General features: G+C 66.4%; 116 protein-coding genes (2 of these 116 only partly in view). 53 read left to right on the forward strand and 63 right to left on the reverse strand.

All coding sequences use genetic code 11. The features are described 5' to 3' along the window. Together ACQGNJ_RS11305 and murJ are read right to left on the reverse strand one after the other, a co-directional pair. On the reverse strand, positions 1 to 772 hold the 5' portion of the coding sequence (locus ACQGNJ_RS11305) for a bifunctional riboflavin kinase/FAD synthetase (protein ID WP_426689347.1). Its footprint begins 182 nt before the window's first position; the window shows 772 of its 954 coding nt (coding positions 1-772); its start codon is at positions 770 to 772; the stop codon falls past the left edge of the window. Positions 773 to 821: 49 nt separating this feature from the next. Then, a complete protein-coding gene (gene murJ / locus ACQGNJ_RS11310) occupies positions 822 to 2432 on the reverse strand; it encodes a murein biosynthesis integral membrane protein MurJ (protein WP_426689348.1) in 1611 nt (536 codons plus the stop codon). 221 nt (positions 2433 to 2653) lie between these two features. On the opposite strand from murJ, the gene rpsT reads away from it, so the two are divergent. Continuing rightward, positions 2654 to 2917, forward strand: coding sequence for a 30S ribosomal protein S20 (rpsT, locus tag ACQGNJ_RS11315; RefSeq protein WP_072760571.1), 264 nt, complete (start codon positions 2654 to 2656; stop codon positions 2915 to 2917). Between the two features lie 190 nt (positions 2918 to 3107). On the opposite strand, the gene ACQGNJ_RS11320 is transcribed toward rpsT, so the two are convergent. The 3 genes from ACQGNJ_RS11320 to ACQGNJ_RS11330 are packed head-to-tail and all read right to left on the reverse strand — an operon-like array spanning position 3108 to position 5487. Then, positions 3108 to 3410, reverse strand: coding sequence for a DUF6587 family protein (locus ACQGNJ_RS11320; protein WP_426689349.1), 303 nt, complete (start codon positions 3408 to 3410; stop codon positions 3108 to 3110). Further along, positions 3407 to 5245: a ferrous iron transporter B gene (feoB, locus tag ACQGNJ_RS11325; protein ID WP_426689350.1), complete on the reverse strand. Its 1839-nt coding sequence runs from the start codon at positions 5243 to 5245 to the stop codon at positions 3407 to 3409. The genes ACQGNJ_RS11320 and feoB overlap by 4 nt, the downstream gene beginning before the upstream one ends. Continuing rightward, positions 5242 to 5487 (reverse strand): FeoA family protein, encoded by a 246-nt coding sequence (locus ACQGNJ_RS11330; RefSeq protein WP_426689351.1) that lies wholly within the window; start codon positions 5485 to 5487, stop codon positions 5242 to 5244. Before ACQGNJ_RS11330 ends, feoB begins: the two co-directional genes overlap by 4 nt. Positions 5488 to 5605: 118 nt before the next feature. On the opposite strand from ACQGNJ_RS11330, the gene ACQGNJ_RS11335 reads away from it, so the two are divergent. From ACQGNJ_RS11335 to ACQGNJ_RS11365, 7 genes are all read left to right on the forward strand, one after another. Further along, entirely contained in the window at positions 5606 to 6400 is a 795-nt protein-coding gene (locus ACQGNJ_RS11335) for an enoyl-CoA hydratase-related protein (protein ID WP_426689352.1), read from the forward strand. Positions 6401 to 6533: 133 nt separating this feature from the next. Next, a complete protein-coding gene (locus ACQGNJ_RS11340) occupies positions 6534 to 8522 on the forward strand; it encodes an acetyl/propionyl/methylcrotonyl-CoA carboxylase subunit alpha (RefSeq protein ID WP_426689353.1) in 1989 nt (662 codons plus the stop codon). 24 nt (positions 8523 to 8546) lie between these two features. Continuing rightward, positions 8547 to 9443 carry a hydroxymethylglutaryl-CoA lyase gene (locus ACQGNJ_RS11345; protein WP_426689623.1) on the forward strand — a complete coding sequence of 299 codons (897 nt, stop codon included), beginning with the start codon at positions 8547 to 8549 and terminating at the stop codon, positions 9441 to 9443. A 52-nt stretch (positions 9444 to 9495) separates the two neighbouring features. Continuing rightward, positions 9496 to 10815, forward strand: a complete 1320-nt coding sequence (locus tag ACQGNJ_RS11350; protein WP_426689354.1) for a metal-dependent hydrolase family protein — start codon at positions 9496 to 9498, stop codon at positions 10813 to 10815. After that, positions 10812 to 11300 (forward strand): GNAT family N-acetyltransferase, encoded by a 489-nt coding sequence (locus ACQGNJ_RS11355; RefSeq protein ID WP_426689355.1) that lies wholly within the window; start codon positions 10812 to 10814, stop codon positions 11298 to 11300. Before ACQGNJ_RS11350 ends, ACQGNJ_RS11355 begins: the two co-directional genes overlap by 4 nt. Positions 11301 to 11309: 9 nt before the next feature. Beyond that, positions 11310 to 11930 (forward strand): YdeI/OmpD-associated family protein, encoded by a 621-nt coding sequence (locus ACQGNJ_RS11360; RefSeq protein ID WP_426689356.1) that lies wholly within the window; start codon positions 11310 to 11312, stop codon positions 11928 to 11930. Between the two features lie 13 nt (positions 11931 to 11943). Further along, on the forward strand, positions 11944 to 12519 hold the full coding sequence (locus ACQGNJ_RS11365) for a GNAT family N-acetyltransferase (RefSeq protein WP_426689357.1): 576 nt from the start codon (positions 11944 to 11946) through the stop codon (positions 12517 to 12519). A gap of 59 nt (positions 12520 to 12578) precedes the next feature. Here the strand turns inward: ACQGNJ_RS11365 and ACQGNJ_RS11370 are convergent, their stop codons facing one another. After that, positions 12579 to 13043, reverse strand: coding sequence for an RcnB family protein (locus ACQGNJ_RS11370; protein WP_426689358.1), 465 nt, complete (start codon positions 13041 to 13043; stop codon positions 12579 to 12581). 112 nt (positions 13044 to 13155) lie between these two features. On the opposite strand from ACQGNJ_RS11370, the gene ACQGNJ_RS11375 reads away from it, so the two are divergent. Then, positions 13156 to 13383 (forward strand): hypothetical protein, encoded by a 228-nt coding sequence (locus ACQGNJ_RS11375; protein ID WP_426689359.1) that lies wholly within the window; start codon positions 13156 to 13158, stop codon positions 13381 to 13383. Here the strand turns inward: ACQGNJ_RS11375 and ACQGNJ_RS11380 are convergent. Continuing rightward, positions 13380 to 13859 carry an RcnB family protein gene (locus tag ACQGNJ_RS11380; protein ID WP_426689360.1) on the reverse strand — a complete coding sequence of 160 codons (480 nt, stop codon included), beginning with the start codon at positions 13857 to 13859 and terminating at the stop codon, positions 13380 to 13382. The two genes, ACQGNJ_RS11375 and ACQGNJ_RS11380, sit on opposite strands and share 4 nt — an antisense overlap. A 208-nt stretch (positions 13860 to 14067) precedes the next feature. Between ACQGNJ_RS11380 and ACQGNJ_RS11385 the strand changes: the two genes are divergently transcribed. The 8 genes from ACQGNJ_RS11385 to ACQGNJ_RS11420 all read left to right on the forward strand — a co-directional run bounded on the left by ACQGNJ_RS11385 (position 14068) and on the right by ACQGNJ_RS11420 (position 21734). Further along, positions 14068 to 14835 (forward strand): SDR family NAD(P)-dependent oxidoreductase, encoded by a 768-nt coding sequence (locus ACQGNJ_RS11385; protein ID WP_426689361.1) that lies wholly within the window; start codon positions 14068 to 14070, stop codon positions 14833 to 14835. A gap of 112 nt (positions 14836 to 14947) precedes the next feature. Further along, positions 14948 to 15511 carry an elongation factor P-like protein EfpL gene (efpL, locus tag ACQGNJ_RS11390; RefSeq protein WP_426689362.1) on the forward strand — a complete coding sequence of 188 codons (564 nt, stop codon included), beginning with the start codon at positions 14948 to 14950 and terminating at the stop codon, positions 15509 to 15511. Then, positions 15508 to 15885: a hypothetical protein gene (locus tag ACQGNJ_RS11395; protein WP_426689363.1), complete on the forward strand. Its 378-nt coding sequence runs from the start codon at positions 15508 to 15510 to the stop codon at positions 15883 to 15885. Before efpL ends, ACQGNJ_RS11395 begins: the two co-directional genes overlap by 4 nt. A gap of 91 nt (positions 15886 to 15976) precedes the next feature. Continuing rightward, complete coding sequence (locus tag ACQGNJ_RS11400; protein WP_426689364.1) at positions 15977 to 18091, forward strand: FUSC family protein; 2115 nt, start codon at positions 15977 to 15979, stop codon at positions 18089 to 18091. A gap of 88 nt (positions 18092 to 18179) precedes the next feature. Next, on the forward strand, positions 18180 to 19214 hold the full coding sequence (locus ACQGNJ_RS11405; RefSeq protein ID WP_426689365.1) for an amidohydrolase family protein: 1035 nt from the start codon (positions 18180 to 18182) through the stop codon (positions 19212 to 19214). Continuing rightward, the gene (locus tag ACQGNJ_RS11410; RefSeq protein ID WP_426689366.1) at positions 19211 to 19729 is read left to right on the forward strand and encodes a hypothetical protein; all 519 of its coding nucleotides are present in this window, start codon (positions 19211 to 19213) and stop codon (positions 19727 to 19729) included. Before ACQGNJ_RS11405 ends, ACQGNJ_RS11410 begins: the two co-directional genes overlap by 4 nt. A 121-nt stretch (positions 19730 to 19850) precedes the next feature. Beyond that, complete coding sequence (gene kynU / locus ACQGNJ_RS11415; protein ID WP_426689367.1) at positions 19851 to 21131, forward strand: kynureninase; 1281 nt, start codon at positions 19851 to 19853, stop codon at positions 21129 to 21131. Positions 21132 to 21233: 102 nt separating this feature from the next. Further along, entirely contained in the window at positions 21234 to 21734 is a 501-nt protein-coding gene (locus ACQGNJ_RS11420; RefSeq protein WP_426689368.1) for a pyridoxamine 5'-phosphate oxidase family protein, read from the forward strand. 11 nt (positions 21735 to 21745) lie between these two features. Here the strand turns inward: ACQGNJ_RS11420 and ACQGNJ_RS11425 are convergent, their stop codons facing one another. From ACQGNJ_RS11425 to ACQGNJ_RS11480, 12 genes are all read right to left on the reverse strand, one after another. Beyond that, on the reverse strand, positions 21746 to 23005 hold the full coding sequence (locus ACQGNJ_RS11425; RefSeq protein ID WP_426689369.1) for a glutamate-5-semialdehyde dehydrogenase: 1260 nt from the start codon (positions 23003 to 23005) through the stop codon (positions 21746 to 21748). Next, positions 23002 to 24171, reverse strand: a complete 1170-nt coding sequence (proB, locus tag ACQGNJ_RS11430) for a glutamate 5-kinase (RefSeq protein ID WP_426689370.1) — start codon at positions 24169 to 24171, stop codon at positions 23002 to 23004. Before proB ends, ACQGNJ_RS11425 begins: the two co-directional genes overlap by 4 nt. Further along, complete coding sequence (locus tag ACQGNJ_RS11435) at positions 24168 to 25307, reverse strand: acyltransferase family protein (protein ID WP_426689371.1); 1140 nt, start codon at positions 25305 to 25307, stop codon at positions 24168 to 24170. Before ACQGNJ_RS11435 ends, proB begins: the two co-directional genes overlap by 4 nt. A gap of 14 nt (positions 25308 to 25321) precedes the next feature. After that, on the reverse strand, positions 25322 to 26626 hold the full coding sequence (argH, locus tag ACQGNJ_RS11440) for an argininosuccinate lyase (protein ID WP_426689372.1): 1305 nt from the start codon (positions 26624 to 26626) through the stop codon (positions 25322 to 25324). A gap of 107 nt (positions 26627 to 26733) precedes the next feature. Beyond that, the gene (argC, locus tag ACQGNJ_RS11445) at positions 26734 to 27696 is read right to left on the reverse strand and encodes an N-acetyl-gamma-glutamyl-phosphate reductase (protein ID WP_426689373.1); all 963 of its coding nucleotides are present in this window, start codon (positions 27694 to 27696) and stop codon (positions 26734 to 26736) included. 138 nt (positions 27697 to 27834) lie between these two features. Beyond that, on the reverse strand, positions 27835 to 29151 hold the full coding sequence (locus ACQGNJ_RS11450; RefSeq protein WP_426689374.1) for an acetylglutamate kinase: 1317 nt from the start codon (positions 29149 to 29151) through the stop codon (positions 27835 to 27837). Further along, positions 29148 to 30248, reverse strand: coding sequence for an acetylornithine deacetylase (locus ACQGNJ_RS11455; RefSeq protein ID WP_426689375.1), 1101 nt, complete (start codon positions 30246 to 30248; stop codon positions 29148 to 29150). Before ACQGNJ_RS11455 ends, ACQGNJ_RS11450 begins: the two co-directional genes overlap by 4 nt. Further along, positions 30245 to 31438, reverse strand: a complete 1194-nt coding sequence (locus ACQGNJ_RS11460) for an argininosuccinate synthase (RefSeq protein ID WP_426689376.1) — start codon at positions 31436 to 31438, stop codon at positions 30245 to 30247. Before ACQGNJ_RS11460 ends, ACQGNJ_RS11455 begins: the two co-directional genes overlap by 4 nt. A gap of 28 nt (positions 31439 to 31466) precedes the next feature. After that, complete coding sequence (locus ACQGNJ_RS11465) at positions 31467 to 31940, reverse strand: OsmC family protein (protein ID WP_426689377.1); 474 nt, start codon at positions 31938 to 31940, stop codon at positions 31467 to 31469. Further along, complete coding sequence (locus ACQGNJ_RS11470; protein WP_426689378.1) at positions 31937 to 32560, reverse strand: FMN-binding negative transcriptional regulator; 624 nt, start codon at positions 32558 to 32560, stop codon at positions 31937 to 31939. The genes ACQGNJ_RS11465 and ACQGNJ_RS11470 overlap by 4 nt, the downstream gene beginning before the upstream one ends. Positions 32561 to 32566: 6 nt before the next feature. Further along, entirely contained in the window at positions 32567 to 33622 is a 1056-nt protein-coding gene (locus tag ACQGNJ_RS11475) for an N-acetylornithine carbamoyltransferase (protein ID WP_426689379.1), read from the reverse strand. A 301-nt stretch (positions 33623 to 33923) separates the two neighbouring features. After that, positions 33924 to 34454 carry a glycine zipper 2TM domain-containing protein gene (locus tag ACQGNJ_RS11480; protein WP_426689380.1) on the reverse strand — a complete coding sequence of 177 codons (531 nt, stop codon included), beginning with the start codon at positions 34452 to 34454 and terminating at the stop codon, positions 33924 to 33926. Between the two features lie 190 nt (positions 34455 to 34644). Here ACQGNJ_RS11480 and cysS point away from each other — a divergent pair, with 190 nt between their 5' ends. Together cysS and ACQGNJ_RS11490 are read left to right on the forward strand one after the other, a co-directional pair. After that, positions 34645 to 36015 (forward strand): cysteine--tRNA ligase, encoded by a 1371-nt coding sequence (gene cysS / locus ACQGNJ_RS11485; protein WP_426689381.1) that lies wholly within the window; start codon positions 34645 to 34647, stop codon positions 36013 to 36015. Between the two features lie 63 nt (positions 36016 to 36078). Then, positions 36079 to 36510, forward strand: coding sequence for a SufE family protein (locus tag ACQGNJ_RS11490; RefSeq protein ID WP_426689382.1), 432 nt, complete (start codon positions 36079 to 36081; stop codon positions 36508 to 36510). 121 nt (positions 36511 to 36631) lie between these two features. On the opposite strand, the gene dksA is transcribed toward ACQGNJ_RS11490, so the two are convergent. Then, a complete protein-coding gene (gene dksA, locus ACQGNJ_RS11495; RefSeq protein WP_426689383.1) occupies positions 36632 to 37636 on the reverse strand; it encodes an RNA polymerase-binding protein DksA in 1005 nt (334 codons plus the stop codon). Between dksA and yidD the strand changes: the two genes are divergently transcribed. Beyond that, complete coding sequence (yidD, locus tag ACQGNJ_RS11500; RefSeq protein ID WP_426689384.1) at positions 37554 to 38258, forward strand: membrane protein insertion efficiency factor YidD; 705 nt, start codon at positions 37554 to 37556, stop codon at positions 38256 to 38258. The two genes, dksA and yidD, sit on opposite strands and share 83 nt — an antisense overlap. Before the next feature lie 37 nt (positions 38259 to 38295). On the opposite strand, the gene ACQGNJ_RS11505 is transcribed toward yidD, so the two are convergent. The 8 genes from ACQGNJ_RS11505 to efp form a co-directional block, all read right to left on the reverse strand. Then, positions 38296 to 38625, reverse strand: a complete 330-nt coding sequence (locus tag ACQGNJ_RS11505) for a DUF1294 domain-containing protein (RefSeq protein ID WP_426689385.1) — start codon at positions 38623 to 38625, stop codon at positions 38296 to 38298. 32 nt (positions 38626 to 38657) lie between these two features. Beyond that, positions 38658 to 39605, reverse strand: a complete 948-nt coding sequence (gene folE2, locus ACQGNJ_RS11510) for a GTP cyclohydrolase FolE2 (RefSeq protein WP_426689386.1) — start codon at positions 39603 to 39605, stop codon at positions 38658 to 38660. 112 nt (positions 39606 to 39717) lie between these two features. Next, the gene (locus ACQGNJ_RS11515; protein ID WP_426689387.1) at positions 39718 to 40572 is read right to left on the reverse strand and encodes an isoprenoid biosynthesis enzyme family protein; all 855 of its coding nucleotides are present in this window, start codon (positions 40570 to 40572) and stop codon (positions 39718 to 39720) included. After that, a complete protein-coding gene (gph, locus tag ACQGNJ_RS11520) occupies positions 40569 to 41252 on the reverse strand; it encodes a phosphoglycolate phosphatase (protein ID WP_426689388.1) in 684 nt (227 codons plus the stop codon). The genes ACQGNJ_RS11515 and gph overlap by 4 nt, the downstream gene beginning before the upstream one ends. Further along, positions 41249 to 41980 (reverse strand): bifunctional 2-polyprenyl-6-hydroxyphenol methylase/3-demethylubiquinol 3-O-methyltransferase UbiG, encoded by a 732-nt coding sequence (gene ubiG / locus ACQGNJ_RS11525; protein ID WP_426689389.1) that lies wholly within the window; start codon positions 41978 to 41980, stop codon positions 41249 to 41251. Before ubiG ends, gph begins: the two co-directional genes overlap by 4 nt. A gap of 29 nt (positions 41981 to 42009) precedes the next feature. Then, entirely contained in the window at positions 42010 to 42264 is a 255-nt protein-coding gene (locus ACQGNJ_RS11530) for a YciI family protein (RefSeq protein WP_426689390.1), read from the reverse strand. Between the two features lie 9 nt (positions 42265 to 42273). Continuing rightward, the gene (locus ACQGNJ_RS11535; protein WP_426689391.1) at positions 42274 to 43605 is read right to left on the reverse strand and encodes a TRZ/ATZ family hydrolase; all 1332 of its coding nucleotides are present in this window, start codon (positions 43603 to 43605) and stop codon (positions 42274 to 42276) included. Positions 43606 to 43756: 151 nt separating this feature from the next. After that, entirely contained in the window at positions 43757 to 44335 is a 579-nt protein-coding gene (gene efp / locus ACQGNJ_RS11540) for an elongation factor P (RefSeq protein WP_426689392.1), read from the reverse strand. An 88-nt stretch (positions 44336 to 44423) separates the two neighbouring features. Between efp and epmB the strand changes: the two genes are divergently transcribed. Together epmB and ACQGNJ_RS11550 are read left to right on the forward strand one after the other, a co-directional pair. After that, entirely contained in the window at positions 44424 to 45434 is a 1011-nt protein-coding gene (gene epmB / locus ACQGNJ_RS11545) for an EF-P beta-lysylation protein EpmB (protein ID WP_426689393.1), read from the forward strand. 132 nt (positions 45435 to 45566) lie between these two features. Then, positions 45567 to 47609 (forward strand): EAL domain-containing response regulator, encoded by a 2043-nt coding sequence (locus tag ACQGNJ_RS11550; RefSeq protein WP_426689394.1) that lies wholly within the window; start codon positions 45567 to 45569, stop codon positions 47607 to 47609. Between the two features lie 126 nt (positions 47610 to 47735). Here ACQGNJ_RS11550 and rplS read toward each other — a convergent pair whose 3' ends face one another. From rplS to ffh, 5 genes are all read right to left on the reverse strand, one after another. After that, positions 47736 to 48143, reverse strand: a complete 408-nt coding sequence (rplS, locus tag ACQGNJ_RS11555) for a 50S ribosomal protein L19 (RefSeq protein WP_426689395.1) — start codon at positions 48141 to 48143, stop codon at positions 47736 to 47738. A gap of 44 nt (positions 48144 to 48187) precedes the next feature. Then, on the reverse strand, positions 48188 to 48961 hold the full coding sequence (gene trmD, locus ACQGNJ_RS11560; RefSeq protein ID WP_426689396.1) for a tRNA (guanosine(37)-N1)-methyltransferase TrmD: 774 nt from the start codon (positions 48959 to 48961) through the stop codon (positions 48188 to 48190). A gap of 35 nt (positions 48962 to 48996) precedes the next feature. Further along, complete coding sequence (rimM, locus tag ACQGNJ_RS11565; protein ID WP_426689397.1) at positions 48997 to 49512, reverse strand: ribosome maturation factor RimM; 516 nt, start codon at positions 49510 to 49512, stop codon at positions 48997 to 48999. A gap of 2 nt (positions 49513 to 49514) precedes the next feature. Further along, positions 49515 to 49769, reverse strand: coding sequence for a 30S ribosomal protein S16 (gene rpsP, locus ACQGNJ_RS11570; RefSeq protein WP_426689398.1), 255 nt, complete (start codon positions 49767 to 49769; stop codon positions 49515 to 49517). 194 nt (positions 49770 to 49963) lie between these two features. Further along, positions 49964 to 51334 carry a signal recognition particle protein gene (gene ffh, locus ACQGNJ_RS11575; RefSeq protein ID WP_426689399.1) on the reverse strand — a complete coding sequence of 457 codons (1371 nt, stop codon included), beginning with the start codon at positions 51332 to 51334 and terminating at the stop codon, positions 49964 to 49966. Positions 51335 to 51430: 96 nt separating this feature from the next. Between ffh and ACQGNJ_RS11580 the strand changes: the two genes are divergently transcribed. Then, a complete protein-coding gene (locus ACQGNJ_RS11580; RefSeq protein WP_426689400.1) occupies positions 51431 to 52228 on the forward strand; it encodes a cytochrome C assembly family protein in 798 nt (265 codons plus the stop codon). Between the two features lie 7 nt (positions 52229 to 52235). On the opposite strand, the gene radA is transcribed toward ACQGNJ_RS11580, so the two are convergent. The 7 genes from radA to ACQGNJ_RS11615 all read right to left on the reverse strand — a co-directional run bounded on the left by radA (position 52236) and on the right by ACQGNJ_RS11615 (position 58452). Further along, positions 52236 to 53621 carry a DNA repair protein RadA gene (gene radA, locus ACQGNJ_RS11585; RefSeq protein WP_426689401.1) on the reverse strand — a complete coding sequence of 462 codons (1386 nt, stop codon included), beginning with the start codon at positions 53619 to 53621 and terminating at the stop codon, positions 52236 to 52238. 88 nt (positions 53622 to 53709) lie between these two features. Next, the gene (gene alr, locus ACQGNJ_RS11590; protein WP_426689402.1) at positions 53710 to 54798 is read right to left on the reverse strand and encodes an alanine racemase; all 1089 of its coding nucleotides are present in this window, start codon (positions 54796 to 54798) and stop codon (positions 53710 to 53712) included. Between the two features lie 187 nt (positions 54799 to 54985). Beyond that, complete coding sequence (locus ACQGNJ_RS11595) at positions 54986 to 56380, reverse strand: replicative DNA helicase (RefSeq protein WP_426689403.1); 1395 nt, start codon at positions 56378 to 56380, stop codon at positions 54986 to 54988. A 281-nt stretch (positions 56381 to 56661) separates the two neighbouring features. Beyond that, positions 56662 to 57111: a 50S ribosomal protein L9 gene (gene rplI / locus ACQGNJ_RS11600; RefSeq protein ID WP_426689404.1), complete on the reverse strand. Its 450-nt coding sequence runs from the start codon at positions 57109 to 57111 to the stop codon at positions 56662 to 56664. Positions 57112 to 57275: 164 nt separating this feature from the next. After that, entirely contained in the window at positions 57276 to 57506 is a 231-nt protein-coding gene (gene rpsR / locus ACQGNJ_RS11605) for a 30S ribosomal protein S18 (RefSeq protein WP_007081973.1), read from the reverse strand. Between the two features lie 14 nt (positions 57507 to 57520). Then, positions 57521 to 57952, reverse strand: coding sequence for a 30S ribosomal protein S6 (gene rpsF / locus ACQGNJ_RS11610; RefSeq protein WP_426689405.1), 432 nt, complete (start codon positions 57950 to 57952; stop codon positions 57521 to 57523). A gap of 173 nt (positions 57953 to 58125) precedes the next feature. Next, positions 58126 to 58452, reverse strand: a complete 327-nt coding sequence (locus ACQGNJ_RS11615) for a HesB/IscA family protein (RefSeq protein ID WP_426689406.1) — start codon at positions 58450 to 58452, stop codon at positions 58126 to 58128. Positions 58453 to 58601: 149 nt separating this feature from the next. Between ACQGNJ_RS11615 and asnS the strand changes: the two genes are divergently transcribed. The 7 genes from asnS (at position 58602) to ACQGNJ_RS11650 (ending at position 64662) form a co-directional block, all read left to right on the forward strand. Continuing rightward, complete coding sequence (asnS, locus tag ACQGNJ_RS11620; protein ID WP_426689407.1) at positions 58602 to 60002, forward strand: asparagine--tRNA ligase; 1401 nt, start codon at positions 58602 to 58604, stop codon at positions 60000 to 60002. Positions 60003 to 60014: 12 nt separating this feature from the next. Next, the gene (locus ACQGNJ_RS11625; protein ID WP_426689408.1) at positions 60015 to 60857 is read left to right on the forward strand and encodes a MalM family protein; all 843 of its coding nucleotides are present in this window, start codon (positions 60015 to 60017) and stop codon (positions 60855 to 60857) included. After that, positions 60854 to 61168 carry a hypothetical protein gene (locus tag ACQGNJ_RS11630; RefSeq protein ID WP_426689409.1) on the forward strand — a complete coding sequence of 105 codons (315 nt, stop codon included), beginning with the start codon at positions 60854 to 60856 and terminating at the stop codon, positions 61166 to 61168. The genes ACQGNJ_RS11625 and ACQGNJ_RS11630 overlap by 4 nt, the downstream gene beginning before the upstream one ends. A gap of 19 nt (positions 61169 to 61187) precedes the next feature. Then, positions 61188 to 61979 (forward strand): SDR family NAD(P)-dependent oxidoreductase, encoded by a 792-nt coding sequence (locus ACQGNJ_RS11635; protein ID WP_426689410.1) that lies wholly within the window; start codon positions 61188 to 61190, stop codon positions 61977 to 61979. A gap of 72 nt (positions 61980 to 62051) precedes the next feature. Next, the gene (locus ACQGNJ_RS11640; RefSeq protein WP_426689411.1) at positions 62052 to 63569 is read left to right on the forward strand and encodes an aldehyde dehydrogenase; all 1518 of its coding nucleotides are present in this window, start codon (positions 62052 to 62054) and stop codon (positions 63567 to 63569) included. Beyond that, entirely contained in the window at positions 63569 to 64234 is a 666-nt protein-coding gene (can, locus tag ACQGNJ_RS11645; protein WP_426689412.1) for a carbonate dehydratase, read from the forward strand. The genes ACQGNJ_RS11640 and can overlap by 1 nt, the downstream gene beginning before the upstream one ends. Beyond that, positions 64231 to 64662: a RidA family protein gene (locus ACQGNJ_RS11650; protein ID WP_426689413.1), complete on the forward strand. Its 432-nt coding sequence runs from the start codon at positions 64231 to 64233 to the stop codon at positions 64660 to 64662. Before can ends, ACQGNJ_RS11650 begins: the two co-directional genes overlap by 4 nt. A 97-nt stretch (positions 64663 to 64759) precedes the next feature. On the opposite strand, the gene ACQGNJ_RS11655 is transcribed toward ACQGNJ_RS11650, so the two are convergent. Further along, entirely contained in the window at positions 64760 to 65011 is a 252-nt protein-coding gene (locus ACQGNJ_RS11655) for a hypothetical protein (protein ID WP_426689414.1), read from the reverse strand. A 255-nt stretch (positions 65012 to 65266) separates the two neighbouring features. Then, entirely contained in the window at positions 65267 to 66046 is a 780-nt protein-coding gene (gene hutG / locus ACQGNJ_RS11660) for an N-formylglutamate deformylase (RefSeq protein ID WP_426689624.1), read from the reverse strand. Between the two features lie 88 nt (positions 66047 to 66134). Here hutG and ACQGNJ_RS11665 point away from each other — a divergent pair, with 88 nt between their 5' ends. The 4 genes from ACQGNJ_RS11665 (at position 66135) to ACQGNJ_RS11680 (ending at position 69984) form a co-directional block, all read left to right on the forward strand. After that, entirely contained in the window at positions 66135 to 67619 is a 1485-nt protein-coding gene (locus ACQGNJ_RS11665) for a hypothetical protein (protein ID WP_426689415.1), read from the forward strand. A 98-nt stretch (positions 67620 to 67717) separates the two neighbouring features. After that, positions 67718 to 68104 carry a BlaI/MecI/CopY family transcriptional regulator gene (locus ACQGNJ_RS11670; protein ID WP_426689416.1) on the forward strand — a complete coding sequence of 129 codons (387 nt, stop codon included), beginning with the start codon at positions 67718 to 67720 and terminating at the stop codon, positions 68102 to 68104. A gap of 1 nt (position 68105) precedes the next feature. Further along, the gene (locus ACQGNJ_RS11675) at positions 68106 to 69317 is read left to right on the forward strand and encodes a M56 family metallopeptidase (protein ID WP_426689417.1); all 1212 of its coding nucleotides are present in this window, start codon (positions 68106 to 68108) and stop codon (positions 69315 to 69317) included. 91 nt (positions 69318 to 69408) lie between these two features. Beyond that, entirely contained in the window at positions 69409 to 69984 is a 576-nt protein-coding gene (locus tag ACQGNJ_RS11680) for a C40 family peptidase (protein WP_426689418.1), read from the forward strand. Positions 69985 to 70167: 183 nt separating this feature from the next. Here the strand turns inward: ACQGNJ_RS11680 and ACQGNJ_RS11685 are convergent, their stop codons facing one another. After that, positions 70168 to 70653, reverse strand: a complete 486-nt coding sequence (locus ACQGNJ_RS11685) for an FKBP-type peptidyl-prolyl cis-trans isomerase (RefSeq protein WP_426689419.1) — start codon at positions 70651 to 70653, stop codon at positions 70168 to 70170. Positions 70654 to 70716: 63 nt separating this feature from the next. After that, entirely contained in the window at positions 70717 to 71955 is a 1239-nt protein-coding gene (locus ACQGNJ_RS11690; RefSeq protein WP_426689420.1) for an MFS transporter, read from the reverse strand. Positions 71956 to 72107: 152 nt separating this feature from the next. Between ACQGNJ_RS11690 and ACQGNJ_RS11695 the strand changes: the two genes are divergently transcribed. Together ACQGNJ_RS11695 and ACQGNJ_RS11700 are read left to right on the forward strand one after the other, a co-directional pair. Further along, positions 72108 to 72761, forward strand: coding sequence for a class I SAM-dependent methyltransferase (locus ACQGNJ_RS11695; protein ID WP_426689421.1), 654 nt, complete (start codon positions 72108 to 72110; stop codon positions 72759 to 72761). Positions 72762 to 72930: 169 nt separating this feature from the next. Continuing rightward, on the forward strand, positions 72931 to 74271 hold the full coding sequence (locus ACQGNJ_RS11700; RefSeq protein ID WP_426689422.1) for a DEAD/DEAH box helicase: 1341 nt from the start codon (positions 72931 to 72933) through the stop codon (positions 74269 to 74271). Between the two features lie 72 nt (positions 74272 to 74343). On the opposite strand, the gene fghA is transcribed toward ACQGNJ_RS11700, so the two are convergent. After that, positions 74344 to 75192, reverse strand: coding sequence for an S-formylglutathione hydrolase (gene fghA / locus ACQGNJ_RS11705; RefSeq protein ID WP_426689423.1), 849 nt, complete (start codon positions 75190 to 75192; stop codon positions 74344 to 74346). Between the two features lie 160 nt (positions 75193 to 75352). On the opposite strand from fghA, the gene ACQGNJ_RS11710 reads away from it, so the two are divergent. The 3 genes from ACQGNJ_RS11710 (at position 75353) to ACQGNJ_RS11720 (ending at position 79905) form a co-directional block, all read left to right on the forward strand. After that, entirely contained in the window at positions 75353 to 77275 is a 1923-nt protein-coding gene (locus tag ACQGNJ_RS11710; protein WP_426689424.1) for a DEAD/DEAH box helicase, read from the forward strand. Positions 77276 to 77355: 80 nt separating this feature from the next. Beyond that, positions 77356 to 78972, forward strand: coding sequence for a sulfotransferase family protein (locus tag ACQGNJ_RS11715; RefSeq protein WP_426689425.1), 1617 nt, complete (start codon positions 77356 to 77358; stop codon positions 78970 to 78972). Between the two features lie 120 nt (positions 78973 to 79092). Further along, complete coding sequence (locus ACQGNJ_RS11720) at positions 79093 to 79905, forward strand: DODA-type extradiol aromatic ring-opening family dioxygenase (RefSeq protein WP_426689426.1); 813 nt, start codon at positions 79093 to 79095, stop codon at positions 79903 to 79905. On the opposite strand, the gene ACQGNJ_RS11725 is transcribed toward ACQGNJ_RS11720, so the two are convergent. Both ACQGNJ_RS11725 and ACQGNJ_RS11730 read right to left on the reverse strand, forming a co-directional pair. Further along, the gene (locus ACQGNJ_RS11725; RefSeq protein WP_426689427.1) at positions 79892 to 80287 is read right to left on the reverse strand and encodes a cupredoxin domain-containing protein; all 396 of its coding nucleotides are present in this window, start codon (positions 80285 to 80287) and stop codon (positions 79892 to 79894) included. The genes ACQGNJ_RS11720 and ACQGNJ_RS11725 overlap by 14 nt on opposite strands. Next, entirely contained in the window at positions 80284 to 81225 is a 942-nt protein-coding gene (locus tag ACQGNJ_RS11730; protein WP_426689428.1) for a metallophosphoesterase family protein, read from the reverse strand. Before ACQGNJ_RS11730 ends, ACQGNJ_RS11725 begins: the two co-directional genes overlap by 4 nt. Before the next feature lie 163 nt (positions 81226 to 81388). On the opposite strand from ACQGNJ_RS11730, the gene ACQGNJ_RS11735 reads away from it, so the two are divergent. Both ACQGNJ_RS11735 and ACQGNJ_RS11740 read left to right on the forward strand, forming a co-directional pair. Next, the gene (locus tag ACQGNJ_RS11735) at positions 81389 to 81958 is read left to right on the forward strand and encodes a sigma-70 family RNA polymerase sigma factor (protein ID WP_426689429.1); all 570 of its coding nucleotides are present in this window, start codon (positions 81389 to 81391) and stop codon (positions 81956 to 81958) included. Then, a complete protein-coding gene (locus ACQGNJ_RS11740) occupies positions 81948 to 82742 on the forward strand; it encodes an anti-sigma factor family protein (RefSeq protein WP_426689430.1) in 795 nt (264 codons plus the stop codon). The genes ACQGNJ_RS11735 and ACQGNJ_RS11740 overlap by 11 nt, the downstream gene beginning before the upstream one ends. A gap of 3 nt (positions 82743 to 82745) precedes the next feature. Here ACQGNJ_RS11740 and ACQGNJ_RS11745 read toward each other — a convergent pair whose 3' ends face one another. Next, a complete protein-coding gene (locus tag ACQGNJ_RS11745; protein WP_426689431.1) occupies positions 82746 to 83132 on the reverse strand; it encodes a YkgJ family cysteine cluster protein in 387 nt (128 codons plus the stop codon). A gap of 164 nt (positions 83133 to 83296) precedes the next feature. Continuing rightward, positions 83297 to 84160 (reverse strand): KPN_02809 family neutral zinc metallopeptidase, encoded by an 864-nt coding sequence (gene ypfJ / locus ACQGNJ_RS11750; protein WP_426689432.1) that lies wholly within the window; start codon positions 84158 to 84160, stop codon positions 83297 to 83299. Between the two features lie 122 nt (positions 84161 to 84282). Here ypfJ and ACQGNJ_RS11755 point away from each other — a divergent pair, with 122 nt between their 5' ends. Then, complete coding sequence (locus ACQGNJ_RS11755) at positions 84283 to 84675, forward strand: MAPEG family protein (protein ID WP_426689433.1); 393 nt, start codon at positions 84283 to 84285, stop codon at positions 84673 to 84675. Between the two features lie 2 nt (positions 84676 to 84677). On the opposite strand, the gene ACQGNJ_RS11760 is transcribed toward ACQGNJ_RS11755, so the two are convergent. After that, positions 84678 to 85454, reverse strand: coding sequence for a class I SAM-dependent methyltransferase (locus tag ACQGNJ_RS11760; RefSeq protein WP_426689434.1), 777 nt, complete (start codon positions 85452 to 85454; stop codon positions 84678 to 84680). 228 nt (positions 85455 to 85682) lie between these two features. Between ACQGNJ_RS11760 and ACQGNJ_RS11765 the strand changes: the two genes are divergently transcribed. Beyond that, positions 85683 to 86450, forward strand: a complete 768-nt coding sequence (locus ACQGNJ_RS11765) for a CPBP family intramembrane glutamic endopeptidase (RefSeq protein WP_426689435.1) — start codon at positions 85683 to 85685, stop codon at positions 86448 to 86450. On the opposite strand, the gene ACQGNJ_RS11770 is transcribed toward ACQGNJ_RS11765, so the two are convergent. From ACQGNJ_RS11770 to ACQGNJ_RS11800, 7 genes are all read right to left on the reverse strand, one after another. Continuing rightward, positions 86434 to 87009 (reverse strand): Maf family protein, encoded by a 576-nt coding sequence (locus ACQGNJ_RS11770; RefSeq protein ID WP_426689436.1) that lies wholly within the window; start codon positions 87007 to 87009, stop codon positions 86434 to 86436. The two genes, ACQGNJ_RS11765 and ACQGNJ_RS11770, sit on opposite strands and share 17 nt — an antisense overlap. A 30-nt stretch (positions 87010 to 87039) precedes the next feature. Next, on the reverse strand, positions 87040 to 87489 hold the full coding sequence (locus ACQGNJ_RS11775) for a GNAT family N-acetyltransferase (RefSeq protein ID WP_426689437.1): 450 nt from the start codon (positions 87487 to 87489) through the stop codon (positions 87040 to 87042). 85 nt (positions 87490 to 87574) lie between these two features. Further along, positions 87575 to 88045, reverse strand: coding sequence for a 23S rRNA (pseudouridine(1915)-N(3))-methyltransferase RlmH (gene rlmH, locus ACQGNJ_RS11780; protein ID WP_426689438.1), 471 nt, complete (start codon positions 88043 to 88045; stop codon positions 87575 to 87577). An 84-nt stretch (positions 88046 to 88129) separates the two neighbouring features. Continuing rightward, complete coding sequence (gene rsfS, locus ACQGNJ_RS11785) at positions 88130 to 88516, reverse strand: ribosome silencing factor (RefSeq protein WP_426689439.1); 387 nt, start codon at positions 88514 to 88516, stop codon at positions 88130 to 88132. A 103-nt stretch (positions 88517 to 88619) separates the two neighbouring features. Then, complete coding sequence (locus ACQGNJ_RS11790; protein WP_426689440.1) at positions 88620 to 89702, reverse strand: NAD(P)H-dependent flavin oxidoreductase; 1083 nt, start codon at positions 89700 to 89702, stop codon at positions 88620 to 88622. Between the two features lie 136 nt (positions 89703 to 89838). Beyond that, on the reverse strand, positions 89839 to 90531 hold the full coding sequence (locus ACQGNJ_RS11795; protein ID WP_426689441.1) for a DUF1345 domain-containing protein: 693 nt from the start codon (positions 90529 to 90531) through the stop codon (positions 89839 to 89841). A 22-nt stretch (positions 90532 to 90553) separates the two neighbouring features. Beyond that, positions 90554 to 90829 (reverse strand): GNAT family N-acetyltransferase, encoded by a 276-nt coding sequence (locus ACQGNJ_RS11800; RefSeq protein WP_426689442.1) that lies wholly within the window; start codon positions 90827 to 90829, stop codon positions 90554 to 90556. 150 nt (positions 90830 to 90979) lie between these two features. On the opposite strand from ACQGNJ_RS11800, the gene ACQGNJ_RS11805 reads away from it, so the two are divergent. Then, positions 90980 to 91405, forward strand: coding sequence for an OsmC family protein (locus ACQGNJ_RS11805; RefSeq protein ID WP_426689443.1), 426 nt, complete (start codon positions 90980 to 90982; stop codon positions 91403 to 91405). A 13-nt stretch (positions 91406 to 91418) separates the two neighbouring features. Here the strand turns inward: ACQGNJ_RS11805 and ACQGNJ_RS11810 are convergent, their stop codons facing one another. After that, the gene (locus tag ACQGNJ_RS11810; protein WP_426689444.1) at positions 91419 to 92504 is read right to left on the reverse strand and encodes a 3-deoxy-7-phosphoheptulonate synthase; all 1086 of its coding nucleotides are present in this window, start codon (positions 92502 to 92504) and stop codon (positions 91419 to 91421) included. A 234-nt stretch (positions 92505 to 92738) separates the two neighbouring features. Here ACQGNJ_RS11810 and ACQGNJ_RS11815 point away from each other — a divergent pair, with 234 nt between their 5' ends. After that, positions 92739 to 93650 carry an oxygenase MpaB family protein gene (locus ACQGNJ_RS11815; protein WP_426689445.1) on the forward strand — a complete coding sequence of 304 codons (912 nt, stop codon included), beginning with the start codon at positions 92739 to 92741 and terminating at the stop codon, positions 93648 to 93650. On the opposite strand, the gene ACQGNJ_RS11820 is transcribed toward ACQGNJ_RS11815, so the two are convergent. Beyond that, complete coding sequence (locus ACQGNJ_RS11820; RefSeq protein WP_426689446.1) at positions 93647 to 94564, reverse strand: LysR family transcriptional regulator; 918 nt, start codon at positions 94562 to 94564, stop codon at positions 93647 to 93649. The two genes, ACQGNJ_RS11815 and ACQGNJ_RS11820, sit on opposite strands and share 4 nt — an antisense overlap. A gap of 204 nt (positions 94565 to 94768) precedes the next feature. Between ACQGNJ_RS11820 and ACQGNJ_RS11825 the strand changes: the two genes are divergently transcribed. The 8 genes from ACQGNJ_RS11825 to ACQGNJ_RS11860 all read left to right on the forward strand — a co-directional run bounded on the left by ACQGNJ_RS11825 (position 94769) and on the right by ACQGNJ_RS11860 (position 106876). Next, entirely contained in the window at positions 94769 to 95776 is a 1008-nt protein-coding gene (locus ACQGNJ_RS11825) for an L-threonylcarbamoyladenylate synthase (protein ID WP_426689447.1), read from the forward strand. Positions 95777 to 95955: 179 nt separating this feature from the next. Beyond that, a complete protein-coding gene (locus tag ACQGNJ_RS11830; protein WP_426689448.1) occupies positions 95956 to 97527 on the forward strand; it encodes a proton-conducting transporter transmembrane domain-containing protein in 1572 nt (523 codons plus the stop codon). A 23-nt stretch (positions 97528 to 97550) separates the two neighbouring features. Further along, positions 97551 to 99983 (forward strand): YbcC family protein, encoded by a 2433-nt coding sequence (locus ACQGNJ_RS11835; RefSeq protein ID WP_426689449.1) that lies wholly within the window; start codon positions 97551 to 97553, stop codon positions 99981 to 99983. Positions 99984 to 100398: 415 nt separating this feature from the next. After that, on the forward strand, positions 100399 to 102273 hold the full coding sequence (locus ACQGNJ_RS11840) for a 3'-5' exonuclease (RefSeq protein WP_426689450.1): 1875 nt from the start codon (positions 100399 to 100401) through the stop codon (positions 102271 to 102273). A 239-nt stretch (positions 102274 to 102512) separates the two neighbouring features. Beyond that, positions 102513 to 104672 (forward strand): TonB-dependent siderophore receptor, encoded by a 2160-nt coding sequence (locus ACQGNJ_RS11845; protein WP_426689451.1) that lies wholly within the window; start codon positions 102513 to 102515, stop codon positions 104670 to 104672. Positions 104673 to 104681: 9 nt separating this feature from the next. Continuing rightward, positions 104682 to 104969, forward strand: coding sequence for a hypothetical protein (locus tag ACQGNJ_RS11850; protein WP_426689452.1), 288 nt, complete (start codon positions 104682 to 104684; stop codon positions 104967 to 104969). A gap of 85 nt (positions 104970 to 105054) precedes the next feature. Next, positions 105055 to 105318, forward strand: coding sequence for a hypothetical protein (locus tag ACQGNJ_RS11855; protein ID WP_426689453.1), 264 nt, complete (start codon positions 105055 to 105057; stop codon positions 105316 to 105318). A 1-nt stretch (position 105319) separates the two neighbouring features. Further along, positions 105320 to 106876 carry a PepSY-associated TM helix domain-containing protein gene (locus ACQGNJ_RS11860; RefSeq protein WP_426689454.1) on the forward strand — a complete coding sequence of 519 codons (1557 nt, stop codon included), beginning with the start codon at positions 105320 to 105322 and terminating at the stop codon, positions 106874 to 106876. 54 nt (positions 106877 to 106930) lie between these two features. Here the strand turns inward: ACQGNJ_RS11860 and nadD are convergent, their stop codons facing one another. The 4 genes in view from nadD to leuS are tightly spaced (at most 49 nt apart) and all read right to left on the reverse strand, a layout consistent with a single transcriptional unit that may run on beyond the window. After that, entirely contained in the window at positions 106931 to 107587 is a 657-nt protein-coding gene (nadD, locus tag ACQGNJ_RS11865; RefSeq protein ID WP_426689455.1) for a nicotinate-nucleotide adenylyltransferase, read from the reverse strand. A gap of 49 nt (positions 107588 to 107636) precedes the next feature. Then, entirely contained in the window at positions 107637 to 108647 is a 1011-nt protein-coding gene (gene holA, locus ACQGNJ_RS11870; protein WP_426689456.1) for a DNA polymerase III subunit delta, read from the reverse strand. Further along, positions 108647 to 109207, reverse strand: coding sequence for an LPS-assembly lipoprotein LptE (locus ACQGNJ_RS11875; protein ID WP_426689457.1), 561 nt, complete (start codon positions 109205 to 109207; stop codon positions 108647 to 108649). The genes holA and ACQGNJ_RS11875 overlap by 1 nt, the downstream gene beginning before the upstream one ends. 5 nt (positions 109208 to 109212) lie before the next feature. Continuing rightward, on the reverse strand, positions 109213 to 110368 hold the 3' end of the coding sequence (gene leuS, locus ACQGNJ_RS11880) for a leucine--tRNA ligase (protein ID WP_426689458.1). The gene runs 1610 nt beyond the window's last position; the window shows 1156 of its 2766 coding nt (coding positions 1611-2766); its start codon lies off the right edge, out of view; it ends in the stop codon at positions 109213 to 109215.

Here is a 110368-nt window from a genome sequence, read left to right on the forward strand (position 1 = left end):
CCAGCAGCGGCTGGCTGACCTGGTTCACGGTGGGGCGCACGCCCAGACTGGCCACGCCCGGCCAACTGCATTCGCCCTCGCCCAGGCCGACCCGCACCGCGAAGATGCCCTGGATCGGGCTGACCCGCTGCTGCAGGTGGATGTTGGCGGTGGGATAGCCGAGCGTGCGACCCAGCTGGTTGCCGTATTCGACCTTGCCGTCGATCACGAACGGGCGACCGAGCAGCGGCCCGGCGCCAGCGAAATCACCCGCGGCCAGCAGCGCACGCACCCGGCTGGCGGAAACGCGCCCACCCTCGAGCTGGACCACCGGCATGACAAAGGCGCCGAAGCCGAGCTCGGCGCCCATCCGTTCCAGCAGGGCCACGTCGCCAGTGCGCTTGTGGCCGAAACGGAAATCGCCCCCCACCCACACCTCGCGAGCAGCCAGCCGCTCGACCAGCACCCGCCGCACGAAATCCTCCGCCGACATCGCGGTCAGCGCCTTGTTGAAGCGCAGCAGCAGGCTGTGCTCCATGCCGGCAGCGGCAAACCCGCGCAGTTTCTCGCGCACGCTGGACAGGCGCGGCACCGGCTCGGCCGAGAAGAAGGCGCGCGGCAGCGGTTCGAAGCTGACCACCACCGGACTGCAATCGAGCAGCTGCGCGCGCTCGTGCACCCGCGCCAGCAGCGCCTGATGACCGCGGTGCAGGCCATCGAATGCGCCGATCGCCATCACGCTGCCGCGCGGCGTCAGGCAAGGGCCCGCGACATCCCTGGAAAGTCTCATCATCGCCTGAGTATAACGGGCGGACGGCTGTCGATAATCGTGCCAGGCCGGCTCACGCCCCGCGCAGGTCGCGCAGGCGGAAGCCGCTGGCGAACAGCGCGGCGACATACGTACCCGCGCCGGCGACCACCAGCACCGCCAGCCGCCACAGGCGGGTGACTACGGCAACGCCATGCAGCCATTCCGGCCAAAGCCAGCGCCCCAGCACCAGCACGGCGGCCATCGCCAGGCACGACGAACCCAGCCGCAGCCAGTGACGCGCCCACCCCGGCTGCCGCTGGTACACGCCCGCCCGCCTGAGCCAGTGCCACAGCAGCAGGAAATTGACGTAGCTGGCCAGTGCGCTGGCCAGCGCCAGACCCACATGCAGGCCAGGCACCTGCGCGATGCCGGCGAGCCAGCTGCCCTGCTTCACTGAAGCGGGCGCCCACAACTCGAAGAACAGCGCGATCAGCAAGGCGTTGAACACCATGTTGATCACCAGCGAGGCCACACCCGCCTTCACTGGCGTGCGCGTGTCCTGGCGTGCATAGAAGGCCGGCAGCATCACCTTGACCAGCGCATAGGCCGGCAGGCCGCAGCTGAGCGCCAGCACCGCCGCCGCGGTCATCCGGGTATCGAAGGCCGTGTATTTCCCGTTCTGGAACAGCGTGGCCACCAGCGGTTCGGCCAGCAAGGCCAGCGCAATCGCCGCCGGCACCGCGATCAACAAGGTGATGCGCAGCCCCCAGTCGAGCGCTCGGGAAAACCCGGCACGGTCGGTACTCACGTGGTGGCGCGACAGCGAAGGCAGGATCACCGTCCCCAGCGCGACACCGAATACGCCCAACGGCAGTTCGAGGAAACGCGTCGACTGCCATAGCCAGGTCTGCGACCCGGTCACCAGCAGCGACACCACGACCGTGTCCAGCAACAGGTTGATCTGGGCCACTGACGAGCCGAACAGGGTCGGCACCATCAGCCGCATGATTTTCCGCACCTGCGGATGGCGCCAGCCCCAGCGCGGCCAGACCAGCAGATCCAGCTTGCGCAACGCCGGCAGCAGGAACAGCAGTTGCAGCACGCCGGCCAGCAGCACCGCCCAGCCCAGCGCGAGGATCGGCGTGTGCAGGTGCGGAGCGACCCACAACGCCGCCACGATCATGCAGACATTGAGGATGACTGGCGCCAGTGCCGGCATCGCGAAACGATGGAAGCTGTTCAGTGCGCCGCCGGCCAGCGCCGTCAGCGACACGAACAGCAGGAACGGGAACATCCAGCGCACCAGCTCGGTGGTCAGGTCGAACTTGTGTGGCTGGTCGATCGCCCCGGGAATGAAGGCGGTGGCCAGCTGCGGCGCAAAGATCAGTCCCAGCGCGGTCACCACCAGCAACACGCCACCCAGGGTGCCCGCGACAGTCGCCATCAGGCGCTTGAGATCGTCGTGGCTGCCGGTTTCCTTCACTTCGGTGAATACCGGCACGAAGGCGGTGGAGAACGAACCCTCGGCAAACAGCCGGCGCATGAAGTTGGGGATGCGAAACGCCACCACGAACGCATCGGTGGCCACCGTGGCGCCAAACACGTGGCTCATCGAGATGTCGCGCACCAGGCCGAGCACCCGGGAAATCATCGTCATGCTGCTGAACGAGAGCAGTCCGCGGAGCATGCTGGGTGACTTCATGGGTGCTGGGTTTCTGCCTTCGGCGCCGATCGCGCGGGGCGCACAGTTTGACAGTCCACGCGGCCGGGATGACAGCCCGGATGTGGCAGAATAATGGCTGCCCGATGGCCGGGCGCCTTTGCCGGCACCGTTTCGGTTGCGTAAATGATTGACGCATCGGCGAATCGCCCGCATAATTGGCGTCTTTTTCCACCCTCAACCCTGCATTCCGGAGTTCTACCTTGGCCAACATCAAGTCCGCGAAGAAGCGCGCGCGCCAGTCCGAACAGCGCCGCCTGCGCAACATCAGCGCACGTTCCATGGTCCGTACCGCCCTGAAGAAGGTCGTCAAGGCCATCGAGGCCAAGGACAAGGCCGGCGCCATCGCCGCGTTCACCGTGGCCCAGCCGGTGATGGATCGCTACGCTGCCCGTGGCCTGATCCACAAGAACAAGGCTGCCCGTCACAAGAGCCGCCTCAACGCGAAGATCCGCGAACTGGCGTAAGCCGGAGCGCGATTCACGTTGCATGAAGAAGCCGGCGCAAGCCGGCTTTTTCGTCCCCGGTCCCGAGTGTTGGCTCCTCCCCCTGCGCGCAGGGGGAGGTTGGGAGGGGGTTCGCTTTTGACTTTGGCGAAGAGCGACCTCACCCCAACCCTCCCCTGCTCGCAGGGGAGGGAGCAAGACGCCAAGTGCGTCACTGCCGCGAACGAAACTCCAGCGGCATCGGCTCGCCCGGTCGCGCGCCAGCCGGTGGTTTCGGCCCGCAGGCGCCGCAGGTGCTGCAGCCGTCGCTGCAATCACCGGTCGCTTCCTTCGGCTGCAGGCGCTGACCGAAGGCGCGGACCAACGCGCTGCGCCCGGGCTGGTTGAAGCGGATCGACATCGCGGCCATCCAGCGGTTGGCGAGTTTCGGCGCCAGCTTGCGCAGCACGATCAACACGCTGGCCACTACCGCCAGAGCGATCACCACGTACTGCAGCAGCAGGCCGGTGCTCATGTGAGCATCCTCGCCACCTGGTAGACGATGAACGAGGCCGCGTACGCCATCACGAACATGTAGCCGAACGAGATCGCCACGTTGCGCCAGGAGTCGGTCTCGCGCTTGATGATCGCCAGCGTGGACATGCACTGCGGCGCATACGCGAACCACACCAGCAGCGACAGCGCGCTGGCCAGCGAGATCTGTCCGGCCAGGGCGTTGCCCAGTCCACCCGCGGCTTCGCCGCCTACCAGATAGACCGTGGCCAGCGCCGCCACCGCCGTCTCGCGGGCGGCGAACGCCGGGATCAGCGCCAGGCTGATCTGCCAGTTGAAGCCGATCGGGGCGAAGATGTACTGCAGGCCGCGCCCGATGTAGCCGGCGAAGCTGTACTCGATCGCCGGCCGGGTCGCCCCTTCCGGCGCACCCGGGAAGGTGGACAGGAACCACATCAACACGGTCAGACCGAGGATCACGCCGGTCAGCCGCTTCAGGAAGATCATGCCGCGCTCGTACAGGCCGATCCCCACGTCGCGCAGCTTGGGCACGCGATACGAGGGCAACTCCATCATCAACGCGTGCTCGCTCTTGTCGCGGCGGATGTGCTTCATCACCCAGCCCACCAGCATCGCGCCCAGGATACCCGCCAGATACAAGGCGAACAGCACCACGCCCTGCAGGTTGAACACGCCGAAGACATAGCGGATCGGGATGAACGCGCCGATCAGCAGTGCATAGACGGGCAGCCGCGCCGAACAGGTCATCAACGGCGCGATCAGGATGGTGGTCAGCCGATCACGCGGGTCGGTGATGCTGCGCGTGCCCATGATGCCGGGGATCGCGCAGGCGAAGCTCGACAGCAGCGGGATGAACGAGCGCCCGGTCAGCCCCACCGACAGCATCATCCGGTCGAGCAGGAACGCGGCGCGCGGCAGGTAGCCCGACTCTTCCAGCGCAATGATGAAAAGGAACAGCACCAGGATTTCCGGCAGGAAACCCAGCACCGTGCCGAGCCCGCCGAACAGGCCATCGGTGACCAGGCTCTGCAGCGGCCCGGCCGGCATCCAGACGGCGGCCTGCTCGCCCATCCAGCCGAAGCCGTCGCCGATTGCGTCGGTCATCGGCTTGCCGATCGAGTACACCGCCTGGAACACCAGGAACATCACCACCGCGAGAATCGCCAGCCCGAATACCGGGTGCAGCGCCCAGCGGTCCAGCGTGTCGTCGATCGCGGCGGTGGTGCGCGGCATGGTCACCGTCGCTGCCAGCAATTCGCGCACCTGCGCATGCAGGTCGGCGCGGCTGGCCGCGTCATCCGGCTGTACCGGCGCAGCCGCAGGCACCTCGCCATCGACGCGCTCGATCAGCGCCCGTGCGCCGCCACGCTTCACCGCGATCGTTTCCACCACCGGCAGGCCAAGCCGGCGTTGCAGTTCCGGCACGTCGATCACGATGCCGCGCGTCCGCGCGGTGTCCATCATGTTCAGCGCCAATACCACCGGGCGGCCAAGCCGCTTGACCTCGAGCACGAAGCGCAGGTGCAGGCGCAGGTTGGTCGCATCGGCCACGCAGACGATCAGGTCCGGAACCGCCTCGCCCGGATAGTTGCCGGCGCAGACGTCATGGGTGATCTGCTCGTCGGGACTGTTCGCGTCCAGGCTGTAGGTGCCCGGCAGGTCGAGGATCTGCAGCACGCGCCCGGAAGGCGTGGTGAAGCGCCCTTCCTTGCGCTCCACGGTGACGCCGGCGTAGTTCGCCACCTTCTGCCGGCCGCCGGTGAGCTGGTTGAACAGCGCGGTCTTGCCGCAGTTGGGATTGCCCACCAGGGCAATGCGCAGGGTCGAAGCGCTCATGCCGCCGCCTCGCGGCGCACGCTGACCCGGTTCGCCTCGGCCTTGCGTAGTGCGAACCGGGTGAAACCGATCTGGATCAGCACCGGATCGCCGCCCATCGGTCCCAACGCCACCACCCGCACCGGCTCGCCGTCGACGAAGCCCAGGTCGCGCAACCGTTGCGCGATCGGGTCCGAAGCATGCGCATCGTGCACGCGGTCGACCACGGCGGGGGCACCCTTGGGCAATTCGGACAAACGCACGGAAGGCAATCTCAAATAAGAACAATTCGCATTGTAGACCTTTTGTCGGTTCCGCTGCAGCACGGCGAGCCTGCCCTGCGACAACGTTTATCATCGCGTTATTTGCGGGGACGACCTGATGACCGATTCCATCCTGAGCGAACGCCGTGGGGCGGTCGTCTGGCTCACCCTGAACCGCCCGCAGATCCACAACGCCTTCGACGACAGCCTGATCGCCGCGCTGACCGAGGCACTGGCCGCCGCCGACGCCGATCCGGACGTGCGCGCCGTGGTGCTGAGCGGCAACGGCTCGTGTTTTTCCGCCGGCGCCGACCTCAACTGGATGCGCGGCATGGCCAGCGCCAGCGAGCAGGAGAACCGCGAGGATTCGCTGCGCCTGGCGCGGCTGATGCGCAACCTGCAATTCCTGTCCAAGCCGACCATCGCGCGCGTCAACGGCGCGGCCTACGGCGGCGGCGTGGGCCTGGTCGCCTGCTGCGATATCGCGATCGGCGTGGACACCGCCAAGTTCGCCCTGTCCGAAGTGAAGCTGGGCCTGGTACCGGCCGTGATCTCGCCGTATGTGGTCGCCGCGATCGGCCTGCGCGAGGCACGCCGGCTGTTCATCACCGGCGAAGTGTTCGACGCGGCCACCGCCGCGCGGATCGGCTTGTTGCATGCCGCAGTACCGGGCGCCGACCTGGACGAAGCGATCGAACGCCAGCTGTACCTGCTCGCCAAGGCCGGTCCGCTGGCCCAGCGCGAGGCGAAGCAGCTGGCCTTGCGCATTGGCGGCGCCGATCTGGCCGAGGCCGAACGCATCGACACCGTCAACGCCGGACTGATCGCCCGCCTGCGCGTCTCCGCCGAAGGCCAGCATGGTCTGACCGCGTTTCTCGACAAGCGCGCACCGGCGTGGGTAACGCAACCGTAGGAGCGCACCCTGTGCGCGAAGCCTTTCGCCACAGGACCAAGAGCCATCCCGCACAGGGTGCGCTCCTACCCGTCTGCCGCGATCTGCTAGCTTTAGATGCTTTGCATCGACCCGAACGGTTCCAGGGACTCGCATGTTCGAACGTGTACTTATAGCCAACCGCGGCGAGATCGCCTGCCGCGTGATCCGCACCTGCCGCCGCCTCGGCATCCACACCATCGCGGTGTATTCGGAGGCCGACCGCGACGCGCAACACGTGCGCCTGGCCGACGAGGCATGGCCGATCGGCGGGCCGCTCCCGGCCGATTCGTATCTGCGCATCGATGCGATCCTCGACGCTGCCAGCAAGAGTGGCGCGCAGGCGATCCACCCCGGCTACGGCTTTCTTTCCGAGAACACCGACTTTTCCCGCGCCTGCGCGGCGGGCGGCATGGTCTTCATCGGACCGGACCCGGCCAGCATCGAGGCGATGGGCTCCAAGTCCGCCGCCAAGCTGCTGATGGCCAGGCACGACGTGCCGCTGGTGCCCGGCTACAGCGGCGACAACCAGGACAGCGCGTTCCTCGCCGAACAGGCGCGTCAGGTCGGATATCCGTTGATCATCAAGCCTTCGGCCGGCGGCGGCGGCAAGGGCATGCAGATCGTGCGCAGCGACGCGGAATTCCCCGACGCACTGGCCACCGCGCAGCGCGTGGCAGCGGCGGCTTTCGGCGATGCCTCGATGCTGCTGGAACGCTACGTGGAGCACCCGCGCCACATCGAGTTCCAGGTTTTCGGCGACCGCCACGGCAACGTGATCCACCTGGGCGAGCGCGAATGCTCGGCGCAGCGCCGCTACCAGAAGGTGCTGGAAGAAACCCCCTCGCCGTTCCTGACGCCGGACAAGCGCGCCGCGATGGGCGCCGCCGCCGTGGCCGCCGCCCGCGCGGTGAACTACGTGGGTGCCGGCACGGTGGAGTTCATCGTCGGCCCCGCCGGCGATTTCCACTTCATGGAAATGAACACCCGTCTGCAGGTCGAGCACCCGGTCACCGAACTGACCCACGGCGTGGATCTGGTGGAGTGGCAATTGCGCATCGCCGATGGCGAACCGCTGCCACTGGGCCAGCACGAGGTGCTCTCGCACGGCCACGCGATCGAGGTGCGGCTGTATGCGGAAGATCCGGATCAGAACTTCCTGCCCGGCTCCGGCAAGCTGCAGACGCTGCGCCTGCCGACGCCCTCGGGACATGTACGCCTCGATGGCGGCGTGATCGAAGGCGATACGGTGACGATCTTCTACGACCCGATGATCGCCAAGCTGATCGTGTACGACGCGACCCGACCGCAGGCATTGCAGCGGTTGCGCGAGGCGCTGGCCGCCAGCGAAATCATCGGCCCGAAGTCGAACATCGGTTTTCTCGAACGGCTGGTGCGCCACCCGGTCGTGGTCGAGGGACGCATCGACACCGGTTATCTCGACCGCCACCTGGAGGAATTCCTGGTCGGCGACGTTCCGCCGACGGACAGCGTGTTGTTCGCCGCGGCCACCGCGATGCTGCTGCGCGATGAATCGCATGTGGCCAGCACCGCGACCGACCCGCATTCGCCCTGGGCCAGCGCCGACGCCTGGCGCATCGGCCATGCCGGCAAGCGCATCGTGGCCTTGACCTGGCGCGAACAGCGCTTCGAGATCGAGGCGCGCGGTCACGCCGGCGACTATCAACTGCATCACGGCGAAGCCGGCTGCGAAGTGCGCGGTGCGCGACTCCTCGACGACAGCCTGAGCGCCCGCTTCGATGGCGAGTCGCGCCGCGTGCCGTTGCACGGCGATGCCGCCCACGTACTGCTGCACGACGCCAACGGCCAGCGCTACAGCTTCGCCCGCGCCGCCGCGTTCGCCTGGGCATCCACCGATGCCGCCGGCGGCAAGCAGGTGATCGCGCCGATGCCCGGCCGCATCGTGCTGGTCAAGGCGAAGGCCGGCGACGTGGTCGAGCAGGGTCAGGAATTGCTGGTGATGGAAGCGATGAAGATGGAACTGGTCCTGAAGGCACCGCGTGCCGGTACCATCGACAGCATCAACGCCACGCAAGGCGAGTTCGTCGAAGCCGACGCCGTGCTGGTGCGCTTCGGCGACTGATCCCGTAGGAGCTTCCGCATGACCCTGTCCAACCATGTCCGCATCGTCGAAGTCGGCGCGCGCGACGGCTTGCAGAACGAGAAGACCCTGCTGCCGGCCGAAGTGAAGATCGCGCTGATCGACCGGCTGTCCGCCACCGGATTGCAGACCATCGAGGCGACCAGTTTCGTCAGCCCGAAATGGGTGCCGCAGCTGGCCGACGCGGCCGAGGTGTTCCGCGGCATCCGCAAGGTGCCGGGCGTCAGTTACCCGGTGCTGGTGCCGAACCTGCAGGGCTACCAGCGTGCGCGCGAGGTCGGCGCCAGCGAGATCGCCGTGTTCAGTGCCGCGTCCGAAGCGTTCAATCGCAAGAACATCAACGCCTCGATCGACGAATCGATCGAGCGCTTCATGCCGGTGATGGAGCAGGCCCGCGCCGATGGCGTGCGCGTGCGCGGCTACGTCTCCACCGTGCTGGGCTGCCCCTATCAGGGCGAGGTACCACTCAGCGACGTGGTACGTGTGGCCAAGCGCCTGCATGAGCTGGGCTGCTACGAGGTGTCGCTGGGCGACACCATCGGCGTCGGCACCCCGGCGAAGGCGCGCGCGATGCTGCACGCGGTGGCGCAGGCAGTGCCGATGGCCGCGCTGGCGGTGCACTTCCACGACACCTACGGCCAGGCGCTGGCGAATATCCTGGCTTGCCTGGAAGAAGGCGTGCGCGTGGTCGACAGCTCGGTCTCTGGCACCGGCGGCTGCCCGTACGCGAAGGGTGCCACCGGCAACGTGGCCAGCGAGGACGTGGCGTACATGCTGCATGGCATGGGCATGGACACCGGCGTGGATCTGGACCTGCTGGTCGCCACCGGTGCGTGGCTCGCGACACAGCTGCACAAGGAAACCGCCAGCCGGGTCACCCGGGCGCACACTGCAGCGGCCTGATCACCGGCAAAAAGCCCGCTATCATCGGCGCTTCGGCCAACCGGACAAACCGATGCGCGCAAGCCTGATCACCTGGCGGAAGACGGCAGCGATCCTGCTGCTCCTGCTGTGCGCGCTGCCCGCCATCGCCGCCACGCCGAAAGGCGACTGGCTGCTGCTGCCCGAACGCGTATGGACGGCCGACGGCGACGCCGCCCATGCAGGCTGGGCAGTGCTGGTGCACGATGGCGTGATCGCCGCGGTCGGTCCGGCCGGCTCGATCCACGCGCCCGCCGGCGCGCGGCACGTCGAACTGCCTGGCACCACGCTGATGCCAGGCCTGATCGACCTGCATTCGCACCTGTTCCTGCACCCGTACAACGAGACCTCGTGGAACGATCAGGTGCTGACCGAGCCGCAGGATTACCGCACGCTGGAAGCGGCAGCGCATGCGAAAGCCACCCTGCTGGCCGGCTTCACCACGCTGCGCGACCTCGGCACCGAAGGCGCCGGTTACGCGGATGTCTCGATCAAGCGCGCGATCGACGAAGGGCTGATTGCCGGACCGCGCTTGTTCGTGGCCACCCGCGCGATCGTCGCCACCGCCAGCTACGGCCCCGGCCCGCGTGGCTTCCGTCCGGACCTCGACCTGCCCGGTGGCGCACAGGAAATCAGCGGCGTCGATGCGGCGATGGCAGCGGTGCGCGAGCAGGCTGCACGCGGCGCGGACTGGATCAAGATCTACGGCGATTACCGGGTCGGTCCCGACGGCGCCACGATGCCCACCTTCACGCCTGCCGAACTGAAGGCGCTGGTCGACACCGCACACCAGCTCGGCCGCCCGGTCGCCGTGCACGCTGCCAGCGACGCCGGCGTGCGGATGGCGGTGGCAGCGGGCGTGGACAGCGTCGAACATGGTTACGGCGCCAGCGAGGCCACCTTCAGGCTGATGAAGCAGCACGGTACGGCGTACGAGCCCACGCTCACCGCGGTCGAAGCCACTGCCGAGTATTTCCAGCACTACGTGCCCGGCACCAGCGCGCCGACCGAGCGCATGCGCGAAGCCGAGCACGGCTTCCGCAACGCACTGAAAGTCGGCGTGACGATCGGCAACGGCAGCGACGTCGGCGTGTTCCGCCACGGCGACAACTGGCGCGAGCCGGCGGCGATGGTCGCCTATGGCATGTCTCCGGCACAGGCACTGCATGCAGCCACCGACGTGGCGGCGAAGATCCTGCGCCAGTCACAGCGCTTCGGCCGCATCGCGCCCGGGCTCGATGCCGACCTGGTCGCCTTCACTGGCGACCCCAGCACCCAGATCGACGCGCTGCGCCACCCGGCTTTTGTGATGAAAGCCGGAACTCCCTACCTCACGCCCACCACCACGCCATGAACGACACGTTCCTGATTCGCCCGATCGAGCCGGCCGACAACCCGGTGATGGCCGCGATCATCCGCGCCGTGATGCCCGAGTTCGGCGCCGATGGCCCCGGCTTCGCGATCCACGATGCCGAAGTGGACAGCATGCATGAGGCCTATGCGCAGCCGCGCAGCAGCTACTTCGTGGTTGAACGCGACGGTGTGGTGATCGGCGGCGGCGGCGTGGCGCCGCTGGAAGGTGGCGAGCCGGAAGTGTGCGAGCTGCGCAAGATGTATTTCCTGCCCGAAGCACGCGGTATCGGCGCGGGCGCAGCGATGATGCAGCGCTGCCTGGATGCTGCGCGCACGCATGGCTTCCAGCGCTGCTACCTGGAAACGCTGACCGGCATGGACGCGGCGCAGACGCTGTACAAGCGCAGCGGCTTCACCGCCCTGTGCAGCGCGATGGGCGGCACCGGCCATCACGGCTGCGACCGCTATTTCATCCGCGACCTGTGAGGTGAGGCCATGGCGAACCACGATCCCCGCATCGATGCCTATATCGCAAAGTCCGCCGAGTTCGCGCAGCCGATCCTGCGTCACCTGCGCGCGCTGGTGCACAAGGCCTGTCCCGAGGTCGAGGAGGGCATCAAGTGGAGCATGCCGTTCTTCAGCCATCACGGCGGCACGCTGTGCATGATGGCGGCGTTCAAGCAGCACTGCAGCTTCCGCTTCTGGCTATACAGGGAAGTCCTCGGTGACAACGCCGACGAGGACGGCCTGCGTCAAGACGGCATGGGCCAGTTCGGCAAGCTCACCTCGCTGCGCGACCTGCCCTCGGACAGACAACTGATCGCGTATATCGGCAAGGCGATGGCACTGAACGCCGCGGGCGTGAAGCTGGCGCGGCCGAAAGCAGCGAGCCGCCCCGCACCCACCCTGCCCGACGATCTCGCCGCCCTGCTCGCCCAGAAAAAGCACCTCGCCGCGCGCAAGACCTGGGCCGGCTTCGGACCCGGCGCGCAGCGCGAATACGTCGACTGGATCGGCGAGGCGAAAGCCGATGCCACTCGTCAAAAGCGCCTTGCCACCACGTTGGAATGGCTGGCTGAAGGCAAGAAGCGCAACTGGAAATATGAAAAGTGCTGAAGGCCATCCGCCCATGATCCGCATCGCCCGCGACGAAGACGCCGCCGCCATCCACGCGATCTACACGCCCTCAGTGCTTGCCGGCACCGCCACCTTCGAGACCGTGCTGCCCGGTGTCGACGCGATGCGCGACCGCATCCGCACACGCCTGCAGCACTACCCCTGGCTGATCTGGGAAGACGCCGGCGAAGTGCTGGCCTATGCCTATGCCGGCCGCTTCCGCGAACGCGCCGCCTACGACTGGATTGCCGAGACCTCGATCTACGTGCGTGGCGACGCACACCGCCGCGGCATCGCACGCAGGCTCTACGGCGCGCTGCTCGGCGCGATGCGCCTGCAGGGCCTTACCCAGGCGGTCGGCGTGATCACCCTGCCCGGCACCGCCAGCGTGGCGATGCACGAAGCGATGGGCTTCACCCCCGCGGGCGTGTGGCGCCAGTGCGGCTACAAGCTGCAGCAATGGTGGGACGTCGGTGTCTGGCAAAAGGAACTGCAGGTGGCCGCGTCGCCGCCGCGCGCGGTGACGCCGTTCCCGGAACTGGCCGGCTCAGCTGCGCTGCAGCGCGTGCTGATTGCTGCGCCGGGCTGATGGCGCAAAAGGACCGGCCCGCCGATGGCGGGCCGGTCATCGGGATCACCTGGTTGGCATCAATGATTGGCAAGGATGCTCGCGATGATGCCGGTGGTGATTGCCACCAGCAGGAAGTCACCGTTGTCGCTGCGCACATAGTGATAGCCGCGCGGCGGCTGGCGCAGGTGGCGGCTGCGCCAGTCGGTCACCACGTAGGAGCTGCCCCGGTACTCGCGCGGTACATGGCCACCCCGCTTGTACCAGCCTTCGTGACGGCCGCGATCGTACATGCCGCGCTCGTTCCGCGCATGGCCGCGGTCACCCCGGTCCTGATCGTGATGGTCCTGGCCCCGATACTGGTCGTGACTGCCCCGATCCTGACCCTGGTCCCGACGCTGCTGCTGGTCGTGATGGTCCTGGCCCTGATCCCCGCGCTGCTGCTGGTTGCGATGGTCCTGGTCCTGCGGTTGCGCCACCGCGGCGGTGGCGGAAAACATCAGCAATGCGCCACAGACCACCCACATATTTCGCTGCTTGTTCATGACTCTTCACCTCTGGGAATGACAAGAACCGGGGAGCGGTTCCTGCCGCGACGCATTCGGAGAATTCCGGGGAGCCGGCGGTCCTGGAGGATCGTCAGCTCTGCCGGCACTATTGGCGCTGGCCGCCCCTGCGCGCGTGAATATTCCGGTGAATCGATTTCACGCCGGAATCGTGGCGCCGGTTCGGCAGCGGGCGACGATCGCGCTGGCGACGGTCATCACCCGCTTCAACTGCCTGCCGCCCCTGTGCCACGAGTTGGCGTGGGTATCCCTCGCGGCAAAAAAACGTGCCCGCAATGGCGGGCACGTCGAGCGGCTCAATGTGGTCGAACCGGCTTAGTGGTTGAGCAGCAGGTCGGCGATCACGCCGGTGGCGATCGCCACCAGCAGGAAGTCGCCATTGTCGCTGCGTACCCAGTGATAGCCGCGCGGCGGTTCGCGCAGGCGGTCGCGGCGCCAGTCGGTCACCACGTAGCGGGTACGGTATTCCACCGGCAGGTAACCGCCGCGCCTGTACCAGCCCTCGTGGCGGCCGCGATCGTGCCAGTTGTTGTAATGACCGTAGGCGTGGCCGCGACCGTGGCCATGGTCGTCATCGTTGTCGTAGCGCACATAACGGCCACGATCGTCATCACGTCCGCGGCCGCGATCGCCGTCGTCCTGCTGATAACGGTCGCTCCCGCGATCGTGCCCGCGATCGTGCCCACGCCCCTGGCCATGGCCATGGCCGTTGTCATGATCCTGTGCCAGCACGGAGCCACTGGCCAGCATCAGCATCGCACCCAACACGGCAGACAGACTCAGTAGTTTCTTCATGCATTGCTCCCGACACTTGATGGATTGGATCCGTCCGGCCACTCCCGGCACTGCCCGGTTCGACCCGGCAGTTCGAGTTCACGATGGTCGCCGCTACCCCAACGCGGCGTGAATTCGCTGCCATGGCAAGTTTCACGTTCAGCCTGCAGCAGAGCGTGCCGGTCGGCTACCATGACGGCTTTTCGGCAGTGGCAGTCAAGGATTTCCCATGCAGCTCGATCAGGTAAAGGCAATCATCACCGGCGGCGCCTCCGGTCTCGGCCACGCGGTGGCGCAGCATTTTGTCGCCCATGGCGGCCGGGTCGCGCTGTTCGACGTCAATGAGGAGAAAGGCCACGCCGCCGCGAAGCAGCTGGGTGAGGTCGCGCGCTTCTTCCGCACCGACGTCACCTCCGAAGATGGCGTGGCCACCAATGTGGCTGCCGCGCATCACGCGATGGGCGGCCTGAACGTGGTGATCAATTGCGCCGGCATCCTGGGCGCCGGCCGCGTGCTGGGCAAGGAAGGCGCGATGCCGCTGGCCACCTTCTCCGGCACCGTGATGGTGAACCTGGTCGGCAGCTTCAACGTGGCCAAGGCCGGCGCGGCGCTGATGCAGAACAACGAAGCCGGCGAAGACGGCGAACGCGGCGTGATCATCAATACCGCCAGCGTGGCCGCCTATGAAGGCCAGATCGGCCAGGCCGCCTATTCGGCATCCAAGGGCGGCGTGGTCGGCATGACCCTGCCGATGGCGCGCGAGCTGGCCCGCTTCGGCATCCGCGTGGTGACCATCGCACCGGGCATTTTCTGGACCCCGATGGTCGACAGCATGCCGGAGTCCGTGCAGCAGTCGCTGAGCGCATCGATCCCGTTCCCGTCGCGGCTGGGCCAGCCGAACGAATACGCCAGCACCGTGGCCTTCATCCTCGGCAACCGCTACATCAACGGCGAGACGATCCGTCTCGATGGCGCGGTGCGGTTGCAGCCCAAGTAAGCGAGGAGTGAGTGGAGAGGAGTGAGGAGTGAGAGAAAGCTCGCCTCATGCCGCTTCACCGCACGCCTTGCTCTTCTCTCACTCCTCACTCCTCTGAACTCACTTCTGACCTATGAAAGCTTCCGACGTCAAGAAAGGCAACGTGGTCGAACACGACGGCACCGTCTATCAGGTACGCGACATCGAGCGCAGTTCGCCGAGTGCGCGTGGCGGCAACGTCACGTTCCGCTTCACCCTGTATTCGATCCCCGGCGGGCGCAAGTTCGACCTCAGCCTGCGTGCCGATGACGAGCTGCGCGAAATGGATCTGGTCCGCCGCGCGGCAAATTTCTCGTACATGGACGGCGATGCGTTCGTCTTCATGGACGCCGAGGATTACACCCAGTACCTGCTCTCGCCCGAGCTGGTCGGCGACAACGCCGGCTATATCGTGGAAGACACCGAAGGCTATTACGTGCAGGTGATCGACGACGCGCCGGTCGGCCTGCAGGTGCCCACCAGCATCGTCCTGACCGTGGTCGATACGGCGCCGGAAATGAAGGGTTCCAGCGCCACCAAACGCAACAAGCCGGCCAAGCTCAACACCGGCATCGAGGTGCAGGTGCCCGAGTACATCAGCAATGACGAGAAAGTCTGGGTAAACACGCTCACCGGCGAGTTTGCCGGCCGCGCGTGAATCATTCCGCGCAACGCACTGCCCGTCGACACGGTCGTTGCGCGCACCATTGGCTGGGCGTGCTGTTGACTGCACTGACCGCAGCGGCGGCGGCGCAACCGCCGGCACGACCGGCCGACGGCAGCTGGCCGCGGCCGGTCGCGCAATTCATCGAGCGCAGCGAGAACTGCCAACACTTCGCCGGCGAGTTCGGCGGCGACGGTTCACCGCGCGACGCCGAGGTCAATCGCCAGATGGACGCGTTGCGTTGCAACGCGCTGCCGGCGGAGCTGCGGACACTGCGCCAGCGCTATCGCGCCGACGCGCATGTCACCGCGCGGCTGGCAGCCTTCGACCATGACGGCCTGCCGATCGCCGCCGGCTCCGACGACTGAGCACGCGGCGCCGGCTGGGCGATGGTCACCGCAGCGATCTGCGTCGGCATGGGGCAGAATCAAGGCTTGCCAGTGAGCCGACAGAATCCACATGCCATCCAGCGATTACTCGCTACGCGCCCATGCGCTCGAAAGCCTGACCGCGATCAAGCGGCCGGATGTGCCGTGGCGGGTGGTCATCCGCAATACCGCAGCCGTGGTGCTGCCGCTGGGCATCGGCATGGCCACCGGCCATCCGCAGATCGGCCTGGGCGTGGGCGCCGGCGCGCTGAACACGATGTTCTCCGATCAACCCGGCCCCTATCGGCAGCGCCTGCGTCAGCTGCTGCTTGCCGCACTGGCCGCGGCCCTGGCCTCGCTGGTCGGCTTCCTGATCGGCGGCCAGCTGCTGCCGATGCTGCTGGCCACCGCCATCTGCGGCTTCTGCGGCGGGCTGCTGGTGGTTTTCGGCACGGACACCGCGCGGGTCGGCATGACCAGCATGATCCTGCTGGTGGTCACCGCCTCCACCCCCACCACGCTGGGCAATGCGTTGGGCAGCGCCGCGCTGATCTTCGGTGGCGGCCTGCTGCTGGCCAGCTTCTCGCTGGCAGCATGGCCGTTGCAGCGCTACTGGCCGGAGCGGCACGCGCTGGTCGGGGTCTATCGCGGGCTTGCTGCGCTGGCGCGCGAAGCCTCGCGCGACGATACCGACGTGCCGGCACTCAGCGAGGCGATGACCAGCCTGCAGCAAACGCTGCTGGGACGTCACCGTTCGCACGGCCGCGCGATGGAAGCGTTTGGCGTGCTGCTGGAACTGGCCGAGCGGATCCGGCTGGAACTGACCGCGATGACCGAGCTGCATGATGGCATCGCCGTCCAGGTGGACTTCCGCGCAGCGGTCGCCGGCGTGCTGGATGCGATCGCCGAAGCGCTGGAGGATGGCGACTCGCCCGAGCGCGCGACCGCTCTGCTGCCGTCGCTGCAAGCGCACGCGCCCGGCGGCATCGCCGAAGCAGGCAGCCACGCCAGCGCCGCCACCCGCGCCAGTCGCGCCACGCATGTCCACGCCCTGATCGGCCAGCTTGCCGCCGCGGTGCGCAACGCTGACTGGGCCGGCAGTCGCGGCGAGCTGCGTGCCAGTGCCGCGGAAACCCGTTTGCCGTCGACGCTGCGCAGCGGTGCGGCCTGGGCCACCCTGCGCGCCAGCCTCACCCCGCGTTCGGTGGCGTTCCGTCACGCCGTGCGCATGGCAGTCTGCCTCAGTGTCACGCTGGCGCTGTCGCGACTGCTGCAGTTGCCGCACGGCTACTGGCTGCCGATGACCGCCGCGATCGTGCTGCGCGCCGACTTCGGCGCCACCTTCAACTTCGGCCTGCTGCGCGTGCTGGGCACCGTGCTCGGGCTGGTGCTCACCACGGTGCTGCTCTACATCACGCCCGACCAGCCGTGGGCGCATCTGGCGCTGATGGCCCTGCTGTGCATGGCGTTCCGCTACCTGGCCAGCGCGCACTACGGCATAGCCGTGGCCGCGCTGACCGGCACCGTGGTGATTCTGCTGTCGTTCGAAGGCGTGGCTCCCGGCGCCGCCGTGGTCGATCGCGTGATCAACACCGCGCTCGGCTGCGGCATCGCCCTGCTCGCCTACGTGGCATGGCCGACCTGGGAGCGCGGCCGCGCCCGTCCCGCGTTGGCCAGCATGCTCGACGCCTATGCCGACTATCTGCGCAGCCTGCTTGCGCCCAACCTCGACGCACGCGGCGAGACGCGTACCGCCGCGCGCACCGCACGGGTCAATGCGCAGGCGTCGATCGAGCGGATGCGCAGCGAACCGGCCACGCCACCGGAACTGCTCGCGCTGGCGCGCACGCTGTTTGCCAACGGCAACCGGCTGGCACGCACCGCGATGACCCTGGAAGCCATGCTCGACGATCTTGCCGGGTTGGCCGCCGAAGCGGGAGTCCGCGATTTCGTCGAGCAATGCGCTGCGTCGCTGCAGACGGTCTCCGCCGCGCTGCGCTCCGGCCAGGGCCTGTCGGACCTGCCGGATCTGCGTGCGCAACAACGTCGGCTGGCAAGCCGTGTGCAGGATGCCGCCGATGTCGCCGCCGCCGACCTGCTGGTGCGAATCAGCGATCGCCTGGTCGACAACATCGATACGCTCGCCCATGTGGTCAAGCGCAACCGGCAGCAGGCAACCACCGACGACTACGGCTTGCCGATCTAGCCAGGCCACGCTGCACGCTGCGAGCCCCCGCTGGTCGGCGCATGGCGACACAGGCGACGCCAGCGCGCGGAGGTTTTACACTCCGTGGATGCTCAAGATCGATTCCCACGCGCACATCCTGCCCCGCGACTGGCCGAACCTGGCAGCCAAGTACGGCGACGACCGCTTCCCGGTGATGACTCATACCGATGGGCGACACCGCATCTACAAGGACAGCAAGTTCTTCCGCGAGGTATGGGATTCGGCGTTCGACCCGCAGACGCGCATCGATGATTACGCCCGCTTCGGCGTCGACGTGCAGGTGATCTCCACCGTGCCGGTGCTGTTCTCCTATTGGGCGCCGGGGCATCAGGCACTGGAGCTGCATCGTCATCTGAACGAACACATGGCCGGCATGTGCCGCGACTATCCGCGCCATTACGCCGGCATCGGCACGGTGCCGCTGCAGGCGCCCGATCTGGCGATCCGCGAACTGGAACGCTGCATCGACGAACTGGGCTTGCAAGGTGTGCAGATCGGCTCGCATTGCGGCGACTGGAACCTGGACGCTCCCGAGCTGTTCCCGTTCTTCGAAGCCGCCGCCGATCTCGGCGCCGCGGTGCTGGTGCACCCATGGGACATGATGGGCATGGCCAGCATGCCGAAATACTGGATGCCATGGCTGGTCGGCATGCCGGCCGAGCAGTCGCGCGCGGCCTGCTGCCTGGCCTTCGGCGGCGTGCTGGAACGGCTGCCGAAGCTGCGCGTGATGCTGGCCCACGGCGGCGGCAGTTTCCCGTCGTCGATCGGCCGCATCGAGCACGGCTTCAAGATGCGCCCGGACCTGGTCGCCACCGACAACCCGCGCAACCCGCGCGAGTACCTCAAGCGTTTCTACTTCGACTCCTGCGTGCACGACGACCTGGCGCTGCGCTACCTGCTGGATGTGACCGGCGTCCGCCAGGTGATGCTGGGCACCGACTATCCTTTCCCGCTGGGGGAGCAGGAACCCGGCAGCGGCATCGAGGCACTGGGTCTGGCCGATACCGACCGCGCGCGGCTGTTCCATGGGACCGCGCTGGAATGGCTGGGCCTGCCTCTGCACCGCTTTGTTCCCGATTCCACTTCGAAGGTACCCGCATGAACTTTTTGCGCCGCAGCACCCTCGCCATCGCGTTCGCCGCCACCCTGCTCGCCGCTGGCGTGCACGCCACCGACGTCAGCATGGCCGACGGCAGCGTCACCTTCAGCACGCCGGACAGCTGGCTCGCCATCATGGAAACCCAGGGCGATCCCGAAGCCCATGTATTCCAGGTGCCCGACCCCTCGCCCACCGGCAGGAACAGCCTCGCCCGCGTCACGGTGACGGTGAAGCAGGTGGCCGACGTCAACGGCTTCAACCAGTACCGCAGCGAAGCCACCGCCAAGGCGATGGCGCTGCCCGGCTACAAGGTCGCCGCCACGCCGCCGGGACCGAACAGCAACATCTACACCGCGCAGGAAAACGGCACCGCCTTCAACTACACCGAGCACTACTGGTTCAAGAACGGCCGCGCCATCCAGCTGCGCTGCATGCGCCCCAGCGAAACCCAGGCCGGCGCCGGCTGGAAAGCCGAGTTCGACAAGGGCTGCGCCGCCCTCGCCGCGCAATTGAAGTAGTCGCAGCCTCTGCTCCCTCCCCTGCAACGCAGGGGAGGGTCGGGGTGGGGTCGCTCCGGATCCTCGCCTCCTCGACCTCCCCTGAACGCAGACGGAGGATCTGACACCAAGAGATTTCCCGATGGCCGCCACGTTCGAAGCCACCCACGACTGGGCCAACGCCCATGACGCCGCCGATCCGCTGCGCGCATTCCGCGACGAATTCCTGATCCCGCCGCACGAAGGTCGCGACAGCACCTATTTCTGCGGCAACTCGCTGGGCCTGCAGCCGCGCGCGGTGCGCGAGGCGATCAATGCCGAACTGGACTACTGGGGCGAACTGGGTGTGGAAGGCCATTTCAAGGGCCGCCTGCCGTGGATGGACTACCACGAGTTCGTGCGCGACGACCTCGCCGCCGTGGTCGGCGCCAAGCCAACCGAAGTGGTGGCGATGAACACCCTGGGCGTGAACCTGCACCTGATGATGGTGAGCTTCTACCGCCCCAGCAGGGAACGCCCGGCAATCCTGATCGAGGGCGGCGCGTTTCCCACCGACCGCTACGCAGTGGAATCGCAAATCCGCTTCCATGGCCTCGATCCCGCCAGCGCACTGATCGAACTGCAACCGGATGAACCGAACGGCACCACCTCGATGCAGGCGATCGAGCGCGTGCTGGCCGAGCACGGCTCGCGCATCGCGCTGGTGATGCTGCCCGGTGTGCAGTACCGCACTGGCCAGGCGTTCGACCTGAAGGCGATCACCGAACTCGGCCACCGACACGGCTGCGTGGTCGGCTTCGACCTCGCCCACGCCGTCGGCAACCTGCCGCTGCAACTGCACGACAGCGGCGCCGACTTCGCGATCTGGTGCAGCTACAAATACTTGAACAGCGGACCCGGTGCCGTCGGCGGGGCCTTCGTGCACGAGCGCCACGCGCAAGCCGTGCTGCCGCGCTTCGCCGGCTGGTGGGGTCACGACAAGACCACCCGCTTCCAGATGGGCCCGCAATTCCAGCCCACGCCCGGCGCCGACGGCTGGCAACTGTCCAACCCGCCGATCCTCGCGCTGGCGCCGATGCGCGTTTCGCTGGAAATCTTCCGCCGCGCCGGCATGGCGGCGCTGCGCGAGAAGTCACTCAAGCTCACCGGTTATCTGGAATGGCTGGTGCAAAGCCAGCTTGCCGATGTGCTTCAGGTGGTGACTCCCGCCGAACCCGCACGCCGTGGCGCGCAGCTCTCGATCCGCGTGATCGATGGCCGCGAACGCGGTCGCGCCCTGTTCGAACACCTGATGGCGCACGGCATCATCGGTGACTGGCGCGAACCCGACGTGATCCGCATCTCGCCCGCCCCGCTGTACAACCGCTTTGCGGATTGCCTGGTCTTCGCCGACGCGGTGCGAACGTGGCAGCAAGCGGGTTGAACCTGCGGCAGGTTCAGCCGCGGTTTGGCGCAACGGGGCCGATTTCATCCGATCTTGAACCACCCGGCGCGATGCTGCGGCTTTCAGCCACCGGGAAATCCGATGAAGAACGAAGCTCCGGACAACAGCGATCTGCGCAAGCTGGGTGACTTGATCGACGGCATCGAGGTGGCCATGCTGACCACGCGCGCCGCCGACGGCTCGATGGTCAGCCGCCCGCTGCAAACCCTGAAGCTGGATGCCAATGGCGAGATCATCTTCTTCACTGCCGCCGAAAGTCACAAGGTCGACGAACTCACCGACGATTCCAGCGTGAATCTGGCTTATGCCGACCCGTCCAGCCATTGCTATGTATCGGTGCGCGGACGCGCGCGGATGGATCGCGACCAGTACACCATCGACGAGTTGTGGTCGCCGGCGCAGAAGATCTTCTTCCCCGATGGCAAGGACGACCCGAATCTGATGGTATTGCGCGTGCGCGTGCGGGACGCCAGCTACTGGGAGTCTGCCGGAAACTTCGTGGCGCGCGCCTTCGATTTTGCGCGCGGCATGCTCGGCGACTCGCCGGAAGACCTGGGCAAGCACGGCACGCTGAAGGGCTGAAACCTCGTCGGCTACCTGCCCGGCGGATGCCTTGTCTGCCCTTCCCCGCGCACCACGAAGCGCTCCACCGTGAGCGCCTCGGCGCCCATCGGGCCGTAGGCGTGCAACCGCGTGGTGGAGATGCCGATCTCGGCACCCAGGCCGAGTTCGCCGCCGTCGCTGAAGCGGGAGGAGGCGTTGACCATCACCACGGCCGAGCGGATCGCCTGCACGAAGCGTTGCGCGGCGGCGTCGTCCGCGGTGGCGATGACTTCTGTGTGGTCGGAGCCGTAACGACGGATGTGGGCAATCGCGGCATCGAGGTCGTCGACCACGCGCACGGCGAGGATCAGGTCGAGGAACTCGGCGGCGTAGTCGTCGTCGCTGGCGAGGTGCATGTCGCTGACCAGTGCGCGGCTGGCTTCATCGCCACGCAACTCGACGCCGCGTTCGCGCAGGGCCTTGGCGGCGGATGGCAGGAATGACGCCGCCACATCGCGATGTACCAGCAACGTCTCCAGCGCGTTGCACACGCCGGGGCGCGAGGTCTTGCCGTCGATCAGCAGGTTCAACGCCAGGTCGAGGTCGGCAGAGCGGTCCACGTACAGATGGCAGACGCCCTTGTAGTGCTTGATCACCGGCACCCGCGCGTGTTCGTCGACGAAACGGATCAGCCCTTCGCCGCCGCGCGGGATGGCCAGGTCGACGATGTCGCTGAGCTGAAGCAGTTCGACCATCGTCTCGCGGCGCAGATCCTCGACCAGGGTCAATGCGGAGGCCGGCAAGCCATGCGCTTCCAGGGCCGATTTCAACGCCGCCGCGATCGCCGTGTTGGAATGGATCGCCTCGGAACCGCCGCGCAGGATCACGCCATTACCGGCCATCAGGCACAGTGCCGCGGCGTCCGCGGTGACGTTCGGGCGGGCCTCGTAGATCATCGCGATCACGCCGAGCGGGATGCGCACGCGCTCGACCGACAAGCCGCTCGGCCGTGTCTCGCGGCGGGTCGTCACGCCGACCGGATCGGGCAGTTCGGCCACCTCGCGCAGCGCGCCCGCGATGCCGGCCACGCGCGTCTCGTCCAGCCGCAGGCGGTCGAGCATGGCGCCCTGCACGCCTTTCGCCGCGGCCTGGCGCATGTCCTCGGCGTTGGCGGCCAGCACCACGGCGGACTGCGCTTCCAGCGCCGCGGCCATGTCGCGCAGCAGCGCGCGCTTCGCCTCGCTGCCCAGCGCCGCCACGACCCGGGCGGCGTCGCGGCAAGCCAGTGCCTGTTCGCGGATCGTGCTCATGCGTTGATCTCCTGCCCGGGTGCAACCGGGCGGTTCATGCCAACGAGGTCGTCGCGATGCACTACCTCGTCGCCGTAGCTGTAGCCGAGCACGCCGTCGATCTCGCGGCTGTGCCGGCCGGCCAGACGGCGCACCTCGGCGGCGCCGTACTGGCTGAGTCCGCGCGCGACGGCGGCGCCATCCGCGTCGACGATCTCCACCAGGTCGCCGCGGTGGAACTCGCCGTCGGCGCCGAGCACGCCGCCCGGCAGCAGCGAGACGCGCCCGCCTGCCAGCGCCTTCGCCGCACCGGCGTCGATGCGGATGCGGCCTGGCGCGGCGGGTGCGTGGCGCAGCCAGTACTTGCGCGCCTGCAATCGCGTGGAAGCCGCGGCGATCAGCGTACCGTGCAGTCGCCCGCGTTGCAGCGCCTGCACGGTGGCCGCCTCGCGCCCGCTGAACAAGGCCGTGGGGATGCCGGCCGCTGCGGCTTTCGCCGCCGCCTGCAGCTTGGTGCGCATGCCACCGGTGCCGGCCGCGCTGCCGCCGTCGCCGGCCATCGCGACGATCTCCGGGGTCAGCGCAGCCACCTGCTCGATCGGCACGGCCGCGGGATCGCGCCGCGGGTCGGCGCTGTACAGCGCATCGACGTCGGAGGCGATCAGCAGCAGGTCGGCGTCGACCAGCGCGGCGACGATGGCGGCGAGGTTGTCGTTGTCGCCGAGCTTCAGTTCGTCCACCGAGACGGTGTCGTTCTCGTTGATCACCGGCAACACGCCGAGCTGCAGCAGCTCGCGAAGGGTGGCGCGCGCGTTGAGGTAGCGGCGACGGTTGCGCAGGTCGTCGTGGGTCAGCAGCACCTGCGCCACCGGCCGCGCGGACAGCGATTGCCACAGCGCGATCATCGGCGCCTGCCCCAGCGCTGCCAGCGCTTGCCGCGCCGCCAGCCCGCCACCGTCGCTCGCATGCTGGCGCAGCAGCGCCCGCCCTGCCGCCACCGCGCCGGAAGACACCAGCACGACTTCACGGCCTTCGGCATGACTGGCCGCGATGAAACCGGCCAGCGCTGCGGCGTAGCGCGGCGTAAGACCACCGCCGTCGGCGGCGAGCAGGTTGCTGCCGACCTTCAATACTGCGCGACGCCAACCCGGCAAGGGCTGGTGCGGAATATCCACGGGCATGTTCATGGCGGGGCCTCGTTCGGCGGCATTCGCACGCCGGCAAGGTTTGCACTGGTGGACGCATGGGTCGACGACCGCCCATCAGTCCCGGCCTGCACCTCGCCGGCGGGCCGGACCGCACCGGGCAGGTGGCGCTTCATATTCAAAGCCGGCCGCTCGACCAGGTACCAGGAAAGAATCGCACAGGTCAGCGTGCAGCTCGCCGATACCAGCAGGCCCCACCAGTACGGATGAGGCCTGTCGGTCAGCGAAATCGTCAGCTGCTGCATCATGTAGGCGTAGATGTAGATGCCGTAGGAGAAGTCACCGAAGCGGCCAGCGCGGCGCAACACCGGCGTGGACCAGGTGCCGAAACGGATCACCAGCCAGGGCAGCAGCAGGAACAGGGCGGTATAGCCATGGTCGAGCATCATCATCAAGGCGGCCGCCACGACCAGCACGCCAGTCAACCGAGCGGGATGACGGTGCCACGCATCGCGGAAGTGATACAGCACCACTCCATAGCAGAAGTAGCTGCCGTATTCGCAGCCGAAATCCGGCAGCGGGAATGCCGCCAGCGGATTGTGCTGGACGTCGAACACCGCGTAGACATAGGTCGCATATGCGAGCACCAGCAGCAGCAACGGATAACGAAGGCGCCTGCGCAGCAAACCGCACACCCCGGCGATCAGCAGGATGCCGTACCAGCGCACCTCGATGGGTATGGTCCAGAGCGAGCCGTTGACTCCGGGAAACCAGGCGTGGGCGAACACGCCGGGAAGATGAAACCGAATGCCCAGGTACAGCTGGGAAAAATAGTCCCAGGTGACCGGAGAGCGAAAATAGTCGTGCAAGCTGACTTCGGTAACCCACGGGCCCAATACGAGTGCAGCTACCAGGGTGACCACGGCAAGGCCCGGCCACACCCGCAGAAACCGCTTTGCAGCGAAGCGCAGCACGTGCGGGTCACGGTCCCAGCTCTGCGCCACCAGATAGCCACTGACGGCGAAGAACACCAGCACACCGAACGTCCCCATCGTCAGCAGCCCGAAGGGGCGGGGCTCTGCTCGGCCAGTGAGGGCGAATTGATGGGAGCACAACACTATGCCCGCAGCCAGCAACCGCACCGCGTCGAAATTGTTTGAGGGATGCTGGCGCGACATGGAGCGAGTATCCATCAACTCACCAGGGACGAGAGCGCCGCGAGTCGCGAGGCAAGATCCTCGAGGCGAAGATCGGCAGCCGCGCCGGGCGAGACACGCAGCTCCAGGCTTGCTTCCGGAGTGCGTCCAGCGCCGGCTGAAGCGGCCGATTCCGCAGCGGCGCGGTAGGCGTCACGGAACGGCACGCCGGCCGCGGCCTGCTCGATCGCCACGTCGGTGGCGTACATCGACGGCTCGATCGCGGCGCGCATGGCAGGTTCGTTCCATTCGAACCTGGCGAGCAGGTCGGGGACCAGTTCCAGCGCGCCCAGGCCGTGGCGCACGCCGTGGAACAGCGAGCCCTTGGAGAACTGCAGGTCGCGCTGGTAGCCGGACGGCAGCGACAGCAACTGCTCGATCTCGGTGCGCGCGGCGGCGACGCTGGCGTAGCTGGCGCGCAGCAGTTCGATCACGTCGGGGTTGCGCTTGTTCGGCATGATCGAGCTGCCGGTGGTGTACTCGTCCGGCAGCTTGACGAAATTGAATTCAGCGGTGGTGAACAGCGACAGGTCCCACGCCATCCGACGCAGGTCGAGCAGCGCGCTGGCGATCGCCTCGAGCACGGCCATCTCGAATTTTCCGCGCGACAACTGCGCGTAGATCGGGCTGATCTGCATCCGGGCGAAGCCGAGCGCCGCGGTGGTGTGCTCGCGATCCAGCTTCAGGTTCACGCCGTAACCGGCGGCGGTGCCCAGTGGATTGGCGTCGATCAGCGCCAGCGTCTGGCGTGCACGCAGCGCGTTGTCGATGAAGCCTTCGGCGAAGCCGGCGAACCACATCGCGGTGGAGGAAACCACCGCGCGCTGCAGGTGGGTGTAGCCGGGCAGCGGAACCGACTCGCCTGCCGCCCGCTCGAGACAGACGGTGGCGATCGCGCGGCAATGCGTTTCCAGCGCAACGAGCTTGTCCTTCAGCCACAACCGCGTGGCCACCAGGATCTGGTCGTTGCGGCTGCGTCCGGTGTGCACGCGACGGCCGGCATCGCCGAGGCGTTCGGTGAGTCGCGCCTCGATCGCCGAATGGCCGTCCTCATAACGCTCGTCCAGCACGAAGGCGCCGCTGGTGAAGTCATCAGCCAGCGCATCCAGTTCGCGCTTCAGCGCGCCCGCTTCATCGGCACTGACCACGCCGATGTTGGCGAGGCCTTCCACGTGCGCCTTGCTGGCCGTGATGTCATGCAGGAAGAACTCGCGATCGAGCAGCACATCGTCGCCGGCGAGGAACTGCATGATCTTCGCGTCAATCCGGATGCCGGTTTTTTGCCAGAGTGGTTGGGTCATGGGAGCCAGGAGTGAGTTGAGAGGAGTGAGGAGCGGGAGAGATCGGGAGCGGAGGGGCGGGAGCGCTGGGAGCGTGAGCTCTTCTCTCGCTCCTCTCTGCTCTTCCCTCACTCCTGCTCCACTGGAATGGCGGTGTATTCGTCCACGCCGATGGCGCGATTGATGTTCTGCATGGCCTGGGTGGCGGCACCTTTCAAGAGGTTGTCCAGGGTGGCGACCACCACTACCCGCTTGCCGTCCGCGGACATCGCGAAGCCGCCGATTTCGGCGTGGTGGCGATGGGCGATGCGGCTGACCCAGGGCGCTTCATCGGAAACTGTCACCAGCTTCTCGCCCTCATAGGCGGCACGGAAGCGCTGCAGGACATCCTCGCGCTTCAGTTGGCGCGTGAGGTAGAGGTTGCTGGTGACGGTAAGCCCACGGAAGTGCGGTGCCACGTGCGGCATGAACTCCACCGGGATGCCGAGCCGGAACGAGGCTTCCTTCTCGTGCATGTGGCCAGTGAGTGCGTACGGCATCAGGTTGTCGCGCAGCTTGTCCGGGTCGTTCTTGTCCGATGGCGTGGTGCCGGCGCCGGAGTAGCCCGACACGCCGAAGCACACCGGCGGTGCGCCGAGCAGATCCTTCAGCGGGGCGATCGACAGCTGCATCGCGGTGGCGTAGCAACCCGGATTGCTGATCCGCCGCTCGCCGCGCCATTGCCCGCGAGTCAGCTCGGGCAGGCCGTAGTACCAGGCCGGATCGAAGCGGTAGTCGGCCGACAGGTCGAGAATCAGCGGATCGACACCGGCCGCGTCGAACGCCGCCACGCAGGCGCCGGCCTTGCCGTTGGGCAGGGCGAGAATCACCACGTCCGCGCCAAGCTTGGGCAGGTCCTCATGCGCCGGCGCGCTGTAGCGCAGTTCACCGCGGTACTCGGGCACGTGCGCGTCGACGCGCTGGCCATCCAGTTCGCGCGAGGAGACGAAGGCCAGCTCCAGCGCCGGGTGCGCCGCGATCATGCGGATCAGCTCGGTGCCGGTGTGGCCGCGTGCGCCGACGATGCCGATGGTTTTCTTGTCGTTTGTCATTCGTTCATTCCTGCCGTGTTTTTGCCCCTCCCCCTGCATGCAGGGGGAGGCTGGGAGGGGGTGAAGCTTCTGGCTTCAGAGCAAAGAGCACCCCACCCCAGCCCTCCCCTGCATCGCAGGGGAGGGCGTTTGTTGCGTTCAATCTGTCAGTGTCGGGGTGCGCTGCGCGCAATGCGCCACGCAGCGGGCAATCGTGTCGAAACCGTCGATGCCGTACCAGAACACCTTCCAGCTGGGCTGCTTGATGCAACCATCCGACTCGGCGTAGTAGAAAGGGTTGACCGGGTTGCCGTGGCGCGAACGCCAGAACAGCCGCGGATTTTCCTCGCGCATCACTTGCCATACCGCACGGCCCAGGCCTTCGCCCTGGGCGTCGTCGAGTACGGCGAACTTGTCCAGGTACGGCAGATCGTCTTCCATGGTGAGGATCATCGCGGCGCGATAGTTCTCGCTGACGTAGACGCGGAATGGCCTGGTGCGCTCGAAATAGTCCGCCACCAGGGTGCGACCGAAGCTCGATTCGATCAAGCTGCGCATGCGCTCCCGGTCGATGCCCCGCCACGAATCGAAGCGCAGCACCTTCTCGCCACGCCGCACCAGGGTGCCCGAACCCTTGTGGGTGAACAGCTCCTTGGCCAGCTCCGACGGACGGGTGATCGACACCGACGAGGTCAGCGGCAGGTCGGCCAGCAGGTCGGCAATCTGCTCGATCTTCAGGCGCATGCCGCCGTTGATCCATGGCTGCGCCATCAGGTGCTCGAACTCGGTACTGAGGTTGATCGAATTGATCAGCTTGCCGTTCTCGTCAAGCAGGCCGCCGGTGCCGGTGAGAAAGATGATCTTGTACGGCTGCAGCACGCGCACCAGCTCGTTGGCAGCGAAATCGGCATTGATGTTGAGGATCTGCCCCTCGTCGGTCTCGCCCAGGCTGGCGATCACCGGGATCGAACCGGCGCGCAGACTTGCCTCGATCGGCGCCAGATTGATGCTGCGCACCTTGCCGACGAGGCCGTAGGTATCGCGGTCCAGATAGTCGGCCATGAACACGCCGGTGCCTACCGAGGTGGCGCGCGTATCCATCGACTGCAGCGCCTCGACCAGCCTCAGGTTCTGCTGCTGGAAAACCCGGCGCAAGATGCCGAGCGCCTTGGCCGAGGTGACGCGCAGGCCAGCGATGGTCTGCTTCTCGATGCCGGCGGCGGCCAGCTCTTCGTCCAGTTGCGGGCCGGCCCCATGCAGCACGATCGGGGTCAGCCCTACCTGCTGCAGGAAGGTCAGCGACGAGGCGAGGTCGACCAGTTCGTCGCGCAGCACCGCGCCGCCGACCTTGACCACGGCAAAACGCTTGGCATCCAGCTCGGAGAAACGCTTGAGGTATTGCTGGATTTCCTTGGTGCTGCCCATGCTCGAGAGCAGGCGCACGATGGTCTTGCGGGTGTGGGTATGGGTAGTCATGCGCTTTTGCTGGCAACGATGCGGTGAATGGTTTCTGCGTAATGCTGCAGTTGGTCCAGCGCGACCCACTCGTCGGCGCTGTGCGCCTGTGCGATGTCGCCGGGGCCGTAGACGAAAGCGGTGTAGCCGGCGGCGGAGAACAGCGCCGCCTCGGTCCAGAAGTCCACCGCGTTGCCGACCGGGATGCCCAGCTCGTCGGCAAGATCGCGGGCCACCAGCCGGTTCGCCTCGGCATTCGCCGTGTCGCCTGCCGGCAACGACGCGCCGCGGAAAGTTTCCGTGAACTCCACCGGCGGCGGCTCCACCAGGGTGCGGAACTGCGTCAGCAGGCGGTTCGGATCCATCGTCGGCAGCGGCCGCATGCCGAAGCGCACTTCGGCACTCGGTGCGATCATGTTCGCCTTGATGCCGCCTTCGACGCGGCCGATGTTGAAGCGCAGGCCGGTCAGCCCGCCGAAGCGCTCGTGCGACTGTGCCGCGACGAAATCGAGCGCGCTGCTGCCCCAGCGCATCGCCTGGTGCAGCGCGCTGTCGCTGGGCTTCTGTTCGCCGGAGGCATGCCCGGCGTGGCCGGCAAAGCGCATCAGCACCGACTGGATGCCGCGATGCGCCAGCACCGCTTCGCCCCTGGTAGGCTCCGCCACAATCACCGCCTCGTAAGCGTGTGGCTCGCGCAAAAAACCAGCGATGCAGCGCGCATCGTTGGCTTCCTCATCGGTGGTGAACAGCAACGCGAGCGGACCATCGCTCGCATTTGCTGCTGCCAGCAAGGCGGCCGCAGCTCCCTTGATGTCGCAGGCGCCAAGGCCGATTGCATGCTCGGCCGTGACCCGCAAGGCGTGCGGATCAGCCGTCCAAGCCGGCGAATCCGGCACGGTATCCAGATGCACGTTGAACAGGTATTTCGGCTCGCCGCGCACTGCGTGCAAAGCCACCGCGCCGGCACCGAAGTCGGTCACCGTCACGGCAAAGCCGGGCAGCTGCGCGCGCAGATAATCGAAGATGCCACCGGTATCGATCAGGCGTGGCGGGTTGCGCGTATCAAAGGCGACCAGCGCCGTCAGATGTCTCAACGTGGCATCAAGCAGCGCGCTCATCCGCGATTGACCTCGGCCCACAACGTGCTGCTCATGCCGAACAGCTTGATGAAGCCCTCGGCTTCCTCCACGCCCCAGTCGGCGGACTGCGCGTAGGTGGCGCCCTTGGCGTTGAGGATGTGCTTCGACTCCACCGCCACCGCGCCGACGCTGCCGCCGTTCGTCTCCAGCGTCACCATGCCGTTGACGGTGGACTGACTGGATGCCAGGAACGCTTCCAGGTCGGTCTTCAGCGGATCGTGGAAGAATCCCTCGTAGACCAGCTCCACCCACTTGCGCGCGACGTCCGGCTTGAAGCGGTTCTGCTGCTTGCTGAGCACGGCCTCTTCCAGCGCGCGGTGCGCGGTGAGCAACGCGGTCAGGCCCGGCGCCTCGAAGATGATGCGGCCCTTCAGGCCAATCGTGGTGTCGCCGGTGTACAGGCCGCGGCCCACGCCGTACTGCGCAAACAGGCCGTTGAGCTTGGCCAGCATGGTGTGCCCGGCGATCGCCTCGCCGTCCAGCGTCACCGCTTCGCCGTTGACGAAGCCGATCTTCACCTGCAGCGGTCTGGACGGCCATTCGGCGCGCGGCTTGCACCAGCCCACTGCGCCGGCACCGGGCGCCTGCCACTGGTCGATCTCGCCGCCGGACATGGTCAGGCCGAGCAGGTTCTCGTTGATGGTATAGGCCTGCTGCTTGGCGCGCACGCCGAAGCCGCGGTCTTCCAGGTACTTCTGCTCGTAGGCGCGCGTCTGCGTGTGTTCCTTCTGGATCTCGCGGATCGGCGCCACGATCTGGTAGTCGCCCAGCGCCTTCACCGCCAGGTCGAAGCGCACCTGGTCGTTGCCCATGCCGGTGCAGCCATGCGCGATCGCCTGCGTGCCGAGTTCGGCGGCGCGCTTCAGCGCGGCTTCGACGATCAGGTAGCGGTCGGACACCAGCAGCGGGTACTGGCCCTGGTAGCCCTCGCCCGCCCACACGAACGGCTTGACGAAGCCCGCCCAGATCGCCGGGCCGCCATCCACGGTGACGTGGCTGGCCACGCCCAGCTCCTGCGCGCGCCCTTCGATGAAAGCGCGCTCCGCGGCATCCACGCCGCCGGTGTCGGCGAACACGGTATGCACGGCCCAGCCGCGCTCCTGCAGATAGGGCACGCAGAAACTGGTGTCGAGGCCGCCGGAGAAGGCGAGGACGATGTCTTTGCTCATGGCTTGCGGATCCTGGAAAGAAGGGTGGTCAGGCGGTTTCGACGACGACGCGCGGCTCGCAGCGCACCGGGAAATTCACGGAATTGGCGATGAAGCAGGCATGATGCGCCGCCTCGTGCGCGGCCTCGGCCTTGGCCGGGTCGCTGGCGGCAGTGATGGTCACCGTGGGGCGCAGCACCACTTCGACGAAGCGGCCGCCGTCGCCTTCGGTGGCCATCGTGCCTTCGGCAGCATCGCTATACGCCGTCACCACCACGCCGGCCACGGTGGCCATGTGCAGATACGACAGCATGTGGCAGGTCGACAAGGCGGTGACCAGCATGTCCTCGGGGTTGTGCTTCGTGGCATCGCCGCGGAAGGTGGGGTCGGAGGAACCAGCGATCGACGGCTTGCCGTCGATGCGGATCACGTGGTCGCGGCTGTAGTTGCGGTAACCGTCCGTGCCGCTGCCGAGGTTGCCGGTCCACTCCACCGCGACGCGATAGTGATGCTGATGGTTCACGGTTTCGATTCCCCTTGTTGGGACATCCATGCGGCCAGTTCCGCGTCGCCATCGCCGTCGCGCTCGCGCAGCCTGGCGATCACGCCCGCGCGGTTGCGCGCGGGATGGTTCTGGCTCAGCTTGAACTTGCCCTCGATGCGATCGATCGAGACTTCCAGGCCGACGATCGCGCGCAGCGACTTTTCGATGTGGTCGTCCGGTGCGTCGCTGATCTTCCAGGGCTGCGGCTGGCCCGCTTCATGGCGATCGGTCAGGGTTTCCAGCAGGCGACGCATCCATGTCGCATCGTCGATCACGCGCAGCCGGCCGTGCACGTGCACCACCGCGTAGTTCCAGGTCGGCACCTCGCGCCCGGTCTCGTGCTTGCTCGGGTACCAGTTCGGGCTGATGTAGCCGTCCGGCCCCTGGAACACCAGCAGCACTTCGGCCCCGTCCAGTCGCGCCAGTTCGTTGCCGCGGGCGACATGGCCGTGCAGCACTTCGCCGACGAGTTCGAACGGCAGGTGATTGGCCGTCAACCCGTCGGCCGCGCAGGTCACCAGCGTGGCGAACGGATACGCGCGGATCAGCTCATGCAGGGCTTCAACGCGGTTTTCCACGAAATGCTTCGGCGTGTACATGACGGCTCAGCCCTGCCCGATCAATGCCGCCATCACCGCCTTCTGCACATGCAGGCGGTTCTCGGCCTCGTCGATGGCGATGCAGGCGGGCGAATCCATCACCGCGTCGGTGGCCTTGATGTTGCGGCGCAGCGGCAAACAGTGGCTGAACAGGCCTTGGTTGGTCAGCGCCATCTTCGCCTCGTCGACGATGAAGTGCTTGCTGGCCTCGCGCACCGGCTTCTCCTCTTCCCAGCGGCCGAAGAACGGCAGCGCGCCCCAGCTTTTGGCATAAACCACGTCGGCGCCGGCGTAGGCTTCCTCGATGTCGTGGCTGACCTTCAGCGAGCCGCCATTCTGCTCGGCATTCAGACGGCCAAACGCCATGTAGCGCTCGTCCAGCACGTAATCGGGCGTGGGGCACAGCAAGGTCACGTCCATGCCCAGCTTGGTCGCGATCAGCAGCGCGGAATTCGCCACTGCGGTGTTCAGCGGCTTTGGGTGATAAGTCCAGGTCAGCACGTACTTCTTGTTCTGCAGGTCGCCCAGGTGCTCCTTCAGCGCCAGCGCGTGGGCCAGTTCCTGGCAGGGGTGGGTGATCGTCTCCATGTTGATCACCGGCACCGTGGCGTACTGGGCGAACGCCTTGATGACCTTGTCCTCGCGATCCACCGCCCAGTCCTGGAATTTCGGGAACGCACGAACGGCGATCAGGTCGACGTAGCGGCTGAGCACCCGCGCCACCTCGGCGATGTGCTCCTCGGTATCGCCGTCCATCACGCTGCCAACCTCGAACTCGATCGGCCATGCATCCTTGCCCGGCGCCAGCACGATCGCGTGGCCACCCAACTGGAACGCGCCCAGCTCGAAGCTGGTGCGGGTGCGCATCGAGGGATTGAAGAACAGCAGCGCGATCGACTTGCCGGCGAGCTGTTGGCTGTTTTGTCGAGGAGTCCCGCCAGGGATGGCGGGTTCCTGCGCATGGAGGCGCAGTTCCCGCTTGAATGCGGCGGCCTGCTCCAACAGCACGTCGATCTCGGCGCGGCTGTAATCCTGGGTGGTGATGAAGTGCCGTAGAGCCATGATTTACTCCCATCCAAAACACAAAAAACCCGGCGCAATGGCCGGGTTTCGTCGTCGATGCACCTTCAAACGCGTGCGACTGCCTACCCGGCCGAGTATCGATACAACGGTCGGCGCGCACGCGACGTCATGCCAGCGGCTGCGCGGGCGCTGGTCAGTACGGTGGCGGTATAGACGGCTGCAGACATGAGGATTCCGGGTAACTGTCAGGCATCATGCCGACAATTTCGCTGCCATGCAACAAGAAAATGGTGGCCCAAAAAGCAACGCCACCCGGCAGGGCGGCGTTGCTCGTGCGAGGTCAATCCGCGGGATCGACCCGTACCCGGACCCGCAGGCGCTCACCGGGGTCGTAGCTCAGACGCGAGGTATACACCTCACCGCGATAGCGGTACTCCACGTCGTAGCCGATGATCCGGCGCTGTTCACTGATTGAGCTGACCTCGCGGCACTGGGTCTGGGTGTCTTCGTAGTCCCGGCCACGACTGGCGCGGTTGCCGACGGCGCCGCCGGCCACGGCGCCAACGACCGTCGCCGCCTTGCGCCCGTCACCCTTGCCTACGGTGTTGCCCAGCACGCCACCGATCACGGCGCCCAGCACCGTTCCGGCCGTGCTGTTGCCGCCTTCGTGGCGAACCACCGGCTGGTCGTAGCATTCCTGCCGCGGCACTTCGGTGCGGGTGACGCCCTGCACCGGGTCTGCTCGCAGCACATCGGCCCAGCCATAGTGGGCGTTGTCGTCATTGCTGGGGTTGGCGTAACGCACATCCTGTGCAAAAGCGCCGCCTGCCATCAAGGCAAGCACCAGCGCGGAAATCCACAGCTTGGTCATCACGACCTCCCGGTTACTGAAACATCACTCGCGCAGATGCGCGTACTGGCAGCCATTGCAGCAAATTCACGCTGAATACACCCTTAGAATCGGGCAAATGACGGCCGGCGCGACTCAACCGCTTACACCTTGTTAAGATGCCGGGCTGGTCGCGCCACTGCCCGCACGGCCCATGCCGCGGATTCCACCCATGCCGATATCGCTCTACAACAGCCTGACTCGCCACAGCGAGCCATTCGTACCGCTCGATCCCCGGCGGGTGACGATGTATCTGTGCGGACCGACGGTCTACAACTACGTGCATATCGGCAACGCGCGCGGGCCGGTGGTGTTCGACGTGCTGGTGCGGCTGCTGCGACGGCATTACCCGCAGGTGCTGTATGCCCGCAACATCACCGACGTGGACGACAAGATCAACGCCGCTGCGCAGCAGCAGGGTGTGCCGATCGAGGCGATCACCGACCGCTTCGCCCAGGCCTACCGCGACGACATGGCCGGGCTCGGCGTGGCGCCGCCGGACATCGAGCCCCATGCCACCACGCATATCGCGCAGATCATCACGATGATCGAGCGTCTGATCGAAGGTGGTCATGCCTACGTCGCCGAGGGTCACGTGCTGTTCGATGTCGGCTCGTTTGCCGCCTACGGCGCGTTGTCCAGTCGCGACCCGGATGAGCTGATCGCCGGCGCGCGGGTGGAAGTGGCACCCTACAAGCGCAATGCGGGCGACTTCGTGCTGTGGAAACCCTCCACGCCGGAGCTGCCGGGCTGGCCCAGCCCATGGGGCCGCGGTCGCCCGGGCTGGCATATCGAGTGCTCGGCGATGAGCGCCGCGCACCTGGGCGAAACCATCGACATCCATGCCGGCGGCGTCGACCTGCTGTTTCCCCACCACGAGAACGAGGTCGCCCAGTCCACCTGCGCCCACGGCGGCAAGGTGTTCGCGCGCTGGTGGATGCACAACGGCATGCTCACCTTCGACGGCCGCAAGATGTCCAAATCGCTGGGCAATGTCCTGCTGGTGCACGAACTGTTGAAGCTGCATCCGGCCGAAGCCTTGCGCCTGCGCCTGCTGAGCGGTCACTACCGGCAGCCGCTGGACTGGTCCGACGCGGCCATCGCCCAGGCTACCAGCACGCTCGATGGCTGGTATCGCGTGTTGCGCGACCTGGCAGCGGTCGAACTGCCGTCCGCGGACTTGCCGGTTCCAGCGGGCATCGAAGCCGCCCTGTGCGACGACCTCAACACGCCGCAGGCACTGGCCGAGTTGTCGGTACTGGCCGATGCCGCGCGCCAGTCCGGCAGCGCCGAAGCCAAGGCCGCGCTGCTGGGCGGCGGCGCCCTGCTCGGCCTGCTGCAGCAGGCCCCGGAAGCCTGGTTCAGGCGCGGCGACAAGGCGATCGACGAGGCGCGCATCGAGGACCTGCTGGAGCAGCGTCGAGCCGCGCGGGCCGCACGCGACTTCGCGCGGGCCGATGCGATCCGCGATGAGCTTGCCGCGCTGGGCATCGCGATCGAGGATGGCGCCCAGGGCACCCGCTGGAGCATCGTCAAGGCATGAGCCAGGTGCAAAAGCGGACTGGTTCGTTTCATTTCTCGCCGCCGTGCGCGCGATAATGTCGCCATGAATGCCACCGCCAGCAGCAGCGCCGAACAGGCGCAACAGCAGATCGCCGAGGAATTCGCTTTTTTCGGCGACTGGACCGAGCGTTATCAGTACCTGATCGACCTCGGCAAGCAGTTGCCGGACTTTCCCGAGGCGCACAAGAGCGACGACTACCGCGTGCATGGCTGCCAGTCGATGGTCTGGCTGGTGCCCGGCGGGGATGCCTCCAACATGCACTTCGAGGCGGCCAGCGACTCGGCCATCGTGTCCGGCCTGCTCGCCCTGGTGTTGCGGGTCTACTCCGACCGCCCGGCCGCCGAAATTCTGGTCACGGAGCCGACCTTCATCGGCACCATCGGCCTTGCAAAGCACCTGTCGCCCACGCGATCGAATGGCCTGGCCGCAACGCTGGCGAAACTGAAAGGCTATGCCGCGCAGGCACTGGCCTGAGCGCGCCCGCACCGATGCGTTGAAAGACAAAGCCCCGCACGAGGCGGGGCTTTGCTTGAAAAATCCGGCTTGGATGCCGGCTTGATCTTTGCGCTCACGCAGGAGCGCAAAAGAACCGCACTCAGTCGCCCATCTGCTTCTGCAGGTGCTCGCGACGCTCCTGCGCATCCAGCGACAAGGTGGCGATCGGCCGGGCATCGAGACGATCGACGCCGATCTCCTCGTCGGTTTCTTCACAGAAACCGTAGCTGCCTTCCTCGATCCGGCGCAGTGCCTTGTCGATCTTGGAGATCAACTTGCGGTAGCGATCGCGCGTGCGCAATTCCAGTGAGTTTTCGGTCTCGCGGGTAGCACGTTCGGCTTCGTCACCGACGTCACGCACTTCGTCGCGCAGGTTGTCCATGGTCTGTCGCGACTCCTCGACAAGCTGGTCGCGCCAGTCGCGCAGCTTGTTGCGGAAGTACGCCAGATGCATCGGATTCATGTACTCCTCGTTCGGCGAGGGGCGGTAACCCTTGGGCAAACTGATGTTGCTGGTGGAGGGAAGCGCGTATCGCCCGTCTTCTTGGGTGATCCCGTTATCGAGTTTTTTTGCAGCAAGTTTATTCATTGACGACGACGTTTTCTGTTTCTTGGAGGAAGAGGCATGGTGCGCGGCAGTTTCTGCGCGCGGAGTCACCATGGCGGTTGCACTCGCCACCTTGCCCTTGAACAGGGTGCTGGCGGGTGCAGGGGATACATGCTTGGCAGCCGCCACCGGCGCGGCTGCCTTGACCGGCGCTTTTGCGGCGGGGGCTGGCTTGACCACTTTTGCTGCGGGCTTGGCCGCCGCTGTCAGCGCCGGCTTGGCGGCCGGCTTCGCCGCAACGGGCTGTTTGACGATCGCCTTGGCCGGCTTCGCTGCCGATGTTGCGGCAGCGCTGCGGGTCTTCGCGACAGCAGGCTTGACACTCTTGGCGGCGGCCTTGCTGGTGACGGGCTTCTTCGGTGCGGGTTTCTTCGCAACGACCTTGGTGGCTGGCGCCTTCTTCACGGCAGATTTCTTGGCAACGACTTTCTTCGCCACCGGTGCCTTGGCCGGACCGGCTTTCTTCGCAGGCGACTTGGCGGCGGACTTGCTGGCCACCGGCTTGGGCGCGACTTTCTTCGCGGCCGGCTTGCTGGCGGGTTTGCCCGCTGCCTTGGGCTTGGCCTTGGCGACGGTTTTCGGTGCTGCCTTGGCTGATGTCTTGCTCGCGTTTTTCACGGTCGCTCCCTTGCCTGCCACTGTCGTCGACTTGCCTGCCTTGCTTCCAGACGAAGCCTTGCCTTTCTGCGCCTTGGCGGCGGTCGAACTACGCGTCGTTTTCGCCATATCCCTTCACCGTTTGTGGCCGTGGCGGCCGGGTGTTATAGCCCATGCGTGCTGCACCAGCAAGCCTGTATCTGGGATACTTGTACCATTACCCGATGCAAGCCGCTGCAGCACCGTGAATATCCCAACCCGATTCATACTGTGGTTGCTGCGTTTGTACAAGCGCTGGCTCAGTCCGCTGCTCGGCCCGCACTGCCGCTTCCACCCCAGCTGTTCCGATTATGCACGGATTGCAGTCACCCGCTTCGGGCCCTGGCGCGGCAGTCTGCTGACCGGCTGGCGCCTGCTGCGCTGCCAGCCCCTGTGCGAAGGCGGTGAGGATCCGGTGCCCGATCATTTCCGTTACCCGCGCTGTCGCTGCAAGCAGGACACCCACGGCCACGACCTTCACTGACCGAAGTCACCGTGATGTACCCGCTCGCCCGGTGAAGTCACCAGGCAGGCGGCAGTCCGCCGCCTGGCGACGACTGCCGGCACAGCCACAGCAAGCCCGCCAGGTTGATCACCACCATGACCCCGAAGGTCAGCCGGAAACTACCCTTGCGGGATTTGTGCCGCAGATGTTTCTGCGCTATCCATGCACCCGGCCGGCCGCGCGGCAGGGCAAGCAGTTGCAAAGTGGATTCGTGGGTTCGCCAACTTCCCTGGGCGGCGGGCTGCTCGTCATGTGTGCAGGAAGATGCGCTGTCCGGTGGCGGGGCTACCACCAAGCCCTGGCCACGCGAGTCATGCCACTCCACGACCGCGCCTTGTTGCCGCATGGAATCCCCGAATGCCCGCTACCGAAAAGGGACTATACGGACGAGCCGTAGCCGCCTTCCACTCCCTTGCTGGCGTAGGCGACGGCGTCATGCGGGTGCAGGCTTTCCTGGTGTTCGACGCGGATGTGGAAATCGCCCAGCCGAGCGTCGGCATCGAGCGCCTTCTGGATGCGCCGGGCGGCGTCTTCGCAGAACATCAGGTTGCCGCCGTTGGCCAGGGCGAAGGCCTGTTCATCTTCCCGCTTGACCGCAGTCTGCACCGGCGTGCCCAGCGCGTGTTCGACACGATCGACCAGATCGATCAGGTGGAAACCCATGCCGATTGCCGGACGCACCCGCAGGCGCGCCACGCTGCGCTGGGCATGTGCGGTGGCCACAATCCCCTTCTCGCTGCCCAACCAGGCCAGCACCGCAGCATGGTCAAGTGCCTGACCCGCAGTGAAGTCGCTGGCAAACTGATCCTGGATAAGCTGGCGCGACAGTGCAGCCGATGCCGGACAGGTCGAGGAGTAGACCACCTCGGTGCCGAACTCGAGCAGAAACTCGTCGCCGGTGAGGCTGGCCTCGATGCACACCGGATAGGCGCGCCAGCCGCTGTTGGCGCTTTTCAGCGCGGGGCGGCGCACCAGGTGCTCGAAGCGGATGCTGAGGCAGGCGCGATCAGACAGGTCCTTGTGCGAATCGAGGAAGCCGCGCAGCAACGCGTGCAGCATGTCCGCGCTCAGTGTCTGCGCACTCAGCGCCTGCTCGACCTGCAGGTACAGCCGCGACATGTGGATACCGCGCTTGTCCGGACGCTTCAGGTTGACGAACGCACCCACCCGGGCGCTGGCGCGCTGCGGCTGCCCATCACCGGCGTCGAACAGCACCGGCACCTGGATGTCGGCCATGCCGACCCAGTCCAGCGCACCGGCGAGATGAGGTTGCGCATGGACCGCCACGTCGGGCAGCAGGCGGGCGGTATTTTCCTGATTCGGCATGATGGCGGAGTCCTGACAGCGGCGAAGCGACTCGCCGTGAAGCACGCAATCTTGGGGCACGCAGCCCGCGGGGCAATAGTGGCGCGGGGGAAACGCTGCGTCTTGAACGAACTTACTGCCGTTGGCGTTGCCACGCGCGTGCCGCGTGCCACGCCTGCAGCGCCGTCGACAACCCGGTGCGCGGCTGGCCTGCCTGCAGCCTGGTCAACGCCTCGCCCGAGCTGGCGGCACGCTGTGCCAGGCGCTGGGCATGCCGCGACTCCAGCGCACGAAACACGCTGAGCGGCCCGCTCAGCGTGGCGGACGCACGCCAGCTGGCCAGCAGGTCGTCAAGCTGCGCCTTGATCGCCTGCTGCCGCTGCGCCGATGCGCCGCGCAGTCGCGTGCGATCCAGGCCATGCCGCGCCAGCTGCGCCATCGGCAATGGCAGACGGTCCCGCTCGGCATCGGTATCCAGCCGCAGCAGCGCGTACAACAGATGATTCAGCACGGCGACCCGCGTCGCACGCGCGGACGAAGCCTCCACGCCGTACCACCATGCGGTCTCCAGCGCTGCCAGTGCGCCGTGCAATGGCGTGGCCGCCTCGACCTGCGCGGCGAAGTCAGCTGCCGTGCCCTGTTCCAGCTGGGCCATCGCCGCCAGCACGGGCGCCAGCCACAACTCGGCGGGCATGGCGTGCGCGCGCTCGTCGTCGAACAGCACCTGACTGAGCGGGTGCCGTCCGCCACTGGCGGCGGCACCGGCGAGTTCTTCGGCCCACCAGTTGAGCTTGGCCGCCGCCACCTGCGGTTCGCGGATGCCGTAGGCGGCGCCAAGCAGCTCCTGTTCCAGCGCGGCCAGCGCCACGTGGCCGGGATAGCGGCGGCCGTCGACAAAGGCCAAGGCGATGCGCTGCTGCGGCTGCACCGCCAGCCATTTGTCGATGAAACCCTGCAGCACCGCGTTCTGTTCGACCAGCTCGATCATGCGTTGACCATTTGCAGTTGCAGCAGCGTCACCAGAGCGGATGGATGATCCACCACCGCATCGGCACCCCAGCTTGCGGGATCGCCACCGTCCAGATAACCCCAGTGCACCGCCACCGTGTAGAGACCCGCCGCGGCACCGGCCTGGACGTCGCGGCGATCGTCGCCGACGAACAGGCAACGCGCCGGCGTCAGCCCCGCGCGTTCGCAGGCGAGCAGCACCGGCGCCGGATCGGGCTTCTTCACCGGCAAGGTGTCCCCGGAAACCACGGCACTGGCCCGATCGGCCCAGCCGATGCGCTGCACCAGTTCGTCGGTGAGGAAAGCCGCCTTGTTGGTGACGATGCCCCAGCGCAGCCCCTGTGCCTCAATCCGCGCCAGCAGTTCGTCAACGCCATCAAAGGCCCGCGTCTGCCCCGCCATGACCTGCTGATACAGCTCCAGGTAACGAGGCACCAGGGCCAGCAGCCCTTCCTCGCCACGCTCGGCGAAGGCGCAGCGCAATACGGCGCGTGCGCCACGCGACACCACCTCGCGCACCGGCGCATAGGGCGGCGGAACCACCTGTTCTTCCGCGCACTGCGCGATCAGTGCGGCGTACAGGTCCGGTGCGCTGTCGAGCAAGGTGCCATCCAGATCGAACAGCACGCCCTGGATGTTTTCCGGCAACGGACGACTCATGCCGGCTTGCGTGCGCAGAGCACGTAATTGACGGCGGTGATCCGGCTCAGCCACGCCTTGCGGGCCAGTGGGTTGTAGCCCAGTCCGGAAACGTCTTCCAGTTCCAGCCCGGCATGGCGCAGCAGGCGACCCAGCTCGGACGGCTTGAGAAATTGGGCGTAATGATGGGTGCCGCGCGGCAGCATGCGCATGACGTACTCGGCGCCCACGATCGCCGCGCCGAACGCGGCCGGCGTGCGGTTGATGGTCGACATGAACAGGCGCGCGCCCGGCTTCAGCATCGCGGCGAGGTCGTTCACCAGCGCCGCGGCATCGGGCACGTGCTCGATCAGCTCCATGCAGCACACGACATCGAAACTTGCCGCTTCGGTGGCGGCCAGTTCGGCCGAGGATTGCACGCGGTAGTCGACGCTCAGATTCGACTCGTGCAGATGCAGCTTCGCCACGTCGATGACCTTGCGACCCAGGTCGATGCCGGTGACCCGCGCACCGGCGCGCGCCAGCGCCTCGCTGAGCAGGCCGCCGCCGCAGCCGACATCGGCGGCCTTCGCCCCGCGCAGATCGACGCGCTCGGCGATGTAGGCCGCCCGCACGGGGTTCAGATCGTGCAACGGGCGCGACTCGCCATCGGCATCCCACCAGCGCGCTGCCAGGCTGTCGAAACGGGCGATCTCGTCCGCGCTTACGTTGGTCGGGGCGTTCACGGTGCCGGCGTGCTCGGTGTGCATGGTCGAATCCTCTGTGGCAGCCATGGAGTTTAGTGCGCCAGCCATTCGTGCACCGTGACATCCCAGCCGCCGCTGCGGTGGGCGGGATCGTCGTGCGCGAGGGTGGTGGCCTCGGCCAGGTCGTTTGCGCGCAGCAGATAAGCGCCGCCGGACTGGTCGCTGAAGCCGCCGGACAGCTCAACATGGCCCTGTTCCCGCAGGCCGTCCAGATACGCCAGATGGCGCGGCACGACCGCCAGATCGAGCTCGGGTCGTCGCATCAGCAAGATCAGATATCGGTTCATGGCGCTCCTTCAGGCCGAGGCAATGCGCTCGCGCCAGGCGCGTGTGCGAGCCAGGATGGCCCCGGTGTCCATGCCCACCAGCTCGCGGCTGGCCAGTTTGCGCACGCCGGCGATCCAGACGTCGCTGACCTGGTGCCGACCGGTGGCATAGACCAGTTGCGAGATCACGTGGAACATCGGCTGGGTTTCCAGATCGCTGAGGCGCACGGCAGCAAAGTCGGCCTGCTTGCCGACCTCGATCGAGCCGATCTTCGCTTCCAGCCCGATCGCCCTGGCACCGTTGAGGGTGGCCGCGCGCAAGGCGAAGGCGGCATCGAACGCGGCCGCGTCACCGGCCACGGCCTTGGCCAGCAGCGCGGCGGTGCGCATCTCGCCGAACATGTCCAGGTCGTTGTTGGAGGCGCAGCCATCGGTACCGATCGCCACGTTGACGCCGGCCTGGCGCAGCTTCTCGGCCGGACAGAAACCGGAGGCGAGCTTCAGGTTGGATTCGGGGCAATGCACCACCGATACGCCGGCCGCGGCGCACGCGGCGATCTCGCCATCGGTGAGCTGGGTCATGTGCACGGCAACCAGCCGGTCGTTGACCAGGCCGAGCTTCTGCAGGCGCTGGAACGGGCGCAAGCCGCTCTTGGCCTTCTCGTCTTCCACTTCCTGCGCGGTCTCATGGGTGTGCAGGTGCACCGGGATGTCGAGCTGGTCGGACAGCACGCGGATGCGCTCGAAACTCTCGTCCGACACGGTATACGGCGCGTGCGGCACGAACGCGGTGGTCAGCAGGCGGTCGCCGAGGAAGCTGTCGTGCACTTCGCCGGCGCGCTCGAAGTATTCGTCCTGCGTTTTCGCCCAGGCGGTCGGAAACTCGATCACCGGCAGGCCGACCACGGCGCGGAAGCCGAGCTTGCGATAAGTCGCACCGATCACGTCGGGGAAAAAGTAGTTCTCGTTGGCGCAGGTGGTGCCGCCACGCAGCATCTCGGCCACGGCAAGCTCGACGCCGTCGCGCACGAATTCCGGCCCGATCACCTTCGCCTCGGCCGGCCAGATGTGCTGCTGCAGCCAGACCATCAACGGCAGGTCGTCCGCGAGGCCGCGCAACAGGGTCATCGGGTTGTGCGTATGGCTGTTGACCAGGCCGGGAATCAGCGCGTGCTCGGACAACTCCACGCGCTCGCGCGGGGCGTAGGCTGCGCGTGCCTCAGCCAGCGGCAGCAGGGCGACAATGCGGTCGCCGTCGACCACCACGGCGTGATCCTCCAGCACCACCGCATGCGGCTCCACCGGCACTACCCAGCGCGCCTCGATCACCAGGTCGACAGGTTGCGGATTGGTCTGGCTCATCGGTCTGCTCCATGCAGCGGGTGCGGTTGAATACGACATGGGGCGGCACACCTTGCGGCGCCCGCCCCATTCGCTTTATCGGGCACGCCGGCTGGCATGCCACTTGATCGGTGCAGCGTGATCGGCGACGGGAGCGCGAGGCTCCCCACGATCACTTGACGCGACTGTCGTACTCGCCGGTGCGGGTATCGACCTTGATGATTTCATCCTGGTTGACGAACAGCGGCACGCGCACCACCGCACCGGTTTCCAGCGTGGCCGGCTTGCCGCCACCGCCGGAGGTATCGCCGCGCACACCCGGATCGGTCTCGACGATCTTCAGTTCGACGAACTTCGGCGCCTGCACCGCCACGATAGCGCCGTTGAACAGGGTGACCACGCACTCCTCTTCGCCCTTCAGCCACTTCCAGGTATCGCCCATCGCGGTCAGCGTGGCCGGCACCATCTCGAAGGTCTCCATGTTCATGAAGTTCCAGACGCGGTCCTTGCCGATGCCGTCGATGAAGGAAAGCTGCATGTCGGTATCGGTGGCATCGGCCTCTTCGAACGAGTCGCTGGACTTCAGCGTCTGCTCGGTGGTGCGGCCATCCTTCAGGTTGCGGATGCGGATGCGGGTGAAGGCCTGGCCCTTGCCGGGCTTGACGAACTCCGCCTCGGTGATGATCCACGGATCGCCGTTGTGGAGGATCTTCTTGCCCGTTTTGACGTCGTTGAGGCCAAGGGTCGCCATGCGCTATCTGCTCCGGAGTCGTTTTCGCCCAAGGGGCGGCTAAAATGGGTGTCTGTCACGGGCGCTACCGCCCGCTTCAAGGCCCGACATGATAACCGCAAGCCCCCATTCCCGCCTATCGCCCGCCGCGCCTGACTGGCGCGAGCTGTGGCGGGACGCCATCACCGATGCCGGCGAACTGCTGCAGGCCGTAGGGCTGGGTCACCGCGCCGACCTGCTGCCGGCGGATGACGCCGGCTTTGCCCTGCGCGTCCCGCGCGGATTCGTGGCGCGGATGGGCCGCAACGACCCGAACGATCCGTTGCTGCTGCAGGTGCTGCCGCAACGGGCCGAACACGATCAGGCCGAGGGCTTCACCGTCGACGCGGTGGGCGACATCGCCGCCAGGGCCGGGCAAGGTTTCCTGCACAAGTACGATGGCCGCGCCCTGCTGATCGCCAGCGGCAGTTGTGCGGTGAATTGCCGCTACTGCTTCCGCCGCCACTTTCCCTATGGCGAGGAGATCGCCGCCGCCGGGCAGTGGCGCGACGCGCTGGCCCAACTCAAGGCTGACCCATCGATTCGCGAGTTGATCCTGTCCGGCGGCGACCCGCTGGCCCTGGCCACGCACAAGCTGGCGGAGTTGAGCCGCGGCCTGACCGAGCTGCCTCAGGTGATCCGCCTGCGCATCCATACGCGCCTGCCGGTGGTACTGCCGGAGCGGATCGACGAGGAGTTCGTGGACTGGCTTGGCGCTCTGCCGTTGCAGACCGTGGTGGTGCTGCATGCCAACCACGCCAACGAGTTCGACGCCAGCGTTGACGCGGCCTGCGCCCGACTGCGGGCGGCCGGCGCCACGGTGCTCAACCAGTCGGTGTTGCTGCGCGGGGTCAATGATGATGCCGATGCCCTGATCGCCTTGTCCGAGCGCATGTTCGCCGCCGGCGTGCTGCCGTACTACCTGCACCAGCTCGATCGCGTGCAGGGCGCCGCCCATTTCGAGGTCAACGATCTGCGCGCCCTCGCGTTGTTGGATGCGCTGCGTGCGCGACTTCCCGGCTACCTGGTTCCGCAGTTGGTCCGCGAAGTGGCTGGCGACCCTTCCAAACGGCCCCTGTGAAGCCGGCCGCCGTCACTTTTGCGCGGCTTTCCGCTGGCGGCTGCTGGCGGAATCCGCTACAAACACGGAAGGCCGAAGACCGCACCGTCTCTCCGAACCGCCCGCGATGATTACCGGACAGCACCACGCCCCATGAAAAATGACTACGTCATCAAGATTCTCTTCGTCGAAAGCTCGCTCGAAGAGGCTGAACAGATCATCAGCCTGCTGCGCAACAGCGGTATCGCCGTGCGCCCCGCACGCGCCACCAATGTCGAACAGATGCAGGCGGCGGTGAACGAGCTGGAGCCGGACGTGGTGATGTTCGACCCGGCCGTCACCTCGATCACCCTCGACGAGGCGATGAGCGTACTGGAGGCCTACGGTCGCGATTTTTCGCTGCTGGCCCTGGTCAACGAGATGGAGAACGAACTGGTCGCCGACCTGTTCGTGCACGGTGCCCGCGGCGTTGCTTCGCGCACCCATCCGAAGCAGCTGATCGCCGTGCTGAAACGCGAATTCGACGCGCTGCAGACCCGCCGCCAGGTGCGCTGGCTGCATACTGCGCTGCGCGAGACCGAGCGGCGCTGCGATGCGCTGCTCGATTCGTCGACCGATGCGATCGCCTACGTGCATGAAGGCATGCATGTGCGCGCCAACCAGTCCTATCTGGACACCTTCGGCTACGACAGCTTCGACGACCTGCTCGGCCTGCCACTGCTGGACATGGTCGACGCGGCCAATGCCGACGAGATGAAGGCGGTACTGAAGGGGCAGGCGCACCAGGGCAAGTTCCCCGCGCAGCTCACCCTGCGGGCGCGCCGTGCCGACGAATCACGCTTCGACGCCAACGTCGAGTTCACCCCGGCCACGTTCGAGGGCGAGCGTTGCCTGCAGATCGTGTTCCGCCGCCAGATGGTCGACCCCGCGTTGATGGAGCAGTTGCAGCGCGACCCGGTCACCGGCCTGTACAACCGCTCGCACATGCTGGCGCAGGTCGACGACGCGGTAACCGCCGCGGCCAAGGGCAAGAAGGGACAATCGCTGCTGCTGATCGAGCCGGACAACTGGGCTTCGCTGGTCAGCGGCATTGGTCTGGGCAAGGCCGACGAATTGCTGTCTGGTTTTGCCGACCGCATTCGCATGTTGCTGGGCGCCGACGACGTTGCCGGCATGCTGGCCGAGCACACCTTGGGCGTGCTGCTCGATTCGCGTACGGACGAAGATATCCGCGAATGGATCACCAAGCTGCAACACAGCATCAGCAGCGAGATCTTCGACGCCGGCTCACGCTCGATCACGGTCACCGCCAGTGTCGGCGGCAGCCTGCTGGGCGAGAAGAACGCCAACGCGGAATCCCTGCTCAACCAGGCCAGCCATGCACTGCGCTCGGCACAGAACCTCGGTGGCAGCCAGGTGGAACTGCACGACCCGGCGGCACGTGAAAAGGCCGATGCGGAGCGGGATCGCCACTGGCTCGAATTGCTGCAGAAGGCGCTGACCGGAAATGGCCTGGTGCTGTACCACCAGCAGACCATCAGCCTGCAGGATGTCGAGGGCGAGTACTCGGAAATCCTGCTGCGCATGGACGGTCCGCAGGGCGAGGTGCTGCCCGGCTTCTTCATGCCGATCGCCGAAAAGCACAACCTCACCGCGGCGATCGACCGCTGGGTGCTGGACCAGACCATCACGGCCCTGCAGGCGCGCGAAAAACAGGGCCAGCAGACCACGTTCTTCGTCAAGCTCACGGCGGCGTCGCTGCAGGATGACACCTTGCTGCCGTGGCTCGGTGAGCGACTGGGACGGGCGGCGCTGAAACACGGCCAACTCGTGCTCGAGATGACGGAAAGCAAGATCATGACCCTGCTGCGGCCCGCGCAGGAGTTCCTCCAGGGCTGGAAGAAGATCGGTGGCCGCTTTGCGCTGGAACAGTTCGGCTCGGGCCTCAACTCGTTCCAGTTGCTGAACCACATCGATGCGGACTACCTGAAGATCGACCGCAGCTACATGGCCGATCTGCCGCAGCATCCGGAAAGCCAGAAGAAGATCACCGAAATCTGCCAGCAGGCGCACGAACTGAAGCGCCAGACGATCGCCGAATGGGTCGAGGATGCGACCAGCACCTCACTGCTGTTTGCCTGCGGCGTGGACTTCGTGCAGGGCAACTTCCTGCAGATTCCGCAGCGGCTGGACTGACTGCTGGGAACGGGGAACGGGAAAGCATCGCGCCGTTTTCGCAGGGCGAGCACTGCAGTTCCACACAGCAAAAACCCCCGCGGATCGCTCCGCAGGGGTTTTTCGTGCAGCTTGCTGGCGAGTGGATTACTCGGCGGCAGCAGCAGCAGCAGCGGCGGCCTTGGCGTTCGCCTTGGCGGCAGCGGCGGCGGCGACGTCTTCCTTGATGCGGGCTGCCTTGCCTTCCAGGCCACGCAGGTAATACAGCTTGGCGCCGCGGACCTTGCCCTTGCGCTTCACGGTCAGCGAGTCGATGGCCGGGCTGTGCGCCTGGAACACGCGCTCCACGCCGGTACCGTGCGAGATCTTGCGCACGGTGAAGGCCGAATGCAGGCCGCGGCTGCGCTTGGCGATGACGATGCCCTCGAACGCCTGCACGCGCTCGCGGTTGCCTTCCTTCACCTTGACGTTGACCACCACGGTGTCGCCGGGGCTGAATTCCGGCAGCTGGCGGGTGATCTGCTCGGATTCGAACTGTTCAATGATCTTGTTCATGGCGCACCTGTCGGTTCACTTTAGCGATATCAATGCTGCGGTCGTCATTCGGCCGCATCGTCTTGCCGCAACCGCTCAGCTTGAGCATGTTCACGGCGGAATTCATCCAGCAAGGACCGGGATTTCGCATCCAGACCACGCTGTGACAACAAGTCCGGGCGGCGCAACCAGGTTCGTCCCAGCGATTGCTTCAGGCGCCAGCGGGCGATTGCCGCATGGTCACCGGACAGCAATACCTCCGGTACATCACCCAGCGCATCGTGCACCGGTTTTCCATAATGCGGACAATCCAGCAGGCCATCCGAAAATGAATCCTGCTCGGCCGACTGCACGTCGTTCAACGCGCCTTCCTGCAAGCGTCCCACCGCGTCGATGATCACCGCGGCAGCCAGCTCGCCGCCGGACAGCACATAGTCGCCGATGGAAAGCTCCTCGTCGACCTCATGCGCCAGCAGACGCTCGTCCACACCTTCATAACGCCCACAAAGCAGGCCGATGCGCGGCAGTTTTGCCAGCGCTTCCACCCTGCCCTGCGTCAGCCGCGCTCCCTGCGGACTGAGATAGATCAGATGCACCGGTTCCGGTGCGGCGTCACGCATGGCCGCCAGGGTCGTGCGCAACGGTTCGATCATCATCACCATGCCGGGACCGCCGCCATACGAGCTGCTGTCCACGGTGCGGTGCCTGTCGGTGCTGTAGTCGCGCGGGTTCCAGGCTTCCACCTGCAGCAACTCGCGTTGCTGCGCGCGTCCCACTACACCAACGGCAGCACACTGGCGCACGAAGTCGGGAAACAGGCTGACGACATCGATGCGCATGATCCTTGGTCCTTGTGTCCCGCAACCCGGCGACGTCAGAATTCAGGATCCCAGTCCACCACCATGCGCCCTGCGGACAAATCCACCGAACGTACATACGAACCCTGGATGAAGGGGATCAGGCGCTCGCGCGCCCCGTCCCTGACCACCACGACATCGTTGGCACCCGTGGCGAACAGGTGACTGACCCGCCCCAGCTGCACATCTTCCGTGGTGACGACCTCGAGTCCTTCAAGATCGACCCAGTAATACTCATCCTTCGCGGGGGGCGGCAGCTGATCACGGGTGACATAGATGTCGCTGCCGATCAGCGCTGTCGCCTGCTCACGGTCGTCCACTCCGGGCAGCTGGGCCACCATGCCCTTGCCCTGTGTCCGACCCTTCGCTCCCGAGATCTGCGTCTCCACACCCGGCGCTGCAGCAAGCAGCCACGGCTGGTAGTCGAAGATCCGCATGCGCGGCTCAGCCCAGGATTCGACCTTGAGCCAGCCCTGCACACCGTACAGCCCGACGATGCGCCCGATCAGGACGCGCCGACTGGCTGCAGTCATGCTCAGGCAGCCTGCTGCTTGCCGGCTTCCTTGACCAGCGCGGCGACCTTGTCGGTCAGCTGGGCACCCTTGCCGATCCATTCCCTGACGCGCTCGACGTTCAGCTCAAGGCGCTTGTCCTTGCCCGAAGCCACCGGGTTGTAATAGCCGACGCTCTCGATGTTGCGGCCGTCGCGCTTGCTGCGCTGATCGGTCACGACGACGTGGTAGAACGGACGGCCCTTGGCGCCACCGCGCGAAAGACGAATCTTGACCATGGTAAAACTCCAGAATTGCCGAATGAGCGGCAGGCACACGAGAGACGTGCGCGGTAAACGGGGCATTTTAGCGGTTTTTGGGGAAAAGGGAAGAGTTTCAGAGCAGGAGTGAGTGGAGAAGAGTGCGAAAAGCGAGTAAAGCGCCCAACTGGGCCCCACTCCTTTCCCACTCCGCTCCACTCGTTTCTCGCGGTTCAGCGCATCGGCGGCAGGCCACCCATGCCCTTCATCGCGCCGCGCATCTGCCGCATCAGGCCCTTGCTGCCACCCTTGGACAGCTTGGACATCATCTTTTCCATCTGCATGTACTGCTTCAGCAGCCGATTGACATCGGCCGGCTGGGTACCTGAACCGCGCGCCACGCGGGCACGGCGCGAGCCGTTCAGCAGATCCGGGTGACGGCGTTCCTTTTTGGTCATCGAGTTGATGACTGCGATCATCTTGTTCATCTCGCCATCATTGACCTTGGACTTGACGCTGTCCGGCAGGTTACCCATACCCGGCAGCTTGTCCATCAGGCCGGCCAAACCGCCCATGTTGCCCATCTGTTCGAGCTGGTCTTTCATGTCGTTGAGGTCGAAGCGCTTGCCCTTCATCACCTTTTCGGCGAGCTTCTGCGCCTTGTCCTGATCGACCTTGCGCTCGACCTCCTCGACCAGCGACAGCACGTCGCCCATGCCGAGGATGCGCTGGGCCAGACGATCCGGGTGGAACGGTTCCAGCGCGTCGCTCTTCTCGCCGGCGCCGAGGAACTTGATCGGCTTGCCGGTGACGTAGCGCACCGACAGTGCGGCGCCACCGCGGGCGTCGCCATCGGTCTTGGTCAGGATCACGCCGGTCAACGGCAGGGCCTCATTGAAGGCCTTGGCGGTGTTGGCGGCGTCCTGACCGGTCATCGAATCGACCACGAACAGGGTTTCGATCGGCGTGATCGCGGCGTGCAGCGCCTTGATTTCGGCCATCATCGCCTCGTCCACGTGCAGGCGACCGGCGGTATCGACGATCAGCACGTCGACCACTTCGCGGCGGGCTGCGGCGACGGCGGCCTTCGCGATGGCAACCGGATCCTGACCTGCCTCGGACGGGAAGAACTTCACCCCGACCTGCTCGGCCAGCGTGCGCAACTGCTCGATCGCAGCGGGACGATAAACGTCGCAGCTGACCACCATCACCTTTTTCTTCTTGCGCTCGGTCAGCAGGCGCGCCAGCTTGGCCACCGTGGTGGTCTTGCCCGCGCCCTGCAGGCCCGCCATCAACACCACCGCCGGAGGCTGCTGGGCCAGGTTCAGTTCGCTGTTTGCCGCGCCCATCACCACGGTCAGCTCGTCGCTGACCACCTTGATCAGCGCCTGTCCCGGCGACAGGCTCTTGATCACGTCCTGGCCGACCGCGCGCACCTTGATCCGCTGGATCAGCGCCTGCACCACGGGCAGCGCCACGTCCGCCTCCAGCAAGGCGATGCGTACTTCACGCAATGCTTCGCGAATGTTCTCCTCGGTCAGCCGGCCACGGCCGCGCAGACGATTGACGGTGGTGGAAAGGCGTTGGCTGAGCGACTCGAACATGATGGAACCGGCAAACGGGAAAGGGGGCGATTATAGCGGACCGGGCGACCGGCTTCGCATGCACGAGCGCAGAGGCCTGTGCGACACTGCGCGGCTATGACCTCCCACGTGCTCGCGTTGCTCGCCATCGTGCTCTATCTCGCCGCAGCGGGGGCGCTCGCCCGCCCCCTGCTAGGCGGTGGTCAGCCGCTGAATCGGCTGGCGTTGAGCCTGGCCGGAACCGCCGTGTTGCTGCACGCGACCATCCTGCTGGGCATTCATCGAGGCGCGCTGGATCTGCATTTTTTCGCCGCGCTGTCGCTGGTCGCCTTCGTGGTCTCGGCACTGACCTTGCTGGTGAATGCGTCGCGCCCGGTCGCGGCCTTGGGCGTCATCGTGTTTCCGCTGACTGCCGCGCTGGTGGCAGTAGACAGCTTCCTGGCTCCACCCACCCTGCCGCAGCCGATGGACTGGCAGATCAAGCTGCATGTGACGGTGGCCCTGATCGCCTTCGGCGTGCTGTCGATTGCTGCCGTGCTGGCGATCCTGCTGGCGATCCAGGAGCGCGCACTGCGGCATCGCCAGTTCGGCCGCTGGCTGCGCGCGCTGCCGCCGCTGACGCTGACTGAAACCCTGCTGTTCCGCCTGATCAGTGCCGGCTTCGTGCTGCTTTCGCTGACCCTGCTGACCGGCGTGCTGTTCGTCGACAACCTGTTCGGCCAGCACCTGGTGCACAAGACCGTGCTGTCGATCGTGGCCTGGCTGGTGTTCGGCGTGCTGCTTTATGGTCGCTGGCGGCATGGCTGGCGTGGCAGCCGCGCGGTGAACCTGACCCTGATCGGCATGGCCGTGCTGGTACTGGCGTTCTTCGGCAGCAAGGCGGTGCTGGAACTGGTGCTGCACCGCCCGGTGTAAGCCGGCCTCAACGACAGGCGTCGATCGCCTCGCTCAGCCGCTCCACCCCGACCACTTCCATGTCGCCGACCCGGCCTTTCTTCGGCGCGTTCGCCTTGGGCACGATCGCCCGCTTGAACCCGTGATGGGCAGCTTCCTTCAAGCGCTCCTCGCCGTTCGGTACCGGACGGATTTCGCCCGACAAGCCGACCTCGCCGAAGGTCACCGTGTGTTCCGGCAAGGGTCGATCACGCAGGCTGGACAGGACCGCCAGCAACACCGGCAGGTCGGCCGCGGTTTCCTGCACGCGGATGCCACCGACCACATTGACGAACACGTCCTGGTCATAAGCAGCCACCCCGCCGTGGCGATGCAGCACCGCCAGCAGCATCGCCAGCCGGTTCTGCTCCAACCCCAGGGTGACCCGGCGCGGGTTGCCCAGCGAGGACTGGTCGACCAGCGCCTGTACTTCCACCAGCAACGGGCGCGTGCCTTCGCGGGTAACCATCACGGCGCTGCCGGAAGTCGGTCCCGAATGCGACGACAGGAATATCGCCGACGGATTCGGCACCTCGCGCAGGCCCTTGTCCGACATCGCGAACACGCCCAACTCATTGACCGCACCGAAGCGGTTCTTGAAGGCGCGCAGTACGCGGAAGCGGCTGCCCACCTCACCCTCGAAATACAGCACCGCGTCGACCATGTGCTCGAGCACGCGCGGGCCGGCGATGCCGCCTTCCTTGGTGACATGCCCCACCAGGAACACCGAGGTACCGGTTTCCTTGGCGAAACGGGTCAGCTTGGCCGCCGATTCGCGCACCTGGCTGACCGATCCGGGTGCCGCGGTGAGCAGCTCGGTCCAGATCGTCTGGATCGAGTCGATCACCAGTACCCTCGGTCGCGTCGCCATCGCCTGTTCGAGAATGCGTTCGATGCAGGTTTCCGCCAGCGCCTGCAAGGGTTCCAGCGGCAGGCCGAGACGCTGCGCCCGCGATGCCACCTGGGCCAGCGATTCCTCGCCGGTGACGTAGACGCTGGGCAGTTGCTGGCCCAGCGTCCCCAGCACCTGCAACAGCAAGGTCGACTTGCCGATACCCGGATCGCCGCCGATCAGCACCACCGAACCCTGCACCAGGCCGCCGCCGAGCACCCGGTCAAGTTCGCCGATACCGGTCTGCGTGCGCGCCTCGGTGGTCAGCATCACTTCCGTCAACGGGGTGATCCGCGGCGCCCCGGCGGCCGCCCCGGCATAGCTGGAACGCTGCGCTCCCACCGAGGCCTTGCCCGCCGTGGCCGGCTCCAGCACGATCGCGCTGAGCGTGTTCCACACGCCGCACTCGATGCACTGGCCCTGCCATTTGTTGTGCTCGGCGCCGCACTCGGTGCAGACGTAGGCAGTCTTGGCTTTGGCCATGCGAAATTCCAGAAGAGAGGCGATGAATGATGCGCAGCTTAGATCGCGATCATCGCAAACCGCGAGACGACGCGGGCCTTGCCCGTTGTCAGCTTTCGTCTTCCACGAACAGCACGCGGCGGGTCATGCCGCAGGTGAGGTCGTAGGAGATCGTCGCCGACTGCGCGGCGATCGTTTCGGCCGGCAGTTCCGGTCCCCACAGCGTCACCCGATCGCCCACCTGCGCCGCCGGCGCCTGGCGCAGGTCGAGGGTGATCAGGTCCATCGAGACTCGGCCGATCAGCGGCACCTGCCGGTCACCCACCAGCACCGGCGTGCCGGCTGCCGCGCTCCGCGGGTAGCCGTCGCCGTAGCCGATCGCGGCCACACCGACCGGCATGTCCTCGGGACAGGTCCAGCTGCCGTTGTAACCGATGCGCTCACCCTTGCCGATCCGGTTGATCGCCACCAGCCGGGTGGAAAGCGTCATCGCCGGACGGAAGCCGAAATCGGCAGCGGTCTTGCCCTCTACCACCGACAAGCCGTACAGCAGGCCGCCGCTGCGCACCCAGTCGGCGCGCGCTTCGGGCCAGCCGAGCACGGCGGCGGAATTGCATAGCGAGCGCGGCCCGGAAAATCCACGCGTGACAGCGTGGAATCGCTCGATCTGGGCCGCCGTCGATGGACCGGCGAACAGTTCGGATTCGGAGAAATGCGTGAGCAGGCCGATTGCCGGATCCACCCCGGGCATCGCCGCCAGCCGGGCGTGCACCGCGGCCACGCGTTCGGGCGCAAAGCCGAGGCGATGCATGCCGGTGTCGATCTTCAGCCACACGCGCAGATGGCCACGCGTGGGCACCGCCTCCGCCAGCCAGGCCAGTTGGGCTTCGTGATGGATGGCCGCGTCCAGCCCCAGCCGCTGCATCTCGGCGATGTCGCCGGCCTGATCCGGACCGGACAAGACCACGATGCGCTGACGGTGCCCGGCTGCGCGCAGGCGCAGGCCGTCACCCAAGGCGGCGACCGCGAACGCTTCAGCCTCGCCGCCCAGGGCACGTGCCACGCGCTCCAGTCCATGGCCATAGGCGTCCGCCTTGACCACGGCCATCACCTGCGCCGGCGCCGCCAACGCCTTGAGTCGCGCCAGGTTGTGGCGCAGGGCGCCCAGATGGATGGTGGCGACGGTGGTGCGGCTCATGGCTACCGGGATTCGTGATTCGGGATTCGAGATTCGTTCGAGCCGGCAATCGGGGGGCCGCTCGCCACGGATTTCGGCTTCCCGGAAATCTTCTCAGAAGGCCGCGCGGCTCCACGCAAGGATCTTTGATGAATCCCGAATCCCGAATCCCGGCTTTCAACAGACGAATGTCTGGTAATCCCCGCTTTCAATCAAAACTCCCCACGAATGAATCGGAGGCGTAGTTGACGAACTGGGTGTAATGGCCGAGGAAGGTCAGCTTGCAGGTGTCGGTGGGTCCGTTGCGCTGCTTGCCGATGATGATCTCGGCGATGCCCTTGTCGGGCGATTCCTTGTTGTAGTACTCGTCGCGGTAGATGAACATGATCACGTCGGCGTCCTGCTCGATGGCGCCGGACTCGCGCAGATCGGACATCATCGGGCGCTTGTCGGCACGCTGTTCCAGTGAGCGGTTCAACTGCGACAGGGCCATCACCGGCACGTTCAACTCCTTGGCAAGTCCCTTCAGTGAACGCGAAATTTCTGAAATTTCGGTGGCGCGATTCTCCTTGTTGCCGGGCACCTGCATCAGCTGCAGGTAGTCGATCACGATCAGACCCAGGCCACCGTGCTCGCGATGCAGGCGACGCGCGCGCGATCGCAGTTCCACTGGCGACAGACCGGGCGTGTCGTCGATGAAGATCTTGGCATCGGAAAGCAGCGCGATCGCGTTGGACACCCGCGGCCAGTCCTCCTCTTCCAGATCGCCGTTGCGCAGGTGCTGCTGGTGGATGCGGCCGACCGAGGAGATCAGGCGGAACGCCAGCTGCGAGGAGGACATTTCCATCGAGAACACCACCACCGCCTTCCTGCCACCCAGCGCGGCGGCCTCGGCGATGTTCAGCGCGAACGCGGTCTTGCCCATCGACGGACGCGCAGCCACGATGATCAGGTCCGAAGGCTGCAGCCCGGAGGTAAGCTTGTCCAGGTCGGTGAAGCCGGTGCTCACGCCAGTGAGCTGACCGCGGTTCTCGTAACGCTCGGTGAGCAGGCGGAAGGCGTCCTTCACCGCTTCGCGCATCGACACCGAATCCTTCTTGCCGCGCGCGCCGGACTCGGCGATGTGGAAGACTCGCTGCTCGGCGCTTTCCAGCACCTCGTGCACGCTCTTGCCCTCGGGCCGGTAACCGTCCTCGGTGATCGAGGTACCGGCATCGATCAGCTGGCGCAGCACCGACTTCTCGCGCACGATTTCGGCGTAGGCCGCGATGTTCGCCGCGCTGGGCGTGCTGTTGGCCAGCTCGATCAGGTAGCCGGCGCCACCGACCATCTCGGCCAGCCCGTTGCTCTCGAACCAGTCGCCCAGGGTCACCGCATCGCACGGCATGCCCTTGTTCGCCAGTTCGTTGATCGCGCGCCAGATCAGGCGATGATCCTTGCGGTAGAAGTCGCCCTCGGCCAGCCGGTCGGCGACCTTGTCCAGCGCATCGGGCGCCAGCATCAGTCCACCCAGCACGGCCTGCTCGGCATCGATGGAATGCGGCGGCACCCGCAGCGCCTCGATGGCCGGCGATGAGGGTTTGCGTTCGGGCACGAAGGACATCGATTTACCTCAGGAGAATTGCCCCACGAAGATCATGCAAACGCGCCGACTCATCGTGGGTGGTCATACCGACACCATGATGCGCGGCGGCGTCTCACCCGTCGAGACCATAAGTCTGTGGATAAGTTGTGGATGCGTGGGGATAAGGCGGGAAGCGGGGAACAGGGGACGGGGAACAAAGGCGGGGGGCTGCGATGCTCTGGCCGTTCCCCGTTCTCCGCCCCAAAACAAACGGGCGCCTCACGGCGCCCGGATGTTTCCATCTCGCGGATGGCTGAAGCTTACTTGTCGCCGACCACGATCACCTTGGCGGTGGTCTGCACATCGGCATGCAGGTTGATCACGACGTCGAATTCGCCAGTGTTGCGCAGCGGACCTTCGCCCAGGATCACTTCGTTCTTGTTGACTTCATGACCGGCGGCGGTCAGCGCCTCGGCGATGTCACGCGGACCGACAGAACCGAACAGCTTGCCTTCGGCACTGGCGTGCGCGGTGATTGTCACCGACGCGTCAGCGAGCTTGGCCTTGCGTGCTTCAGCCTCGGTCAGCGCGGTGCTGGCCTTGGCTTCGTACTCGGCGCGGCGCTGCTCGAACGCCGCCAGGTTGGCGGCATTGACGCGAACGGCCTTGCCCTGCGGCAGGAGGAAGTTGCGGCCATAACCCGGCTTCACGGTGACCTTGTCACCGAGCGTGCCGAGGTTGCGGACTTTCTGCAGAAGAATGAGTTCCATGATGCTTCTCTTTTCGTTAGCGCCGGTGTGGCCCGACGCAGCCAGAGGACGGGTGTCCGAAGAGTCGGGATTCGAGATTCGGGATTGGGGATTCGGAAACCGCGGACTTCGCGGCTCCACGCTTTGAATCCCGAATCCCTACTCCCGAATCCCGGACGGCGTCATCAGACGTCGTGGTTGTCGGTGTACGGCAGCAGCGACAGGAAGCGGGCACGCTTGATCGCGGTCGCCAGCTGACGCTGGTAACGCGCCTTGGTGCCGGTGATGCGGCTCGGCACGATCTTGCCGTTCTCGGTGACGTACTGGCGCAGGGTGTTGAGATCCTTGTAGTCGATCTCCTTCACGTCTTCGGCAGTGAAGCGGCAGAACTTGCGGCGGCGGAAAAATTTGGACATGGCTGTGCTCCTGATCAGTCGTCGCTGTCGCGATCGTTGTCGCGGTCGTCGCGGTCACGCCCGCGTCCCTCGCCTTCACCCTCGTCGTCGCGGCGACGGGTGGACTTGGCGTCATCCTTTTCCTTCGACTTCAGGATGAAGGACGGCTCGGCGTCGGCTTCGTCACGACGGATCACCAGGTGGCGCAGCACGGCGTCGTTGAAGCGGAAACCCGACTCCAGCTCGTTCAGTGCATTCTGGCTGACTTCGATGTTGAGCAGCACGTAATGTGCCTTGGCCAGGTTCACGATCGGATAGGCCAGCTGACGACGGCCCCAATCTTCCAGACGATGAATCTTGCCGCCGTCGGTCTCGATCAGCGCCTTGTAGCGCTCGAGCATCGCGGGGACCTGCTCGCTCTGGTCCGGATGGACCATGAACACAACTTCGTAATGACGCAGGGTCATTGTGGGTTGACTCCTTGTGGATGCGGCCTTGCGGCCTCGCAGCCTCCCGCCGATGCGGTGAGGCAAGTGTCCTGCCGGTGCCGGTTGGGGCGCGGACAGAAGCGGAATTGTACGGTCTTGGCGGGTGGTCGCGCAAGTCGTTGAAAATCATGAGTTGCGCGAACCAAATCCGTTCAGCTGACGGTGAAGCTCTCGCCGCAGCCGCAGGCACCGGTGGCATTCGGGTTGTGGAACACGAAACTGGCGTTCAGGCCCTGTCGCTGGAAGTCGATCACGGTACCGTCGACCAGGGCCAGGCTCTTGTCATCGACGATCAGCGGCAAGCCGTCCACTTCGACCACGCAATCGCCCTCGCCCATCGCTTCGGCGAGGTCCACCACGTAGGCGAAGCCGGAGCAACCGGTGCGCTTGACGCCGAATCGCACGCCGGCGGCCGTGGGCATCGCTGCCAGGAAATGGCGCATGCGCTCGTTGGCGGCGGAAGTGATGGTGATGCTCATGACGGCAGATTCAACCTCTGAAATGACCCGGAAAGTCGCGACGCGGGCAGCAGCTACATTATCATGCCGATTTGCGCCCGCACGTTCGATGCGGACGCCACTCATCCATTGCACGTCGACATGCGGCGTACCAGCAGGAGTTTCAACCGATGGCCGTGGTCAGTGTGAAACAGGCTCTTTCCGGCAAGCTTGAGGCCGGCAGCGCGGTCACCGTGCGCGGCTGGGTGCGCACCCGACGCGACTCGAAAGCCGGGCTGTCCTTCGTCAACGTCACCGACGGCTCCTGCTTCGATCCGATTCAGGCGGTGGTGCCGGCCACCCTGGGCAACTACGACAGCGAAGTGAAACACCTCACCGCCGGTGCCGGCGTGATCGTGTCCGGCACCCTCGCGCCGTCCCAGGGCAAGGGCCAGAGCTTCGAGCTGCAGGCGCACGAGGTGATCGTCACCGGTTTCGTCGACGATCCGGAGACCTACCCGATCCAGCCGAAGCAGCATTCAATGGAATTCCTGCGCGAGGTTGCCCACCTGCGCCCGCGCACCAACCTGTTCGGCGCGGTGACCCGGGTGCGCCACACGATGATGACGGCGATCCATCGCCACCTCACCGAGCAGGGCTTCTTCTGGATCAACACGCCGATCATCACCACCTCCGACGCCGAAGGCGCCGGCGACATGTTCCGTCTGTCCACGCTGGACCTGGCCAACCTGCCACGCCTGGCCGATGGCAAGATCGACTTCCGCAAGGATTTCTTCGGTCGCGAGGCCTTCCTCACCGTGTCCGGCCAGCTCAACGTCGAGGCGTACTGCCTGGCGATGAGCAAGGTCTACACCTTCGGCCCGACTTTCCGCGCCGAGAACTCCAACACGCCGCGGCATCTGGCCGAATTCTGGATGGTCGAGCCGGAAATCGCCTTCGCCGACCTCACCGCCGATGCCGACTGCGCCGAGGCCTTCCTGAAGGCCATTTTCAAGGCCGTGCTGGACGAACGCGCGGACGACATGGCGTTCTTCGCCGAGCGTGTGCAGAGCGACGCGATCACCCGGATGGAAGCGTTCATCGCCAGGCCATTCGAACGGATCGATTACACCGACGCGATCGACATCCTGAAGAAGTCGGGAGAGAAGTTCGAATATCCCGTGGCCTGGGGCATCGACCTGCAAACGGAACACGAACGCTACCTGGCCGAGAAACATGTCGGCCGCCCCGTGGTCGTGATGAACTACCCCGAGGCGATCAAGGCCTTCTACATGCGCCTCAACGACGACGAGAAGACCGTGGCAGCCATGGATGTGCTGGCACCGGGGATCGGCGAGATCATCGGCGGCAGCCAGCGCGAGGAACGACTGGACTACCTGGATCGCCGCATGACCCAGTTCGGCCTCGAGTCGGCCAGCTATGGCTGGTACCGTGACCTGCGTCGCTACGGCACGGTGCCGCATGCCGGATTCGGGCTCGGCTTCGAGCGCCTGCTGGTATACGTTTGCGGGCTGTCCAACATTCGCGATGCCATCCCCTACCCGCGCGCCGCAGGTACGGCAGAATTCTGAGTACCCCACGTCATGCCGTTCAGACTCGTCGTCATTGCCGTTTTGCTGCTCTCAGGCGCCCTGTTGGGCGGCTGCCATGCGGCCAAATCCCTGCTGCCGCCGAACCTGCGCCCGCCCGCGGAAAACACCGGCGACGCGCTGAAGCTGGCGCAGCAGCGACTGCTGCAGGCCAGCCCGTGCTGCAGCAGCTTTGCCGACTTTTCCTACCGCAGCACGCTGCCGTGGGAGCCACAGAAGTTCATGCTTGGCAGCGGCAGCATGGTCGCCAATCTCAATGGCACGCAGAGTTACTTCCTCGCGTTCCGGTTGCCGATCGGCGTGAAGTTGCCGTACCAGGTTGCAGTGAAGTCGGAGTTGAACGGTCGCTGGTTGCACGCCAGCTACCTGTTCGCACCCACCGTGGTGCTGCTGGACGAGGCCTTCCAGCCGATCCGCTCGGAAGACATCGGCTTGTGCGAACACATGGGCTGGAGCGACGAAACCACCGGCGCGTTCGGCAGCATGAAAATCGACAACGCCAAGGCACGCTACCTGCTGGTCTACAGCTCGGCCGAACAGCAATCCGGCAAGACCTACTGGGAGCAGTCGCCGGCCTCGATTTCCACTTCCACCGCCGCCTCGCTGCAAATGAACTCCACCGGCAGCTTCAGCATTCCGCACGGGCCGGATGGCAACCTGTGGGTCGGCCTGATGAACAAGACCTACCAGAAGGCGCTGGACAATGCCGTGTGCAAGAAAGCCGCGAAAGGCGATGGCGTGCTGAACACCTTGCGCACGGTACTGCCACTGCCCTGGAGCAACAACAGCAGCGGCGCGGGCAGCAACAATGCCAGCCGCCACAGCAGCCCGCCATGATCTTCCTCTATCTCGGCCTGCTGGCCAGCGGCGTGGGCCTGTTCGTGCTGTCGTATGTCGCACCGTTCCGGGTCGCCGCGCTCATGCGTCAACGCTATCCGCAACATTGGCAGGTCATCGCCGATGCCGCGCACGGTCGACTTTCCGGATTTCGCACCTGGGCGGCCATGCAACAGGTGTTGCGCTCGCCGGCATTGCCGGCGCTGGGCGACCTGGCAATCAACCGCTGGCAACTGATCTGGCGCTACAGCCAGTGGCTGGGTTGGGCCTGCTGGCTCGGCGCCCTGGCGATGCGCTTGTGGCTGCACTGAACACACCCGGGGAGCTGCCATGCAACTGGATCTGAGTGGGCGCCATGCACTGGTCTGCGGCGCCTCGCAAGGCATCGGACGAGCCAGCGCCATAGAGCTGGCCGAGCTGGGCGCCAACGTCACCCTGCTGGCGCGCTCGGCCGACAAGCTCAGCCGGCTCGCCGAACAATTGCCGCGGATCCACGCCGGCCAGCATCACCAGTGGCGCAGCGTGGACATGCTGGATACCGCCGCGCTGCAGGCGATGGCGACGGAAATCGCCGCGACGTCGGCCGTGCACGTGCTGATCAACAACAGCGGCGGCCCGCCTGGCGGCCCGGCCAGCAGCGCGACGCCAGCGGCATTCGAGACGGCCTTTCGCCAGCACCTGCTGGCCGGCCAGACCCTGTTGCAGGCGGTGCTGCCGGGCATGCGCAGCAGCGGCTACGGCCGCATCGTCAACGTGATTTCCACCTCGGTGAAGGAACCGATCGCCGGGCTGGGTGTATCCAACACCGTGCGCGCCGCGGTGGCGGGCTGGGCCAAGACCCTGTCCGGCGAACTGGCCGCCGATGGCATCACCGTCAACAACGTGTTGCCCGGCTACACCCGCACTGATCGCCTCGACAGTCTGCTGAGCGCGAAAGCGGCTGCCAGTGGCCGCCGTGAGGACGAGGTGGCGCAGGAACTGATCGCCACCATTCCGGCCCGGCGTTTCGGCGAGGCCGGCGAAGTCGCGGCGGTGATCGCCTTCCTGTGCACACCCGCCGCTGCCTACGTCAACGGCGTCAGCATTGCCGTGGATGGCGGGCGCACCCGCTCGCTGAGTTGATTCCCCGGTGCGATTTGGCGCATACGCCGGCGTCCGGTGCAATTGTGGCCTGCTGGTTTTAAGCTTGTACCGATGCCTATCCCGCGCCTAGCCAATCTGATCGACGGTCGCCTGCAGGCGCCTCGCCTCGATGCCTGGCTCGACGTGCACGAACCGGCAACCGGCCAGGTCTTCATGCACTGCCCCGACTCGACCGAAGCCGACGTTGCTGACGCCGTGGAGGCCGCTCGTCGCGCCGCACCGGAATGGGCGAGTACGCCGATCGAGCAGCGCGCGCAGCACCTGCACCGGTTGGCCGACCTGGTCGAGGCAAGACTGGATGAGTTCGCCGCGCTGGAGTCGCGCGACAACGGCAAGCCGCTGGCGCTGGCTCGCCGGCTCGACATCCCGCGCGCGGTCAGCAACCTGCGTTACTTCGCGGCGGCGATCATCAGCTGGGGCAGCGAATCGCATGCCATGGAAACCGGCACGCCCGGTGCCGGCGCGATCAACTACACCTTGCGCCAGCCACTCGGCGTGGTCGGTTGCATCAGTCCATGGAATCTGCCGCTGTACCTGTTCACCTGGAAGATCGCACCAGCGCTGGCCGCCGGCAACACGGTGGTGGCCAAGCCGTCGGAAATCACCCCGTGCACCGCCGCCCTGCTCGGCGAGCTGAGCATCGAGGCGGGCCTTCCCCCCGGCGTACTCAACATCGTGCACGGTCGCGGCCCCGCCGTGGGCCAGTCGATTGTCGAACATCCGGCGGTGAAAGCCGTCTCCTTTACCGGCAGCACCGATACCGGCGCCCGGATCGCCGCCGTGGCTGCCGGGCAGTTCAAGAAGCTGTCGCTGGAGATGGGCGGCAAGAATCCGGCGATCGTGTTCGCCGATGCCGACCTGTCCGACATCAACCTCGACACCATCGTGCGCTCCGGCTTCGCCAACCAGGGTGAAATCTGCCTGTGCGGCTCGCGCCTGCTGGTGCAGAAGTCGATTTACGCCGATTTCCGTCAGCGCTACCTGGACAAGGTTCAGGCGCTGCGCGTGGGCGACCCGGAGCAGGCCGACAGCGACCTCGGCGCGATGGCCTCCAGGGCGCATCACGACAAGGTGCTCGGCTGCATAGAGCAGGCCCGCAGCGAAGGCGGCCGCGTTCTTTGCGGCGGTGGTGCGATCCAACCAGGTGGGCGCTGCACTGAAGGCTGGTTCATCGCACCCACCGTGATCGAGGGCCTGCCCTCCGCCGCGACAACCAACCAGCAGGAAATCTTCGGTCCGGTGGTCTGCCTGATTCCGTTCGAGGATGAAGCCGAGGCGCTGGCCATCGCCAACGACAGCCGCTATGGCCTGGCCGCCTCGCTCTGGACGCAGGACCTGTCCCGCGCGCACCGCCTGGCCAGCCAGCTCGAGTTCGGCATCGTCTGGATCAACTGCTGGCTGCTGCGCGATCTGCGCACGCCGTTCGGTGGCACCAGGCAATCGGGCGTCGGTCGCGAAGGCGGCAGCGAGGCGCTGCATTTTTTCACCGAGCCGAAGAACATCTGTCTTGCCTACGATGCGGCTCCGTCGCGCCGCCAGGACACACGACCAGAACCCTTGGAATCCTGATGAATTCATTGAAAGATCTGCTCGCCAACAATCGCCGTTGGGCCGACCAGGTCACCGCGCAGGACCCGACTTTTTTCGAGCAGTTGTCGCAGCAGCAGGCTCCACGCTACCTGTGGATCGGCTGCTCGGACTCGCGCGTGCCCGCCACCCAGATCGTCGACCTGCCTCCGGGCCAGATCTTCGTCCACCGCAATGTCGCCAACGTGGTCGTGCACACCGACCTCAACGCGCTCAGCACCATCCAGTTCGCAGTCGACGTGTTGCAGGTGAAGCACATCCTGGTGGTCGGCCACTACGGTTGCGGCGGCGTGGGGGCCGTGCTCAGGGAAAGCCGCCTGGGACTGATCGACAACTGGCTCCGGCACATCACCGACATCGCCATGAAGCATGCGGACAAGCTCGACCCGGCTCAGGCGTTCGAGTTGCGCCATGCGCACCTGTGCGAATTGAATGCACTGGAACAGGCGCTCAACGTCTGCCACACCACCGTGGTACGCGAGGCCTGGGAGCGCGGCCAGCAGCTGGCCGTGCATGCGTGGATCTACGGCCTCGACAACGGCCACATCCACGACCTCGGCCTGGACGTACGCGGCCGTGACCAATTGCCCGAAGCCTATCACCGGGCGGTCACCGAACTGACACGCCGCTGGGAAGTGGCGGCATGAGCGGCGGGGGTATCCGAACCGATGCCGCGCCCGCGCCGGTGGGTGCCTATCCGCACGCGCGGCGCGTCGGCAATCTCCTGTTCCTGTCCGGCGTGGGTCCGCGGCAGCCAGGCAGCCAGGCCATTCCCGGCAACGTGCACGACGCCGATGGCCAACTGATTGGTTACGACATCGAGGCGCAATGCCGTCAGGTCTTCGCCAATGTGCGCGCGGTGCTCGAAGCCAGCGGCGCCGATTGGAGCGACCTGATTGACATCACCGTGTTCCTCACCGACATGCAGCGCGATTTCGCCACTTACAACCGCCTGTATGCGGAATGTTTCGCCGGCGTGGATGCATGCCGTACCACGGTCGGCATCGAGGCGCTGCCCACACCGATCGCGATCGAACTGAAATGCGTGGCGGCGCTGCCCGACGGGACAGGCTGACGCGCCACGGCTCGACTCGCGCACCTCCCATGGATTGAATCGCGGCCATGAAAAACCCCGCCAGCATGTACTGGCGGGGTTTCGGATCACGACGCGATCAACCTGCCGGCGTGGTTGCCGGGGTGGCGTCGGTAGCAGCGGCCGCCTTCTTGCTCTTGTGATGGGACTTGTGATGCGCCTTGTGATGCATAGCGGTTGCCGGAGCGGCCGCCGGCGTCGCGGCAGTGGCTGGAGTAGTCGCCTGCGCCGCCGGAGCAGCAGGCTGCGGGGCGGCAGCTTGGGCCAGCACGGAACCGGAAAGGGCCACGCCCGCCACAAGCAGGGAAGCGATCAGAACTTTACGCATCATGATGTCGAGCCTCGCACAATGAAGGTATCGCGGACCCGGCCGGAACCCGGCAACTCGGGTGGCGCGACGGACGAACGATGCGACGGCGACGGGATATGGCGACTGAACGAAACTTGCCGCTTTCGGCGTGATCCCTGCGGAGGATCTTGACTTCCGGGAGCCACGATCGTCGATCGCAAAAGCTTGCGCCACGAGTTCGCGTCAGCGTCGATTGATCGACCACCGGCATCGGTTGCCACACGAGCCCGCCGCCGCTCAGTCCAGGCAATTCCGCAACAGCCTCTCGATCAGCTCCTGCACCAGCGGCGCCCGCGCCTCGTCATAGGCGAAGCTGTCCTCGTCCATGTAATTGAGTTGGGCCAGTTCCAGTTGCACCGCCTGCACACCCGTGCCGGCCGCGCCGTAATGGCGGGTGATATAGCCACCCTTGAAGCGACCGTTGACCGCGAAGCTGAAGCGGCGCTGCGATTCCAGGCATGCCTGCAGCCGTGACTGCAGCGAGGGGTTACAGCTCGCCCCGGCCGCCGTACCAAGATTGAAGTCGGGCAGTTGACCCTCGAACAACATGGGCACCCGGCTGCGGATGGAGTGTCCTTCCCACAGCACGACCTGTCCGTGCTCGGCAAGCAATCTCGCAAGTTCCTGTGCCAGGGCATCGTGGTACGGGCGCCAGTATTCATTTATCCGGCGTTGAACTTCGTCCTGGTCAGGCTCCTGCCCGTCCCGATACAGCGTTTCGCCGTCGAAGCCGATGGTCGAAACCAGCCCGGTCTCGCGCTGACCCGGGTACAGCGCCTGGCCATCGGCGGGTCGGTTCAGGTCGATCACGTAACGCGATGCCATAGGCTTCAGCACACTGGCGCCCAGCGCCTGCGCCAGTGGCTCGTACAGGCGCCCGACATGCCAATCCGTATCCGGCGAGCGCCTGGCGGCGGGACGCAGGCGCTCGGCGACATCGGCAGGGATGAAACTGCCATCGTGCGGCAGGCTGATCAACAGCGGCATGCGACCGCGCTGCAGGGTGAAGGTATTCATCGTCACATTGTACTCAGACACGGTCCCGTCGTTTGCCGATGGAGGCCGAGCCAATCAGCCTCGTCGCCTTTGTATTGAACCGGACAAGGTGCCTCCACCAGCAGACGATATCCTTTCGGAGATCGTTCGGGGTTTATCCCGGCGATGCGCCAGCCGGTTCGATGGGTACTTGTCTGGCGATCCATTCGAGGGCAGGCTGGCAACACATCAATGCGGAGGTACGACCATGCCGAGCTGGATGTCTTCCCACATGGCCGCAACGACCATTTGCCTTGCAGCCTCGCTGTCCGCACCTGCCTTCGCCCAGGGATTCAGCACGGACGCAACGGCCATGTTCCGTGAACTGCGGCGGCAACCCAACGACCTGGCGCGCTACATGTACCTGCTCGAGGCAACGCCGAAGCTTCCGGTCGCCGATCAGCAACTGGCCCTGCAGATGTTTGCCTCGGTCGAGAACGAACTGGGGCTTTATGACGAAGCACTGCGTGATTTTCCGTTGAAGAGCCACATCCCGCCCGATGACAGCTTGCCGACGCCGACCGAGTGGGCGTCCACTGATGCCGCGGACGCCATCACCAGAATGGTGACGGGCCGCCGTCTGGTCATGATCAACGAGGCCCACCACGACGCCCATACCCGCCAATTGACGCTGGCCCTGCTGCCGCGCCTGCGCGCGCTGGGCTTCGACTACTTTGCGGTCGAAGCCTTGTCGGACAAGGACGCTCAGCTGATGCAGCGAGGCTATGCGATCGAGGACAGCGGGACGGAATATCTGCGCGAACCGTCTTACGGCGATATCGTGCGAACCGCGATCAAGCTGGGTTTCACCTTGGTGGCCTACGACGTGGGCGCCGATTCGCAGGAGGGCCGCGAATCCGGGCAGGCGAGCAACCTCTACAGGCAGACATTTGCGAAGGACCCTGGGGCCAGGCTGTTTGTGCACGCCGGTTACGCACACATCGACAAGGCCAAGAGGCGTCTGGGCAAGGTGCGGCCGATGGCGATGTACCTGCAGCAATTGAGCGGCATCGAACCGCTCTCGATCGACCAGACAGAATTCCGCGAGCAAGTCCCGCCCGAAAAGGATGCCTACCGGCAACTGGTCACGGCGTTCCCCTCGGACGGACCCATCGTGCTGATCAACCGTGCAAACGGCAAGCCCTGGAGCGACCATCCTGGCGAGTACGACATGAACGTGCTGCTGCCGCCTGCCAGCAGCGGCGTCGTCGACAGCGGCTTCCTGCGACCCGTGTCGAACGTGCGCGCATCGGATCGCGATCATCTGATGTTGCCCGATCAGATCATCAAGCTGCGGCCGAACTGGCTGGCGCGGCAGGCAGGGCGTGCCGCGTATCCGATCAGCGCGACGATGTGCAAGACCACCTTTCCCTGCGTCATCGATGCGCACTTCATCGATGAATCGAGCGACGCCATCGCCGCCGACCGCTACGCTTTCATGCGCGGCGACGTCGTGTCCAAGCTCTATCTGCAGCCGGGCAGTTATCGCCTGCGCGCGTGGGGCGTCAACGGCAAGACCTTGGGCGAACAGCTGATCACGATCAAGGCGCGCTAGAAGCTGGCAGCGCGACGGGCCGCGCAAGTCACTTGCGACCAATGAATTACGCATGTAGTCTTTGCATGAACTACGCGTGTAATCCAAAAGGCTGCGTGATGACCAAACCGCTTCCACCGATCAGTGAAGCCGAGAGCAGGGTGATGGAAATCCTCTGGCGCAAGGCACCGCAGAGTTCCGAGGACATCGTCTGTGCCCTGCAGAGCGAAAGCGACTGGCATGAGAAGACGATCCGCACCCTGCTCAACCGATTGCTGGGCAAGGGTGCCGCAACCGCCCGGAAAGACGGCCGGCGCTACCTGTATTCGCCCGCGCTGACTCGCGAGCAATGGCAGTCACGGGAAAGTCGCAGCCTGCTCGATCGCGTGTTCGGCGGCCGGCTTTCACCGCTGCTGGTGCATTTCAGCGAGCACGAGAAGCTGGGCGCGAAGGACATTGCCGAACTACGCAAGCTGCTCGACGCGATTGAAAAGAAGGCGCGCTGACATGGACGTCACGGCACTGCGCTCGCTGCTGCTGGTGACCCTCGCGCTTTGCGTGGTGCTGCTGGTGCGACGTCGCGCGCGACGGACCCTCGGCGCCGGCCCGGCCTTCACGCTGTGGTTGCTGCCGCCGCTCCTGGCAACGCTTCCGTGGATGCCTGCGCTGCCAAGCGGCCTGTTGGTGCTGCCGACCATCAACGCGCTGCCCGGCGACGCGATGATTGCCGCTGGCGCGCCCAACACGTTCTTTGGCTCATGGCTGTGGGTGGCATGGCTGATCGGAGCGATGCTCTGCATGATGCGATTGTTGGTGCATTACCTGAACATTTCCCGGCGCACTCGCCCGCTCCCAGACGCATGGAAAACCATCCTGCAGCGCGAGATGGAAGGACTGGACCTGCACCGCCTGCGCATGCATCCGGCTGGTCCGGCTGTGCTGTGGGCACCGCGCAGCCTGTTGCTGCTGCCACCCGATTTCCTGCAACGCTTCGGTATGGCGGAACGCCGACTGATCCTTCGCCATGAACTGGCCCATCTGCATCGAGGCGATGTGCTGTGGAGCCTGCTGGCCGAACTCGTGGTGGCCTTGCTGTGGTTCCACCCGCTGTTGTGGCTGGCCCTGCCCCGCTTTCGACTGGATCAGGAACTGGCCTGCGACGAACGCGTACTGCGCGACTCACCGCAGGATGAAACCCGTTACGCGCACGTCCTGATGCACAGCGCAGGCACATCAACCATGCCGGCGCTGATCCCCTGGCTCGCCGAGCCACAACTCAAGGAGCGACTCATCATGATCCAGCGTCATCGTCCCGGCGCCCTGCGCCGCCACCTCGGCTATCTCGTATTGGTCACGCTGATGGCAGGCAGCACGCTGGTCGCGCAAGCTGGCACAACACCCGCGCATGATCAGCGCGCCGAGGCGGATACGACCCACAACATGGGAATCCAGCCGTCCTATCCCGCCGCGGCCATCAAGAACCGGGAAGAGGGCACGGTCGTTCTGCTGGTCCGGGTTCACGCCGACGGCACCGTCGGCAGCATCAGCTACGAGCCACAGCACAGCACCACAACGTCGGCCGACCTGATTGCTGCGGCCAGTACGGCAGCCAGGCAATGGCGCTTCAATCCGCAAACGAAAGACGGCAAACCGATCGAAGGCTATGCGAGGGTGCCGGTCAAGTTCAGCCTGACTCCGTTGCCCGACAACAAAGGTTGATAAATTGCATTCGAAAAAGTAACGAATCAGTTGATTTGCATATGAATTATTGAATTGATAACCTCGGCACATTCCCCGCCGAGGTTGTCTCGTGAAACCGCAGCCCGTCGCCCCATGCGCCAGACCGGCAGCGCTCCCGCAGCGCGCCAGGTTGGTGCTGCCGATACTGGCAATCGCCATGCTGGCCGCCTGCTCCGGCAATCCGCACCGACCGCAGCCCACCTTCAGGACTTCCCATTCCGCGCTGGCCGATCTGCCGCCACGCGCGCCCTCGGCCGCCAGTGCCGGCGAAGCCAACGACATTCTGTTCCGTGCCATCGGCCTGGTCGGAACACCCTACCGCTGGGGTGGCAACACGCCGGCCGGCGGCTTCGACTGCAGTGGCCTGGTCGACTACATCTATCGCACCGCCGCCGGCATCAAGCTGCCACGTACCTCGCATGACATGGCCTCGATGGACACGCGCAAGGTGCGCAAGATGACCCAGTTGGCCAGCGGCGACCTGGTGTTCTTCGACATTGGTGGCGCGATCAGCCATGTCGGCGTGTATGTGGGCAAGGGACGCTTCGTGCATGCGCCCAACAGCGGCGGCACCGTGCGCCTGGATGACATCGACGGTCCTTACTGGGGCGATCATTTTGCTTATGGGAAGCGGGTGCTGGATTGAGGGCGGGACTTGCCAGGAAGCTTTCGCGAGGGGTAGTCAATAAATTTTGGGCGGCGTGGAGTGCCCCTCTCCAACTCTCCCCCACAGGGGGAGAGGGCAAACGAAAAACGGCACCGTAGGTGCCGTTTTGGTTTCGCTTCATTGAAGCGGGTGCCGTTTTGGTTTTGCTCTTTTATGCGTCGGTCAGTGCGCTTCGGCGCCCGGCGTATGGGCATGGCCGTGCTGGATCTCTTCCTCGGTGGCATCGCGCACTTCGCCGACCGTCACGTCGAAATGCAGGGCCTTGCCGGCCATCGGGTGATTCAGGTCCACGTCGATCGCACTTATGCCGACCTTGTGCACGGTCACGGCACGCTGGCCACCTTCCTTCAGGCTCAGCACTGTGGTCATGCCCGGCTTGAGGCGATTCGCCTGCGGGAAATACTTCTTCGACATGCGCTGGATCTGGCCTTCCTGACGCTCGCCGTAACCATCGGCGGCAGCCACGTCCACCGACAGCGTGTCACCTGCTTGGTGACCTTCCAGTGCTGTTTCCAGGCCCGGAATCAGCTGACCGTGACCCAGCAGAATCCACAATTGCTCGTCGCGGTCGTGCGAGCTTTCCACCTTTTCGCCATCCACCGTCAGCGTGTAGTGGAGTGCGATGACCTTGTCCTTGCCAGCCTTCATTGCCTGTCTCGTCGATGGGATCAAGCCGCGGATTCTAACAGCCCGCCAGCGGCGAGATGGCAATCAAGCCCCCGGGCGGTGGTGGGCAAAGCCGGTCCCGCGCGCCTCCGGCCCCAGCCACAGCAGCAACGCCAGCAGCAGGGCGACGCCTACCATCCACCACGACATGGCAAACGCGAAGTCACCGCCGTGCCGTTGCGCCAGCCAGGTCTGCGCGGTGGCCGTGACCGCCGCCAGCAGGTTGCCCATCTGGTAGGCAAAGCCGGGCAGCGTGCCACGCACCGCGGCGGGGGAGAGCTCGTTGAGATGGGTCGGCACCACGCCCCAGGCCCCCTGCACCATCACCTGGATCAGGAACGCGCCCAGCCCGAGCAGGATCAGCGAACCGCCGTGCATCCACAGCGGGATCACCGGGATCGCCAGCAGCGCCGCGATCATCATCGCCTTGCGCCGGCCGATCCGTTCCGACAGCGCACCGAAATAGAGTCCGCCAACCAGGGCGCCGAGATTGAGCATCGCCACCAGCACGAAGGCCGCCGTCGAACCGGTGGCCAGATGCAGGCTGGACTCCTCGAACGTGTGATACATGTCCTGCGAGCCATGGCTGAACATGTTGAACGCCATCATCAGCAGCATCAGGTAGATCGCCAGCTTCCAATGCCCGCGCATGGCTTCCAGCAGGCCCGGGCGACGAGTCGCCTGCTGACCTGCCTGCCACACCGCTGATTCGGGCACCTTGCGCCGGATGTAGAGCACCAGCAGCGCCGGCATCGCGCCGACCACGAACAGCCCACGCCAGCCGATGTGGTCCACCAGCAGCCAGTTCGCCAGCGCGGCGAGGAAGAATCCGCAGGGGTAGCCGCTCTGCAGCAGGCCCGACACCGCCCCGCGTGCCTTGGCCGGGATCGACTCCATCGCCAGCGACGCGCCAATGCCCCACTCCCCGCCCATCGCAATGCCAAACAGGAAGCGCAGCACCAGCAGCATGGCGAGTGACGTCGAGAAGGCAGTGGCCAGCTCGAAGACCGAGAACAGGATCACGTCCAGCATCAGGATCGGCCGTCGTCCAAACCGGTCGGCCAGGCGCCCGAACAGCAGTGCGCCCAGCGGACGCGCCGCCAGGGTGAGAAACAATGCGTAGGTGATTTGCGCGGTGCCTGCCTCGAACTCCTTCGCCACCGCGACGATGACAAAGGTCAGCAGAAAGTAATCGAAGGCGTCCAGCGTCCAGCCGAGGAAGCTGGCCAGCACGGTATGCCGCTGGGTGGCATCCAGTTCACGCAGGGGTGCAAGCAGTGACATCGCAACCTTCCTTCCAGGGGATCGCATTGAGCGAATCGAAGACTGGCCGCCATGGTATGCCGGGCATGGCGACAACGGGTGAGAACCACGCGCATGACGCACATGCAACGGATGCCGTAGGCTGCAGGCACTCCTCCAGACCCGGGAACCGGATGGATCGTCGCCAGCGCCAGCGTATCGCCAATCGATATGACAACGTGTTCCAGCGCGGCTATGTCCGGGGCAAGCTGGCCAGCGACCCCGTCTATGCCGCCACCGCGGCGCTGCTGGCGGACAGTTCATTGCCCTTGCTGGATATCGGCTGCGGCATCGGCCTGCTCGGCCAGTATCTGAACATGCACGGGTGCACGCGTCGGTACTTCGGGCTTGATCACGACGTGCGCAAGATCGCCGCCGGACGCCTGGCCGCCCAGCGCGCGGGACTGGACGGCATGCTTGAGCTGCAACATGCCGACGCCGCCGAACTGCCACCGTTGCAAGGCGACGTCACGCTGCTGGACGTGCTGCACTATCTGCCGGCCACTCGTCAGGTGGACCTGCTGCGATCGGCCGTCCGCCACCTCGCTCCCGACGGCCGGCTGATCATCCGCAACGTGCTGCGCGAACCGAACTGGCGCTTCCACGCCACCCGGATCGAAGAATTTTTCCTGCACGTGTCGGGCTGGATCCCCGGCGGGGCGCAACACTACCCCAGCGCCAGCGAACTGCGTGAACCACTGGAGGACGCTGCCCTGGATGTGTACATCGAGCCGCTGCGCGGCCGCACGCCCTTCAACAGTTACCTGATCGTGGCACGCAGGAAATAGCCGCAGCAGACGACACCGTTCAGTTTCACGGCGATCACGCGCACGCCGACCTGCGGAATCGGTTATACTCCGCTCCGCGTTCGTCCCCACGAGCGTTGCGACACACCGTCGCCCCTTTCCCTTAGTTTGCAACACGGTATGAACACTCCGGGTTGCTCAGGAGTGTTACATGTCCTTCGATTCGCTGGGCCTTGCGCCCGCGTTGTTGCGTGCGCTTGCCGATTACGGCTACACCAAACCCACCCCGATCCAGTCTGCGGCGATTCCGCCGGCGCTGGAAGGTCACGACCTGCTCGCCGCCGCCCAGACCGGCACCGGCAAGACCGTGGCGTTCGCGCTGCCGCTGCTGCAGAAGCTGTCCACCAGCGGGCAGACCATGACCCGGCGCCCGCGTGCCCTCATCCTCACCCCGACCCGCGAACTGGCAGCGCAGATTCACGAGAACATTCGTGACTACAGCAAGTTCATCCAGGTCAGTGCCACCACCATCTTCGGCGGCGTCAGCATGGGCCCGCAGATCAACGCGCTGCGCCGCGGCGTCGACATCGTCATCGCCACCCCCGGCCGCCTGATCGATCACATGCAGCAGCGCACGCTGGATCTTTCCGCGGTGGAAACGCTGATCCTCGACGAAGCCGACCGCATGCTCGACATGGGCTTCCTGCCGGCCCTGAAGCGCATCCTGCAGTCGGTGCCGAAGAAGCGCCAGACCATGCTGTTCTCGGCTACCTTCGCACCGGCGATCAAGACGCTGGCGATGGAGTTCATGCACAACCCGAAGGAGATCTCGGTGTCGGCGCCGAACACCGTCACCACCCTGGTCAGCCATCAGGTGCATCCGGTCGACGCCTCGCGCAAGCGTGACCTGCTGCTGCACGTGCTGTCGCAGGACAGCCGTCGCCAGTCGCTGGTGTTCAGCCGCACCAAGCACGGTGCCGACAAGCTGGTGACGTTCCTGAACGCCTCCGGCCTGCGCAGCGCCGCGATCCATGGCAACAAGAGCCAGAACGCACGCACCCGCGCCCTGAGTGACTTCAAGAGCGGCCGTGTCACCGTGATGGTCGCCACCGATATCGCGGCCCGCGGCATCGACATCGAACAGTTGCCGATCGTGATCAATTTCGACCTGCCGTCGGTGGCCGAGGATTACGTGCACCGGATTGGCCGCACCGGCCGCGCCGGCATGGAAGGCCTGGCGCTGTCGCTGGTCAGCCACGACGAGTCCGGCCTGCTGTTCGACATCCGCAAGCTGCTGAAGCAGGACATCGCCATTACCCCGGTAAGCGGTTACGAGCCGTCGGCGCCGCTGCGCCTGGACGCCGGCGCACCCCGTCCGAAACAGGGTGGCGGTGGCGGTGGTGGTCAGCGCCAGCAGTCGCGCGCACCGCGTCAGGGCAAACCCGCCGGCGCGGCGCGCCCGAGCGGTTATGCGCCGCAGGCCGGTCGTGGCGAACACGCCGCCGGCAACCAGCGCCGTCGTTCGAACCAGCGTCCGGCCGCCAAGGCCTGAGCCATCCGTACAGCGTGAATACCGATGTGGCGGCCGGATGGCCGCCACATCGTTTTCCCGTGCCGCGAAAAGTCAGACCAGGCCGAGTGCCCGTGCGTGGTGTCGCAGATGGTCGTCGATGAAACTGGTGATGAACCAGTAGCTGTGGTCATAGCCGGCGTGTCGACGCAATAGCAGTGGCTGCCCGGCCTCGGCACAGGCCTGGTCGAACAGCTCCGGTTTCAACTGGCCTTCCAGGAAGGGATCGGCCTCACCCTGGTCGATCAGGATCGTGCCGGCGAAAGTTTGCCGACGGACCAGCTCGCACGCGTCGTAGTCGGCCCATCCGGCAGGGTCTTCACCCAGATAGCGCGGCAGCGCTTTCCTTCCCCACGGCACCTGGCTGGGCGCGACGATCGGCGCGAAGGCCGATACCGAGCGGTAGCGGCCGGGATGTTTCAACGCGATGGTCAAGGCACCATGGCCACCCATCGAATGGCCGCAGATGCCGCTGCGCGAAACATCCACCGGGAAGTTCGCCGCGATCAGGGCAGGCAACTCCTGCACCACGTAGCTGTGCATGCGGAAACGCGCCGACCACGGTGCCGCGGTGGCATCGACGTAGAAACCCGCTCCCTCGCCGAACTCCCAGTCACCGGTGGCGCCATCGAAACCGGTATCGCGCGGACTGGTATCGGGCATCACCAGCGCGATACCCAACTCCGCTGCCAGCCGCTGCGCACCCGCCTTGATCGTGGCGGTTTCCTCGGTACAGGTGAGGCCGGCCAGGAAATACAGCACCGGACAGGCGCCTTGCGCGGCCTGCGGCGGCAGGTAGAGCGCAAAGCGCATCGGCCCGGCGCAGGCGTCCGAATGATGGCGGTAGATGCCTTGCACGCCGCCGTGCAGGCGCTGTTCGGAAATCGTTTCAGGCGTGGCCATCGTGCTGGTGGCTCCTCGGTCGGTCGTCCATCGAGAATAACCGGGCTCGAGCTGCCTTTCGCGTTCAGCCAGAATTGCCACGCGCGGGCATGGAGGCTGGTAGAATGGCCGATCCGCGCGTCGCATTCCCGACGCTGCCCTCTGTTCCGAGGTACCCCCCATGTCATCCCCTGATTCCGACAACGCCCCGGTACCGTCCGGCTTTGGCGCACTTGCGCTGCATCCCGACGTGATGCGCGCACTCACCGATGTCGGCTACGAGTCGCCATCGCCGATCCAGGCCGCGACCATTCCGCCACTGATGGAAGGGCGCGATGTGCTCGGCCAGGCGCAGACCGGCACCGGCAAGACCGCCGCCTTCGCGCTGCCGATCCTTTCGCGCATCGACCTCAAGCCCGGCGGCAAGCCGCAGGCGCTGGTGCTCGCGCCCACCCGCGAGTTGGCCATCCAGGTGGCCGAAGCCTTCCAGAAATACGCCACGCACCTGCGCGGCCTGCAGGTGCTGCCGATCTACGGCGGCCAGAGCTACGGTCCGCAGTTGCACTCGCTAAAGCGCGGCGTGCACGTGGTGGTGGGCACGCCCGGTCGCGTGATCGATCACATGAACAAGGGCACGCTGGATCTTTCCGAGCTGAAGTATCTGGTGCTCGACGAAGCCGACGAAATGCTGCGCATGGGTTTCATCGACGACGTCGAAAAGGTGTTGCAGGCGACCCCGCCGCAGCGCCAGGTGGCACTGTTCTCCGCCACCATGCCGACCCAGATCCGCAAGATCGCCCAGCGCCATCTGAAGGATCCGGTCGAGGTCACCATCAAGTCCTCGGCCACCACCACGCCGAACATCCACCAGCGCTACTGGTTCGTCAGCGGCATGCACAAGCTCGATGCGTTGACGCGCATTCTAGAGGCCGAACCGTTCGACGCGATGATCATCTTCGCGCGCACCAAGCAGGCCACCGAGGAATTGGCCGGCAAGCTGCAGGCACGCGGCCTGGCTGCCGCCGCGATCAACGGCGATATCGCGCAGGCACAGCGCGAGCGCGTCATCCAGCAGTTGAAGGACGGCAAGCTCGACATCCTGGTCGCCACCGACGTTGCCGCACGCGGCCTCGACGTGGAGCGGATCAGCCACGTGTTCAATTACGACATCCCGTACGACACCGAGAGCTACGTGCACCGGATCGGCCGCACCGGCCGCGCCGGTCGCAGCGGCGAGGCGATCCTGTTCGTCAGCCCGCGCGAGCGCGGCATGCTGGGCGCGATCGAGCGCGCCACGCGCCAGCCGATCGAGCAGATGCAGTTGCCGTCGGTGGACGTGGTCAACGACGTGCGCATCGGCAAGTTCAAGCAGCGCATCAGCGACACGCTGGCGCAGGGCAGCCTCGGCGAATTCCAGAAGCTGATCGAGCAGTACGAGCAGGAACACAACGTGCCGGCGATCGAGATTGCCGCCGCGCTGGCGCGTATCGCGCAAGGTGACCAGCCGCTGTTGCTGGCACCGCCGCCGAAGCGCGAGAAGTACGAACCGGCCACGCGCGAGCGGGTCGAGCGTGCCGCGCCGCGCGAGCGCAGCAGCAGCGAACACCGCCCGCCGCGCGCGCGCGAGGCCGCCGCTCCCGGTCACCCGCCGGCTCGCGAAGCAAGGCCCGTCGAACACCGGCCGCGCGAACATGGCGCCCATGACAGTGCGCCGCCACGCGAGTTCGGCCACCGCCCGGTGCGCGCGCATGCGACCGAGGAAGGCAAGCGCACCTACCGCGTCGAAGTCGGCCACGAACATGGCGTGAAGCCGGGCAACATCATCGGCGCGATCGCCAACGAAGCCGGACTGGAAAGCCAGTTCATCGGCCGCCTCAGCATCCGTGACCACTACAGCCTGATCGACCTGCCCGATGGCATGCCCGGCGAAGTGTTCGAGCACCTGAAGAAGGTGTGGGTGGTGCAGCAGCAGTTGCGCATCCACGAGTGGGACGGCACCGACACCGGCACCAGCGCACCGGCGGCACACAAGCCGGGCGGCTTCAAGAAACCCGGTGGTTTCAAGCCGCGGCCTGCAGGTGGCAAGCCGCCACGGCGCAAGTAAGCGGCGTGCGCCCGCGCGGCTCGATAAGCGCCGGCGCGACCACGTAACATCGGCGGATCGTCGCTACGCGAAACCGCCGCATGTCCAGCCGCGCCACCGAAAACCGACCGCCCAGCGGATCCGAACCCCGCCTCGACGGCTTGTCGCCAGGCGCCGTGCAGCAGTTGCAGGCGGCGGCACACGCCATTCGCGATGGTGCCGAGGCGAAAGCGCGGCAGGCGCTGGATGCGGCGCTGGAACTCGCCCCGGGGCATCCCGAGGCCTGGCGCCTGTACGGCATCCTGCACACCCGCGCGCAACGCCACGACGAAGCGCAGGCCTGCCTGCAGCGGGCGCTGGCGCAATGGCCCGACTATGCGCTGGCCCATTCCGATCTGGCCAGCGTGCAGCAGGCACGCGGCGACATCGATGCCGCATTCGCCAGCTGGCGGCAGGCCTGCGCACTGACGCCGACCGCACCGATGCCGTGGTTCAACCTGGGTCGCAACCTGCAACTGCATGGCGACACGGAAGCGGCCATCGAGGCCTTGCAGCAAGCCCACGCGCTGGCTGCGGATTTTCTGCCCGCCCTGGTCCTGCTCGGCGACGCGCTGGTGCACGCCGGTCGTTTCGATGACGCCGACGCGCGCTACCGCGCCGCGCTCGCCCTGCACCCCGCTTGTGGCGACGCCTGGCGCGGCCTGGCCAACATGAAGACGCGGCCCTTGTCCGACGCCGACCGCGAGCAGTTGGCTGCCGCGCTGAAGCAGCCGGCGGGCACGCCTACCGACCGCATCGCGATGGGCTTTGCGCTGGGCAAGGTCTGCGAGGACCAGGGGCGCTATGACGAGGCCTTCGCCGCGCTGAACCGGGCCAACGCCGAGTTTCGCCAGCTCGGGCCATGGCAGGCAGCAGCTTTTCGCGCCCATGCCGAGGCGCTGCTCGCCGCCTCCGGCCGGTTGCCGCCAGCGGTCGATCCGGCCTTGGGACATGAGGTGATCTTCATCGTCGGACTGCCGCGTTCGGGCTCGACGCTGTTCGAACAGATTCTCGCCGCCCATCCCGAGGTGGAGGGTGCCAGCGAGCTGACCGAACTGGAGCAGGTGCTCGGCGAGGAATCCGCCCGGCGCCAGCAGCCGCTGCTGCAATGGATCGGCGCCGCCCATGCGGAGGACTGGCAGCGGCTCGGCCGGCGCTATCTGGAACTCACCGCACGCTGGCGTCGGCACAAACCGCGGCATACCGACAAGCTGCCATCGAACTGGCTGCTGGCCGGCGTGCTGGGCGCGATGCTGCCAGGCGCACGCATCATCGACGCCCGTCGCGATGCACTGGAGGCCGGCTGGTCCTGCTACAAGCAGCAGTTCTACCGGTTGCCGCACTTCGCCTGCACGCTGACCGACATCGCCGCCTACATCCGCGACTACGAGCGGGTGATGGACGCATCGCAGGCGGCGGCACCGCAGCGCATCCGGATCCAGCGCTACGAAGCGCTGCTGGCCGAACCCGAAGCGCAGATCCGCGCCCTGCTGGCGTTCTGCGGCTTGCCGTTCGCTCCGGCCTGCCTCGATTACCAGCATGCCAGGCGCAGCGTGCGCACCGCCAGCGCCGCCCAGGTGCGCCAGCCCCTGCGACGCGATACCGCCCGCGCCGACCACTACGGCGCCCTGCTCGACCCGTTGCGCTTCGGCCTCGGCCTGCCGAAATTCTCCACCTAGGCACGACGGCGTGCCCAGGCCAGCGTCCGCTGCGGTCAACGCTGCGTTCGCCATCAGGCCATCGGCAAACCGTCGCGGCGCCACCATGATGAAGGCATCGATCCCAGCCGAGCATGCCGCATGACCACCCTGCCCAGCCTGTACATCTCGCACGGTTCGCCGATGACTGCACTGCAGCCCGGCCTGACCGGCACGCGGCTGGCCGAACTGGCCGGCGCGCTGCCGAAACCCACGGCGATCGTGCTGGCCAGCGCGCACTGGCTGTCGCGCCGTCCGCATGTGGGCAGTGCGGCGTTGCCGGAAACCATCCATGATTTCGGCGGCTTCCCCGCCCCCTTGTACCAACTGCGCTACCCGGCACCCGGCGCGCCGGCGCTGGCCGGACAGGTCATGCAGTTGCTGGCGGAGCTGGCGCCCGTCGCCGACCCCAGGCGCGGGCTCGATCATGGCGCATGGGTGCCGCTGCGCCTGCTCTACCCGCAGGCGGACATTCCCGTCGTGCCGATCTCGATCCAGCCCGAACTGGGTCCTGCACATCACTACGCACTGGGCCAGGCGCTGGCGCCGCTGCGCGATGAAGGCGTGCTGCTGATCGGCTCCGGCAGCATCACCCACAACCTGCATGACCTCGGTGCCGGCTACAGCGATGAGCGGCAGGCACCGTATGTGAAACCGTTCATCGACTGGATCGAGCAGAAGCTCGCCGCCGGCGACATCGACGCACTGCTGGACTACCGCCGGCAGGCGCCGTTCGCCCAGCGTGCCCACCCCACCGACGAACACCTGTTGCCGCTGTTCGTGGCACTGGGTGCAGCTGGCACGAGCGCCCATGCACAACGCATCGACGCGGGTATCGACATGGGCCTGCTGGCAATGGACATCTACCGTTTCGACGGTCCGGGCGGCCCGGGCGCCCCGCTCACTGCACGATGATCGTGCCGACCATCATCGGATGGATCGAGCAGTAGTAGGCATAGGTGCCCGGCCTGGAAAACGTCACGGCGTAGGAGTCACTGGTATCCAGTCCCTTCGAGGACGCAAACAGCGAACCGGCACTGGTGATCACGTGAGGCTCCTCGTCCTGGTTGGTCCACACCACGCGGGTGCCCGCCGGCACTGTCAACGTCGCGGGCGCGAAGGCGAAGTTGCGTATCTCGATCTGCTGGGTGTGCAACTTCCTGGACGCAGACGCACTCGCTGCCACGGCGGCGTGCGATGCAGCGATGCCGCAGCCAAGCAGGGCCATCGCCAGCAGCGCGCCGGGACGCCAATGCCGTGCGCGCCGTTGCGCAGCTCCATGGGCCATCGTCGTCATGACAACACCTCCTCGGTCACGGCGAGTGCCTGCCTGCCCTGCACGTGGCGTACATTGCGGATGCCCAGATAGCGATGCAGCGCGCCAGGCGCGACCCCTTTCATGGGCCCGGGCCCTGGGCCTACACCAGGGGCCGGCTGCGGGTAGGCGGTCGAGCGCGCCGTGTAGAACGTGATGTTGCCCTCCACCTTCTGCTGGATCTGGTGGATATGGCCATTGAGCACGCTGACCGAACCGAAACGCCGCAGGTAGCTCATCGCCTCCGCGCTATCGTCCGTGCCCCAGCCCCACGGCGGGTACAACGGCCACAGCGGCATGTGGGCGAACACCACCAGCGGCGTTTCGGCCGACAGCCCCGCAAGGTCCTTCTTCAGCCAGGCCAGTTGTGCCGCACCCAGCGAGCCGAGCCCGCCCGCCTTGAGATTGAGCACGTTGATCAAACCGACGAAATGCACGCCGTGATGGTCGAAGCTGTACCAGCCACCGGCGTCCTGGCGTTCGCCGAAGCGGCGAAAGAATTCGGCACCGTTGTCGCCGATCACGTCGTGCTCGCCCGGCACGTAGAACACCTTGCGCGCGTGCGACTCCTGCATCACACCGGCCAGCGTGTCGAACTCCTCGGGCTTCGACAAATGCGTGAGGTCACCGGTATGCAGCAGGAAATCCGGACGCGCAGCCAGCGCATTGACCTGCGCCACCGAAGCGCGCAGGGTGCCCACCACGTCCATGTTCGGTTCCTTGTGGAAACCGATGTGGGAATCGCTGATCTGCGCAAAACTGAAGCTGGCGTCCGCCAGGGATGCCGTGGTCGCACCGTCGAACGGCTGGGCGCGCAGCACGCCGCCCTTCATCAGCCAGAGCGTGCCGGCCCCGGCCCAGGCCATGCACTTGAGGAACTGCCGTCGATTGCCGGTTTCGTTGTCGTGGTTGTCTTGCATGATGAAGCCTCCGCAGGGGCGAGCGGTCGTACGACCGCTCCGGAAATCGGAAGGCCGGTACGCCCGGCTCTCCCTGTCCCCATGCAATACCGAGCGCAGGGATCGCCTATTCCCGCTTTTTGGCGTCGGGAATAAAGTCGAGTCGGCCGAGGTATCTCCATTTATGCCCATCGATTTTCAGGTCGTCCCGCCACGCCAGGACAACGTCCGCAGCACACGCTTCGAGACGCTTGTGCTGCCGTGCCTCGACGCGGCCTACAACCTGGCGCACTGGCTGACGCGCAATGATGCGGACGCGCAGGATGTGGTACAGGAAGCGATGCTGCGGGCGCTGCGCTATTTCGACAGCTTCCACGGCAACGACGCGCGGGTCTGGCTGCTGGCCATTGTGCGCAATACCTATTACACGCTGCGCACGAAGTCGCCGCAGGGCAGCTTGCACGAGTCGCTGGATGAAGAAGCCCATCCGCTCGTCGACCAGAGTCCTTCCCCGGAAACCCTGACCTTGCTGGCGGTGGATATCGGCACGCTCCGGCTCGCCCTGGAGCGCCTGCCCTCTCCACTGCGCGAAGTGCTCGTGCTGCGCGAACTGGAGGAGTGTTCCTACAAGGAAATCGCCGTGATCACCGAACAGAAGATCGGCACGGTCATGTCCCGGCTCGCCCGTGCCCGCGAACGCCTGAAAGCAGAACTGATCCACCATTCCAGAGAGGTACGCCGCCATGACGTGTGACGACGCCCGGCTGCTGGTACACGCCTATCTCGACGACGAACTGGACGCCGCGCAAAGCGCGGACATGGCCAGGCACCTGCGGGATTGCGCCGCATGCGCGGCGAGCTATGAGGTCCATGACCGCCTGCGCAAGGCGCTGGCGCAAGCCGGGCTGTACCAACGGGCGCCGGACGCGCTGCGTGAGCGCTGGAGCCCTGCGCAGCCGAGGCCGGAACCCGCCTTGCCCGTATCCAGCCGGTCCCGGCGTGCGCCGCTCGCCTATGCGATGGCTGCCGGCTTTGCCGCGGCGTTGCTGCTCACCAGTCCGGCCTGGATCAGCGGCCTGTGGCAGCGCGGCGCGGACAGCAATCCAGTCGTGGCCGAGGCCATCTCCAGCCATATCCGCTCGCTGCAGGCACAGCACCTGATGGACGTGGTGTCGACCGACCAGCACACGGTAAAACCCTGGTTCGAGGGCAAGCTCGATTTCTCGCCGCGCGTGGAGGATCTGGCCGGTGAAGGGTTCCCGTTGATCGGCGGCCGTCTGGATGCGCTCGACGGACGCAGCGTCGCCGCCCTGATCTACAAGCGGCACCTGCATGTGATCAACCTCTACCAGTGGCCGGGGGATTCGGCCGCGACGGCGCAACCCGAAGTGCAGCGCCACGGTTACACCGTCATCCGCTGGACAGCCGAAGGCATGCGCTACATCGCCATTTCCGACGTCAGCGCCGGCGATCTGAAGCAGTTCGTGCTGGCCTTCCGGAACGATGCCGGCACACCGGCCGCGAATCCGCTGCGATAACGTTCAGGCGCTCTGCGGCAGCGGCGGTTCGCCGGCGTCGAACGGGTCGAGCCAGTCCTCCGGCGTCAGCACCGGCAGGCCATGGGCGAGGCGTGCCTTGTCGCACTGCGGGCTGATCGTGCCGAACTCCCACGACGGCTGCACCTCGCGGCACACCGACGGCCGCTGCGGGTAGATGCCGCAATGCGCCGCCTCGCCCACCGTGCCCTGCAAGGCCACGCAACGCGGCTGCGCGGCGTTGGTGCCGCGCATCGCCAGGCGGTGCGGGTCGAGCTTTTCGGTCAGCTCCGGCGGCACCGAACCACCCAGAAAGGCTTCCGCTTCGGACCAATGGAAAGCCACTCGAAAGAACGCGCAGCAGGCACCGCAACGCAGGCAGGGATGTTCCATCAACAAAGTGACCGGCGGCGCCCCGAGGCGCGCAGGGAACGGATTCTAGAGTGTGGGAGGCTCGCTGTGCAGTGGGCAGGAGAGCGACCCCTCCCTAACCCTCCCCTGCGGTGCAGGGGAGGAGGCTTTGAAAGCGCTCAACCTCTGGTTGAGCGCTTGCGGTCTCATGGCTCGCCGGCGAAGGTGTCGCACTGGGCCATCTCGCCGCTGGCGAAACCGGTCTTGAACCACTTCACGCGCTGCGCCGAGGTACCGTGCGTGAACGTATCGGGGCGCACCCGACCTTGCGCCTGTTGCTGCAAGGTGTCGTCGCCGATGTGGCTGGCGGCGTTGAGCGCCGACTCGATGTCGCCCGGCTGCAGCCAGTTCAGCTCCTTCTGGCTGTGGTTGGCCCACACGCCAGCGTAGCAATCCGCTTGCAGTTCCTGCCGCACCGACAGGCCGTCGGCACCGTCCATCGACGCACCGCGACGGCGTGCCTGGTCGACCTTGTCGAACACGCCAGTCAGCTTCTGCACGTGATGACCTACTTCGTGGGCGATCACGTAGGCGCGGGCGAAGTCGCCGGAGGAATGCAGTTCGTCCTGCAGTTGCTGGAAGAAAGCCACGTCCAGATAGACCTTCTGGTCACCGGGGCAGTAGAACGGTCCCACCGCCGTGCTGGCGCTGCCGCAGGCGGTGTTCACGCCACCGCTGAACAGGTGCAGCTTGGGCTCGACGTAGGTGGCGCCATGTTGCTGGAAGATTTCGCCCCAGGTCTGCTCGGTCGAATGCAGCACCGCGCTGACGAAGTCCTTCTGCTCGGGGTCGACCTGGGCTGGCACGCTGGCCTGGCTGGATGCGCCGGACTGGGCACCGCCCTGGTCCAGCAGAGCCAGCGGATTCTTGAAGAAAATCCAGCCAATCAGGGCAAGTACCACGATGGTGCCCAGACCCATGCCGCGACCGCCGCCGAAACGCCGGCCACCGCCACCGCCGCCGCTGTCGATTTCGACATTGCTGCTGCTGCCGCCTTTTCGCCAATCCATAAGTCCCTCGCTGTGCGGGTGTCTGCGCCTGGACGCCGTCGGGCGACGATAGCGCGCTGTCGTGCATCGCGCCACGCCATGCAACGCGGCTAAAGTAGGTCACCCTTCGTGAGGATTTCAGCATGACCCATCTGCCGGCTCTGGTTACCCTGCTCACCGTGCTGCTGCTGTTCGCGACCATGTGGGCGGTCGGCCACGCTCGCGGCAAGTACGCGGTCAAGGCGCCAGCCACCACCGGCGACCCCGCCTTCGAGCGGGCCTACCGGGTGCAGATGAACACGCTGGAAGCCACCGTGATGTTCCTGCCCACGCTGTGGCTGGCCGCAACCTACGGTTTCACCGGCTGGGCTGGCGTGGCGGGTCTGGTGTGGCTGGTTGGCCGCGTATGGTACGCCCTGGCCTACCTTCAGGACGCGTCCAGACGCGGCCCCGGCTATCTGGTGAGCATGCTCGGCTGGGCCGCCACCCTGGTCATGGCCTGCATCGGCGTTGCCCGCGCCATGATGGTCGGCTGAACTCAGCCCAGCAGACCGGGGGCGGTTGCGCTCAATACCCAGAGACGGTGCGGTACGGCCATCGGTTCGCCGACATGGCGCGTGGCCAGCATGGCCGCCAGTTCCGCATCGAAGCGCTGCACCCTGGCCTCGTCCAGAGTGGCGCCGACCCCGGCGCTGGCGCGGATGCGTCCGCGCCAGTCCACATGGCTGTAGAGAACATCCACGTCCAGCGACCAGGTGCGCAGATCACTGAAGCCGGCCTCGGCCACCTCCTTGAGCCAGGCGGGATACAAACCGCTGCCGCTGTGCATGGTCCAGCCCGCGTTGTAAGCGAGGATCAGACGCTCGGTGTCCTGCACCACGTTGCCGTTCAAGGGCACCCAGTCGAAATGCGCGATGATGAATCGACCACCCGGACGCAGCCATTGGCGAACGAGGGCTGCGCTGCGCGTCCGCTCAAACCAGTGCCAGCATTGCCCGGCCGTGATCACATCGAACGACGCCGGCGCGAAGTCGGCGTTCTCGACCCGAGCCCGCACTTGCGTCACCTGTACGCCAGCCGCGCGGTCCATCTCCGCCGCCTGCGCCAGCAGCGGCGCCGAATGATCCAGCCCGGTGACCTCGCAGCCACGCAGGGCCAGGCCACGGGCCACCGTGCCCGTACCGGTGCCCAGGTCAAGCACGGTGTCGCCCCGATGGACGTTGCCATCCGCCAGCAGGCGCTCGAAAAAGATCTCGGGGAAACCCGCGCGATGACGCGCGTAGTCGCCGGCTGTCCTGCCGAAGTCGATAGCCATCACGCCCCCCTGTGGCTGTCCGCCGTGCGGACCTTTGCGCATTCATAGTAGCGGCACGACCTCTGGTCGCAAGCGGTTGAGCCGCGCGCGCCACCGGCTGGATTGCACATTCCGGGGCTGAGGCACTAGCGTGACGGCAGTTCGCCCGCCATCCCATTCGCATTCATCAGGCTTGTTTACCGCATGGAAGTCAGCATTACCGGGCTACCCCCGTTACCGGCACCGCTCTTGCGCCGCAAATCGCCGCCGGGCCTCGGCAGTGCGGCAGGCCTCATCGCCGGCTACTTCGCGCTGCAGATCCTGGTTGGACTCATGTTCGTGCTGGCCGTCACCGTTGCCACCCTCGTCATCCACCCCGGACAAAGTCCGCAGGCCGCCATCGGCAACGCGCTGGCTCGACCAGCGATGCAGGCATGGCTGGCGATCGCCTCGCTCGGCCTGGCGGCGCCATTGACACTGTGGCTGGCCCATCGCCAGTGGCGACCATGGTGGTCGCTGGATCGGCCGCCCGGCCTCGGCTTCCACGCACCACACCGCGCGCACTTCTGGATTCTGGCTGTCTCCATCGGACTGCTGGCGCCATGGCTCGGCGCACTGCTTACCCAATGGCTGGCGCAGGGCCATGCCGTCACCCAGGACATCCAGCAGATCGGCAGCCGTACCCCGATGGCACCGCGCATGCTGCTGATCATGGTGGTGGTGTGCCTGGGGCCAATGGTCGAGGAGCTGCTGTTTCGCGGCGTGCTGCTGTCGGCCCTGCTCACGCGCTGGAACGCCAGCGTGGCGGTGACCGGCAGCTCGCTGCTATTCGCGCTGATCCACCTGCCCGGGCTGGACTACCAGTGGTACGCGCTGCCGAACCTGTTGCTGCTGGCCTTGCTGTTGACGGCCCTGCGCCTGCGTTCGGGATCGATCTGGCCTGGCGTGCTGGCACACGGCATCAACAACCTGCTGGCGGTGATCGGCTGGTTCGCGGTGTTCAAGCCGACCGGATGACTCCGCCGCGACGCAGCAGCCGCGCCGTCTCGAACAGCGGCAGTCCCATCACGCCGGAGTAGCTGCCCGCAAGATGCTCGATCATGGCCGCCGCGCGCCCCTGGATCGCATAGGCGCCCGCCTTGCCGAACGGCTCGCCGGTGGCCACGTAGGCAGCGATGGCGGCCTCGTCCAGCCTGGCAAAGCGCACCTGCGACAGGCATGCCTCGCTTTGCTCGACCGCGCCGCCGACCAGCCACAGCGTGGAGATCACCGTATGCGTGCGACCGGCCAGCCGACGCAGCATCGCCGTGGCCGCTGCAGCATCGGCGGGCTTGCCGAAGACTTCGTCGTCCAGCACCACTTCGGTGTCCGCACCCAGCACCCATGCACCCCGTGCATCGGACAGCGCCGCCAGGCCCGCCCGCGCCTTGTCGCGCGCGACGCGGCTCACATAGTCCTCAGGCGACTCGTCCGCCCCGCGCTGCTCGGGCACCTCGACGTCGATCACGGCAAACGCCACGCCCAGTTGCTCAAGCAACTGGCGGCGACGCGGCGACTGCGAGGCGAGATACAACATGCGACTTCCCGGTGAGGATGAACCCAGGCTTCAGAGCGTCAATGCGTATTCGCAGAACTGCGAGTCGCGTCGCCAACCCAGCGATTCGTACAGCGCCTGTGCCGGTTGATTGTCCAGCGCCGTGGACAGGGACAGGCTGGCCGCGCCCAGCGCCCGCGCCTGTTCCGCCGCGGCCAGCAGCAGCGCAGCTGCCACGCCCTGACGACGTGCGGGCGCGTTCACGAACAGATCATTGAGCAACCAGGTGCGCACCATGCGCACCGAGGAAAACAGCGGATACAACTGGGTGAAGCCGAGTCCGGCACCGTGCTCGTCGCACGCCAGCAGGATCAACGACTCCTGCCGCGCGAGCCGGTCGGCCAGGAAATCGCGGGCGCGCGCCGGGTCCGACGGCTGCGCGTAGAACTGCCGATAGCCATCGAACAGCGGCACCAGCAGATCGAGATCGGGAATGTCGGCTTGCCGGATCCGGAAGGACATGGCGTTGACCTGCGGGGCGGGGAACGGGGAACGGGGAACGGGGAACGGAAGCATCGCACAACATCGGCCGTGGCCACGTCACACCTCAGCCTCGATGGTAGGGATGGCCGGCCATGATGGTGGTGGCGCGATACAGCTGCTCGGCCAGCACCAGCCGCACCAGCATGTGCGGCAAGGTGAGCGGTCCCAGCGACCAGCGCTGGTCGGCGCGCTGCAGCACCTCCGGTGCGTGGCCGTCGGGGCCGCCGATGAGGAAGGCCAGGTCGCGACCACCCATGCGCCAGGTCGCCAATTGACCGGCCAGCTCCTCGCTGGACCAGGTCTTGCCGCGGCCATCCAGTGCAATCACATGGATGTCCTGGGGCAAGGCGGCGAGGATGGCGGCACCTTCGTCCTGGATCGCCCGTGCATCGTCGCGACCCTTGCCGCGGGTGCCGGGTTTCAGTTCGATCAGTTCCAGCGGCAGCTCATGCGACAGGCGCTTGCGGTATTCGGCAAAGCCCTCGGCCACCCATGCCGGCATGCGTTCACCGACAGCGATCAGGCGTGCGCGCATGGCAGGCTTCCATCAGCCGACGACCGAAGGGGGTTCTCTCGCGGATGGGAGAGGATGGCGGTGGGCGACGCGCCCGCAAAAAACTCAGCCAGCTTGAACAACGTCGCCTTCGTGGCCGTGGTCGCCCACCGTCCACAGCCGTTCCAGACCGTAGAACTCGCGGATGCGCGGCAGCATCACGTGGACGATCACGTCGCCCAGATCCACCAGCACCCACTCGCCCTCGGTCTCGCCTTCCACGCCCAGCGGCATCACGCCGGCCTTTTTGGCAAACTTGGTGACTTCGTCGGCAATCGACTTGACGTGACGGGCGGAGGTGCCCGAAGCAATCACCAGCAGGTCGGCGATGGAGGTCTTGCCGCGGACGTCGATCTCGCGCACGTCCTTGGCTTTCAATTCTTCCAGCGCGTCGATGACCGACTTGCGCAGAGTGGCCGTGGTGACGGACTTGTTGGTACGGGCAGTGCTCAAGAGGATGGGCCTCGGTGCGAAGTCGCAGCGCAATATGGCGCGGGCGCAGTATAACCGGCCCGCCGCCAGGGCAGGTCAAGGGCAGCGGAGCGCGTGAGACCGCTCAATGCGCCAGCGAACGGCGGGCCAGCCGGTACTCGTGCATCAGCCGCGCGACCAGCTCGGCGGCAGGTTGCGGGCGAACCATGGCGGCAGCCTGGCCGCACCATTCGGACAACAGGTCGCCGCGACCCGCAGCGGCCGCGGCGCGGCGCAACGGTGCGGTGAGCGCATTCAGGATGGGGTATGGCAGGCCCTGCGTCGCCTGTGGCATCGCCTCGACGAAGCGGTTGCGCCGACCGCGAGCGGCGCGGCCGGAGAACCCCAGGATGGTGGTGACCTGGTGGGCCTCGACCTGCGACAGATCCTGCTTCCAGGCGTCGGCCGCGGAGCATTCGGGACAGGTGAGGAAGGCGGTGCCGAGCTGGCTCGCTGCCGCGCCGAGCACTTCGGCCGCCAGCATGCCGCGACCATCCATGATGCCGCCGGCGGCAATCACCGGGACATCCCGGTCAAGTGTCGCCAGCGCACGCACGGTCAGTGGCAACAGCGCGAACAACCCGATCATCGCGTCCTCCGCCTCGTGCAGGAAGTTGCCGCGATGGCCGCCGGCCTCGGCGCCCTGCATGGAAACCGCGTCGGCACCGGCATCGGCCCAGGCGCGCGCTTCAGCCACCGTGGTGGCGGTGCCGATCACATAGATGTCGCGCTGGCGCAGTTCGCGCAGCTGCGCCGGGCTGATCACGCCGAACGCGAAACTCGCCACTGCCGGACGCGCCTCGCACAGCGCGGCGAACTGGTCGGAGAAGCGAGGCGCCCAATGCGTGGGCATGCTGGTGCGCACATCGAGGCCTTCGTGCGCCATCAGCGCATCGAGTTGTTCGCGCGCCTTCGTCACCGCCATCATGTCGGCGGTGAATTCGTCCGGCAACACGAACAGGCCCATCGCATAAGGTCGATCGCACTGCGCGCGGATCGCGGCGGCCTGGTCGAGGATCGCCTGCGGCTCCAGATAGCCGGCGCCGAGCGATCCCAGCGCACCCGCGTTCGACACCGCGGCCACCAGCGCCGCCGGCGCGGAACCGGCCATCGGCGCCTGGATCAATGGATGTTCGATACCCAGCCGGCTCGCGAATGACGCACTCATGCTCGATGGCCTGCCCGGAAGATGAGGCAAGTATCCAACGACTCACTGGTCAAATGAAGCCGGCAACTCGCAATCCGGGCGGCACGGGCTGTCGGCCTCCGGCATGGCCCCAGTCCGGGTGCCCGGCCGGATCGGATCAGCCGCCCTGCCCGGCCACGATGTTCACCGTGATCGCGATGATGAACACGTTGAAGAAGAACGCGATCACACTGTGCAGCAGCGCGACACGACGCAGATAGTTGCTGGTGATCTGCACGTCGGAGACCTGGAAGGTCATCCCGATCACGATGGAGAAATAGGCGAAATCCCAATAATCCGGCTCGGGCGTATCCGGGAATTCGAGACCGGCGTGCTGCTTGCCCAGATCACCGTAATAGCCGTGGGCGTAATGGACCGCAAACATCACGTTGAGAAACAGCCAGCTCAGCACCACGCTGAGCACACTCACCAGCAGGTCCAGCAAGCCTCCACCCTTGGCCGCGTGCAGTTCCAGCGCCAGCGCGCCCAGCACCACCGCAGACAACAGCACGCCACCCAGCAGCACGCCCCAGCGTCCGGTATCGATCGCCCTGGCCTGTTGCCGCATCATGGCGGGCACCGCCTGGTTGAAAAGGTGCGCGAGCAGGCCGAGGAAAATCGCCGCGGCGAGGTCGAAGCCGAGCAGCAGCGCCTTCGGCAGCGCGAATCCGCAGCCCAGCAGACCGGTGACCGCCAGCAGGAAAATCACCAGTGAAGCCACCGTCCACGGCCGCCCTTTGGCGAATCCCCATGGGCGCCAGCCGGACGCCTTCGGCGTGTCGCGCTCGTCCTGCGTCGAACGCTGGCTCATGGATCACTCCGCGGGTAAGGGTTCACGCCAGCAGGTCGGCGTCGGCCGGGTGCCGTTGCATCCAGCTGGCAGCATAGGAGCAGGCAGGGATGATTTTCCAGCCTTCGCCGCGCGCGGCATCGATCGCTGCCTGCATCAGCGCCGCAGCAATGCCGCGGCCGCCCACTGCCGTCGGCACGCCGGTGTGGGTGATCGTCATCACGTCCGCGGCCAGGGTGTAATCGAGCACGCAGGACGAACCTTCCACCTCGACATGGAAACGATGGGCGGCGCGATCATGCTGGGCGACGAATGACATGGCGAGTCTCACAGAGGAAGGGCAAACGGCGATGGTACGGCGCGCAGGGCAATCGGGCGTGAAGCCCGCGCACCGATTCGTTCGCGCCAGCTGCATGGATCATCGGGCATGGTGCGCGTTCATCCCCGTCATTTCGCGCAGGAGGTTTGCATGAAGAAGTCCGCATCCGCCCACTGGTCCGGTGGCATCAAGGACGGCCAGGGCAACATTTCAACCGAGACCCCCGCGTTGCGCGAGGCGCCGTATGGCTTCAAGTCGCGCTTCGAGGACGGCCCCGGCACCAATCCCGAGGAGCTGATCGCCGCGGCCCATGCCGCCTGCTTTTCGATGGCGCTGTCGCTGGGTCTGGGCAATGCGGGGCTGACGGCCGACAGCATCGACACCACGGCTGCGGTAACCCTCGACAAGGACGGCGACGGCTTCTCGATCACCGCCGTCCATCTTTCCTGCGAGGCCAGCGTGCCGGGAGCCGACGACGCCACGTTCGACCGCATCGCGCAGGCGACCAAACAGGGCTGTCCGGTCTCCAAGGTGCTCAAGGCCACGATCACGCTGGACGCACGACTGAAGAACTGAGCCAGCCGACGTCTCAGGCCGCCGCCTCGGTCGCCAGGGTCGCCGCTTCCAGCTGGCGACGCTGGCGCACCGACTGCGCCAGCCGCTGCAGCACGCGCACTGAACTCTCCCAGTCGAGGCAGCCATCGGTGATGCTCTGGCCGTAGCGCAAGGGCTGGCCCGGCTGCAGTTCCTGCCGCCCGCCGAGCAGATGGCTTTCGACCATCACGCCGAGAATCCGCCGCTCGCCGGCAGCGATGCGCGTGGCGATATCCTCGATCACCCGGGGCTGGTTTTCGGGATGCTTGCCGCTGTTGGCGTGGCTGACGTCGATCATCACGCGCCCGGCCAGACCGGCCTTGTCGATCGCGGCACAGGCGGCATCGACGCTGGCCGCATCGTAGTTCGGCAACTTGCCGCCACGCAGGATCACGTGGCAGTCGCCGTTGCCGCTGGTGGTCGCCACCGCCGCCTGGCCGTCCTTGGTCACCGCCATGAAGTGATGCTCCTGCCCGGCGGCCTGCACCGCATCCACCGCGATCTTCACGTTGCCGTCGGTGCCGTTCTTGAAACCGACCGGACAGGACAGCCCGGAGGCCAGCTCGCGGTGCACCTGGCTCTCGGTGGTCCGCGCGCCGATCGCGCCCCATGCCACCAGGTCGGCGATGTATTGCGGCGTGATCATGTCGAGGAATTCGCAGCCGGCCGGCACGCCCAGCGCATTGATGTCGCGCAACAGGCCGCGCGCCAGGCGCAGGCCCTTGTCGATCTGGAAACTGCCGTCGAGCTCGGGATCGTTGATCAGCCCCTTCCAGCCGACCGTGGTGCGCGGCTTCTCGAAGTACACGCGCATCACGATCTCCAGCGCGTCGCCGAATTCGCGGCGCAACGCCACCAGCCGGCCGGCGTATTCCAGCGCCGCGTCGGTGTCGTGGATCGAGCATGGCCCGATCACCACCGCCAGGCGATCGTCGTCGCCGACGAGGATGCCATGCAGTGCCTGCCGCGAGGCATCCACGGTGGCGATCGCCGCCTCGCTGGCGGCGCAATCGCGCATGACCTCGGCCGGTGTGCTGAGGCGGGTTATCGCGCGGATGCGCAGGTCGTCGGTGGTATGCATGGCAGCTTTCCTGGAGGGTTTCAGGTGGCGGCCATAAAAAAACCGCCGTGGAATGGCGGTTCGGTGTGGTTGTGTCGATCAGTTCAGCATGATCGCGCCCGCGCCGCCGCCGTTGGCTTCGGATAGCCGTAAAACCAGAAATACAGGCGGGCGGTGGCGGAATGCATGGCGCCATACATAACACAATGGCCGTCCAAATCAAACTTTTCGCCGTCTTGCCGATAGACTGCACGGATGCCCTCGCCCCTCCATGTGCTTCGCCAACCGATCCGCCACTGGGTGCTGCGCGCCTTCCCGCGCGCCGACACCGGCAGCCTCGACTACGACCATCCGCACGGCGACCCCGGCCTGTTCGGCCCGCACAGCGCCACCTGGCGCGTGCACTCGGACTTCCCCGGCATGCTGGCCGGCGGCCTCGCCGCGCTGACCCTGCAGACCCTGCATCCGCTGGCGCTGGCCGGAGTGTGGGACCACTCCAACTTCCGCGGCGACCTGATCGGCCGGCTGCGCCGCACCACCGCCTTCGTCGGCGGCACCACCTACGCGCCGCGCGCGCAGGCCGAGGCGCTGATTGCGCATGTGCGGCAGATCCACGACCACATCACCGGCCACGCGGAAGATGGACGTCCATACAGTGCCAATGACCCCGACCTGCTGACCTGGGTGCACGTCAGCGAGGCGTACTGCTTCCTGCAGGGCTATCGTCGCTACAGCCATATCGCGATGCCGGCCGGCGCGGCGGATCGCTATTACGACGAGGTACGCCGTATCGCCGAGGCGCTGGGCGCGCGCGAGGTCCCGGCCAGCGAACACGAGGTCACCGAGTATTTCAGGCGCATCCAGCCGGAACTGGCCTATACGGAGCGCTCGCGCGTGGTGCTCGGCCTGCTCGGCGAAGTGCGCCTGCCGGTGCCGGCGGCCGGCTTGTCGCGTGACCTGTTCCTGCTTGCCGGCAGCGCCCTGCTGCCGGACTGGGCGATCACGAAGCTGGGGCGCTCGTTGGGTCAGCAGCGCCACGCCCGTCTGGCGGCAGGCGCCTTGTGGTCCGTGGCGCCCGTGTTCCGTGCCGCACTGCGTGACGGCATCGCCAGTCGCGCCTGTCGACGCGTGGATGTCGCCGCGGAGTTGTTGCAGCACTGGCCCTAGCCGGCGCCCTGCTGAGCCCGCTCGTTCTGCCGGGACAATGTCCGCTCGTGCTGGATCAACTCGCGCAACAGCGGATTGGGGTAACGCCGGTCCATGGTCACCGCATAGAAGGTTTCCGTGATGCCCTTGAGCGGATCGCCCTCCACCAGCGTGCCGGCGCCGATTTCGTCTTTCACCACGATCGCTGGCAATACGGCAAGACCGATGTCCTCGCGCGCCAGCAAGCGCATCATCGCCATGTCGTCCACCTCGGCAACGATGTGTGGCCGCACGCCGAGGCGATCCACCAGCGCATCGAAGCCGGTTCGTATGCTGGTGTCGCGAGTCGGCAGAATCACCGGGTGCTTCTGCAGGCGCTCGGCCAGACTGCATGGCTTGCGGAAACGCCTGGGCGTGCCGATCAGGCTGACCGCCCGTTCGGCCAGCCGATGGGAGACAAACGGCGTGAGCGCATCGCGCGCCGGCGGCTGGTTGATCAGCACGATGTCCAGGCTCAACGACTGCAACGAGGCGAGCAGTTCGGCCGGCTGCCCCGAACGCACGATCAGCTCGATGTCCGGCCGCCCCAGCACGGGCTGCAGGAATTCCATCTGGAAGTTGCGCGACAACGTGGCCTGGGCACCCACACGCAGCGCGCGCCGACTGGCACCGGCGTCGCGCAAGGTGCCCAGCAGTTCCTCGCCGGTGGCGAAGATGGCATCGGCGTGATCCAGCGTGATGCGGCCCACTTCAGTGAGATGCAGTTGCCGACCCCGCCGCTCGAACAGCGCATGTCCCAGCCGCTCTTCCAGCTTGCGGATCTGCACGGACAGCACCGACTGCGTCACGTTCAGACGCGCCGCCGTACGGGTCAGGTTGCCATCGTGGGCAACCGCCCAGAAGTAACGCAGATGGTTGTAGTTCAGTGCACTCATGACGTTCGATTTTAACGAACAAAATCAAGCAGACAATGAATTTCTTTCAGAGTCTGGAAATGGCTAAGCTGTTGTCAGCAACGCTGCATCCCGGAGAACTGCCTTGCCACCGAGCCTCTCGCCCACCCGCTCCTCATCCGCCGTCATGGGGAAGAGCGCATCTCCAGCCGCTCGATCGACCAGCCACCTGCCGGTGGCGCGTTCTTGAACAGACTCGATGCCCGACTGACCGGCGACGTCGAACGCGCGGCCAGCGTTCTGCGTGCGGGCGGCCTGATCGGCCTGCCCACCGAAACCGTCTACGGCCTGGGCGCCGATGCACGCAATGCCGATGCGCTGGCGCGAATCTTTTCGGCCAAGCGCCGCCCCGTCGATCATCCGCTGATCGTGCATATCCATCACCGCGATCAGATTGAGCAATGGTCGCGCGAGGTGCCGCCAGCTGCATGGCGCCTCGCCGAAGCGTTCTGGCCCGGACCACTGACCCTGGTGCTGCCACGTCTGCCCGGCGTGCCTGACCAGGTCACCGGTGGACTGGATACGGTGGCGCTGCGCGTTCCGGCCCACCCACTGGCACTCGCCGTCCTCGAAAAGTTCGGCGACGGTGTCGCCGCACCTTCGGCCAATCGTCACGGGCGAGTCAGCCCCACCACGGCGCAGCACGTCCTGACGGAACTGGGCGACGCGGTCGATGTGGTGCTCGACGGCGGTCCTTGCCAGGTTGGCATCGAGTCGACCATCGTGGACTTCCCGGAGGCAGGCCTGCGCATCCTGCGGCCCGGTCGGATTACCGCAGATGATTTGCAGCGGGCTACCGGCCTGGCGCCCGTAGCCCGGCTTGCGCCCGAGGTCCGACGTCCCGGCGCGATGACCTCGCACTACGCACCCCGCGCCAAAGTGGTGCTGGCCACGCCGACGGAGCTCGCCGGGATAGTGGAAGCATGGCGCCAGCGCGGCGCCCGCGCAGGCGTGCTTTCGGCACAACCGCCAACCAGCCTGCCTGCCGACGTCTCCTGGTTGCCGCTGGGGTCGGCAAGTGAGGAGCAGGCCCGGCGACTGTATGCACGGCTGCGCGAAGCCGATGTCCTGGCGCTGGACGTGCTGGTGGTCGTGATGCCACCGGACGAAGGGCTCGGCGTTGCGCTACGCGATCGTCTGCTGCGCGCTGCAGGTCTCGGCGACGGCCGCGTATTCGAGGGTGGCACGGACTAGCGCTGGCGTCCTGACGTTCGTCTTTCCGGATGGCACTGAACAACCCGGGCCGCATCGGCTTGCGTCGACGCTTCACCATCGTTCGTTTATATCGAATCAAATCCGTCAAACAATGAATTTTTATCCTTGCGATCCGGCCATTACCGTGTCGCCAGCGAAACCCTGCCCGGAGATCTGCCTTGTCGCTCTATCTGCTCCCGCTGGCCGCACCGCTGCCCTTGTTGCTTGCCGCCGTTTTCTCCGCCGTGCGACCAGGACGACGTCCGCATCCCGTACCGCAAGTCGCCGAGCTTTGCGCCCTGCTGGCGCTGCTGATCGCACTGGCCTCACTGGTGCTGCTGGTCATGAAAGGGTCGGGCGACAGCATGCTCCTCGGCAGCCACGGCATCGGCTTGTCGGCACGCCTCGACGCAGTGAGCGCCAGCATGCTCCTGCTGGTCAGCTTCGTCGGCTGGATCGTGGTGCGCTACACCCGCAACTACCTCGATGGCGAAGCGCGCCAGGGTGCCTTCACCGGCTGGCTATGCGCGGCGTTGGCGGCCGTCCTGCTGCTGGTCGGCGCCGGCAACGTGATCCAGCTGGTGCTCGCCTGGATCGCCGTCAGTGTCGCGCTGCGCCAACTGCTGCTGTTCTACGCCGAGCGTGATGCCGCACAGCGCGCCGCGCGAAAGAAGCTGCTGTTCTCCAGCATCGGCGCCGGGGCGCTGGTGCTCGCCGCCGCCCTGCTTGCCGATGGCTATGGCAGCACCGACATCGCCGCCATCAACGCCGCGGCCCGCACCGGCGAAATGCCCGCGATCGTGACACTGGCCGCGGCGGCGCTGGCCGTGGCCGCCCTGCTCAAATCGGCACAATTTCCCACCCATGGATGGCTGACCGAGGTGATGGAGGCGCCCACGCCGGTCTCCGCTCTGCTGCACGCGGGCGTGATCAATGCAGGCGGCTTTCTGCTGATCCGTTTCGCCGACGTGATGTTGCTGGTTCCGGGCGTGCTGGCCGTGCTGGCCATGGTCGGCGGCTTCACCGCGATCTTCGGCGCGCTGGTGATGCTGACCCAGCCGGCGGTGAAGACTTCGCTGGCCTGGTCGACGGTGGCGCAAATGGGCTTCATGACGCTGCAATGCGGGCTGGCGTTGTTCCCGCTGGCCTTGCTGCACATCGTGGCGCATTCGCTGTACAAGGCACACTCGTTCCTCGCCTCCGGCGGTGCCGTCGAGCAGGTCGTCGCCACCCGCCGACCCGGGCCGGTTGCGGTACCTGATGGTGCCGCCGTGGGCCGCGCCTTCCTGCTGGCCATCACCATCTACGCAGTGATCGGCACGGTGTTTGGACGGCTGTTCGGCATGCAGCACGAGTCGCCGCAGGCGCTGGCACTGGGCGCAATCCTGATCTTCGGGGTGGCCTACCTGCTGGCCCAGGGCCTGGCCGACGCCGCGCCTCGCGCGCTCACCCGCAAGACCGTGCTCTATTCCACGGCCGCCGCCATCGGCTACTTCAGTCTGCAAGTCACGGCCGGCTGGCTTACCGCCGGCACCCTGCCCGCCACGCCCGCGCCCGATCGGCTCGCCTGGACCCTGATGATGCTGGCGATCCTCAGTTTCGGCGCAGTCGCGGTGGCACAGGCCCTGCTGCCGCTGTGGGCCGGGCATCCGGCGGCCCGCGGCTTGCGCGTGCACCTGTCGAACGGCCTCTACGTCAACGCAGCCTTCGAGCGGCTGCTTGGCGGCTGGTCCACCCGCAAAGCCTCGTGAATCCCTGCGCCAGGAACTCCGCCATGCTGATGTCCGTCTGCCCCGATCAGCCGACCACCGCCGCATCCATTCACGACGCGGCACAACGTGCGGCCCGATTGATTCCGCCGCTATGGCCACTGGCCACCAGCGTCGCGGTGAACCCGTATCTGGGTCATGTCGATGAAACACTGGCGATGACCTCCGCGCGCCTCGGCCGCGCGGCCGGCGTGCGCAGCACCATGCCGCGTCGCTGGTATGCCGACCGCATGCGCGCCGGCGAGATCAGCGATGCCGACCTTGCCGCCGCATGGAAAGCGGCTCCGTCAATTCCCGCCATCGAAACCCTGGCGCAACTGAAAGCGAGCGCATCGATGGACTCGCGGATCCTCGGCGCGCGTCCCACGGTCGCAGCCCTGGCCAGCGCTGCCAGCGGCAGCGACTGGTCCGGAATCGTCGCCGCACGCCTCAGCCATTGGGCAGCCGGCTATTTCGACCAGGGCCAGGCCTTGTGGTCAGCACCCCAGGCACGCAACGCCTATGACGCCTGGCGTGCCTTCGCCAGCCTGGACCTGACACCCGAGATCGCCGGACTGAAAGGTTTCGCCAGTCAGGTTTCGCTGCTTCCGGAGACCGCCGAAAAGGCCATCGCCGCGGGCGTCGCTGATCTGGGCCTCAGCGACGCCGCGCTGGAGAGCTATTTCCACCGCTTGCTGGTCAGCCTTGGCGGCTGGTCGCAGATGGCGCGCTACCGACAATGGCAGACCGAACTGGCCGGCGGCACCGACAGCACGGTGACCGACCTGCTGGCGATCCGGCTGGCATGGGAGGTGGCGTTGTGGCGACAACATGCCGCCGCCATCGAGCCGGACTGGCACGCCGCGATCTCGGCGTACGCCGAACCACTCGCCCCGACGCGCGACGACCTGATCGACGCCGTCCTGCAGGAAGCCTTCGAGCGCGCTGGACAACGCCAGTTGGCCGTCGTGCTGTCACGCGACGTCGCCGCGTCCTCGCCAGGCCGCGCACCGCTGCAGATGGCGTTTTGCATCGACGTGCGTTCCGAGGTATTCCGGCGTGCGCTGGAACGCGTCGATCCGCGGATCCAGACACTGGGAATGGCAGGCTTCTTCGGCATCGGCCTGGCCCATCGTCGGTTTGCTTCCGACGTGGCGGAAGCGCGCCTGCCGGTGTTGCTGCACCCTCAATTGAAAAGCTGCGCGGGCGCCGCGGACGACAACACCGCGCAGCGTGATCAGGATCGACGCATCGATCATCGAGCCACCCGCGCCTGGGGACGTTTCAAGCTGGCGGCGATCTCGTCGTTTGCCTTCGTCGAAGCCACCGGCCCGCTCTACATCGGCAAGCTGCTGCGCGACGGGCTCGGCTTCGGGCATGCAGCAAAACCTGTCGAACCGAGGCCACGGATCGATTCCGCGCTCGACCTCGAAGCACGCGTTGCCACAGCGGCCGGAGCGCTGCGCGCGATGTCGCTGACCCGAAACTTTGCGCGGCTGGTCGTGCTCGCCGGGCATGGCGCCACGGTGGTCAACAATCCACATGGCAGCGGGCTCGACTGTGGCGCCTGCGGAGGCCATGCCGGCGACGTCAACGCGCGCTTGATGGCCGGCCTGCTCAACGATCCGGACGTCCGTGCGGGGCTGGCCTCACGCGGCATCGTGATTCCGGCGGATACGCTGTTCGTGGGCGCGTTGCACGTCAGCACCACGGACACCGTGGTCCTGTACGACACGGATCATCCATCCAGTGCGCATGCCGCCGATCTCGCCCAGGCGAACTGCTGGATGGCAGCCGCAGGCCAGCTCGCGCGCAGCGAGCGCATGCTGCGCCTGCCCGGTGCCGCCAAGGGCGAGGATGTCTTGCGCCGCGCGAGCGACTGGTCCCAAGTTCGCCCCGAGTGGGCGCTGGCTGGATGCCAGGCCTTCATCGTCGCGCCGCGCCGGCGCACAGCCACGCGTGACCTTGGCGGGCGCGCGTTCCTGCATGACTACGAGTGGCAGCAGGACGAAGGCTTCGGCGTACTGGAAATGATCCTCACTGCACCGGTCGTCGTCGCCAGCTGGATCAGCTTGCAATACTACGGTTCCAGCGTGGCGCCGACCTTGTTCGGTGCCGGCAACAAACTGCTGCACAACGTCACCGGCGGCATCGGCGTGGTGGAAGGCAATGGCGGCCTGCTGCGTGCGGGACTACCGTGGCAATCGGTGCACGACGGCGAGCAGCTGATGCACCAGCCGCGGCGCATGTCGGTACTGGTGGATGCGCCGCGCGAGGCCATCGGCGCCATCCTCGAACGTCACCACAACCTGCGCTCGCTGTTTGAGCATCGCTGGATGCATCTCTTCGCGCTGGATGAGCGGGGCCGGATGGCCTGGCGGTATGCCGGCGATCGTTGCTGGCAACCGATGTCTGACACCGAAGCGAGGTTGGCAACCGCCGATGTCGCCCTCGCATGAGTGGTCGGCCCGTCCGAAACACCGCCGCCCTGCCGATGCCCGCTGCCGCACGCATCGCTCGTCGCTGAACAAATCCCGCCGTGGAACGGGAAACGACCAAGGCACAACAAGCATTCACAGCCGAACCAGGACTCGACTGACACTGGCGAATCCGGACATGAGTGCAGGGCTGGGGATGCCCCTTGCCAGCGCCAGACATCATGACCCCGCTGGAGGTGCGATATCCTCGACTGCGTGCTGCGAGCGTGCTGCGACGCCTCATTGCAACCTTGCTGAATTGCCAGCTCGACCACGGCCACCGGGAAGCATCCCCCGGCGAGGAGCGCGGACGTCGAGCAGCCCCGGCCGGCGATGCAGGATTGACACTTCCACGCTATCGGCTAACGTCGCCTGGATACGTCAGTCAGGTGCGCCCGTGGCATTACTCATCCCCACCCGCAACAGCTGCCTGCCGCGGATGACCGGCGGCGAGAAGCGTGTTTCCGAACGGCTGGAACAGAAGCTCGAGGACGATTACCTGCTGTGGTACGACGTGCCGGTCGGGTTGAAGCAGCGCCACCCGGACTTCGTGATTTTCCATCCGCGTCGCGGCCTGCTGGTGCTGGAGGTGAAGGACTGGAAGGCCGACACCATCCGCCATGCCGACAGCACCCAGTTCACCCTGGTCACCGAGCGCGGGCTGATCAAGGAAAACAGCCCGCTGCTGCAGGCACGCGCGTACGCACTGGAGATCGGCGTGGTGCTGGAACGCGATCCGGCGCTGCGTCATCCCGAAGGCTCGCGCCATGCCGGCAAGCTGATCATGCCGTGGGGCTGGGGCGTGGTGCTGGCCAACATCACCCGCAAGCAGTTCGACGAGGGCGCACTGGGCGAGGTGCTGCCGGAGCATCTGGTGATCTGCCGCGACGAGCTGTACGAGACGGTCGAGGCCGAGGCGTTCCAGGAGCGGTTGTGGGCGATGTTTCCGCAGGTGTATCCGGTGGCACTCACCTTGCCGCAGATCGACCGCGTGCGCTGGCACCTGTTCCCGGAATTGCGCGTGGAAGCCGGCAGCGGCCAGTTCGGCCTGTTCGGCCCCACCGATGCCGCCGTGCGGCCGCTGGAGATCCCCGACCTGATCAAGGTGATGGACTCGCAGCAGGAGCAGCTGGCGCGTTCGCTCGGCGGCGAACACCGGGTCATCCACGGCGTGGCCGGCTCCGGCAAGACGATGATCCTCGGCTTCCGCGCGATGCAGCTGGCGCGTGAACTTGCAAAGCCCATCCTGGTGCTTTGCTACAACAAGACCCTGGCGGCGCGACTGGAACAGCTGATCGGCGAGCGCGGGCTGGGCGAGAAGGTGCAGGTCTACAACTTCCACAAGTGGTGTCGCAAGATGCTGGTGGCCTACAACGAACCGCTGCCAACCGGCGGCGGCAAGGCGTTCTTCGAAGCGCTGCCGCCAGCGGTGATCGCCGGCGTCGACCGCGGCCAGATTCCGCGCGCCCAGTACGGCGCGGTGCTGATCGACGAAGGTCACGACTTCGAGCCAGACTGGTACAAGCTGATCGTGCAGATGCTCGACCCGGACACCAACTCGCTGCTGGTGCTGTACGACGACGCGCAGAACATCTACGGCAACCCCAACCGCCGCAAGATCAGCTGGAAAAGCCTCGGCGTGCAGGCACAGGGCCGCACCACCATCCTCAAGCTCAACTACCGCAACACGCTGGAAATTCTTTCGGTGGCGCGCACCTTCGCGCAGGACTTGCTCGCCTCGCGCAGCGACGAGGCCGACGGCGACGGCGTGCCGTTGATCGCGCCGGAAAGCGCCGGCCGCCGCGGCGCCGTACCCGAACTGGTGCGCACCGACACGGCCCGCGCACAGATGGATGTACTGGTCGCCCGACTGCGCGACGAGCACGCGCACGGCCGTCCGTATTCCGACATGGCGGTGATCTACCGCAACCAGTGGGAAGGCGACAAGCTGCACGAAGTGCTCAAGCGGCTGGACATCCCCAGCCGGCTGGCCGACAACGCCGGCAAGCAAGCCCTGTTCGTGGTCGAGGACAGCGTGAAGCTGGTGACCATGCACTCCAGCAAGGGGCTGGAATTTCCGTTCGTGATCATTCCCGGCATCGGCGGCCTGCCCAAGGAAGGCCAGTCCGAAGCCGACGAGGCACGCCTGCTCTACGTGGCGATGACCCGCGCCACCGAACACCTGCTGCTGATCCATCACGACGACTCGGTGTTCAGCAAGCGCATCCGCGACTCGATCAACGACGTCACCGCGCAATTGGCCGGCGCCTGAGGCCGCCATCCGCGGCACTGCGCCGCGGGTGGCGATGGCGGAAGCGGTTGCCAGGTGGGGCGACCAACCATATGATAAGAATCATTCTCACTTGATGGCATGTCTGGTGCGACGCCGCTGCAGGCACATGCCCGGCGCCGTCCGGTGCAGATGGCGCGCGATTGCGCGATGACGCCAGGTCGATGCCGACCCGCTTCACCGCGCACCGCCAACACCTCAATCTGCCCACAAGGTTTCCGATGTCATCGCTGCCCTTCCCGTCCGTTGCGAGCGCACACCCGCGCCGCTGTCCCGCCCTGCCGCGGGCCATCCGCATGGCCTTGTCCGGCCTGCCGCTGCTGGCTGCGCTGAGCGCGCCCGCGCATGCCACCGAGCCACAGCAGAAGACGGCGACCACCCTCGCCGGCGTGCAGGTCACCGCGCCGATCGCGAAAGACAGCGACGCGGTGACCAAGACTGATACGCCGATCATCGAGATCACGCAGTCGGTGTCGGTGATCACCGATGAGCAGATGAGCCGGCGCGGCATCCAGGGCATCGAGGAAGCGGTGTGGTACACCGCCGGCGCCCAGGGCGGCGGCTACGGCGCCGATTCGCGCAGCGACTGGCTGCTGGTGCGCGGTTTCACGCCCGCGCGCTACATGGACGGGCTGGCGCTGGCCGCCGGCTCGGGCACCGGCATCACCCGCATCGAGCCGTACGGGCTGGAGCGGCTGGAAGTGCTCAAGGGTCCGTCGTCGGTGGTCTACGGCGCGATGCCGCCGGGCGGCATGGTCAACATGGTCAGCAAGCGGCCGACCGAACAGCCGTTGCATGAGGTGGGCGTCGAGCTCGGCAGTTTCGACCTGCGCCAGGGCAGCTTCGATTTCGCTGGCCCGCTGAACGATTCCGGCACTGTCCTGTATCGGCTCACCGGCCTGGCCCGCAACAGCGACACCATGGTCGATTACATCAGGGACGACCGTTACTACCTCGCCCCGGCACTGACCTGGAAGCCGAGCAACCGGACTTCGCTGACTGTGCTGTCGCACCTCCAGAAAGCCAATACGGCCAGCGGCGGCGGTTTCCTCCCCGCCGATGGCACCCTGCTGCCGAACCCGAACGGCAAGATCCCGCGCAACCGCTTCACCGGCGAGCCGGGCCAGAACGATTACGACAAGACGATCGCGTCGATCGGCTACGAGTTCCACCACGACTTCGCCAACGACCTGGCGTTCAATCAGAACCTGCGCTACGGCAAGGCCGACGTGGACAACAACGGCGGCAACGTGGGCGCCTTCGGCCTGATCGGCGACGGCCGCACCCTGCTGCGTTATCTGTTCCCGAACGAGAACCACACCAGGACCTTCGGCGTCGACAACAACCTGCAATACACCTTCGACGCCGGCAAGGTGCAGCATATCGTGCTGGCCGGCGTGGACTACCGCCGCGGCAAGGACGACTATGCGTCCGCGTTCGACTTCAGCGTCGGCGGACTGGACGTCTTCAACCCCGTCTACGGCAGCCCGGTGACGGTTCCGGCTTACACCAGCCACACGATGCAGACGCAGTCGCAACTGGGCGTCTATCTGCAGGACCAGATCAAGCTGGGCCGCTGGGGCATCACCGTCGGCGGTCGCCAGGACCATGTGAAAACCGACACCGACAACCTGATCGGCGGCAGCACCGCGGATCAGACCGATGACGCGTTCTCCGCTCGCATCGGCATCAACTACCTGTTCGACAATGGCCTGGCGCCGTATGCCTCGTACTCGCACTCGTTCCAGCCCACCGTGGGCACCGACTTCGCCGGCAAGGCCTTCAGGCCCACCACCGGCGACCAGTACGAAGCCGGCCTGAAGTACCAGCCGGCTGGCGGCAACGGTTTGCTCACCGCGTCGGTCTACCAGATCACCCAGCAGAACTCGCTGACGATCGACCCCAACCACACGCTGTACCAGGTGCAACAGGGTGAGACCCGCCTGCGCGGCGTCGAACTGGAAGGCCGCTGGAACCTCGCTGCCAACCTCGGCGTGTATGGCGACTACACGTACAGCAACTCGAAAATCATCCGCACCAACGACCTGCCTTCGCTGGGCCAGCAGATCGCCCTGCTGCCGCAGCAGCAGGCCGCGCTGGGCGCCGACTACACCATCGTCGGCGGCGCGCTGGCCGGGCTCGGTTTCGGCGGCGGCGTGCGTTACGTGGGCGAGCATTACGGCGACATCTACAACGACTGGAAGACGCCGTCGTACACCCTGCTCGACGCCGCCTTGCACTACGACACCGGCGGCTGGCGATTGCAGTTGAACGTCAGCAACCTCACCGACAAGACCTACGTCTCGGCCTGCAACAGCGCCTACTGGTGCTACTACGGCTACGAGCGCACGGTCACCGCCAGCGCGCGTTACCGCTGGTAAGGCGCCGACATGATCAGCCTGCTGGCTTTCGTGTTCGCCGCGTGTTCCGCCACCGCGTGGTACGCCGCTTCGCCGCATTGCCGGTGGCCCGCATTGCGTGGCCAGCCACGACTGGCACGCGGTGCAGGCGCTGCGCTGGCCTTGCTGTCGCTGCTCGGCTGGACCAGTGCTTTTGGCATCGCCTCCGGCCTGTGCGCGATGCTGGCCAGCGTGATGCTGGGGCTGATCGTGCAGCCGTGGCTGGCCTTGTTCATCGGCAGCCCGGACGCAGACGTCGTCCCGCCGGAGCAGGACTGATGTCCGGTTCCCACACCTCTCGCAGGAGACGCCCAGGCTCGCCGCCGACGTGCACGCGCCGCAGCCTTGCGTGGGGACGGCACTGATGTGGGCACGACTTGGCGCCGGCATCGTGCCCGGTTTCTTTCTTGCCGCCGCGCTGCTGGGCCTGGTCAGCTGGTTGCTGCCCGGCGCGTGGCAATCGACCATGATGGTCGGCCTGCTGTGCTTCTTCCCGCTGTGGATCGGTGTGCTGTGCACGTCACTGCGCTTCTCCAGCGGCAAACGTGCGTGGCTGTGGTTGAGCGGACTGGCACTGTTCGGGCTCGGCCTGTTGTGGCTGCTGCAGGCCGCCGGCTGGGTTCGCTGAGATGAAACTGCAACCCGCCACCTTGCGCACTTTCACCAGCTTGCACTCATGGGTGGGCATGCTCGCTGGCTTCGCGCTGTTCGTGGCGTTCTACGCCGGCGCGCTCACGGTGTTTCATCAGCCGCTGCAGCAATGGGCAACCGTACAACCGGTGGCGACCAGTACCCTCGCCGAGGCGCAGCGCCTGCTCGATCAGGTGCTCGCGCAACACCCCGCGGCACGCGAACACCTGGGCATGACCTTCCCCGGCTACGAGCTGGCCGAGCCCACCGCCTACTGGCAGGATCGCGAAGGCCACTGGCTGTTTGCCACGCCGGCCAACCCGGCCGGCAGCGCCCAGCGTCCCGGCACCAGCCTGCCCGAGTTGCTCAACGAATTGCACTACACGCTGGGACTGCCGCTGGTCGGCAGCTGGCTGATGGGACTGGTCAGCCTGCTGTATGGCATCGCGTTGGTGTCGGGCCTCGTGATCCATCTGCCGCGGCTGGCCAAGGACCTGTTCGCGCTGCGTCCCGGGCGCAATCTCAAGCGTTTCTGGCAGGACGCGCACAACGTGATCGGCGTGCTCAGCCTGCCGTTCCACATGATGTTTGCGGTCACCGGCGCGCTGCTGTGCCTGCTGTTCGTGCTGATGCTGGCGCTGAATCCGTTGATCCACGACGGCAAGCTGCTGGCCGCCTCGGCCGCGGCGATGGACACCGCGCCGATCGTGGGGAAGGCCGAGGTTCCCGGCTCGCTGTCGCCACTGGCGCGCTGGCATGCACGCTCGATCGAAGTGGCGCAGAGCCGTGGTGTGGCCGACTTCGTGCCTGGTTATCTGAAACTCTCACACGCTGGCGACGCCCATGCCGTGGTCGAGATCACCGGCGCAGCGCCGCGTGGACTCGGCGCTGGCGCGGTGGCGCTGGATGCCACCAGCGGCGTCTTGCTTGCCACCCAGTTGTCCGGCTCGCGCGATGCCAATCACGCGGTGCTGGCGGCGGTCTATGCGCTGCACTTCGGCGACTACGGCAACGTCGTAGTGCAATGGCTGTATTTCCTGCTGGGTCTGGGCGGCGCCTTCCTGTTCTACTCCGGCAACCTGCTGTGGATCGAGTCGCGACGCAAGCGTCGCCAGGCCGAACAGGGCCACTCATCGATGCTGATGGCGCGTGCCACCGTGGGCGTGTGCCTCGGTGTCTGCGTGGCGATTTCCGCCGCCTTCGTCGCGGCCCAGCTGCTGCCAGCGCTGGGCTGGCATGTCGCTGCCGGCGAACGCTTGATCTGTTTCGTCAGCTGGGCGCTTTGCGCGGCATGGGCATCCTGGCGCGCGCCCCTGCTGGCCGCGCGCGAATTGTTGTGGCTGGCAGCGTTCATCACCGCACTGATTCCGCTGGCCCATGGCTTCGCCACCGGCTGGTGGTTGTGGCGCAGTGCTGCAGCCGGTCACGACTCGCTGTTCGCGATTGATCTGGGCGCCCTGGCGATGGCCGCCGGCTTCGCCTCGCTGGCCCGGGCCGCGGCACGCCGTGGCCGCGATGGCGCCAGCCACAGCGTGTGGTCCATTGCTCCCGGGTAGCCAGGAGCCCGCGTGCGGGCGATGGTCGTCGAAGCATCGCTCGCACACAGGCTCCTACGAAGAGCGTTGGCGGTAGGGGGCCAGCAGGGTCACATCGTCGAACACGCCGGCAGCGAGCAGATAGCGCGGATCACGTCCAGCCGCGAGCAGCGCGCGAATGCGGGTGGCGGAAATTTCCAGCGGGGTGACGGCGAGCTCGATGAGCTTGCCCGCAGGCAGTCGGCACAAGCTGGCGGCGCTGGCGATGCGCCGGTGAGCGACCTCGCACTCCAGCTCATCGGACAACACGGCACTGATACCCGGCCGGCTCAAGACGCCAATGTGCGCCACATCGAACAGCTCGCGCCAGCGGTGCCAGCTGGCAAGCTGGGCGAAAGCATCCGCACCTACCAGCAGCACCAGCGGTCGATCACCTTGCTCGGCACGCAACTCGTGCAGGGTGTCGATCGTGTACGAGGGACCGGCACGATCCAGTTCACGCGTGTCGAGGCTGAGTCGTGACTGGCCTTTCAGTGCCGCCCGCAGAATTGCCGCGCGCTGTGTCGCCGAGGCAACCGGCGCATCACGATGCGGCGGCACGCTGGCGGGCAGCAGGCGCACTTCGGCGTCCAGCAATTCGGCCGCTTCCCACGCCACGCTGAGATGACCCAGGTGCACCGGGTCGAAGGTGCCGCCGAAGAGTGCCAATGGTTTGCTGGTGGTTTGTGGCAAGAGCTTTACCCCTTCCCCAACCCTCCCCTGCACGCAGGGGTGGAAGCGGTCATGCGAGCGCTCGGGCGGCGCGTGGTTCGGCGATGGCGGCAATCAGGCGTTCGGCTTCCTGCCACGGATTGCCCTGCTCGCGGCCCTTGACCATGCGGTCGATGCGCGAGGCACGGGCCAGACACTGCAGCCAATGTTCGCGCGGTGCGCGGCGCAACGCCTGGCGGAACAGATTCTCGCGCGCCTGCCACAGGTGCTCGGCGCGGAATTGCGCGGCAAGGTCCGGCGCGTTGGCCAGGCGCAGGGCCAGCTGCAATTGATTGACCAGCCAACCCATCAGCGCGAGCAGTTCGTCGCCCTCCGAACGCAGCCCGGCGAGGATGCGCAGCGCGCGCGCGCCCTCGCCCAGGAAGGCCGCGTCGGTGAGCTTGAACACGTCGTAGCGGGCGCTGTCGGCGACCAGGTTCTCCATTTCGGCGGCGTCGATGCGGCCCTCGCCGTGCAGCACGGCGAGCTTGTCGATTTCCTGCGCAGCGGCCAGCAGGTTGCCCTCGACGCGATCGGCCAGCAGCGCCACCGCATCGGACGTGGCGGACAGTCGGCGCGAGGCCAGCCGGGCGGTGATCCAGCTCGCCCATTCGTTCGGTCGCGGCGCATTGAACACCACCATGCAGCCGCTGGCGTCGAGCTTCTTGCTCCACGCGCCGTCGTGCTTGTTGCTCCACTCCATCGCGGTGATCAGCAAAGTCACGTCCGGCGGCGGATCGGCACAAAAGGCGTTGATCGCCTTGGCGCCCTCGATGCCGGGGCGCCCGCTGGGCAGTCGCAGATCGATCAACCGCCGACTGGCAAACAGCGACATCGAGGCACCGGACCGGGCCAGCTCATTCCAGTCGAAATGCTGGCCTACCTCGAGCACGTCGCGCTCGTTGTAACCCAGCTGGCGGGCGTGGGCGCGCAAGGCGTCGGCAGCCTCCAGCACCAGCAGCGGCTCGCCGGCCAGCAGGTAGACCGACTGCAGGCGATCGGCGGCCAGCGCCTTCTGCCATTGGCCGGGGCTCTGCGGCATCAGTGCGGGCTGGCGGCGCTGGCCGGCTCGGCCAGCTGGTGCCTGCTGGCGGCCTGCAGGCGGAACAGGATCGCCTGCACCATGTCGTCGTTGAGGCTGCGCTGCAGTTCCTGCACCTGCGACTCGTTGCCGACGGTATTGCTGGCGTCGTAGCTGTACTCGCGCGACATGTCGATGCGCTGATGCGGCAGCAGCGCATGGCCGTCGGCATCGTTGGCCTCGAACTCGACGTGGTAGCGCACCGCATATTCGGTGATCCGCACGTAGCCGCCGGCACTCAGCGTCTCGGTGCTGAACGTCGCCACCGGCACGCGCAGCTCGGCGATACCCGGGCCGCCATTGTCCTCGACCGTGACATCGGAGGTTTCCAGGGCACGGGTCAGGCGCCGCTCGAGCTCGCCGCCGCCACTGACCGTGAGGTGCACCCGCTGCATCTGCGGCGGCAGGTTCGCGTTCCCGCGCAGGTGGAATCCGCAGGAAGACAGCGCCAGAGCGGCGGCCAGCAGCAGAGCAGCCTGGAAGGCAGCGTGGAACAGACGACCCGCTTTCATGAAGCTCATGGATTTCATCCTGCGACGATGTTGACGATCTTGCCGGGCACCACGATCACCTTGCGTATGGTCAGGCCTTCCAGGAAGTGGGCCACCGGCGACTGGGCCAGCGCCAGTGCCTCGGCATCTTCCTTCGATGCATTCGCGGCAAGCTCGATGGTAGCGCGCAACTTGCCGTTGACCTGCACCGCCAGCGTCAGCGTGTCGCGTACCAGTGCGGCCTGGTCCACCTGCGGCCACGGCTGGTCTTCCAGCACGCTTTCGGGATGACCCAGCACCTGCCACAAGGCATGACTGACATGCGGCACCACCGGATTCAGCAGCAGCACCATCGCTTCCAGTGCCTCGTGGCGCACGGCGCGGCCCTGCTCGCTGGTGTCATTGAACTTGCCCAGCGCGTTCAGCAGTTCCATCAGCGCGGCGATCGCGGTGTTGAACGCATGACGCCGGCCGAAGTCGTCGCTGACCTTCTGGATCGTCTCGTGCAGCTGGCGGCGCAGGGTCTTCTGGCCCGCATCCAGCGCGGCGGGATCGGTCACCGCATGATCCGGCCCCGCCGCGTGCGCAGTCACCTCGCGCCACAGCCGCTTGAGGAAGCGCGCCATGCCCTCCACGCCGGCCTCGCTCCATTCCAGCGACTGCTCCGGCGGCGCGGCGAACATCGAGAACAGGCGCACCGTGTCGGCGCCGTACTTGGCGACCATGGTTTGCGGATCGATGCCGTTGTTCTTCGACTTCGACATCTTTTCGGTGCCGCCGATCTTCACGCCCTGGCCGTCGGCCTTCAGCAGGGCGCCGGTCACGCGGCCCTTCTCGTCGCGCTGGATTTCCACCTCGGCCGGGTTGATCCAGTCCTTCGAGCCGTCGGCGTTGTCGCGGTAGAACGTGTCGGCGATGACCATGCCCTGGCACAGCAGGTTCTGTGCCGGCTCGTCCGAATTCACCATGCCCGCGTCACGCAGCAGCTTGTGATAGAAGCGGAAATACAGCAGATGCATGATCGCGTGTTCGATGCCGCCGATGTACTGGTCGACCGGCAGCCAATGGTTGGCACGCGCGTCGATCTGCGCGTCGGCGCCCGGGCTGGTGTAGCGCGCGTAATACCAGCTCGACTCCATGAAGGTGTCGAAGGTGTCGGTCTCGCGCTCGGCCGGGCCGCCGCACTGCGGG

Origin of the sequence: Rhodanobacter ginsengiterrae (assembly GCF_050026815.1) — a bacterium.
Classification (GTDB): domain Bacteria; phylum Pseudomonadota; class Gammaproteobacteria; order Xanthomonadales; family Rhodanobacteraceae; genus Rhodanobacter; species Rhodanobacter ginsengiterrae.

Coding starts and splice junctions, on each gene's coding strand:
- murJ (WP_426689348.1), bottom strand. CDS start 2,432: ATGAAGTCACCCAGCATGCTCCGCGGACTGCTCTCGTTCAGCAGCATG.
- ACQGNJ_RS11320 (WP_426689349.1), bottom strand. CDS start 3,410: ATGAGCACCGGCCTGCTGCTGCAGTACGTGGTGATCGCTCTGGCGGTA.
- feoB (WP_426689350.1), bottom strand. CDS start 5,245: ATGAGCGCTTCGACCCTGCGCATTGCCCTGGTGGGCAATCCCAACTGC.
- ACQGNJ_RS11335 (WP_426689352.1), top strand. CDS start 5,606: ATGACCGATTCCATCCTGAGCGAACGCCGTGGGGCGGTCGTCTGGCTC.
- ACQGNJ_RS11340 (WP_426689353.1), top strand. CDS start 6,534: ATGTTCGAACGTGTACTTATAGCCAACCGCGGCGAGATCGCCTGCCGC.
- ACQGNJ_RS11350 (WP_426689354.1), top strand. CDS start 9,496: ATGCGCGCAAGCCTGATCACCTGGCGGAAGACGGCAGCGATCCTGCTG.
- ACQGNJ_RS11355 (WP_426689355.1), top strand. CDS start 10,812: ATGAACGACACGTTCCTGATTCGCCCGATCGAGCCGGCCGACAACCCG.
- ACQGNJ_RS11360 (WP_426689356.1), top strand. CDS start 11,310: ATGGCGAACCACGATCCCCGCATCGATGCCTATATCGCAAAGTCCGCC.
- ACQGNJ_RS11365 (WP_426689357.1), top strand. CDS start 11,944: ATGATCCGCATCGCCCGCGACGAAGACGCCGCCGCCATCCACGCGATC.
- ACQGNJ_RS11370 (WP_426689358.1), bottom strand. CDS start 13,043: ATGAACAAGCAGCGAAATATGTGGGTGGTCTGTGGCGCATTGCTGATG.
- ACQGNJ_RS11380 (WP_426689360.1), bottom strand. CDS start 13,859: ATGAAGAAACTACTGAGTCTGTCTGCCGTGTTGGGTGCGATGCTGATG.
- ACQGNJ_RS11385 (WP_426689361.1), top strand. CDS start 14,068: ATGCAGCTCGATCAGGTAAAGGCAATCATCACCGGCGGCGCCTCCGGT.
- efpL (WP_426689362.1), top strand. CDS start 14,948: ATGAAAGCTTCCGACGTCAAGAAAGGCAACGTGGTCGAACACGACGGC.
- ACQGNJ_RS11400 (WP_426689364.1), top strand. CDS start 15,977: ATGCCATCCAGCGATTACTCGCTACGCGCCCATGCGCTCGAAAGCCTG.
- ACQGNJ_RS11405 (WP_426689365.1), top strand. CDS start 18,180: ATGCTCAAGATCGATTCCCACGCGCACATCCTGCCCCGCGACTGGCCG.
- ACQGNJ_RS11410 (WP_426689366.1), top strand. CDS start 19,211: ATGAACTTTTTGCGCCGCAGCACCCTCGCCATCGCGTTCGCCGCCACC.
- kynU (WP_426689367.1), top strand. CDS start 19,851: ATGGCCGCCACGTTCGAAGCCACCCACGACTGGGCCAACGCCCATGAC.
- ACQGNJ_RS11420 (WP_426689368.1), top strand. CDS start 21,234: ATGAAGAACGAAGCTCCGGACAACAGCGATCTGCGCAAGCTGGGTGAC.
- ACQGNJ_RS11425 (WP_426689369.1), bottom strand. CDS start 23,005: ATGAGCACGATCCGCGAACAGGCACTGGCTTGCCGCGACGCCGCCCGG.
- proB (WP_426689370.1), bottom strand. CDS start 24,171: ATGAACATGCCCGTGGATATTCCGCACCAGCCCTTGCCGGGTTGGCGT.
- ACQGNJ_RS11435 (WP_426689371.1), bottom strand. CDS start 25,307: ATGTCGCGCCAGCATCCCTCAAACAATTTCGACGCGGTGCGGTTGCTG.
- argH (WP_426689372.1), bottom strand. CDS start 26,626: ATGACCCAACCACTCTGGCAAAAAACCGGCATCCGGATTGACGCGAAG.
- argC (WP_426689373.1), bottom strand. CDS start 27,696: ATGACAAACGACAAGAAAACCATCGGCATCGTCGGCGCACGCGGCCAC.
- ACQGNJ_RS11450 (WP_426689374.1), bottom strand. CDS start 29,151: ATGACTACCCATACCCACACCCGCAAGACCATCGTGCGCCTGCTCTCG.
- ACQGNJ_RS11455 (WP_426689375.1), bottom strand. CDS start 30,248: ATGAGCGCGCTGCTTGATGCCACGTTGAGACATCTGACGGCGCTGGTC.
- ACQGNJ_RS11460 (WP_426689376.1), bottom strand. CDS start 31,438: ATGAGCAAAGACATCGTCCTCGCCTTCTCCGGCGGCCTCGACACCAGT.
- ACQGNJ_RS11470 (WP_426689378.1), bottom strand. CDS start 32,560: ATGTACACGCCGAAGCATTTCGTGGAAAACCGCGTTGAAGCCCTGCAT.
- ACQGNJ_RS11475 (WP_426689379.1), bottom strand. CDS start 33,622: ATGGCTCTACGGCACTTCATCACCACCCAGGATTACAGCCGCGCCGAG.
- ACQGNJ_RS11480 (WP_426689380.1), bottom strand. CDS start 34,454: ATGACCAAGCTGTGGATTTCCGCGCTGGTGCTTGCCTTGATGGCAGGC.
- cysS (WP_426689381.1), top strand. CDS start 34,645: ATGCCGATATCGCTCTACAACAGCCTGACTCGCCACAGCGAGCCATTC.
- ACQGNJ_RS11490 (WP_426689382.1), top strand. CDS start 36,079: ATGAATGCCACCGCCAGCAGCAGCGCCGAACAGGCGCAACAGCAGATC.
- ACQGNJ_RS11505 (WP_426689385.1), bottom strand. CDS start 38,625: ATGCGGCAACAAGGCGCGGTCGTGGAGTGGCATGACTCGCGTGGCCAG.
- folE2 (WP_426689386.1), bottom strand. CDS start 39,605: ATGCCGAATCAGGAAAATACCGCCCGCCTGCTGCCCGACGTGGCGGTC.
- ACQGNJ_RS11515 (WP_426689387.1), bottom strand. CDS start 40,572: ATGATCGAGCTGGTCGAACAGAACGCGGTGCTGCAGGGTTTCATCGAC.
- gph (WP_426689388.1), bottom strand. CDS start 41,252: ATGAGTCGTCCGTTGCCGGAAAACATCCAGGGCGTGCTGTTCGATCTG.
- ubiG (WP_426689389.1), bottom strand. CDS start 41,980: ATGCACACCGAGCACGCCGGCACCGTGAACGCCCCGACCAACGTAAGC.
- ACQGNJ_RS11530 (WP_426689390.1), bottom strand. CDS start 42,264: ATGAACCGATATCTGATCTTGCTGATGCGACGACCCGAGCTCGATCTG.
- ACQGNJ_RS11535 (WP_426689391.1), bottom strand. CDS start 43,605: ATGAGCCAGACCAATCCGCAACCTGTCGACCTGGTGATCGAGGCGCGC.
- efp (WP_426689392.1), bottom strand. CDS start 44,335: ATGGCGACCCTTGGCCTCAACGACGTCAAAACGGGCAAGAAGATCCTC.
- epmB (WP_426689393.1), top strand. CDS start 44,424: ATGATAACCGCAAGCCCCCATTCCCGCCTATCGCCCGCCGCGCCTGAC.
- ACQGNJ_RS11550 (WP_426689394.1), top strand. CDS start 45,567: ATGAAAAATGACTACGTCATCAAGATTCTCTTCGTCGAAAGCTCGCTC.
- rplS (WP_426689395.1), bottom strand. CDS start 48,143: ATGAACAAGATCATTGAACAGTTCGAATCCGAGCAGATCACCCGCCAG.
- trmD (WP_426689396.1), bottom strand. CDS start 48,961: ATGCGCATCGATGTCGTCAGCCTGTTTCCCGACTTCGTGCGCCAGTGT.
- rimM (WP_426689397.1), bottom strand. CDS start 49,512: ATGACTGCAGCCAGTCGGCGCGTCCTGATCGGGCGCATCGTCGGGCTG.
- rpsP (WP_426689398.1), bottom strand. CDS start 49,769: ATGGTCAAGATTCGTCTTTCGCGCGGTGGCGCCAAGGGCCGTCCGTTC.
- ffh (WP_426689399.1), bottom strand. CDS start 51,334: ATGTTCGAGTCGCTCAGCCAACGCCTTTCCACCACCGTCAATCGTCTG.
- ACQGNJ_RS11580 (WP_426689400.1), top strand. CDS start 51,431: ATGACCTCCCACGTGCTCGCGTTGCTCGCCATCGTGCTCTATCTCGCC.
- radA (WP_426689401.1), bottom strand. CDS start 53,621: ATGGCCAAAGCCAAGACTGCCTACGTCTGCACCGAGTGCGGCGCCGAG.
- alr (WP_426689402.1), bottom strand. CDS start 54,798: ATGAGCCGCACCACCGTCGCCACCATCCATCTGGGCGCCCTGCGCCAC.
- ACQGNJ_RS11595 (WP_426689403.1), bottom strand. CDS start 56,380: ATGTCCTTCGTGCCCGAACGCAAACCCTCATCGCCGGCCATCGAGGCG.
- rplI (WP_426689404.1), bottom strand. CDS start 57,111: ATGGAACTCATTCTTCTGCAGAAAGTCCGCAACCTCGGCACGCTCGGT.
- rpsR (WP_007081973.1), bottom strand. CDS start 57,506: ATGTCCAAATTTTTCCGCCGCCGCAAGTTCTGCCGCTTCACTGCCGAA.
- rpsF (WP_426689405.1), bottom strand. CDS start 57,952: ATGACCCTGCGTCATTACGAAGTTGTGTTCATGGTCCATCCGGACCAG.
- ACQGNJ_RS11615 (WP_426689406.1), bottom strand. CDS start 58,452: ATGAGCATCACCATCACTTCCGCCGCCAACGAGCGCATGCGCCATTTC.
- asnS (WP_426689407.1), top strand. CDS start 58,602: ATGGCCGTGGTCAGTGTGAAACAGGCTCTTTCCGGCAAGCTTGAGGCC.
- ACQGNJ_RS11625 (WP_426689408.1), top strand. CDS start 60,015: ATGCCGTTCAGACTCGTCGTCATTGCCGTTTTGCTGCTCTCAGGCGCC.
- ACQGNJ_RS11630 (WP_426689409.1), top strand. CDS start 60,854: ATGATCTTCCTCTATCTCGGCCTGCTGGCCAGCGGCGTGGGCCTGTTC.
- ACQGNJ_RS11635 (WP_426689410.1), top strand. CDS start 61,188: ATGCAACTGGATCTGAGTGGGCGCCATGCACTGGTCTGCGGCGCCTCG.
- ACQGNJ_RS11640 (WP_426689411.1), top strand. CDS start 62,052: ATGCCTATCCCGCGCCTAGCCAATCTGATCGACGGTCGCCTGCAGGCG.
- can (WP_426689412.1), top strand. CDS start 63,569: ATGAATTCATTGAAAGATCTGCTCGCCAACAATCGCCGTTGGGCCGAC.
- ACQGNJ_RS11650 (WP_426689413.1), top strand. CDS start 64,231: ATGAGCGGCGGGGGTATCCGAACCGATGCCGCGCCCGCGCCGGTGGGT.
- ACQGNJ_RS11655 (WP_426689414.1), bottom strand. CDS start 65,011: ATGATGCGTAAAGTTCTGATCGCTTCCCTGCTTGTGGCGGGCGTGGCC.
- hutG (WP_426689624.1), bottom strand. CDS start 66,046: ATGAATACCTTCACCCTGCAGCGCGGTCGCATGCCGCTGTTGATCAGC.
- ACQGNJ_RS11670 (WP_426689416.1), top strand. CDS start 67,718: ATGACCAAACCGCTTCCACCGATCAGTGAAGCCGAGAGCAGGGTGATG.
- ACQGNJ_RS11675 (WP_426689417.1), top strand. CDS start 68,106: ATGGACGTCACGGCACTGCGCTCGCTGCTGCTGGTGACCCTCGCGCTT.
- ACQGNJ_RS11685 (WP_426689419.1), bottom strand. CDS start 70,653: ATGAAGGCTGGCAAGGACAAGGTCATCGCACTCCACTACACGCTGACG.
- ACQGNJ_RS11690 (WP_426689420.1), bottom strand. CDS start 71,955: ATGTCACTGCTTGCACCCCTGCGTGAACTGGATGCCACCCAGCGGCAT.
- ACQGNJ_RS11695 (WP_426689421.1), top strand. CDS start 72,108: ATGGATCGTCGCCAGCGCCAGCGTATCGCCAATCGATATGACAACGTG.
- ACQGNJ_RS11700 (WP_426689422.1), top strand. CDS start 72,931: ATGTCCTTCGATTCGCTGGGCCTTGCGCCCGCGTTGTTGCGTGCGCTT.
- fghA (WP_426689423.1), bottom strand. CDS start 75,192: ATGGCCACGCCTGAAACGATTTCCGAACAGCGCCTGCACGGCGGCGTG.
- ACQGNJ_RS11710 (WP_426689424.1), top strand. CDS start 75,353: ATGTCATCCCCTGATTCCGACAACGCCCCGGTACCGTCCGGCTTTGGC.
- ACQGNJ_RS11715 (WP_426689425.1), top strand. CDS start 77,356: ATGTCCAGCCGCGCCACCGAAAACCGACCGCCCAGCGGATCCGAACCC.
- ACQGNJ_RS11720 (WP_426689426.1), top strand. CDS start 79,093: ATGACCACCCTGCCCAGCCTGTACATCTCGCACGGTTCGCCGATGACT.
- ACQGNJ_RS11725 (WP_426689427.1), bottom strand. CDS start 80,287: ATGACGACGATGGCCCATGGAGCTGCGCAACGGCGCGCACGGCATTGG.
- ACQGNJ_RS11730 (WP_426689428.1), bottom strand. CDS start 81,225: ATGCAAGACAACCACGACAACGAAACCGGCAATCGACGGCAGTTCCTC.
- ACQGNJ_RS11735 (WP_426689429.1), top strand. CDS start 81,389: ATGCCCATCGATTTTCAGGTCGTCCCGCCACGCCAGGACAACGTCCGC.
- ACQGNJ_RS11740 (WP_426689430.1), top strand. CDS start 81,948: ATGACGTGTGACGACGCCCGGCTGCTGGTACACGCCTATCTCGACGAC.
- ACQGNJ_RS11745 (WP_426689431.1), bottom strand. CDS start 83,132: ATGGAACATCCCTGCCTGCGTTGCGGTGCCTGCTGCGCGTTCTTTCGA.
- ypfJ (WP_426689432.1), bottom strand. CDS start 84,160: ATGGATTGGCGAAAAGGCGGCAGCAGCAGCAATGTCGAAATCGACAGC.
- ACQGNJ_RS11755 (WP_426689433.1), top strand. CDS start 84,283: ATGACCCATCTGCCGGCTCTGGTTACCCTGCTCACCGTGCTGCTGCTG.
- ACQGNJ_RS11760 (WP_426689434.1), bottom strand. CDS start 85,454: ATGGCTATCGACTTCGGCAGGACAGCCGGCGACTACGCGCGTCATCGC.
- ACQGNJ_RS11770 (WP_426689436.1), bottom strand. CDS start 87,009: ATGTTGTATCTCGCCTCGCAGTCGCCGCGTCGCCGCCAGTTGCTTGAG.
- ACQGNJ_RS11775 (WP_426689437.1), bottom strand. CDS start 87,489: ATGTCCTTCCGGATCCGGCAAGCCGACATTCCCGATCTCGATCTGCTG.
- rlmH (WP_426689438.1), bottom strand. CDS start 88,045: ATGCGCGCACGCCTGATCGCTGTCGGTGAACGCATGCCGGCATGGGTG.
- ACQGNJ_RS11790 (WP_426689440.1), bottom strand. CDS start 89,702: ATGAGTGCGTCATTCGCGAGCCGGCTGGGTATCGAACATCCATTGATC.
- ACQGNJ_RS11795 (WP_426689441.1), bottom strand. CDS start 90,531: ATGAGCCAGCGTTCGACGCAGGACGAGCGCGACACGCCGAAGGCGTCC.
- ACQGNJ_RS11800 (WP_426689442.1), bottom strand. CDS start 90,829: ATGTCATTCGTCGCCCAGCATGATCGCGCCGCCCATCGTTTCCATGTC.
- ACQGNJ_RS11805 (WP_426689443.1), top strand. CDS start 90,980: ATGAAGAAGTCCGCATCCGCCCACTGGTCCGGTGGCATCAAGGACGGC.
- ACQGNJ_RS11810 (WP_426689444.1), bottom strand. CDS start 92,504: ATGCATACCACCGACGACCTGCGCATCCGCGCGATAACCCGCCTCAGC.
- ACQGNJ_RS11815 (WP_426689445.1), top strand. CDS start 92,739: ATGCCCTCGCCCCTCCATGTGCTTCGCCAACCGATCCGCCACTGGGTG.
- ACQGNJ_RS11820 (WP_426689446.1), bottom strand. CDS start 94,564: ATGAGTGCACTGAACTACAACCATCTGCGTTACTTCTGGGCGGTTGCC.
- ACQGNJ_RS11835 (WP_426689449.1), top strand. CDS start 97,551: ATGCTGATGTCCGTCTGCCCCGATCAGCCGACCACCGCCGCATCCATT.
- ACQGNJ_RS11845 (WP_426689451.1), top strand. CDS start 102,513: ATGTCATCGCTGCCCTTCCCGTCCGTTGCGAGCGCACACCCGCGCCGC.
- ACQGNJ_RS11850 (WP_426689452.1), top strand. CDS start 104,682: ATGATCAGCCTGCTGGCTTTCGTGTTCGCCGCGTGTTCCGCCACCGCG.
- ACQGNJ_RS11855 (WP_426689453.1), top strand. CDS start 105,055: ATGTGGGCACGACTTGGCGCCGGCATCGTGCCCGGTTTCTTTCTTGCC.
- ACQGNJ_RS11860 (WP_426689454.1), top strand. CDS start 105,320: ATGAAACTGCAACCCGCCACCTTGCGCACTTTCACCAGCTTGCACTCA.
- holA (WP_426689456.1), bottom strand. CDS start 108,647: ATGCCGCAGAGCCCCGGCCAATGGCAGAAGGCGCTGGCCGCCGATCGC.
- ACQGNJ_RS11875 (WP_426689457.1), bottom strand. CDS start 109,207: ATGAGCTTCATGAAAGCGGGTCGTCTGTTCCACGCTGCCTTCCAGGCT.